Origin of the sequence: Flavobacterium amniphilum, from assembly GCF_023634845.1 — a bacterium.
Classification (GTDB): Bacteria; Bacteroidota; Bacteroidia; order Flavobacteriales; family Flavobacteriaceae; genus Flavobacterium; species Flavobacterium amniphilum.
Map to the genome: position 1 here is coordinate 1 of NZ_JAMLJL010000010.1, position 115,343 is coordinate 115,343.

Below are 115,343 nucleotides of genomic sequence, written 5' to 3' on the forward strand. Positions count from 1 at the left end.
AAGAGGGAGATTTCTCATGCTTGTCATACCCTAAATGAGAATCCAATTCGCCATTAAGAATAGCCTCTAATCCACGCTTTTGTAGTTGGGCAAGAAAACCATTTAGGTCTTCGCCGGTTTTGAACTGCTTCAAAAAATCATCTGATAATAAATCTTCTTTTTTCATAAGACTGTGTAACATTTAAAATTAAACAAAAAAATAATGGGGTTTTAAAACCCCATTATTTTTTATACTTACACAGTTAGTGAGATACTACCAATGGCATGTTAGTTTTAAACAATATAAGATGCAAAATTATAAGTAGGGTTTTCTCTGTGGTTAGCAGACAAACTCCGTTTGTAGATATCTATAAATTTGCATCTTAATTGTTTAATTAAAGTTGTTTTTTATCATAGAATGCGCTATCGGTTTACAGAATTGTGTTATTGATTCTCTTTTAACTTTTCGATCGTATCCAATAACCATTTCTCATTTATGGATTCAGTTATTTTGTTTTGCGCTATTTGTTGTTCTAAAAGGGAGATGAAATCTTTGTCTTCAAAAGCTTCGATTGATTCGAGTAATAAAGAACCTAAATCATCAACTTTTAATAATTCATTTTTTAAAACTTCTTTTATGCCCGGGTCTTTTCGGGTAGCCAATCCAAAAATGGCTTCATATCTTACATCTTGTCCAGGTTCATCAATCCTGGCCCATAATGCCTTTCTTATTTCTTCGTTATCGGTTGAGATTTGTGCTCCAATGCCGAAAGTTGACCAGTTTCTGATATCAGCATCCTTGTCACTGCTGAGTTCAATAAGCGTTTCTATGGCTTTTATGTTTTCTATTGCAAGAAGCGCAAAAACAAGGCTGTATCTGATTTTGGCACTTCTGTGTCTTTTGTAGTTGCAGATAATATCAATCTGTTTGTTGGTCAGGTTATCGTTATTGTGCCCGATTCCGTAAAATATGGAGCTGATAACACTTATATCGGTTTCGGTTTTGAGCAGATTGAAATAAATTTTGAGGGTTTTCTCTTTATGTAATCTCGGATATCCGAATTGGGCCATGACATCGATACCGATGTTTTTTTCTTTAACTATTTTGGATTGCGTTAAAGAAACGCTTTTTGCATAGATGTCCTTTGTTTTGCGCTTTCTCAATTCGGTGATATAAGTCCAATAATTGCTGTCGCTTTTATTGTTCAAAAGCCTTTCAAGTATTTTTTCATTGGAATAAGAAGCAATTTTCATTGGTACAGATTTGCTATGAATTGGCTTGCAAATTTAGTGAAAGCATATAAAAAAATCCCCAACTACAATGTAATTGGGGATTCTTGTTTATAAAGGTTTTATTTTTTATTCATTCACTAAAACCCATTCGCCTGAAGCTAAAAGCGTTTCAGCTTTTTTGTACTTCATGGTTTCGGTTTTACCGCTCAATACGTGTTTGATCGTCACGTTATCGTTACGGTTGATTTTCGGTTGGTCACGCGTGATGGTTTCCGTTACGTGATGGTGTTGCGGTTGTGTTTGTCCCGCTTCACGTGCACGTTCTGCCTGTTCTTCCATATTCAATACTTCGTCTTTGCTTTCGTTGTATTGCTCACGGCGTACTTCTTCGTGTGCCTCCTGGATGTTGCTTTGTTGAGGTAAATCACCTTTGAACAAGAAAGAAATTACTTCTTTGTTGATACCGTCCAACATGCTTTTGAAAAGGTTGAAAGCTTCAAATTTGTAAATCAATAATGGGTCTTTTTGCTCGTGAACTGCTAATTGAACTGATTGTTTCAATTCGTCCATTTTGCGTAAGTGTTTTTTCCATGCATCATCCACAATGGCCAATGTGATGTTTTTCTCAAAATCAGCCACTAACTGTCCGCCTTGTGATTCATATGCTTTCTTCAGGTCGGTTACCACATTCAAGGTTTTAATACCGTCTGAGAAAGGAACGATGATTCTTTCGAATTGGTTGTTCGGGTTTTCATATACGTTTCTGATGATCGGGAAAGCTTCTCTGGCATCTCTTTCGTTTTTAGACTGATAGAATTCCGTCGCAGCTTTGTAGGCTTTACCTGCGATTTCGATTTCCGATAATTTATTAAAATCTGCTTCTGAAACCGGAGAAGTGATTGATAAGTAACGGATTAATTCGAATTCGAAGTTTTTGAAATCCTTGCTTAACTTATTTTTTTCAGCGATGTTTTCACATACGTCGTAAATCATGTTAGCGATATCCAGTTTCAAACGTTCTCCGTTCAAAGCGTGACGGCGACGTTTGTAAACCACTTCACGTTGTGAGTTCATAACGTCATCATATTCCAATAAACGCTTACGGGTACCGAAGTTATTTTCTTCCACTTTTTTCTGTGCTCTTTCGATGGACTTCGTCATCATGGAATGCTGGATCACTTCACCTTCTTTCAATCCCATTCTGTCCATAACTTTAGCCACACGGTCAGAACCGAATAAACGCATTAAGTTATCTTCCAATGAAACGTAAAACTGTGAACTTCCCGGATCTCCCTGACGTCCTGCACGACCACGTAACTGACGGTCAACACGACGTGAATCGTGACGTTCCGTACCGATGATGGCTAAACCACCAGCCGCTTTTACTTCGTCAGTCAATTTGATGTCGGTACCACGACCCGCCATGTTTGTAGCGATGGTTACAACTCCGGGTTTACCTGCTTCGGCAACAATTTGCGCTTCCTGCTTGTGCATTTTAGCATTCAAGACATTGTGTTGGATACCTTTCATCTTAAGCATACGGCTCAAAATTTCAGAAATCTCAACCGATGTTGTACCAATCAATACCGGACGTCCTTCCGCTACTAATTGTTGTACATCTTCTGCCACAGCGTTGAATTTCTCACGTACCGAACGGTAAATTAAATCTTCCTTGTCTTTACGTGCGATTCCTCTGTTTGTAGGGATTTCAACAACATCCAATTTATAGATTTCAAAGAACTCCCCGGCTTCGGTAACTGCCGTACCGGTCATTCCTCCTAATTTGCTGTACATACGGAAATAGTTCTGTAATGTAATGGTTGCATAGGTTTGGGTTGCGTCTTTGATTTTTACATTTTCCTTCGCTTCGATAGCCTGGTGTAAACCGTCTGAGTAACGGCGTCCGTCCATGATACGTCCTGTTTGTTCGTCAACGATCAGTACTTCGTTTTCCATGATCACATACTCCGTATCTTTTTCAAATAGGGTATAGGCTTTCAATAATTGCGTAAGTGTGTGGATACGCTCGCTTTTTACAGAGAAATCAGCAAATAAAATTTCTTTTTGTTCTGCCTCTTCTTCTTTTGATAATCCTGCTTTTTCGATGCGTGCGATTTCAGTTCCGATATCTGGAAGTACGAAGAATTTATCATCTGTAGTTTTGGATAATTCCTGGATACCGGCTTCTGTTAATTCCACCTGATTGTTTTTCTCTTCGATAACAAAGTATAAAGCCTCATCTACTTGTGGCATTTTACGGTTGTTATCCGACATGTATTCATTTTCTGTTTTCTGAAGAATTTGTTTTACACCTTCTTCCGATAAGAATTTAATTAAAGCTTTGTTTTTTGGCAATGCACGGTGTGCTCTCAATAATTGGAAACCTCCGTCTTTAGCATTTCCTTCTTTGATTAATTTTTTAGCTTCGGTTAAGAATCCGTTTGCCAGTTGGCGCTGAATTCCTACCAAAGATTCGATTTTCGGTTTTAATTCATTGAATTCGTGACGGTCACCATCTGTGATCTGGCCTGAAATGATCAACGGAGTACGCGCGTCATCGATTAATACTGAATCGACCTCATCGACGATTGCAAAATTGTGTTTGCGTTGTACTAATTCAGCCGGTGAGTGCGCCATGTTATCACGCAGGTAGTCAAAACCGAATTCGTTATTTGTACCGTAAGTGATATCAGCTTCGTATGCTTTGCGGCGTGAATCAGTATTCGGTTGGTGGTTGTCGATACAGTCAACATTCATACCGTGGAACTCGAATAATGGCGCTTTCCATGTGCTGTCACGTTTGGCAAGGTAGTCATTCACGGTTACTAAGTGAACACCGTTTCCTGTAAGTGCGTTAAGGTATAATGGAAGAGTTGCCACTAATGTTTTACCTTCACCCGTTTGCATCTCTGCAATTTTACCCTGGTGTAAAACCACACCACCGATCATTTGCACATCGTAGTGGATCATGTCCCAAGTAATGGCTTTTCCGGCAGCATCCCAAGAGTTAGCCCAAACTGCCTGATCGCCTTCAAGACTAACGTATGCTTTAGTAGCCGAAAACTCTCTGTCTTTAGCAGTAGCAGTAACTTTTACCTGAGCGTTTTCTTTAAAACGGCGAGCCGTTTCTTTCACTACTGCAAAAGCTTCCGGTAGAATTTCATTTAAAGTTTTTTCAGAGATTTCGTAAGCTTCTTTTTCAAGTTTATCGATTTCGTTGTAAATGTCTTCACGTGCATCAACATCTGAAATGTTTTCCACTTCCAATTTTAAAGAAGCAATTTTAGCATCCTTTTCAGAACGGGCCTGTTTTATTTTTTCTTTAAATTCAGTTGTCTTCAGACGTAAATCATCGTTTGAAAGTGCTTGTAGTGCACCTTCGAATGATTTTATTTTATTGATAATAGGCTGGATCGCTTTAACATCGTTTTGCGATTTATCACCTAAAAAAACTTTTAATATACTGTTTACGAAACTCATAACGGTTTTGTTTAAATGTGTGTAAAAATAACCAAAAAAAAAGTCTCATATGAGACTTTTTCAGTAGGTTTTATGATTAATATTCATCCTCGTTCCAAAGATAATCTTCGTCTGTTGGATAATCTGGCCAAATTTCTTCCATAGACTCATAGATCTCTCCTTCATCTTCGATAGATTGCAGGTTCTCTACTACTTCCAGTGGAGCACCAGTTCTAATGGCATAGTCGATTAATTCGTCTTTTGTAGCAGGCCAAGGAGCATCACTTAAATACGATGCTAATTCTAATGTCCAATACATCTTTGTAAAATTTTTAATTTATGCAAAAATAATTTTTCTACTTAAAAAATCAAGTTTTTTTTGATTTATTTTCAATTGTTTTTAAGAACGTCTTTTTTGGTTTTCCATTGAGGCTTACAGTATTTAGCAAACTTATGGGGTAAACCGGTAAGACCAACGCAAGGTTACTTTCTAGGGATCCATTGCACCTCGTTGGCTTGGACGTCATGTGACAACTTCCGTGCCAAGACAAAAAGATAGTCAGAAAGTCGGTTTAAATACTTCAAAACTAACTCGTCGGTGGGTTCCAATTCATGTAAATGTGTCGCTAAACGTTCGGCACGACGGCAAACACAGCGTGCAATATGACAATATGACACGGTTGTGTGACCTCCGGGCAGTACAAAGTGTGTCATGGGAGGAAGTGCTTCTTCCATAGTATCGATTTCTTTTTCCAGATATTCAATATCCGATTCGATTATCCCAAGATTTTGCAGACGTGGCTGTCCGTTTTTAAGTGTTTCTTTTTCAGGTGGTGTGGCCAAAACGGCTCCAAGAGTAAAAAGACGGTCCTGAACTTCAATCAATACGGTTTTGTAAAGCGGATTTATTTCCTGGTCACGGATGAGTCCGATGTATGAATTCAATTCATCAACTGTTCCGTAGCTTTCAATGCGGATATGGTGTTTTGGAACACGTGTACCTCCAAATAACGCTGTGGTACCTTTGTCTCCTGTTTTGGTATAAACTTTCATTTTAGTTTTTTGAATTAGCCATTAAACATAATTAATGCACACAAATTTAATGTATTAATTCCAATATTGACTGTAGAAATCTTTCGTGGGCACCTTCACTTAAGTTAAAGTATAAGTCGGGTTCGATGCATTCGATTTCCATTAAGTGTAGTTCACCGTCCATGATGATTCCGTCAACTCTGGCGTACAGCAGGTCTGATTGGAATGTTTCTACTACTTTTTGTGCCTTGGCAATTAATTGGTTGTCAGGATTGATCAAAGAATATTTTCCGCCATATTGCACCTGAATCCTGAAATCGCCTTCCAATGGTTTTTTATTGATGCAGTGTGAGAATTTTTTATTGAAGAAAATAAATGAAGTTTCTCCTAAAGAATGTATTTCGGGAATGAATTCCTGCAGCAGAAGTTCCTTTTCTGAAGCAATCGTTTTGTATTCTTGGTTTATGTTTTCAAGATCTTTCTTTTCAAAAACGGCAGTTTGGTAAGCTCCGCCTGAAAAGGCCGGTTTAATTACTGCTTTTTGCCAGTGTGAAGGAATGATGGCAGAAAGATTCAGTTGTTCCGTTTTATCAATGAAAACAGTCGGAATAATTTTAATTCCCTGTTTTTCCAATTCACGTAAGTAGAATTTATGCTTATTCTGTTTGATGACTTCAATGGAATTCAGGCATTTGATATTGAGATTTTCAATGTGCTCCAGCCAGTTGTTGAATGCTGTTTCTTTTTCAAAATAATCCCAGGTATTACGGAAAACCAGATAATCGAATTGTGTCCAGTCGATTGATTTATCATCCCAGACAGCGGGAACCGCTTTTATGTTGTAATTGGCTAATAGAGGAATCAATTGTTGGTCGGCCGGTAATAAATCAGGAAGATTTTTACAGGTAAGTAAAGCAATGTACATTTTTGTTGGAATAAACTATTTATTTTTTGAATCGGTTTCAATTAATCCGTCACGCAAACGAATTACACGATGGGCATGTGAAGCGATATCTTCTTCGTGCGTAACCAGTATAACTGTATTTCCGTTAGCATGGATTTCACCGAAAAGCCTCATGATTTCTTCAGATGTTTTACTGTCCAGGTTACCGGTTGGCTCATCGGCTAAAATAATTGACGGATGATTGACCAATGCTCTTGCAACGGCAACACGTTGGCGCTGTCCTCCTGAAAGCTGGTTTGGTTGGTGATCCATACGGTCGCCTAATCCTACCTGTTCAAGTACTTCGGTTGCTCTTGTTTTCCGGACCGTTTTCGGGTGACCGGCGTAAATCATCGGTAGTGCCACATTGTCAAGTGCTGTCGTTCTAGGTAATAAGTTGAATGTCTGGAATACGAACCCAATTTCTTTATTGCGTATTTCTGCCAGTTCATTATCGACCATTTTACTAACATCTTTTCCATTGAGAATGTATGTTCCGGAAGTAGGAGTGTCCAGACAACCCAAAAGATTCATCAGGGTTGATTTTCCGGAACCTGACGGACCCATAAGTGCAACATATTCCCCTTTGTTGATTTCCAAATCAATTCCTTTCAGAACATTGATGGTTTCACTGCCCAACTGGAAATCACGTTTGATATTGGTTATTTTGATTAACGGACTTGACATTTTTAGCTAATTATAAGATTCTAAAATTAGTATAAAGAAAGCAGATATTGTTACAAATGATCCGACGAATTAAGAATTGTGTAACAATCGTGGATAATTGTATAAGAGGCTGGAGTTATAATTGTAATACTTTTACTTTATAATTTTAAAATGAAACATCATGAAAACCAGGAATTTGTTTTTAGGTTTAGCAATAGTTGTTTTAGGATTTGCATCTTGTAAAGATGAAAAAGAAACAGAAGCTAAAAAAATGGTTGAAGCCTATATCGTATATGTGGATTCACTCGATAATATGACAGTTGAAGATGCCCAGACGAATTGGGCGGCAATCGATGCAGAATATCAAATTAAAGAAGACAACGTGGAAAGTGCTTTGAAAGATTTAAGCGGAAGTAAAGATGCCGAGTTGAAAGTGAGTAAAGGAAAAGAGAAGTATGAAATGTTGAAAACCGAAGTTGAGGCCGTTAAAGCAGCAGCTAATGTTGCGGTTTTGAGTCCGAAACAAAAAATGCGTAATGCATTGTTCGGAGAAGGGAAAATTGGGGACGATATGAATTTCAACTGGGTAAATAAAGATAATATCCATAGTGTCTACCAACAATTCGTTCATACTGTAGAAAATAATAAGGACAGTTATTCGCGTGAAGACTGGGATGAGATCAAAACGATGTATGAAGCGCTTGACAGCAGAAAGAACACGGTCGAAAAAGAAGGTTTGTCCTCTGAAGACAACCGTAAAATTGCCGGTTTGAAATTGAAATTTGCACCGATGTACCGATTAAACAGAATGGGTGCCAAATCTGAGGAAATGAAAGAAGCAAAACAATAGCCCGTTCGTTACTAAATGAAAAAGACAATTAGGAATAATTGTCTTTTTTTATGTCCGGATCACAAAATGTTCCTTTTCCTGTTCGTAGCGGAAGAAAACCAATCCCCATTGAAAAGTATCAATGGTGACCGTAACTTTCGGGTGGTTTTTAATAATTTTCCAGGCTTCTTCCATTGCTGAAGACCAATGAATGTCGTCGAAAATCCAAACGGTTTCGTTTGTAACTGTTGGCAAAAGCCATTCAAAATAATCCAAAGTGGCTTGTTTGGAATGGTTGCCGTCAAAATAAATTAAGTCGAAGGTCGAAGGTCGAAGATCAAAAGTTTTTAAATAACCTGAAAATTCAGTTACTTCAGATTTGATATTGCTTAAGTTATATCTCCGGAATTGTTTTTGTGCAATCCCTGATGTTTCCGGACAGCCTTCAAGGGTTGTGATTGCTGCATTTTGGTTTCCAAGGGATAGGGCAGAAGTGGCTAATCCCAAAGAAGTTCCTATTTCCAAAACTGATTCCGGTTGGAAATAATTGACAATCCTGTATAATAGCTCTGCTCTTTTTTGAGTGATTCCGGCGGTTTGTGCAATTTTGGATATCTGGCGTGTATTCGATTTGAAAACACGGGAACCTGCGCCGAAATCGGTTACTTCAATAGTGTTTGTATTCTCCAGAAGCGATTTCCGGTAATTCTTTAAAATGGAATACGCCGAATAATGCTTTTTATCGTAAAAACATTTGGTAACCAAATCAAATACAAACGGCGAATGCACTCCGTGTTGGTTTTTGGAGTTCCAGAGAAATTTTAGATAGGATTTGATTATTTGAGACATATTTGAATTAATTGGTAATTATTAATTATCATTAAAATGGCTAATTACTAATCACTCTTTACTAATTACTTGTTTACCCTTCCATTTTAGCACTCAATTCAAACCAACGTTCTTCCTTTTCTTCCATTTTTTTGATGAAGTTTTGCAATTCGTTTGCTTTCTTCTCGATATCGGCATCGGCTACTTTTCCTTCTGAAAATAAAGCTTCGATTTCTTTTTTTCTGAATTCCAGGTCTTTGATTTCACGTTCAATTTTCTGGAATTCCTTTTGTTCGTTAAAAGACAAACCTGATGTGGTTGGGTTGTTCTGTTTCCAGTTTACTTTTTCCTTGTTTTCATCTTTTACGGGTTCGATACTGTCTTCATAAGCTCTGAAATCAGAATAGTTGCCCGGGAAATTTTCGATTTCCCCTTCACCTCTGAAGACAAAAAGGTTATCGACGATTTTATCCATGAAATAACGGTCGTGTGAAACAACTAAAAGGCATCCGGGATAATCCAATAAGAAGCTTTCCAGGACATTAAGGGTTACAATATCAAGATCATTAGTGGGCTCATCCAGAATCAGGAAGTTCGGGTTTTGGATTAAAACGGTACATAAATACAAGCGTTTCAATTCGCCACCACTTAATTTTTCAACATAATCGTATTGCTTTTTGGAGTCGAATAAGAATCGTTCCAATAATTGAGAAGCCGAAATAATACGTCCTTTGGCTAACGGAATATATTCACCATATTCTTTAATGATGTCGATAACGCGTTGTCCGGGTTTTGGATTAATACCACTTTGGGTATAATAGCCAATTTTAATGGTGTCACCTTTAATTACTTTTCCGCTGTCTAATGGAATGGTTCCGGTAAGTAAGTTCAGGAAAGTAGATTTACCGGTTCCGTTTTTCCCGATGATACCAATTCGCTCCCCGCGCTGAAAATCGAAGCTGAAATCTTCTAAAATAATTTTGTCGTTGAATTTTTTGGAGATTTTATGAAGCTCGATGATTTTGGTTCCCATGCGCTCCATGTTAATTTCCAGTTCGACAACATTTTCTTTACGACGGCTCTGTGCTTTTTCTTTAATGACATAGAAGTCGTCCTGACGTGACTTTGATTTGGTTGTGCGCGCTTTCGGCTGGCGGCGCATCCATGCCAATTCTTTTACGAATAAGTTTTTGGCTTTATCGATACTGGCATTTTCAGAAGTGATGCGCTCTTCTTTCTTCTCTAAATAATAAGAATAATTTCCTTTGTATTGGTATAATTTCCCGTTGTCCAATTCAATGATTTCGTTACATACACGTTCCAGAAAGAAACGGTCGTGCGTTACCATGAACAATGTGATGTTTTCTTTGGCAAAATAACTTTCCAGCCATTCGATCATTTCAAGGTCCAAATGGTTGGTTGGCTCATCCAGAATCAATAAATCCGGACGGTTAATCAATATAATGGCTAATGAAAGTCGTTTTTTTTGTCCACCCGAAAGATTTTTGACTTTCAGTTTGAAATCTTCCAGTTTCAGTTTGAATAAAATCTGTTTGAACTGTGTTTCAAAATCCCAGGCATTATGGCAGTCCATGTCGTCGAAAGCTTTTTGGTAGGCTTCTTCGTCTTCCGGATTTTCAAGCGCTTTTTCGTATTTTTCAATTACTTTCAGGGTTTCATTATCGGATGCGAAAATACTTTCCTCAATTGTCAGTTCGTCCTGCAGGTTGTGATCCTGGGAAAGAAAAGCCATTTTGATTTCTTTACGGATTACAACCTGACCGGTATCCGGCTCGTCTTCACCGTTAAGGATTTTCATGATACAGGTTTTCCCCGAACCGTTTTTGGCAATGAAAGCGATTTTCTGGTCTTTGTTGATCCCGAATGAAATGTTTTCGAACAAAGTGCGTTCGCCAAAAGACTTTGATATATTTTCTACTGATAAGTAATTCACCGTCGTAATTTTTTTTGCAAAAGTAATCTTTTGGATTGAGTTAGCTAAGCGGAAATAAAAAAGCTGTCTAAAAAGACAGCTTTGAGGTTATTTAATGATGTCAACTTCAATGTGACTGTCATTATGGATTTTGATGAATGCTTTTGTGTAATCTTCTTTTTTGGCCAAATGTGGATTTTCCAAAAACTTCTGTGGATTGACAGCCATTAGCGGATACCATGTACTTTGAACTTGAATCTGGATTTTGTGTCCTTTTTTGAAGGTGTGCAATACATCCTGTAATCTGAATTTAACCTGCGTAGGTTGGTTAGGTGTCAAGGATTCCGGTTTTTCAAAGCTGTTACGGAAGCGTGCCGGCATGATTTCACTGCGTACCATTTGGTGGTAATTTGCATATAAAACATTTGGTTTGTCAGTATTTTGTGGTTCGTCCAACGGATATACATCAATCAGTTTAACCACAAAATCAGCATCAGTTGATGATGATGAAATATTCAAATAGGTCATTATTTCTCCTCCAAGGGTAATGTCGTCCGTTAAATAATCTGTGGTGAAACTTACAACATCCGGACGGTTTTCGGCAAATCGTTGGTCTTCACTCATGTAGTTCTTAGGAGTAAATCCGTTGTATTCGGCATAATTCAAACTACTGGGTACAGGTTTGTTCGGATCGCTGAAATATTCGGAAATTCCATTGTTGTCCGGTTTGGAATTAGATAATTTGCCGTTTTCGGTTAGATAGAAGTTAAGTTTTGTAGTATTTTTAGGTGGCCAGCTTGTGAATTCATTCCATTGTTTTTTACCGGTATCAAACATAAAAGCTTCGGGTAAAGCAACGGCTTCTTTCGAATTGCCTTTTAAGTAATGATTGAAAAATTTTCTTTCGATATTTTTCTGAAAAAAAGTAGATATACTGTCTCCGAAATAAATGTCATTATGATAATGTTTTCCTTTTTCTATAGCCCATGCACCATGTGAAAACGGCCCCATAACAATCGTGTTTTGTGTTTTTGGATTGTTTTTTTCAATGGTTTTGTAAATGTTTAACGGTCCGGTTAAATCTTCCGCGTCAAACCAACCGCCAACCGTCAACACGGCATGTTTAATGTTCTTTAGATGTGGTATAAGGTTTCTTTTTTGCCAGAAAGTGTCATAATTCGGGTGATTGATGATTTCCTGCATGAAAAAATTGTCTTTGTAGTATTTGTCAGAGGCTTCTTTTAAAGTGCCCAGGTTATTGTATAATACAGAGCCGTCCGTTGAAGGAGACTTGATCATTTGGTTTTCAAACCAATGATTTTCTCCAGCTTTGTTTTTTTGAATACCGAAAACAGGAAAGGTTTTAAAGTATCCCATTAAGAATGCACCATTATGGTGGAAGTCATCAAAAAAGAAATCGGAAACCGGTGCTTGCGGAGAAGATGCTACTAAAGCCGGATGATTGGCTAATGTACCAACTGCTGTATAAAAACCAGGATATGAAATCCCATATTGGCCAACCTTTCCGTTATTGTTAGTTATGTTTTTGATTAACCAGTCAACCGTGTCATAAGTATCTGTACTTTCATCCACATCTTTTTTTGATTTGTGTTCAACTTGCGGTGTCATATTAGTGAAAGTGCCTTCGCTCATGTATCTGCCACGTACGTCCTGAAGTACGAAAATGTATTTGTCTTTTTCCAAAAAACTGTTTGGGCCAATATATTTGCCGAATTTGTTTTCACCATATGGGGCAACACTATAACAGGTGCGCTCCATCAGTATAGGGTATTTGTTTGTTTTTGAAATGTCTTTGGGAATGTAGATACTGGTGAAAAGCCTTACGCCGTCACGCATGGTGATGTAGACTTCTTTTTTATTGTATTCGTTTTCAATTTGAGTCTGGGAAAAACCACTTAAGCTAAATAAACAAAGTGAGATTTTGGCAATGAATTTCATGTTTGAATTTTTTTGTCGAAGTTATTAATAAAACCGGACAAAGATTTAATCTTGCGTTAATTTCTGAAATTTCCTATTAATGGTTATTTTCGCACTATGCAATTATCAGTTATTATCCTGAATTATAATGTCAGTTATTTTTTGCGTCAATGCGTTTTAAGTGTATTAAAAGCACTGAAAGGTGTTGATGGTGAGCTGATTGTGGTTGATAACGATTCACAGGACGATAGTTGTGAGATGATGAAACAGGTGTTTCCGGAAGTTCAACTGATTGAAAATAAGGCTAATGTCGGTTTCCCAAAAGGGAATAATATAGGTGTGGCTTTAGCAAAAGGGGAATATCTCTGTATTTTGAATCCTGACACCGTAGTGGCTGAAGATACATTTGCTAAAATACTGGAATTTGCAAAATCAAAGCCGGATTTAGGCATTGCTGGCTGTAAACTTATAGACGGCACAGGTAATTTTCTTCCCGAATGTAAACGAGGAGTGCCGACTCCCTGGGTTGCGTTTACAAAAATCATGGGATTGTATAAGTTTTTTCCGAAATCAGGACTTTTTAATCAATACTATGCACAGCATTTAAATGACAATCAAACCGGAAAAGTTGATATTCTGGTGGGTGCTTTTATGGTGATGAAAAGGGATTTGTATCTGGAAGTTGGCGGATTTGATGAAAATTGTTTCATGTACTCAGATGATATCGATTTGAGTTATTTGGTATTGAAAAGCGGTAAATCCAATTATTATTACCATGATACTTCAGTGATCCATTATAAAGGTGAAAGTACTGTCCGTGACGGAACTTACATGAAGCGTTTCAGGGAAGCCATGCAGTTTTTCTATAAAAAGCATTTTGGCGGCTCGGTCGTGTTTGATGTATTGATGTGGCTCGGATCTTTTGCTTTTGCTCTGATGAAGAAAAATCAGGCAGGGCAAATTTCCTTGGATATTGATGAGTATGTTTTGTTTTCTGCGAATGAGAATTTGAGGAATAAAATAGAAAATCAATTGCAAAAAAAGGTGACCCGTATTGCTGATATTGATGAAAATGCGTTATTTTCGCATCGAAATTCTGCCAAAAAGCATGTGGAAATTCTTTTGGATAACCATAGTTTTTCGTTTAGAAGAATAATTGCTTTTATGGAGCAAAACAAGAACAAGGGCTTTACTTTCAAAATCATTCCCGGAAATGCATCCTATTGTATAGGAAGTAATAGTAGTAATGATAGAGGTGAAATCATTGAAATCAAGTAAAAAATTACATTTTGTAAAATTATAAATCAAAATAATTAGTAATTTTGCAAACCAAATTAGAAAACACAACTTTAGTTTAAGAATATGGCAAAGTTCGAATTGAAACTGCCCAAAATGGGAGAAAGTGTTGCGGAAGCAACGGTAACCAACTGGTTGAAAAAGGTTGGCGATAAAATTGAAATGGATGAAGCGGTGCTTGAAATTGCTACAGATAAGGTAGACAGTGAAGTGCCTTCGGAAGTAGCAGGAACACTGGTAGAAATTCTTTTCAACACCGATGATGTTGTACAGGTAGGTCAAACTATTGCTATTATTGAAACTGAAGGCGGTGCGGTTGTTGAAGCTTCTAAGGCTGAAACAGTAGCTGCTCCAGTGGCTGAGGTTGTAAAAACGGTTGAAGCTGCTCAGGAAACTGTTGCGCCGGCTGATTTTTCAGGTTCTGATAAGTTTTTCTCGCCATTAGTGAAAAACATTGCTAAAGAAGAGGGTGTTTCGGTAGCTGAATTAGAATCAATTCAAGGTTCAGGTAAAGATGGCCGTGTTAATAAAGAGGATTTATTAAACTATATTAAAAATAGAGGCAGCAAACCTGTTGCTTCAGCTGTTGAAGCTCCAAAAGTTGTGGCTGCTCCGGTTCAAACATCTACACAGGCTGTTCCGGTTTCGGTTAATGGTGCTGATGAGGTTGTGGAAATGGACAGAATGCGTAAGTTGATTTCAAAATATATGGTGGAATCAGTGCAAACATCTGCACACGTACAATCGTTTATCGAGGTGGATGTGACGAACATCGTGAAATGGAGAGATAAAGTGAAAAATACTTTCGAAAAGAGAGAAGGTGAGAAGTTGACTTTTACTCCAATCTTCATGGAAGCTGTTGCGAAAGCATTGAGAGATTTCCCTGGAATGAATATTTCGGTAGAAGGTGAATATATCGTTAAAAAGAAAAATATTAATTTAGGTATGGCGGCTGCTTTACCAAACGGAAACTTAATCGTGCCGGTAATTAAAAATGCTGATCAATTGAATTTAGTTGGTATGGCAAAAGCGGTTAATGATTTAGGTAACCGTGCCAAAGCCGGTAAATTGAAACCGGATGATACGCAAGGCGGAACTTATACAGTAACGAATGTAGGTACTTTCGGATCTGTTTTCGGAACGCCAATCATCAACCAGCCGCAAGTTGGAATCCTGGCTTTGGGTGCGATCAGAAAAGTGCCTGCAGTTATTGAAACTCCGGAAGGTGATTTCATCGGAATCCGTCAGAAAATGTTCTTGTCGCATTCTTATGATCACAGAGTTGTTGATGGTGCTTTAGGTGGAAGCTTCGTAAAACGCGTTGCTGATTATTTAGAGGCTTGGGATATTAATAGAGATATTTAATCTAAAATCATAGCATAAAAGAACCACGCGAGTTGCGTGGTTTTTTTATATTTGCATATCATTTAAACAAACATGGAATTAAAATTAAACAGGCCTATTTGCTTTTTCGACTTGGAAACAACGGGTATCGATGTAGCCCGTGACCGGATTGTAGAAATTGCTATCGTTAAAATTTATCCTAACGGAAATAAAGAAAGTAAAACATGGTTGGTGAATCCAACTATTCCAATTCCGCCTCATGCTACTGCTGTTCATGGTATTTCAAATGAAAAAGTGGCAAATGAACCTACTTTTAAGGAATTGGCTTCACAAGTGCATAATATGATTAAGGATTCGGATCTTGCCGGATTTAATTCAGATCGTTTTGATATTCCGTTACTGGCGGAAGAATTATTGCGTGCTGAGGTTGATTTTGATATGAAAAACAGGGTTTCGGTAGATGTTCAGACGATCTTTCATAAAATGGAAGAAAGAACGTTAAGTGCGGCCTATAAGTTTTATTGCGGTGAGATTTTGAATAATGCACATAGCGCTGCTGCAGATACAGAGGCAACATATGAAATATTAAAAGCACAGTTGGAACGTTATCCTGAGCTTGAAAATGATATGAAAGCCTTGTCGGAATTCACAACCCGTAAAAAATTTGTTGATTTTGCCGGTTTTATAGCTTTAAATGCAGAAGGTCAGGAGATTTTTACGTTCGGAAAACATAAAGGTGCTTTGGTAGAAGAAATTCTGGAGAAAGAACCGGGGTATTTCGGATGGATTCAAAATGCTGACTTTCCCTTGTATACCAAAAAAGTCCTGACAGGAATTAAATTGAGAAAATTAAATACAAAACAGTAATTGGTAATGAGTAATTAGTGATTGGCAATGTTTTGCTAAGCTAGTTACTAATCGCTAATTACTAATCACTAAAAAAAATGAAAATAATCTGTATAGGTCGTAATTATGCTGACCATGTATCGGAGCTGAATAATGAAAGGCCAAGCGAACCGGTTGTTTTTATGAAACCGGATACAGCTGTGTTGCCAAAGCAATTTCCTTTTGTGATACCCGAATTCAGTAGTGATGTGCATCATGAAGTAGAAATTTTGGTTAAAATCAACAAGGTAGGGAAGTATATTGATCCTAAATTTGCGCATAAGTATTATGACGAAATTGGTTTGGGAATCGATTTTACAGCGCGTGATCTTCAGACTCAGCTAAAAGAGAAAGGTTTACCTTGGGAAAAAGCAAAAGCATTTGACGGTTCAGCGGTAATTGGTGACTTTTTATCGAAAAAAAGATTTAATTCATTAGAAAATCTTAACTTTGAGTTAAGAAATAACGCACAAGTGGTTCAGAAAGGGAACACGGGTATGATGCTGTGGAAAATAGATGAGTTGGTCGCTTATGTTTCACAGTTTTTTACATTAAAAACGGGTGATGTTATTTTTACGGGAACCCCGGCTGGTGTGGCAAAAGTTAATCCTGACGATGTTTTGGAAGGATATATTGAAAATGAACAAGTATTTAAGATCCAGGTAAAATAATGGCGATACACTATAATTTAGCAAAAGTTTACGCAATTTCAGATGACGATAAAGATTTCGTTTTACAAATCATTAATTTGTTTGTAGATGAAGTGCCAAGTGATATTAAGGAAATGAAAGCCGGTATTAAGGAAAAAGATTACGCCCGTGCCTATAGTTTTGCGCATAAAACAAAACCAACTTTAGATCTGCTTGGAATGGATGCTGCCAAAGAGGAAATACTTCAAATTGAGCAGTGGACTAAAGATAAAGGGAAGAAAAAAGAAATTAAAGAAGTCTATAAAAGCCTTAAAAGCCGGGTTGATCTTGCGCTTGATGAGGTTAAGAAAGATTTTGATCTTTAATTTTACTACATAAATTGTTCGGTTCCTGTCTTTGACCGAAATTATCTTTAAAATTTTACGAAAGATGAAAGCAGCCATTGTAACAATTGGTGACGAAATTTTAATTGGTCAGATTGTTGATACGAATTCAGGTTTTATTGCAAAAGCTTTGGATAAAATCGGAATAGGTGTTCATGAAATGTTGTCGGTATCGGATGATAAACAACATATTTTAAAGACGCTTTCGCAATTGCAGAATAAAGTGGAAGTGGTGATTATGACAGGAGGATTAGGTCCTACGAAAGATGATATCACCAAAAAAACATTAAGCGAATATTTTAATGATGAATTAGTGGTTCATGACGGTGTTTTGGCTCATGTGACCCAAATGATTGAGCAATATTTCAAGAAGCCGATTACGCAGCTGAATAAAGATCAGGCTTTGGTTCCTTCAAAATCTGAAGTGCTGTTTAATCAGGTTGGAACGGCTCCCGGGATGTGGATGGAGAGAGAAGGGACGGTTTTTATTTCGTTGCCCGGTGTTCCGTTTGAGATGAAATATCTGATTGAAAATGAGGTAATCCCAAGGTTGATTGCAAAATACGAAAGACCTTTTATAATTCATAAAACATTATTGACATACGGTGTAGGGGAAAGTCTTCTGGCCGAAAGAATAGAAGCTTGGGAAGATGGTCTGCCTGAATTTATCAAGTTAGCCTATTTGCCAAGTCCGGGAAGGGTTCGTTTGCGTTTATCCGCCCGCGGAACTAATGAAGAAGAGTTGCAGAATGCGCTTGCTGATGAAATCAATAAATTAAAACCACAAATTGCAGATTGTCTTGTTGGTTTTGAAGAAGAAGATACGTTGGAAGTAGTCCTGGGAAGGTTGCTGAAAGATAAAGGTTTTACGATTGCTACGGCAGAAAGTTGTACCGGTGGTAAAATTGCAGCCACTTTCACATCTGTTGCGGGTTCGTCTGTCTATTTCAAAGGAAGTGTGGTGAGTTATGCTACCGAAGTAAAAGAGAATGTTCTGCAGATTCCATCGCGGTTAATCGAAGAAAATGGAGTGGTGAGCACTGCTGTTGCTGAAGAAATGGCAAGAAGTATCCAGAATTTGATGCAGGTTGATTTTGCTATTAGTACAACCGGAAATGCAGGTCCGTCGAAAGGAGACGATGCGGCTGATTTGGGGACTGTTTTTATAGGAATTGCCACACCGAATGGTGTCTTTTCGGAAGAATTTAACTATGGTCAACCCCGTGAAAAAGTGATTGATAGGGCCGTAAATAAAGGTTTGGAGCTGATTTATAAAGAAATTTTAAAAAACTACTAAAAATTATTTGTTACTAACGTTTCTTTTTTGTTACTTTGCACCCTGATTTTGAATAACGATAAAAGATAAGCATAATGTCAAGAGTTTGTGACCTTACAGGAAAAAGAGCGATGGTAGGAAATAACGTTTCTCACGCTATGAACAAGACTAAGAGAAAATTCTCTGTTAACTTGGTTAAAAAACGTTTTTACCTTCCTGAAGAAGACAGATGGATTACTCTAAGAGTAGCTGCTTCTGCAATTAAAACGATTAACAAGAACGGAATTTCTGCAGTTTTGAAAAAAGCACAAGCAGACGGATTTATCAAATAATCTGTTCCTAATAAATATATAGCAAAATGGCAAAGAAAGGTAATAGAATCCAAGTAATTTTAGAATGTACTGAGCACAAAGCTTCTGGTGTTGCCGGAACTTCTCGTTACATCACGACTAAGAACAAAAAGAACACTCCGGATAGATTGGAAATCAAAAAATTCAACCCTATCTTGAAAAGAGTGACTGTACATAAAGAAATTAAATAATTAGAGATTTTGAAATAAATCTCAAAATGATCACATTAGAGATTTATAATTTATAAAAATTTCATAAAACAATATAAGTCATGGCAAAGAAAACCGTTGCAACCTTACAAACAGCTTCAAAAAGATTATCGAAAGCTATTAAAATGGTAAAATCGCCTAAAACCGGTGCTTATACTTTCGTTGAGGCTATCATGTCTCCAGAAGAAGTAGATGAGTTTCTAAAAAAGAAATAATTTTATCCATTCAATATATCAAAGCTACTTTCATTGGGAAGTAGCTTTTTTATTTTATATTTGCCCTGATTTAATACTGAATTTTGGGAAATTTAATTCGATATGATTTTTTGTTTTTGATATACAGAAAATCTTGAATTTAAAGGTTTTGAATCACTAAAAAACTGATAACTGGTTCCGATCCGTTCACTTACGGTCCGGACATAATTTAGAATTTAGAATGAGCTTTTTTAAAAGATTATTTTCTTCAGAAAAAAAAGAAACATTAGACAAGGGTCTTGAGAAATCGAGTACTTCATTTTTATCCAAGTTAACCAAAGCCGTTGCCGGTAAATCAAAAGTTGACGATGAAGTATTGGACAGTCTTGAAGAAGTATTGGTAACTTCTGATGTAGGTGTCAATACAACACTGAAGATCATTGAACGTATCGAAGAACGCGTATCAAGGGATAAATATTTGGGAACTGAAGAATTAAACCAGATTTTACGTGAAGAAATCGCGGGTTTACTTTCAGAGACTAATAGTGGTGAAGAAACTGAATTCACAATTCCGGCAACCAAAAAGCCATATGTAATAATGGTTGTTGGTGTGAACGGTGTTGGAAAAACAACAACAATTGGTAAATTGGCTAATCAGTTTAAAAACGCAGGTTATAAAGTGGTTTTAGGTGCTGCCGATACGTTCCGTGCCGCAGCAATTGACCAATTGCAAATCTGGGCTGACAGAGTGGGAGTGCCAATCGTAAAACAACAAATGGGCAGTGATCCTGCTTCGGTTGCGTTTGATACGTTGCAAAGTGCCGTTTCACAGGATGCAGATGTTGTTATTATTGATACTGCCGGACGTTTACATAATAAAGTAGGTTTAATGAACGAGCTTACAAAAGTAAAACGTGTAATGCAAAAGGTAGTGGGTGATGCACCACATGATGTAATGCTGGTTTTGGACGGTTCTACCGGACAGAATGCTTTTGAACAGGCTAAAGAATTTACGGCGGCTACTGATGTTACTTGTTTAGCCGTTACAAAATTGGACGGAACTGCAAAAGGAGGAGTTGTAATCGGTATTTCAGACCAATTCCAGATTCCGGTTAAATACATTGGAGTAGGTGAAGGGATCAACGATCTTCAAGTGTTCAATAAATATGAATTTGTAGATTCTTTTTTTAAATAATTATGCAGGATTTTAAAGCTTTTCATTTTTTCTTGTTTGCCACATCCTCTTTATTATTGGCACAAACAGTTAAAAATATATATGTGTCTATTGGTTTTTATATTTTGGCCTTAGTATTGTATATTCTCGCTTGGGTAAAGTTTAACAAAGAGAAAAACAATAAATAATAGTATAGAAAAGCCGGCTTAATTGCCGGCTTTTTCTGTATAAATTAACTCCATTAAAATTATACAGCTCCTAACGTATATAATTGTTCCATTGTTGGTGATTTGCTTCCTCCTTTTGGTTCCAAAGTAATACCAAAAGCTTCCGCATCAGAGGTACCGCTCACTTCGAATAACTTAGCACTGTTTTTTGTAAAATCGCTCAATAATCCAATGCTTGTTGGTGTCAGAGATGGCTTAAGTTTTAAAGACCATACCTGATATTCTTTACCTTCCGGAGGTTCAGGTAATCCGGAAGCATCAATATAAACGGTCTGGGTTTGTTTATTCCAGTACACTTTTGCAAACGATGATGGTGAAACTGCCTGCCCGGCAAGTGAGATCACTGTGTTTTTAGCATCCCGTATAACGTTTAAAGCTTCTTTGTTCTGTTTGGCTTCACTTTCAGAATTCACTACAGCTTCATTCAGTTTTTCATTGGCATTTTCCAGTGTCACCACTTCATCTTTGATTGTCAATTGCTGGTTGTATTGATATCCTATAAATAAAAGCAATACGGCAGCAGCTGCCCATCCAATATAATTTGGAATCAATTTTTTCGGTTTCAATTCAACCACTTTACTGTGCTTGATCTCCAGTTTGGCTTTGATTTTTTCAAAATTCTGTACCGAAAGAAAAGGACAGAAGCTGGTTGATAATGCCAAAATTGATTTTTCAATGGCTACGATCTCTTCTTCAATTTCCTGATGCTTTTTGGACATTTCATGCACTTCTTTGTTTTGTTCCTCATCGAGCAAACCATAAACATAAAGTTCCAAAATCCCTGATTCTATGTATTCTTTACTATCCATTATACTTTTAAAAAAGTTCGTAAATCATTTATGCAATTCCTGTTTTGCGTTTTGACCGTACCCAAAGGTATTTCCAGTTCCTCCGAAGCTTCCTGCTGTGTATAACCTTTGAAAAATAGTAAATCAATCAGGGCAATGCATTTGGGTTTTAGCTTTTTGATGAAATCCTGTATACCGATGGCGTCAATCTTGAAAACAGATTTATTGCTCTCGTCCAATAGATGTACGAAATTATCGCTGGAAAGGTTTTTCTTCGAATTGTTAAAATTTTTAGAACGGAGTTTATCAATCGCAGTATTCCGGGTGATATTCAGCATCCAGGTATAAAGTCTTCCTTTGGATCCGTCATAGGAATCCATGTTTTTCCAGATTTTCACAAATGATTCCTGAAGAACATCTTCAGCTTCTTCCCGGTCATTAATTAAATTGATAATGACGGCGAACAGACTTTTAGCATACATGTCATACAAAACACTGTAAGCTTTATCATCTTTTTTTTGTAACAGCAAAATGATTTCTTCCTGACTCATACATAAGATTTGTATTACAAACATAGATATTTCTTTTTATAAACATCATGTAATGAATGTATTAATTTCTGATAAAAAATACTTTTTTAAAACCAAGCCTGAACTTATTCCGTAAGTGTATCTATAAATCATTTAAAAAACTATAAAATGAAAAAGATTAAATTGTACATAGGCCTTACCATATTTACGGTTTCAGGTTTATTATTAATCGCTGCCGACCATGCTGATGCTCCGGCGGTGACAGGTAATGCTTCCGATATTACCGATGTATATGCCTTTCAGGGGCAGGATACAAATAATATGGTATTTGTGGTGAATTCACAGGGATTGCTTAGTCCGGGTGCCACAGCAAGTGCAACATTCAATACAAGTGTATTAATGGAAATCAACATTGACAATAACAATGACAATGTTGAAGATTTAGTAATTCAGGCTATCAGACGGGGAAATAAAATGTATTTCTTCGGACCTACAGCTCCGGGTGCAACCGGAACATCGAGTACAATTAAAAGTAATTATGAGGCAGGCAGTGTGGAAATTTCGCAATATGGCCAGGCTCCCATAATCAAGACTTCAAACGGAATGAAATTTTTCGCCGGACCACGGGATGATCCTTTCTTTTTTGATTTGAACCAGTTTAAAGCCATTCTTGCAGGAACAGCTTCGGCATTCAACAATCCGGGAACCGACACTTTCGCAGGTACCAATGTGCTTTCGACTATTATTGAAGTGCCGAAAACTTCACTGGGTGCTTCTTCTTCCATTAATGTTTGGGTTGAAAGCAAACAAAAGATGTAATTAAATTTTAAAAGAAAGAATTATGAAAACAAGTAAATATATTTTAGGATTTGTAGTCGTTTTGTTCGGTTTATTGGTAAGCTGTGAGTCGGATAATGAAGATAACAGCCAGGATTTTTCAGGAACCTATGTGCAAAAGGATCAAATGGCCAGACCGGCAATTAACACGGTTTTTATTGCTTCGGGAACTCCGAAAGATGACTTTAACTACACTGTTCCTTCCATGATGGGAGCCAGTTATCAGGCTACGTTTCAATCGAGATTGCTGGCTTTGAATGCAGGTTATACCACGAATGCCTTAGGACAAAATGCGGCACAGTTCACCGGACTTTTGGCAACCGATGTTTTAGGGGTAAGTAAAACAGGTACAACCACTTTTTTTGACGGTGTAAATGTATTAACAGGAAGAGCACTTGCCGATGATGTAATCGATGTGGAATTATTGTTGATTTTCGGTGGACCGGCAGGTACATCTAATGCCGGACTGACTTCCGATCATGTGAACGCAAATGACAAAACATTTTCGGCTTCATTCCCATATCTGGCTTCGGCCTGGTAAACAAAAAAAGAGTATGCAATAACGGTATACTCTTTTTTTAATAGTAATGAACAACTACAACTAAGCTATGAAAACATATAATCTTATATTTTTATTTTTTGTCCCATTCTTGTTGACAGGATGCGCAAAAACAACAGGCCGGATTACCAATCGTGAGGATTACAATCATTTCTTGCTGTCGGAAGTCGATAAAGTCAAAGATTTTTCACAAAACGAGATCAATTTCTGGCAGGGAAAGTTCGATGCAGCTCCCAACCAAATCAGTTATCTCAGCAAAATAGCAGCAAACTATGCTGTTCTTTTTGAACAAACAGGTGATATCAATTATCTGTATAAAGCAGAAGATTTATTGTTGGAATCAAATGAAGCGTTGCGGTATACAGAAGTGGGAACAATACGCGCTTTGGCCCGGAATTATATTACCCAGCACCGTTTTAAGGAAGCATTGGAACTTGCACAAAAAGCCTATAAAATTGGCGATGGCCTAAAAGAAACCCAAAAATTACTTTTTGATGTGCACATGGAATTGGGAAATTATGATGAAGCGGAAAAAACATTAAAAAGTTTATGCAACGATAATGATTTTGATTGCTTGATCCGTGTGGCCAAATGGAATGATCATAAAGGAAAACTGGATACCGCCATTTCCCTGATGGAAAAAGCATTGGAAAAAGCAAAAGCCAGTGAAAATACCGGACTGATGTTGTGGACATATTCCAACTTGGGTGATATGTACGGCCATGCCGGTAAAATCCAACAGGCATACGATCATTATCTGATGGCTTTGAAAATAAATCCAAATAATTCCTATGCACTAAAAGGTTTGGCGTGGATTGCTTTTTCACATGAGAAAAACACAAAAGAAGCGTTGCGGATTATTAATCATATTTCCAAAAAACACAATTCGCCCGACTTTTATCTGTTAAAAGCTGAAATCGCCGAGTATGAAATGGATGAACGCGCCAAAGAAGCAAGCATGAAAGACTATTTTAAAATACTGGAACAAAATAATTACGGCGTGATGTACAATAAATACAATTCCCTGATTTATGCCGATGATAAAACTTCAGCCCAAAAAGCACTGGAAATTGCACAAGAAGAAATTAATAACAGGCCTACACCTGATTCGTATGATTTGCTGGCCTGGGCCTATTATAATCTGGGCGACACCAAAAAAGCATATGAAATTGTCCAAAAGTATGTCGCCGATAAATCATTCGAGCCGCAATTGAACTATCATGTGGCTGCTATTTACAAAGCCAATAATCTTAAAAATAAGATAAAACCTATAAAAAAAGAATTGGAATCGAGTATTTTTGAACTAGGTCCCAACATGGCCGATGAAATTGAAAATCTATAATTAATGTTTAAAAAAATTTCCGCCCTTTTGTTTTTGATTTTCAATGGTTTATGCTTTGGTCAAACCCAAACAGGTATTGTGGTCGACTCACTCGATAATCCCATTGAAAATGTTTATTTAGTTAACGAAAATTCCCAAGCCCATGCGCACACCGATGAATTCGGGAAGTTTGTGATTGGCAATACAAAAGAAAATGATGAATTGACCGTCTCGGCATTGGGATTCAAAAAGCAAATGGTAACGGTTATACAGGGTGAATTTAAAATTGTCCTGCAATCGGATGCTTTTAAGTTGGACGAAGTAATTATTTCTTCAAACCTTTCTGCCATGAATATTATTTCCAAAATAGATTTGACTACTGCACCGGTGAAATCATCCCAGGAAATTTTACGGAAAGTTCCCGGGTTGTTTATTGGTCAGCATGCGGGTGGGGGAAAGGCTGAACAGATTTTCCTGCGTGGCTTTGATATCGATCACGGAACAGATATTGCCATTTCGGTTGACGGTATGCCGGTGAACATGGTGTCACATGCGCATGGTCAGGGATATGCCGATTTACATTTTGTAATCCCGGAAACCATTGATAAAATTGATTTCGGAAAAGGAAGTTATTATGCTTCCAAAGGTGATTTCGCAACGGCAGGCTACGTTGGCTTCAGAACAAAGGATTTTGTGGAAAACAGTTCCATCAGTGCCGAACTTGGCCAGTTTAATACGGTAAGAACATTGGGTGTTTTTGACTTGTTGGGCAAACAATCAAAAGAAAGGGCTTATATCGCTACCGAATATTTATTGACTGACGGACCGTTCGATTCACCGCAGAATTTTAAGCGCATCAACCTTTTCGGCAAGTATACAAAGCAATTGGCCGATAACAGCAAGGTTTCAGTTTTGGCGTCAAGATTCAGCAGTAAATGGGATGCTTCGGGACAAATTCCGCAGCGTTTGGTGGATAGTGGCGTGATTGGCCGCTTTGGTTCTGTTGATGATACCGAAGGTGGTGAAACATCGCGAACCAATTTCAATGTGGCCTATGCCAAACCAATTGATGAAAATACTTTTTTCAAAGCCAATACCTTTTATTCGAATTACCAGTTTGAACTGTATTCCAACTTTACATTCTTTCTTGAAGATCCCGTGAACGGTGACCAGATCAGACAAAAAGAAAACCGGGATATCTACGGATTGAATTCGGAGTTGAGCAAAAAGTGGAATAAAAACCTGGTTCAGTTGGGCGTGGGATTCAGAGCCGATGCGACTTCAAATTCGGAACTGTCGCACACGGTTAACCGGAAAACAACTTTGGAACAGAAAAAATTAGGCGATATCGATCAAACGAATCTGTTTGCTTACCTGAATGCCGAATTCGATTTCGGAAAACTGAAAGTAAACCCTGCCTTGCGCATGGATTATTTTAAATTCAATTATTACGATAAACTGGCGCCAACCTATGAAGACCAAACCCAGAATAAAACGAAATTTTCCCCTAAGCTGAATTTGATTTACACCCAGAATGCTAATTTCCAGATGTTTGTTAAATCAGGATTCGGATTCCATTCAAATGATACGCGTGTTGTGGTGGCGCAATCCGGAAAAAAGATTTTGCCCACGTCATTTGGTGCCGATTTCGGGATCATTTATAAACCATTTCCCAAGTTGCTGGTCAATTCGGCTTTATGGATGCTGAACCTTGAACAGGAATTTGTTTACGTGGGTGATGCGGGAATTGTGGAACCAAGCGGAAGAACGAGCCGAAAAGGAATCGACCTTGGCGTGCGTTACCAATTAACAGATCATTTATTTTTTGATGCCGATGCCAATTATACATATGGGAGAAGCATTGACGAACCCAACGGACAGGATTATATACCTTTGGCACCCGATTTTACGACTACAGCCGGAATCAGTCTGAAAAATTATAAAAATTGGTCAGGCGGATTACAATACCGTTATTTAAAATCCCGACCGGCTAACGAAGACAATTCAATCGTTGCCAAAGGTTATATGGTAACCGATGCCAATATCAATTACCAATGGAATGCAATGACTTTCGGTGTTACCGTTGAAAATCTTTTCAATACCGAATGGAATGAAACGCAGTTCGCAACCGAATCACAATTGCAAAACGAAACCGAAAGCGTGGAAGAAATCCATTTTACACCCGGAACGCCATTTTTTATCAAAGGAAAAATTGTATATTGTTTTTAAGAATTAGTTTAGTTTGTTCAAAAAGAAAGCCCGTTACTGCATTTTGTCGGTGCGGGCTTTCGATTTTGAGGAAGGATTACTTCTCTGATCAATATTTAAGAGTGTGTTTAAAAAATATTTTTTCTAAATTAAACACAGTTTTTGTGTTTAATTTATTTTTTTTTGAAAAAAGACACAGGTTTTGTGTTTAATTTATTTTTTTCAAAAAAAGACACAAAGTATAAATAATGCATTTATTTTTTTAATTTTTGATGGTACAGGTAATCGGCAATTCTGAACAGTACATAGTTTTTTTCTTTTAGGGATTGCTCGAAAAATTGACCATTGGTGATTTTATCTATTAATTCTCCCAGTTGAACCGATGTAGATATGAATTTAAGATTGTCATATTCAACAGACCAGGGAGTATACATATAATTTGGTTGATACTCATAATTTTCAATGCTTAATTTTTTTCCATCACTGAAAGTTATATTTAATTTTCTCCAAACTCTTGATGTGCTGATCATATGTGGTCCTTCAAGAAATGAATTTTCAATATCATTATCCGAAATAGAAAATATTGAGTCGGCCACTTTTTTATAAAAACCAAAATCAGGATTTTCAACCCTGAAAAGGTATGGATTGTCAAAATCCAGAATTAATTTAGAGCCTTCTTTGTGTTTGATTTCTACTTCATCTATGAATTTCTTAAATTCATTTATATCGGTCTGCGTTATTTTCAAATCTGAAACCGTTGGTTTTTTAAACCTTGAATCGTCTAAAATGCTGATTAGATTATTGATTTTATTTTCATTAATTTCCTTATCCATTTTTTTAAGGAAGTCATCCGATTCTTTTCTCTTAGTGGTTTTTATAAAACTGTTGCCTTTTCTTTTAAAGAGCAAATTGCTGATTTCACGATGAAAACATCCGCTGCTGCCTAGTTCGATTTCAAATTCGTTTACAGGATTTGTTTTGGTGTCGAACAACTTTTTTGGTAATTCGAATTTTTGGATCGTTTTGAGTTTTTCATCAACGCTGAAATATTCTTTTAAACTTTCATCCGAGATAATCAGGTTTCCGTTGAATTCGGCTCCGTTTGAAATTGGAAAATCAGTGGTCATTAGTCTGAACCATTTTCCGGCACTTTTATCGTATTGTAAAATATCTGCATATTGAAAACCATATTTTTCTCCTTTATGCTTTGCCTTCAGATAAGGTTCTTCAATGGGCACCTGATTTGTGAAGAGTTCTGATGATTCGATGTTTTTATTATTTATAAGTGTAACCCTTTCAGAATCAAGAGAAAAAAGTTTCCCGTTTTTAACAGTTATAGCATCTGGAAAAGTGTTTAGTTTTTTTTCCGATTTCCAAATCAATGAAAGTGAAGAGTCAAAAAGACTTATGGTTAAATCGCTGTTGATTGTATACAATTTGTCAGCCTCGGTAACTTCAAAGTTGATTACATCCGTAAGTTCTTTCCAGTTTATAATAACCGGATCGGAGATGAAAACTTTATTTTCCTGTTTAAGAATATAATAATTCGGGAGTAATCTTACCTTTGAAATAGAACCTTCTTCATTTCTGGATTCATTTTGATATTTACCCTGGGATAATGGAGTTTCCAGTTTTTCCCAGGTTTTGCAATTGTTTTCTGTTCTGTATAAATCATTTTCCATCGAACCAAATAGCCCTGTTGTTTCATTTTTTGCAAAATGGATTGAAGAAAACCGAATATCTTTATTACTGTTGTCAGCTATTGTAAATTTTTTCCATGTTCTTCCATTGTCTTCTGAATGGTATATATCCTTTGAACTGCCACTCATCCATGCTTTTCCGTTTGTGTTAACATAAGTGGCGTCAATCCAACTATTTTTTCCGAATTTGATTTTTTCCCAACTTTTGCCATGGTTACCGGACCAAAATATAAAATCCTCCTCGTCATCTTCGTGGAAGAAACCGGACAGCATGATAATGTCTTCCGAGAAAAAATTTATTCTATCAAATCTGTGACCGGTATCAGGATTTAATGATTTGAATGATTTAAACGGGTCAATGCTCCATAATTGGCCAAATTGTTTAGTACAGAAAGTATTGGTTTCACTCGTTGCTACCCAGATTTCTTCAGAAGGAGTGATGCTGAATTCTTTAACAGAACCGAACATAGTGAGCCTGGCATTATAATCCTTTTGGCCCAATATTATTGATGAAAATAAAAAAAAGAATAGGTTTAACAGATATGTTTTCATAATTATAAAGGGGGTGGATTTTTTCCGGAATTCTTTTTCCTGAACGGTGATTAAAAAGTGTTACAAAAAAATATTTTTTCCAAAAGAATAACGGTTTCTGTTATTCATTTATTTTTTTTTTTCAAAAGAATAACAGTTTCCGTTATTAATTTATTTTTTTTCGAAAAAAATAACGCTTCTTTTATAAGCAACAAAGAATGTTTTGTGTTGATTTACTTGGAAACGTTTTTTAAATACTCGTCAAGTTTATTCTGGTCATAAAATTTTATTACTTTCTCCATTTCTTTGCTTTTAACAATTGAAATTCCTTTTTTGTAAACAGTAATCATCGAAATGATACCGGCTTTTGTTGCAGAAGAAGCCGTTGCGCTGTTTTTGTTTTCAAGAAAATGTCTGCTGTAGCTGCCTAAATAGATGGCTAACAATTGCGTGTTGTCACCATATATTTTTCCCAGATAATCGTTTATTTCAACAGAAACGGTTGGGCTTCCGGTAATCCACTGTAGTAAGAAGGTATTAACATCCTGTCTTTTTTCTGTTTCTTTATCGAGATTGGTCTCTTCCAGCCATTTTGAGGCATTGATAACATCGGCTTCATACTTCGTGAAATCTGCGGGCGTTTCCAATACAACGTTTTGGGGAACTTCGAATGAGGTCTGTGCAGTAGCAGCAATACTGATAAAAAGGCAAAGGGCAGTAGATACTAATAGTTTTTTCATGGTTGATTTTTTTGGGTTAAATTAAATATTATTCTTTAATGAACGACATGAAGGTAGTAATACCTTTGTTCCACTCTTTTTTGTTTTTAATCAGATAGTTTTCGTGGCCGGTATCTTTATAGGTATTCAATATTTTTTTTCCTTTAAGATTCGCATAAATCAAATCAATTTCTTTCCGGCTTACGCTTTTATCTTTTTCACCGTAAAGCAATAAGGTTGGGCAATGTATGTTCTTTGCATATTCAGTAGGGTTATGGCTGAAACCCCAGAATCCGTTTTGTATTCCGCCCCAGAAAAGTAAAATGCCGGCCATCGGGAATGTTGGGGCGTGCATTTTGGTAAACCGGGCACAAATGGTTTCATACATAGAGCCAAACGGACACTCGATTATGATTCCCTTCGGATTGATTGCATGATCATTGATGCATTTCATGATCGAAACCGCACCCATCGAAGTGCCGAACAAATAAATATTCTTTTCGCCTTTCCCTTTTATGTAATCATATGTGGTTTTAACCTGTTCTGCTTCCTGAAAACCAATTGTCGTCTGGTTGCCTTCCGAATTCCCGCTGCCCATGAAATCGACTAACAGTGTATTAAATCCTAATTTTTGGAATTCATCCGATTTGTCAAGCATTGTTGATTTTTCACCGCCGTATCCATGATACAGAATAACGGTTCCTTTCGGGTTTTGGTTTTGGATAAACCAACATTCAATTTCCTTGTTGCTCTTCAGTTTTATGACTTCAAATTGCTGTGCCGGAGTTTTTTTGTTTTTGGGTTTCGGATTGTTAACGCCAAATGCCAAGGCCTGGACTTTTTCTGCAACCGATAATTTTTCAGGGCTTTTCGTTTTCTCCGAATTGTCATCGGAAAAATGCGTGAATTTGTAGGCATGGATAAAGGCCAGAACATTCATCAGCAGGAATCCAATCAAAAAGATACGGACTATTTTTTTCCACTTGGAGTTGGTATTTGATTGATTTTGATTCATCTGTTTAACTTTGATTCATTTTTTTCCAAAGATCTCTCATGTAAGGAGTGATGTCCCAACAATCATTAACGTCGGGATTGTCAAAGCAACACCAATAGAAAATTGAATAGTCATGAACCGCGGAATTTTGTTTCAGGATTGGTTCGATAATAGTCCAATATTTTCCAACTTCAGCAGAAGTATGCTGATCAGTAGCCGCCTGGATGATAATTTCCATTAAGGAGAACTTTTTGTCGTCATTATCAAGTGTTTTGTAATGTGAAATGTAGCGTTCGATTTCTTTTGGATTACCGACTCTATATTCCCAATCCTGAAGATCATCCGGATCGAATATTAGGTGCAATTCTTTGCTTAATTGTTCAATTGATTCTATCGTGCTACAACGGAAATCAAGTTCTTTCATTTTCTAAATTTGGATTGTTACAAAAAAATATTTTTTCCAAAAAAGTAACAGTTTTTGTTACTAATTTATTTTTTTTATAAAAAAGTAACGGTTTCTGTTACTAATTATTTTTTTTTCTAAAAAAGTAACGCTTTTTTGGTTTAGGGCTTCATAAAAAAAATCCTGACGTTGAATCAGGATTTTTGATAATGGTATGTTTTTTTAAATTCCGTTGATGATTCCGATGAAGTCATCGGCTTTTAGTGAAGCACCGCCAATCAATCCGCCGTCAACATCAGCCTGGGAAAAAATTTCTTTGGCATTTTCCGGTTTCACGCTTCCACCATATAAAATCGAAACGTTTTCGGCAATTTCTTTTCCGTAACGCTCCAAAATAGTTTCACGGATGAACTTGTGCATTTCCTGTGCCTGTTCAGGAGAAGCGGTTTCTCCAGTTCCGATGGCCCAAACCGGTTCGTACGCTAAAATGATGTTTGCCCAGGCACTTTCCGGCAAGTGGAACAATCCGTCTTTCAACTGGTATTCCACCACATTGAAATGTTGTTTCTCCTGACGGTCTTTCAATTCTTCACCAAAACAGAAAATAACTTTCATTTCGTGTTTCAATGCAGTATCTACTTTGCTGGCCAATAAGGCGTCAGTTTCATGAAAATAAGCGCGGCGTTCCGAATGGCCTAAAATCACGATGTCCACACCGATACTTTTTAACATGTCAGCCGAAATTTCCCCGGTGAAAGCGCCACCTTCTGCCTGGTGCATGTTTTGGGCTGCCACTTCAATAGCCGTGAATTCAGTATGGTCAACTGCTGAAGCTAAGTTTACAAATGTTGGCGCAATGATAACTTTTGCCGCTGTCTCGGGTAATTTATGGATCAATTCGTTGATTAAATCTTCAGTCTGCTCGGCATTCTTGTTCATTTTCCAATTACCGGCTACAATTTTCTGTCTCATATTATAATTTTTTTAAAAGCATGTCCACTTGTTCGTGGTCAGTTTCAATCGCTCTGTATAAAGCCACTTTTCCTTTTTTGTCAATAATGATGTATCTCGGGATCCAATCTAAATTGATTGATTTTCCAAAGTTTCCTTTCATACCGCCATCCATCAGGTAGTGATCTCCGTTCAGATCGTGTTTTTTAATTCCGTTTAACCAGGCTTCAGAGGTTTTATCGGCAGATAAAAATACGAAGGCAGCATTCGGGTTGCTGATCTGTAATTCTTTCAGTTTTGGCATATTCTTGATACAATCACCACACCATGATGCCCACGCTTCAATTACAATGGTTTTTCCTTTGTGTTTGTTGATGATGTCCTGAAACGAAATTTCTTTTCCGTTCACATCTTTTAATTTGGAAGCTAAAGCTTCTGCAGAGAATTCTTCAACTTTTTCACCACCTTGTGCTTTTGTGTAAGCAAAACTCGCAATTGCGATTACTGCAAGGGACAGTATTACGATTATTTTTTTCATTGTATTATAAGTTTATGTTGTCAATGTCATTGTAATGCGCTTTCTGCATTACGGTTCCTTTGTTTAAAACCACGATGCTCGGGTTTGCCCTTTCGATGGTTTTAATAGTAGTGGGGTCACAGAAATAGAAATCAAATGTGAAACCGTATTGTTTTTTGATTTTCTCAATTGCTGTGCTGTCTGAACCGGTTACCGCTAAAACGTGGTATCCTTTCGCTTTTGCTTTTTGGTTAAAAGCTTCCAATAGCTTTAACCCTTCCGGATTTGATTTGTCGAGATTGTAAACGGTAAACAAAATAACTTTTGCTTCGTTCAGGATGTCGTCTTTATAATCGCTTCCGTCTTTTTCCAAACCGAAATCGTGGATAGGAGGAACGTAACCTTCTTTGATGACTTTGTCGATGCGTTCAATAAATTTGGCATTCGGCGGAATATTCATCAGTTCTTTATCGGAAAACTCTTTTTTGGCACCGTTTACTTCGTAGATGAATTTCATTTCGTATTCCGATTTTGGTGCGCCTTCCGGAATTTCCATTCCTTTCTGGATGTTTTTGGTAACAGCATACGCCCTGAAATCGATGACCGGTAAATGATTTAGTACATGGTAGCCCAAATAACAGCTTAAAATGATACTCAATAGTGAAGCAATGGCTGCGAATTTTGTTCCGAATAACGGCTGGATATGATTTTTTCCGAAGAATAAAACCAGAATGAAAACCAATAAAACAACATCTTTGGTGAACGATTCCCAAGGCGTTAGTTTTAAGGCATCACCGAAACATCCGCAATCTTTTACTACATTGAAATAGGCCGAGTAGAAAGTCAGGAAAGTGAAAAATAAAATTAATCCCAACAGACTCCAAACGGTGAATTTAGGTTTGTAACCCACTAAAAGCATTACGCCCAAAATCACTTCCAGAATAACCACAAACAAAGCAATCGCTAATGTGAAAGGCAAAAGGAAAGGCATGTTGAAAACCGTTTCGCCAAAATATTCATCGAGTTTATAAGAGAAACCAACCGGGTCATTTAATTTGATTAAACCCGAAATGATAAATAAAACGCCCACGAACAGACGTGAAAAGTGTACTAAATATTTCATTCTTTATGGTGTATTAATTCTGGACCAGTCTTCTTTGGTCATTTCAAATTTTATTTCTTTGCTGCCGTTAGTTCCTGCTTCAGTCCATCCTGCCTGGCGGTAAAATTGTTCAGCGCGGGTGTTGAAGGCTGTACCCAACCATACTTTCTCATCGGTCTGGCTGAAGTACCAGTCCATCATGATTTGGTGTAATTTTCGGCCAATTCCTTTTTTCTCGAATGCCGGATCCAGGAATAAAGCCCAGATGTTGTTTTCTTTCAAATCAGCTATTGCAAAACCGACAATCTGATTGTCAATTTCACATACCCAGCCTTTTCCGCGTTCGAACATAAATTCTTCGCAGTCTTTGTTGGTCACTAACCCCGGATCGGAAAGTGTATTTTCTTTTACCGAATTCCGTACAACCTGAATTTGGTCAATATCTTCTAATTTGGCTTCCCTGAAAATCATTTTATTGATGGTCTAATAAGATTAAAGCAAATACGGCATAGTTGATCATGTCCTGGTAATTGGCGTCAATTCCTTCTGAAACCAATGTTTTGCCTTTGTTGTCTTCTATTTGTTTAACGCGTAAAATTTTCTGCAGAATTAAATCAGTAAGGGAACTCACGCGCATATCACGCCAAGCCTCTCCGTAATCATGATTTTTGGCTTCCATCAAATCTTTCGTCAGTTGGATTTTTTCGTTGTAAAGTTTTACGGCTTCATCCACGTTTAAATCCGGTTGGTCAGCCACGCCTTTTTCCAGTTGGATCAATGCCATGATGGAATAATTGATGATACCGATGAATTCTGAAGCTTCGCCTTCGTCTACTTTACGGACTTCATTTTCCTGTAATGAACGGATGCGTTGTGCTTTGATGAATATCTGATCGGTTAGTGAGGGTAATCGTAAAATACGCCATGCACTTCCGTAATCCTGTAATTTTTTTGCGTATAAATCGCGGCAAATGGAAATGATTGCGTCGTATTGTTGTGAGGTGTTACTCATTATTAATTTATATTTGTATCAAATTTGTCCAAAAATAGCCTTTTTTGTTTAGAATTTATTTAAAAAAAATATAAAAATGACCGTCAACTGCAAAGGAAACCTGATCGATTTAACAACACCCAAAGTCATGGGGATTCTGAATGTTACACCCGATTCCTTTTATGACGGGGGCAAGTTTTCTTCCGATGTTGTTGTTTTGAAACAGGTGGAGAAAATGCTGATGGATGGAGCCAATTTTATTGATGTGGGCGGACAAACGACGAAGCCGACAGCTGATATGATTACTGCAGAAGAGGAATTGAAAAGAGTGATTCCGGTAGTAGATTCAATTTTAAAAAACTTCCCTGATGCATTACTTTCAATCGATACTTTTTATGCTAAAGTAGCCGAAGAAACCATTTTGAACGGAGCAGCTCTGATCAATGATGTGTCTGCCGGGAATTTAGATGGAGATATGTTGCCAATGGTTGCTAAACTCCAGGTGCCTTACATCATGATGCACATGCGCGGAACTCCGCAAACCATGCAAAAACTAACGCAGTATGATGATTTGGTGAAAGAGGTCTTGTTTTATTTTTCGGAAAAAATAACCCAGGCACGAAGCCTGGGCATCTATGATATCATTGTCGATCCTGGATTTGGTTTTGCCAAAACACTGGACCAGAATTATGAATTGCTTTCAAGACTGGATTTGTTCCAAATGTTGGAATTACCTGTTTTAGTTGGCGTTTCCCGTAAATCGATGATTTATAAAGTATTGGAAACTGCATCTGAACATGCTTTAAACGGCACAACGGTTTTGAATACACTGGCTTTGACAAAAGGAGCCAATATTTTACGGGTGCATGACGTTAAGGAAGCAGTGGAATGTGTCCGGTTAATTAGTCAATTGGGTTAAACCAAAAATCCTTCAATTTGCGGAATGGTATCCGGAGCAACCGGTCTTCCGTTTTTGATGGCTACTCCCGTAACTTTTGCCGATAAAATTGCTTTGTTATCCGAAAGTCGGATGATATCCTGATGGAAAACTACTTTTAGATTGCCTTCTTTTTCAGCGGAAACTTCAATTTTGAATTTGTCGCGGCTCACCAGTGAATTTTTGAAATTCATTTCGATGCTTTTTACGACTAACATGATATTGTTTTGGGCAAAATCCACAAAATCAATGCCGTGGTGGTGTAAAAATTCATGGCGGGCATGTTCTAAATAATTCTGGTACACCGAATTGTTCACAATTCCCTGTACATCCAGTTCATAGTCTCTTACGTCTAATTCAATTGAATACTTTTCCATTTTTTTGTTTAGTTGATTTCTTCTTCGTGGTTAACAAATTGTGCTTCGTATAGTTTTTTATAGTAGCCTTCTTCTTTTTGTAATAGCTGTTGGTGATTGCCTTCCTCAACAATGATTCCTTTATCCAATACCACAATTTTATCAGCATTGATAACCGTGGCCAAGCGGTGGGCGATAACAATTGAAGTCCTGTTTTGGGTTAAGGTCAGGGTTGCCTTCTGGATCATGGCTTCCAGATATGCATCAATGGATGAAGTTGCCTCATCAAGAATTAAAATACTTGGTTTGCTGACATATGCGCGTAAAAAGGCAATTAGTTGGCGCTGTCCTGACGATAGCATATTCCCTCTTTCCTTGACATCGTAATCGTAATTTCCGGGAAGGCTCATGATAAAATCATGGGCGCCAATTTCCTTGGCGGCAGCAATCACTTCTTCCCTTGAAACAGAAGGATTGTTTAAGGTGATGTTGTTGTGGATAGTGTCTGCAAATAAGAATACATCCTGAAGAACAACAGCGATTTGTTTGCGTAAACTTCCAAGGGTATATTCTTTGATGTTCTGTCCGTCAACGCAGATGGTACCCGATTTGATTTCGTAAAAACGGTTCAATAAGTTAACAATAGTTGACTTTCCTGCTCCGGTGGCACCAACAATGGCTACTGTTTCTCCTTTTTGAATGGACAGGCTGATGTTTTTAAGTACATCTTCATCTTCTTTATACCCGAATACCACATTTTTGAATTCAATTTCCCCTTCAAAATGTGGAGCTTCCAGTGTTCCGGTTTCTTCTGTGGGTTTATTGTCGTCCAAAACTTCAAAAACACGGTTGGCTGCTATCATTCCCATCTGCATCTCATTGAATTTATCGGCAATCTGGCGGAGCGGTGTAAAAAATATCGAAATGTACATCGTGTAAGCAAACAAATCACCAAAACTGGTAATGCCGTCATTGTTTAAAATATTCAATCCACCGTACCAAATGATTAAACTTAGTGTCAGTGCTGAAACAATATCGGCAATAGGAAAGAAGATCGAGTTGTACCAAACGTTTTTAACCCAGGCTTTTTTATGGAGGTAATTTATTTTTTTGAAATTCTGGTATTCAGTTTCTTCCCGTATGAATAATTGTACGATTTTCATTCCTGAAACCCTTTCCTGTACAAATGTATTCATATTGGCAATCTGGGTTCGCACTTCTTCAAAAGCATCTTTCATTTTAATTTGGAAAACACGTGTTGCGTAAATTAAAATCGGCATGGCAGCCACAACGATGAGTGTCAATTTCCAGTTCATGTATAGCATAAAGCCTAATACCACTATCATTTTAAGAAGATCACTTACAATCATGAATAATCCCTGGCTGAAAATACGGGCGATGGCTTCAATATCAGATACGGCCCGGGTTACCAGTTTGCCTACAGGCTCGTGGTCATAATAACTCATTTTAAAACCCGATAAGTGTTTGAATAATTTAATTCGGATGTCTTTAATGATGTCTTGTCCCAGCCAGTTGGCCCAATACACAAAATAAAATTGGGCGAGCACCTCGAGGAATAAAACCAAACCAATTAATACAATAAAAAGTAGTAAGCCTTTTTCATCTTTGTGTTGGATGTAATGATCCACATTATATTTCAGAAGATATGGTCGTAATGCGGCAAAAACTGAAAGTAAAATAGCCCAGACAATTACGCTGTTGTAGCGCCATTTGTAAGGTTTTGTGTATTCTAAAATTCGTTTAAAAAGTTTCGAATCAAATGCTTTCATTCTTTTTATGGATGTACGGATACGCTATATTCGTTAAAAACAATCCTTGTGCAGGTACTGAAAATCCTGCTTTTTTCCGGTCTTTACTTTCGATGATTTTAATGAAATCTTCTTTTGTGATTTTATGAAGACCGATGTTTACCAAGGTGCCAACAATCGCTCTGACCATATTACGCAGGAAGCGGTCGGCAGTTATGGTAAAGATAAGTTTATTATTTTCTTTTCTCCAATAAGCTTCGGTAATTTTACAATTGTAAGTGAAAACATCGGTATTGGATTTTGAAAAGCATTGGAAATCAGTGAAACCCAATAATAATTGTGCTGATTCATTCATCAGTTCCAAATCCAAAGGCAACTGATTGAACCATGAAGTTTCATTTCCGAAAATATCTTTTTTGGTGGAAATAAAATAATGGTAAGTTCTTGAAGTGGCATCAAAACGTGCGTGAGCTTCTTCGTGAACCGGTATGATGTCATAAACAGCAATATCTTTTGGTAAAAATGAATTGGCTTTATAGATCAATTTTTCTTTATCGATAACCTTTTCCGAATCAAAATGCCCGTACATTTGGGATGCATGCACGCCACTGTCAGTTCTTCCTGCACCAACAATATCGATTTCTTCCTGTAATAAAGTTGAAAAAACCTTGTTCAATGTTTCTTGTACAGATATGGCATTGGGTTGGTATTGCCATCCGTGGTAATGGGTTCCGTTGTAAGCGAATTCGATAAAATACTTCAATTTGAAAATCTTTTTGCAAAGATAAAAGAAAACAGCCGGGTATAAAATAATAAAAGAGAGAACCGTGGCTCTCTCTTTACTATATTTGATTCAGTTTGAAGAAAAATTAGTCTCTTCTTCCGTGACCTCTTCCGTGACCTTGGTCATTGCCTCTGTCGTGTTTTTTGTAGTGACCGTGTCCGTGACCTCTTCCGTTATCGTGACGGTAATCTCTGTCGTTATCGTAGTGTCTTGGGTTAACCGCTACATAATTTGTTCTTCTGTTGTGTCTTGGAGCGTAGTACTCTTCACGGTAATTGCGGTAGTTGTCTCTCCAGTAATGTCTGCGGTGGTAGTTAAAATGTGTCCAAGGAGTTCCACCTCTGTAATCGATAACTACTCTATGGCCTCTGTTTATATCGTATCCGTGGCAATATTCAGGCAAGTAGCGTGAGCGGCACCAACCGTTAGAACCGTAGTATACATAAACGGCATCGTAAGTATCATAGTAACATTCGATTTCCGGTAAATATACATATTGAACTCCCTCGTCATAATGGTCGCACCATGTTGGACGTGAACCAATGTTCAGGCTGACTGATACTTGTGCATTTGATTCCAGGGCAAATAAGATTAAAAATGCTCCGAATATAAATTGTAACTTTTTCATAATATTAGTTTTAAGTTATGGATAATAGTTAAACGATGATGTTTGGTAATTAGTGTCCAATTACTGTGCCAAAAATATTTTTGAAAGGGATTTAAATTACAATTTTAACAGATACTGGTATACTTTTTCGGTTGGTAAACCTACCACATTTGTATACGATCCTTCTATTTTAGAAATGCCCACAAGTCCGATCCAGTCTTGTATTCCATAGCTTCCGGCTTTGTCCAGCGGTTTGTAATTTTGGATGTAATATTCAATGGCTTCCAAGCTCAAATCGTTAAAAGTAACCTGTGTGATATCATGAATGATTTCAGCGGAATTTTGTGTTTTAAAACATACGGAAGTTACAACCTGATGTGTTTTTCCGGCCAATTTCTGAAGCATTTTTATGGCATCAGCCTCATCAACCGGTTTGCCCAATGCTTCGTTTTCCAGCCAAACCAAAGTATCGCTGGTAATCAATAATTCATTATCGGCTAAATCAGTAAAAACATCAGCTTTGAGTTTTGCCAGATAATTGGTTATGTAATAGGATTGAAGATGTGGCGGGAATATTTCTTCAATTTCTTTTAAACGGATTTCAAAATCAAGATCCAAGTCTTTGAAAAACTGCTGACGGCGAGGGGATCCTGATGCGAGAATTATTTTTGTGTCTTTGAATTTATTACGAAGCATAGTATTTCATGTTTATTCCGATTACTCCAATGGCAATAATTCCGAAAAGGATTATCAGTTTCAATACCATACTCAAATGGCTGAATTCTTTTTTGTTTCTGGCGGACCAAATTTTAATCATAAGATAAAAAAGCGGACCAATGAGAAAAGCTAATATGTATACGGTAGCGAATTGTAGGTGGAAAAGATTATTATAGGTATAATACAAAATTAACGCTGCCGGTATAATTGCCAGTCCGAATACTACTTTTGCTGTTCTGGAAATTCCCAATAAGATAGGTAAAGTTTGAATTCCGTTGTTGTAATCGCCTTTGACATCTTCCATGTCTTTGATTAATTCACGTATGAAATTGATGATAAAGGCAATGATGGAAAAATCAATCAAAATTGAAAAAACAACTTTCATAACCGATTGGTTTTCGGGAGTCGTTGCCGGGTAAATATCAAATAGTCCAATAATAATCATGCTGAAAGCTAATAAAAAGGAAACCACTAAATTCTTGACCAAAAGAATTTGTTTGAATGAAGTTGCATACATATAAAGTAAGGCAGCACACAAAATGAAAACTGTAACAAACCCCGGTTTTTGTATGGCATTGGATAAATAAAATCCAGTCCCGACTCCTATAAGTGTAAATCCGATGTATAAATTGTAAGCTGTGCCCTCTGAAATTGATTTTCCGACGATATTGCCGTTTGGTTTGTTTTCGGCATCAGGTTTTTGATCGACAATGTCATTGATAATATAGCCTCCGGCAGCAATACTTATCGTGGAAAGTATTAATAAGTAATATTGCCAGTCCTCAAGGAAAAGCCAGATATTCTGTATTTTTAAAAAACCATACAAAACAACTAATTGCATCAAAGCTATTAAAAGTAAGTTCTGGTAGCGGATGAGTTTTAAGTATTTCATTAGTCGAATTTACCGTTAAAATAAGTGTTCCATTTTTCCTGAACTTTCATTACCTGTTCAATAACATCACGAACGGCACCTTTTCCTCCGTTTCTATGTGATATGTAATTTGAAATTTCTTTGATTTCCGGAACGGCATCCTGAGGGCAGGTAGGAAGACCGACTAATTGCATTACATGATAATCGGGAATGTCGTCTCCCATGTAAAGAACATGCTCCGGTTTGATGTTGTAAATATTAATATATTCTTTGAATGTTTCAACCTTGTCAGGTGAACCTAAATGAATATCAGTTATGCCTAAATTGCGTAAACGTATACGGACTCCTTCATTGCTTCCGCCTGAAATTATACAAACATGATAACCGCTTTCGATCGCTGCTTTCATGGCAAATCCGTCGCGGATGTTCATTTCGCGTAGCATTTCCCCGGTTTGTGAAACGTGAACCGTTCCGTCTGTTAAAACTCCGTCGACATCAAAAATAAAAGTAGTGATGCCGTTCATGATTTCTTTATAGCTTTTTGCCATTATCAATTATTGATTTTGTAAGTAATTTATAAATTTCTTTTTGTGTGTTGTCCTGAAGAAAATTCAAATGTGCATTGATCGTTGTGGTGTCATTGCGTTTGGCCGGACCGGTTTGGGCTTCTTCCGGAGAGAGAAACTTTATTTTATCGGCTGTTTCTTCAATTAACGGATATAGTATTTCGAAAGGAATATTGTTTTCGGTGCAAATTTCGGAACCAATCCTGTATAAATGATTTACAAAATTGCAGGAAAATACAGCGGCTACATGTAAAGCTTTACGTTGTTCCGAAGAAATATTAAAAGGCTTGTCTGAAATTGATTTGGCAACCGATTCCAATACTAAGTAATCTTCTTCATTTTGCGCTTCAAGGCAAACCGGAATTTCCTTAAAGTTAACTTTTTTGTCTTTTGAAAAAGTCTGTAGCGGATAAAAAACGCCTTTTCGGTTTCTGGAACTCAGATTGTCAATTGAAACCGTTCCGGATGTGTGGACCACCAATTTGTTTTCAAAAGGGATTTGGGCAGAAACACTTTCTATGGCCTGATCGGTCACCGAAATAATATATAAGTCAGATTCCTGTATTTGGGCGAAATTATTTGTGATTTTTTCAGACGGAATCAAGTGCGACAGTGTTTCGGTCTGGCGGGCAAAAACCTGTTTTATTTCAACAAAACTGCTTTGGCTGAAAGCCGAAATCAAATGCCGGGCTACATTACCCGAGCCAATAATTGTTACCTGAATCATTTGGCTAAAATAAGAATTTTTCAAGTTTTACATCCATTCATATTATATTAACATTATGTTGTTAATAATCAATTGTGGGAAATGATGTTTTTTTAAACAAAAAAATTATATTTGCGAACCAATCCTAAATTGTTTAAACTATGAAAAACGTATTTATGTTAGCTTTACTGTTAATCAGTAGCTTAAGTTTCGCTCAAATTAAAGTATTGCCAACAACACCTTTGGAAAGATTAGGGCGTGTGGGAACTAACGATGTTTATGTTCAGAAAGAAGGTTCTCAATATACATTCTTCTACAAAGACATGGAGAACACAGATGATACTTCAATCAAAAACTTTACATTTAAAAATGTAGACGGTGATTATGATAATCTGTTTAAAATCATCATTGATGGTTTCAATGCATCACCTATGTATGACATCAAATTGGAATTGCCAAATGATTATGTATGGTTACACTATACAAAAGCTACAAACAAAGCGGTTGTTCAGTTTATGACAACAAACAAAGTGACATCTTCTACAGGTATCTCACAAATGATGAGTATGGAAGATATCAAAAAATTATTCGAGAGAAGTTAATTTTCTATATTTGATTCAACCTTAAAGCGAAACATATTGTTTCGCTTTTTTTATTCTTAAAATCTCCTTAAAAAACCATTCCTTTTAAGTTTTAAAAGAAAGTAATTAAGTATTTTTGTTGCACTTAAATCAGCAATCCAAAACAATGGACAAAAAAATATTTTCTTTTTTATTTTCTACACGATTAATGGCTGTCTTATTTATTGTTTTTGCAGCAGCCATGGCAGCCGGAACCTTTATTGAAGACGCATACAACACAGATACAGCAAGGATTATTGTGTATAATTCGTGGTGGTTTGAAGCGATTATGTTTTTCTTTATGTTGAACTTTTTGGGTAACATTAAACGTTACCAGTTATACAAAAAAGAGAAATGGGCGACTTTGGTTTTGCATTTGTCGTTCATTTTGATTTTAGCCGGAGCTTTTATAACCCGTTATATCAGTTATGAAGGAATGATGCCAATCCGTGAAGGAGCAACAGAAAATCAGGTTTATTCAGACAGAACTTTTTTAACCATGTATGTCGACGGTATGCATAATGGGGAAATGAAGCGTAAAACAATTGAAAAGCCTCTATTGCTTTCGGCAGCTGTTGATAATGATTTTGACTATAAAGATAATTTCAGTGATGTTCCATTTGAAGTGGAATTGATTGATTTTGTGATGGGTGCCAAAGAAATAATAAAACCTGATGAGAAAGGGATTTTATTCCTGAAAATGGTTGAAGCCGGAGGTGGGGAGCGCCATGAGCATTATCTGAAAGAAGGAGAAGTACAAAGTATTCACAATATTCTTTTTGCTTTGAATAAGTATACTAAAGGCGCTGTAAACATCACAATTAATGATAAGGAATCTTCCATTGAAACACCATTTGACGGTAACTTTATGCGGATGGCTGATCAGATGAAAGGAAACGTGATGAAAGACACGAAATCTGATTTAATGTACCGTTCGTTGTATAATGTTGGAGGTAGCCAGTTCGTTTTCCCTGAAGCTGCTATTAAAGGAGTGAAAGAATACAAATCAAACGGTAATTATAAAGATAAAGAAACCGATGATGCTTTGGTCTTTAAAGTTTCAAACCAAGGAAAAGAAAAAACAATTACGCTTTTAGGTTCAAAAGGTAAAGTCAGCGAACCTCAGGCTTTTAAATTGGGTGATTTAGAGTATACTGTTATTTTTGGAAGTAAAGTGTATGATTTGCCTTTCAAAGTGAGATTAAATAAATTTATTGCATCAAAATACCCGGGTACGGAAAAAAGCTACTCAGCATTTGAAAGTCAAGTAACTATTTTGGATGAGAAACCTTTTGATGCCCGAATTTTTATGAATAATATTTTGGATCATAAGGGATACCGTTTCTTTCAGGCTGGTTTCGATCCGGATGAAAAAGGAACTAAATTATCGGTAAACTATGATTTCTGGGGAACCTGGATTACCTATATCGGCTATTTCCTATTGTACATTGCTATGTTGGCAATTTTATTTACAAAGCATTCACGTTTTGGTGATTTAAAGGCAAAACTAAAGAAGGTCCGTCTTAAAAAAGAATCTCTTTTGGTTGTTGTTCTTTTCTTATCTTTTGCAGGTTTTGCACAGCATGGTAATCATAAGCATCAAAAAGTTACCGAAAAACAAATTGATGAATTGCTTCATAAGTTTTTGGTTCCAAAAGAACATGCGGAAAAATTTGGACGCTTGGTTATTCAGGATGCAGGAGGGCGTATGAAGCCTATTAATACGTTTTCTTCCGAATTGTTACGTAAAGTAAGTAAGAGTGATACTTATAAAGACATGAACGCTGATCAGGTGTTTTTATCCATTACTCAATTTCCGCAAATATGGTATGAAGTTCCGGTTATTTATCTGAAAAAAGGGAATGATAGTATCCGTAAAATTATCGGTATTGATAAAGAAGCGAAATATGCTAAAATGATCGACTTTTTTGATGCCAAAGGGAATTATAAATTGACTAACCAATTAGATAAAGCGTATAAGGCAGCGGTACCTAATGCTTTTGAGACAGATTTTATTGAAGCCGACAGAAAAGTGAATTTATTGTATTCTGCGTTAAGCGGACAGATTTTGAAAATTTTCCCAAAACCACATGACAGTAACAACAAATGGGTGAGTTATTTGGAATTGAATGAAGAAACCGGGACTGCTTTGGATACTGTTAAAAATGTATTACCTTTTTATTTGAATTCATTGGATAAGGCGGCGACTTCAAAAGATTATAAGTTGGCAAACAGTTTAGTTTTGGGACTTGATAAGTACCAAAAGAAATATGGCTATGAAGTTCGCCCAACTGACAGGCAGATTGACTTAGAAATTTTATACAATAAGTTTGATGTGTTTAAAAAGTTGTACTCCTGGTATATTTATGTAGGATTACTTATGTTCATGTTTGTAATTATAAATATTTTCAATAAGAAGAAATGGGTTAAAATTTCAGTAAATATATTTCATGGAATTGTAGCTTTCTTATTTTTATTACATACCGCCGGATTAATTTCCCGTTGGTATATTTCGGGTCATGCGCCTTGGAGTAATGCGTATGAATCGATGATTTATGTGGGTTGGTCCATTATGTTTTTCGGATTGGTATTCGGAAGGAAATCTGCTTTGACCGTTGCTTCTACTTCATTTGTTGCCGCTATGATTTTAATGGTTGCACACTGGAGTTGGATGGATCCTGAAATTGCAAATTTGCAACCGGTTTTGAATTCGTATTGGCTAATGATTCACGTGGCGGTTATTGTCGGGAGTTACGGGCCTTTTGCCTTAGGAGCGATTCTCGGTTTGGTTGCGCTTGGATTGATGTTGTTTACTAATGAAAAGAATAAGAAAGTGATGGATTTGAGCATCAAGGAAATTACATACATCAACGAAATGTCACTAACAGTCGGTTTAGTTATGTTGACTATCGGAAACTTCCTTGGCGGTCAATGGGCTAACGAAAGTTGGGGACGTTATTGGGGATGGGATCCAAAAGAAACCTGGGCATTAATCAGTATTATGGTGTATGCTTTCGTGATTCATATGCGATTTGTGCCGGCATTAAGAGGGAAATTTATTTATAACTTCATGAGTGTGTTGGCTTTTGCATCAGTACTGATGACTTATTTTGGAGTAAATTTCCACTTGAGCGGATTGCATTCATACGCGTCAGGTGAAAGACAAAATGTGGTCATTTATTTATATGTTTTGATTGGATTTCTCGCTTATTCAGGATTAGTGTATTTTAGATACCGGAAATTTAAAAAATAAAAAAAAATGAAAAATATTGTTGTAATTTTAAGTATGATTTTGGCTATTGGATGTCAAGGTCAGGAAAAGAAGAATAAAAACACAACAGATAAAAAAACAACTAAAAAAGAAATTATGGCTGCAAATACGATTTACCAATTTAAAGTCAAAGATATTTCAGGGAACGATTTTGATCTGGCTTCACTGAAAGGAAAAAAAGTAATGATTGTGAATACGGCTTCTGAATGTGGTTTAACGCCACAGTATGAGCAATTACAAGAGTTGTATACCGAATTTAAGGATGATAATTTTACAATTATCGGTTTTCCGGCTAACAATTTCGGAGCACAGGAACCTGGTAGTAATGAGCAAATTGCTACATTTTGTCAACGAAATTATGGAGTTACTTTCCCGATGATGGAAAAAATATCAGTAAAAGGTGATGATACGCATGCGTTATATCAATTTCTGACCCATAAAGACCAAAACGGATTAGAAGACAATGAGGTGAAATGGAACTTTCAGAAATACCTGATCAATGAAGACGGTACTTTGGCCAAAGTAATCGGGCCGGAAACGCTGCCTATTGATGAAACCGTAATCAAATGGATTAAACCATAAAAAGAAAAATATTCTAAAAATAAATGCGCTACGTAAATAGCGCATTTATTTTTTGCCAAAGTGTTTCATCAAAATCGGAAAGCGCCATGTTGCTTCCGTCTGCCGCATCTCCCATTCGGATAATAACCATTTTTTTACTTGGGACTACGTATATTTTTTGGTCATTTTTCCCTAAAGCCATGAGCATATCACTTGGAGCTGAAGGAATAATGCTGCCGTTGAATTGGAATTGGGAACCCGGCAAATGATAGGAAGCTTTTCCGTTTAACCACCATAAGTAACCATAGGCTAAATTGATGTTTTGGGAAGTTGAGGTAGCTTCATTGAAATAGGTTTCGTTAAGAATTTGGCTGCCGTTCCATTTTCCTTTGTTTAAAGCTAATAACCCGAAACGTGCCATGCTTCTTGTGTTGCTTGAATATATCCGTAATCCGTCAGGATTGTTATACCAAAAACCACTTGTGCTCATTCCGATTTTATCGCGTAACTTACTGTTGAAATAAGCATTCCATGTTTGTCCGCTTGCTTGTGTTACTACATCCTGAAGTTTGACATATACATTGTCATATGCCCAACGGGTTCCTGCATCTGATTTGTAAATTAAATTTGAAGGTTCAACTAAATCTTCATTGAATTCATCATCCAAACCTGAAGTCATTGATAATAAATGCTTGCAGGTAATCAGATTTTCTTTTGCCAAGGTTTCACTTGTCCATCCGGTTCCAATGTAGGTTGATACTTTTTGGTTGATATTTAAAAGGTTTTCCTGTTGGGCAATCCCTGTTAGTGTTGAAGTTAAGGTTTTTCCGGCACTGGCCCAATACCAAACAGTTGAGGAATTGTGTCCGTTGAAGTATTCTTCCATTACGATTCTTCCGTTGACCAGAATCATGAATGATTTAGAATGTTTCTCGTTGAGATAATCTTTCAAAGGCTGTACGGCACTTTGGTTCCAACCTAATGAAGAGATCGATTTTGTCTCCCAGGTTGAGCCGCTTAATGGAGGGAAATACATACTTTCCGGTGCGGCTTCATTTGTAGTTTCATCTGAACTGCATCCTGATAATACTAAAAAGCAAAAGGTTATAGTGTAAAATAGTTTCATTTTGGGTTTTTTAGTTATTTCAAATTTAGACTATAATTTTTCAAAAAGGTTTAACCGAATGTTTTAATTTTACGATATGAAAAGAACTGCAGTTATAATGGTAGCTCTGGTTGTTTTTTCCTGTAAGGAAAAAGTGAAGCTGGGTCAGATTGATAAAATTAAAGGATATTGGCAAATCACTAAGGTTGAAACGGCCAAAGGAGATAAAAAAGAATATCCGGTAAATGAAAACTATGAATATTTTGATATCAAAAATAATTCGGGTTTTCATAAGAAAGTGAGATGGCAACCGATGGGAACATTTTTAGTAGATGACTTGCAGGAGAAAATGACTGCTTCTGAAAAAGATGGACAGGTTGTGTTGGATTTTTCATCCGATTTTGGAAAGCATTCCGAAATTGTTGCCGAATTGTCTGATAGTTTATTGGTTCTGGAATCAGAAGAAGGGGCTAATTTTCATTATAAAAAAGTTAATGTAAATTCATTAGAACAATATGGCAAAAAGGCTGAGTAACGAGAGTTCGATAGGTGATATTCTTAAAGAAATCATCGACGCAAACAAACTGGATAAAGGTTTGAACCAGATTTCCGTGGCCGATGCCTGGAAAAACCTGATGGGTAACGGTGTGAATAATTATACCCGGAATGTATTGCTTAAAGGTTCTGTTTTGTATGTTGAATTGACTTCTGCGGTTTTAAGGGAAGAATTGAGTTACGGGAAGGATAAAATCATTAAGATGATCAACGAAGAACTCGGTAGGGAAGTTGTGAAAGATGTTGTATTAAAATAGGAAATGCCCCATGATTGGGGCATTTTCACTAACCAAAAAAATTAGAATTGCGCTGTTTCGGTTGAATCTTTCATCGCCACTGTTGAAGCTAATCCTGCAGTAACCGCATTCTGTACTTCGTCAAAATAGGTTGTTCCTACAAAATTCTGGTGCTTCACGGCTCTGAATCCTTCAGCCTGTAACGCAAACTCTTTTTGCTGTAATTCCGAATATCCCGCCATTCCTTTTCTTTTATATGCTAATGCCAATTCAAACATTGATGTGTTCAAGGCATGGAATCCGGCCAATGTGATAAATTGGAATTTGTATCCTAAAGCTGCTAAATCTTCACGGAATGTTTCCATTTCAGCTACTGATAATTTGGCTGCCCAGTTGAATGATGGCGAACAGTTGTATGCTAATAGTTTATCTGGATATTGTGCGTGAATGGCTTCGGCAAATTTTCTTGCCTCAGTGATGTCAGGAGTTGAAGTTTCCAGCCATATTAAATCGGCATACGGAGCGTAGGATAAACCACGGCTGATTCCTTGCTCTAATCCTGCATTTACATAGAAGAAACCTTCTGGTGTTCTTTCTCCGGTGATAAACTCTCGGTCTCTGTAGTCAACATCACTTGTCAATAAGTTAGCTGCATCTGCATCGGTACGGGCAACAATTAGTGTTGGTACTCCCATCACATCAGCTGCTAAACGGGCTGCTACTAATTTATTGATGGCTTCCTGCGTAGGAACTAATACTTTTCCTCCCAAGTGTCCGCATTTTTTAGCTGAAGATAATTGGTCTTCAAAGTGAACACCAGCAGCTCCAGCTTCGATCATGCCTTTCATTAATTCAAATGCATTTAAGTTACCGCCGAATCCGGCTTCAGCATCTGCAACAATAGGTACTAAATATTCTTTTTTATTTTCTACTTTATTTACTGATTGAATTTGATCGGCACGCAACAAGGCATTATTGATTCTTTTAACAACCTGCGGAACACTGTTTGCAGGATATAAAGATTGGTCAGGATACATTTCACCTGCTAGATTTGCATCGGCTGCTACCTGCCAGCCGCTTAAATATATGGCTTCCAGTCCTGCTTCGACTTCCTGGATTGCCTGATTTCCTGTCATGGCTCCTAAACCGGCCACCCAGTCCTGAGAATGTAATTTTTTCCATAGTACTTCGGATCCGTGACGCGCGATGGAATGCTCAATTTGATAAGAACCTTGTAATTCTACTACTTTTCCGGCAGTATATGGTCTTTCGATACCTTTCCATCTTGGGTTTGTTGTCCATTCGGTAACTAATTGTTGAATTCTTTCTTCAGTTTTCATAATTTTGTTGTGCTTTAAATAGTTATTATTAATTATTTGGATGTAATTGCCGGATGTTGCCGCATCCGGCAGTTTTTTTAAAGATACTTGTATGCGATTGTTGTTAAGAAATCGTCTAATTCAGGTTTAAGTGACATTTCTGTAAATAAATCAGTTGCTAATTCAAATCGGCCTTTAGCGTATCTTTCTTCGCCTACATCTTCCCTGATTTTTATCAATTCGATTTCAGTTAATTCTTTTAGAAGGTAAGGAGTGAATGTTTTCCCGTTTTCCAAAGTGATATTGTTTTTCAGCCAAAGCCAAACCTGTGCTCTTGAAATTTCTGCAGTTGCAGCATCTTCCATTAAATGGTACAAAGCAGCAGCTCCAGTACCCATCAACCAGGATTCGATGTATAAAATCCCGATATTGATGTTTTTTTGTATGCCTTTCAAAGTGATGCTTCCTTGGGGGATTTCTAGTAATTGGTCTTCTGTAATGCTTAATTCATTCCGTCTGATATGCATCTGGTTTTTCGTTAACATATTGTCATTGAAAACTTTCATGGCCACCGGAACCAATGCGGGATGTGCTACCCAAGTACCGTCGTGCCCGTTTTTAACTTCGCGTTCTTTGTCGGTAATGACTTTATTGAATGCAATCTCATTGGCTTCATCGTTATTTTTGATTGGAATTTGAGCTGCCATTCCTCCAATTGCCAATACGTTGCGTTTGTGACAAATTTGGATGACTCTCAATGAATAAGCGCTCATGAACGGACTTGTCATAGTGATTTGATCTCTGTCCGGAACAATGAAATTTTTATGGTTTTTCAGTTTTTTGATGTAAGAGAATATGTAATCCCAACGACCACAATTCAGACCTGCAATATGTTCTTTCAGTTCGTAAATGATTTCGTCCAACTGGAAACTGGCCGTTATAGTTTCGATTAAAACAGTTGCTTTGATTGTTCCTTGTTTGATGTCTAAATAATCCTGACTGAAGATGAAAACTTCATTCCACCAACGGGCTTCTTCATAATGTTCCAATTTCGGTAAATAGAAGTATGGGCCTAACCCATTTTTGATTTGTGTATTTGCATTGTGAAAGAAAAACAAACCAAAATCAACTAAAGAAGCTGATGCTAATTCACCTTCAAAAGAAATATTTTTTTCTTCTAAATGTAAACCACGCGGACGGACCAACAACACCGAATGTTTTTCGTTTAAAGTGTATTTTTTGCCATTTTGCTCTAAATCAATGCTTTTTTTGACGGCATCTCTTAAATTTTGCTGTCCTTCCATTAGGTTGCTCCAGGTTGGTGAGCAACTGTCTTCAAAATCGGCCATAAATGTTTTTGCGCCGGAATTTAAAGCATTGATGACCATTTTGCGGTCAACCGGACCGGTAATTTCAACCCTTCTGTCTAATAAAGGTTCCGGAATTCGGGCAGCTGTCCAGGCTGTGTTTCGGATGGTTTTGGTTTCCAAAGGAAAAACCGGGTTTTCTCCCGAATCGAAAATCTTTTGTTGGATATCTCTTTTGTCCAAAAGTGAAATGCGGGTTTGGTTGAATTTTTTATGTAAAGCTTCAAGAAAAAGTAAGGCTTCATCCGTCAGGATGTCTTTATAGGTAGCTTGGTTTTTAACCTCATAGGTTTTATTGATTGCTAATTCCATTTTTGTGTTGATTTAGTTTTTATGCGAACAAACTTATAAAATTAAAATTTACAAAACAAGCGAACGTTCGCAAAATATTTTAAAATTGCAAAATTCATTAAAAGTCATATCTTTGTTTTGAAGTAATAAATCCAGTATTTGTAATGATTGAAGAAGAATATATACGTCTGATTTTCGGATTGAAAATGAAACAGATGCGGACAGAAAAGAATCTGTCTTTATTCGGTTTGGCCAAAATAACCGGTTTATCTAAATCGTATCTGAATGAAATTGAGAAAGGGAAGAAGTATCCGAAGCGCGATAAAATATTATTGCTGGCCGAAGCATTGGAATCGAATTACGATCATTTGGTTTCCTTAAAGCTGGATAAAAACCTGGCGCCAATCGGTGAAATCCTGCAATCAAACATATTAAAGGAGATTCCTTTGGAATTATTCGGAATAAAAGAAAGTGACTTAATTGATATCATTGCCGAAGCTCCGGTAAAGGTTAATGCCTTCATCAGCACGCTTTTTGAAATCGCCAAACATTACAATTTAACTCGGGAAAGTTTCTTTTTGGCGGCTTTACGTTCTTATCAGGAAGCAAACAATAATTATTTTGATGAAATAGAAAGCCAGGTAGAGAAGTTTGCTAAAGCATATTCAATTGATTTGAACCAGAAATTATCCATACAGGAATTAGAAGAGATTTTGATCGAAGAGTATGGCTATACGATTAATAACGAGGAATTGTCACAACATAAGGAATTGATTAATCTCCGTTCGGTTTTTGTACCTACTTCCAAAACGCTTCTGGTTTCTTCCGAAACAGATGAATCACAACGGATGTTTATCTATGCCAAAGAAATTGCCTACAACTATCTGAATATTACCGATAGATTATACACGTTTTCATGGATTAAATTCGAACGTTTCGATCAGGTGCTGAATAATTTTCTGGCGTCTTATTTTGCAGGCGCTTTACTGATTCCGAGGAAACCATTGGTTAAAAAACTAAAAACATTTTTTGAAAAGAAAACCTTTGATGCAAATGAATTTCAAAGTTTAATCGCAGAATATACAGATTCACCCGAAACTTTTTACCAGCGCTTAACAAATATCCTTCCGAAGGATTTTAACCTTAAAAACTTATTCTTTTTACGTTTCAGTTATAAACCCGAGCGTAATGATATTAAGCTGACGAAAGAATTGCACATCACTAATTTACTGGAGCCGCATGCTAATGAAAGTTACGAGCATTACTGTAGAAGATGGATTTCGTTAAAAACCATAAAGGAAATCCCGCATATCGATGAAGAACATTTATTTGATACCCAGATTTCTTCGTATACACACAGCGGTGTGGAATATTTTACGATGTCTTCGGCTACAAAAGATCCTTTTAGAAATGGCTATTACAGAAGTATTGGTTTTGGAATCATGATTACACCCAATTCTTCTTCGAAAATAGCTTTTTTAAACGATGAAAATATAAAAAGAAGGGAAGTAGGAGTAACGTGTGAATCATGCAGAATTGCTGATTGTGCCGAAAGAGTGGCACCACCCAAAACAGTTGAGAAAAAAGTCAGATTCTCCCAAACCGATGAAGTGGTTCAGGGAATATTTGAAAAATATAAATAATAAAAAAGCCGCTCAAATGAACGGCTTTTTTTATAATTGTATGTTGGATTAGAACATTTCTCTTCCTGCAAAGTGGAAAGCACCTTCGATAGCTGCATTCTCATCAGAGTCAGAACCGTGAACCGCATTTTCTCCAATTGAAGTAGCGTATTTTTTACGGATTGTACCTTCAGCTGCATCAGCAGGATTAGTAGCACCGATTAAAGTACGGAAATCTTCAACAGCGTTATCTTTTTCCAAGATAGCAGCTACGATTGGACCTCTTGTCATGAATTCTACTAATTCACCGAAGAATGGTCTTTCAGAGTGAACTGCGTAAAATTGCTGAGCATCAGCCACAGTTAATTGCGTTAATTTTAAAGAAACGATTCTGAAACCACCTTCAGTAATCATGTTTAAAATTCCACCGATGTTTCCTTTTTCAACCGCATCCGGTTTGATCATAGTAAAAGTTCTATTACTTGCCATTTTTTCCTTTTTTAATTTGCGTGCAAAAGTATAACTTTTTAATCAATCTGAAAGAAAAGTTTTAATGATATTTTAGTTAATTGTTCTGGCTAATCGAAATCCGTAAAACTCGTTTGTTTTGTTTGGATCGGTACTGATTCTGTTTGCTGTTCTCAGGTAATTTTCCTGACTGTCCCATGAACCGCCACGCACTGCTTTTTTCTCACCACGGATCGGTCCTCTCGGATTATTCCCGTCTTCGGTTTTATAGTAATCTTTATTATACCAGTCCCAGCACCATTCCCATACGTTTCCGCTCATGTCATGAATACCTAATTCATTTGGTAATTTTGTTCCTACTGCATGTGGTTTTTTCTCACTGTTCTTAATCCACCAGGCAATGTCATTTGAATTATTGGAACCGGCAAATACGCTTCCTTTAGATTTATTTCCGCCTTTGGCTGCAAATTCCCATTCTGCTTCCGTCGGTAAACGGTAACCATCAACTGTGAAATCACATTTTACATTTGGACCAACCATAGTATAGGCAGGTTTAAGTCCTTCAATTTTACTTAACCAATTGCAGTATTCAATAGCTTCAAACCAGGTAATGTCTGTAACCGGATTGTTGTCGTTCCATCCCCATGTTGGGGCAACAGGCATTTTTTTCTTATTTTTTTTACAATAATCCTTCCATTCCCAAACGGTAACCTCCAGTTTGTTGATTTCAAAGGCATTTAGTTTAACTTCGTGTTGTTTTTGTTCGTCGTTTTCAGCAATCCGGTTATCATCTTTTGAGCCCATCATAAATGTTCCCCCGCTAACTTTCACCATCTCAAGTACAGGATTCCCCAATCTGTAAAATGAAAGTAGTGTAAATGATACAGCACCGATGATTAGTAGTTTTTTTAACATAAGTTTGTTTGTTTGTTATAAAAATGATGTTTTAAATCGGGCGCAAAAGTATGTTTAAAAATGAGTTATGTTAAATTTTGATAATTAAAATCGATAAAAGGTGAAAAATATCCGTTAATATGATATGATTATTGAAAAATCATCAATTGTAAGTTAAGATTTACAGATTGGAATTCTAAAATCTGTACTTGAATTTGATAAAATCAAAAGTATTGTTTTTTTTCAATCACAAAGTTTTCCAAAACTAAAACATCAAGTGATGTTTCTTCAAAAAGGGCTATTGCATGTTCCGGTGTTTCCACCATTGGCATGCCACGTCTGTTTAAGCTGGTGTTTAGAAGTACTGCTATTCCTGATTCTTTTTCAAAATATCCGAGAAGATTATAGAACCGTTCATTCCATTGTTTGTTAACAGTTTGTACTCTGGCTGAGCCATCCTCATGCGTTGTGTTTTGGAGTATGTCGCTATATTTTTTACGGGTTTTATCTACTAAAATCATATAGGGACTGTTTCTTCCTTTTTCAAAATATTCGGATACTTTTTCTTCTCTTACAGCCGGGGCAAAAGGTCTGAAGTCTTCTCTGAATTTAATGTTACGGTTGATATGCTGTTTCATGCCTTTTATGCCGGGATGTGCTAAAATACTGCGTCTTCCCAATGCTCTTGGGCCAAATTCCGATTCAGCATGAAACCAAGCCATTGTCTTTCCTGAATTAATAGCTGAAGCACAATGTTTTAATAATTCATCTTCCAGTTGAAAATGACTTATTTTGAAATTATCATAATGCGCTGCCTGAATTGCTTTTTCAATGTCTTTTTCAATATATTTTTTTCCAAAACAAGTTGACTCGTTGTGTTGAAATTTAGGCATTTTTAAATGATGGAGCCAGCCATAAAAAGCACATCCCAATGCTAATCCGTTATCAGCGGCTGCAGGTTCCCAATAGATGTTTTGCGCTAATTGGGCATCTTGCAGTTTGGCATTGGCGACTGCGTTTAAAGCCACACCACCCGAATAACAAAGATTCGGATGGGAAAAAAGAGAATAGCGGCTTGTTATGCATTTTAAAATAGCGCTTTCAACTTGTTCCTGAGCCCATTTTGCAACATCTGCATAATAGGAAAAATGTTCCTTGAAATAGTCATATCCTTTTGAAGGATTTTTTAAAAATGCTTTCCAGTCTTGACTAACATATAAATTTTGATTTTCAAAGTAAAAAGCCTCCATGTTAAATACTCCGGTTTTTCCATATGGAGCCAATCCCATGAGCTTACCTACATCGTCCATGTTTCCAAAAACATAATGACTGACAGCAGCATAAAAACCGCCAATCGAATGACAGGTTGTAGGAAGTGATAACATGTCTTTTTGGGATTCGGCCATCGGACTGAAGTCTTTATAAATGGTTTTTAATCCTTGTCCGTCATAATAATAGAAACTGTCTTTCTCACAAAGCATTTCATTAGTAGCCAAAAAATGCTCCGGGATATTGCATTTTTCCTCGGGATTTAATGCTAAATACTGCTCGAGCGGACTTCCGCATCCGTCAATGACCATAACGGCACATTCGTCAAAAGGGGAAGTGCCAATTGCACTGTAAGCATGCGCAAGGTGATGGGAAATAGTAATGATTTCAGGATTAGGCCGTTCTGCAAAAATCCGTTTGCCTTTAAAACGGTCCCGGGAAGGAATAGTGAAGTTTTCACATTGTACCACTAAACTAATATCGTCAATGGTAATATTTTCGGCATCCAGACAATATTGAATGGCTACTGTGTCGTTGCCTCCATCATGTTTTATACGTGTAATGCGTTCTTTTTCAATGGCTACGCAAATTTTTCCGTCTTTTAGTAATACTGCTGAACCGTTGTGGGATAATCCTGTCCCCAGTATGTAAATTGGCTTATTCATTCTTCGATTTTGTTCAATCGAAAGTTATAAATAATCTTTTGATTTGATAATTGAATTATAAAATCAATATGGAAAATTTTTGTTCTAACGGATTTAGTCCAGTCAGTAACTTTGAAATCAGTAATGCTCCACTTTCAATATAAAATTCAGAAAAATTTTGTTTGCGCTCCTGTAATCCCTGATTGGGGAATAATTCGTTTTGAATCAATGAAATACGCTCTAACTGATCGGATAATATTCTTTTTTCAGCCTTAAGTAATCTTTTTTCTAAGTTTTCCAATCCTTTGATTTGTTTGACTTGCTGCGCCTGAACTGCTCCGGTAAAGGAAGGGTCAGTTTTTTTGGCGATATCGTTTAATACTGTAAATTGTTGTCTCAAAAATGCTTTCTGCTCAGAAAAATCAATAGTAAGGTTTGATAATTCTTTTGTTTTGGTATTGATTAAATCCTGCTGTTTCGTGAATAAATCACCCCAGCTTAATTCCAGTTTATCAATTTTCTGTACTTGCTTTTCAGATGCAATCAATACGGAATTCCGTACCAACAAAATAGGGAAGGTGATATTGTTACTTTCAAAATTGGATCTTAATTGTAACCAATACGCAATTTCCCCGCCGCCGCCAATATAACATAAATTGGGAAGGATTACTTCCTGATATAACGGACGTAAAATAACATTCGGACTGAATTTCTCCGGATGATTCTCCAGTTCAGTCAGTATTTCACTCTCGGAAAACTTAATTTGTGTATTGTTAACACTATATTCTCCTTTCTCAAATACAATGCGTTCACGGAGTTTGTCTTCTATGTAAAACAAATTGATTTCTCTCGGATTGACCTGAATGTCATAATTTTTCAGTTTTTCATTAGTTTCGGAAACTTTTTGAAAAGAAAGTTGCTCTGTCAATTCTCTTTTTACAAAAGGAGCAAACAGTTTTTTTAAGTTAACATCATCTCCGTCAATAATAACCAAACCTTCTTCTTTGAATAATTCATTGGCGATAAAACGGGTAGCGTCAGTTAAAGTTTCATGCTCCAAATACGCTTTTCTGAACAATTCTTTCAAATAAGCGGCATTGTCACCAATCCCCAATTCTTTCTCAAACTGGGTATATACTTCATCAAGTCCATCGGTAGTTAATCTTCCAACCGGGCCACTACTGGCTTTGTTCCATTTTATCTTGGTATTCCTGAAAGTGAAATGGTTGATTTCATCAAAATCATGATCTTCAGTTGCCATCCAATAAACCGGGACAAAATTATAATCTGGGTGTTTGGCTTTTAACTGTCTGGACAAATTAATCGTGGAAACAATTTTATAGATAAAATATAACGGACCCGTAAATAAATTCAACTGGTGACCGGTGGTAATCGTGAATGTATTTGTTTCTTTTAAGAGCTCGATATTGTGTAATGAATCTTCAGATAAAACAATTTTTTTGTTCTGTTGCAAAAGGCTTTCAACTAAAACAACTCTGTTTTCAACAGGGAAATTGCTCTTCTTCTCTTCAATTTGTGAAAGAAAATTCCCAATATCGGGGAATCGGTGGTATAACGACTGTAACTCAGGTTTCCGGTCTAAATAATCAACAATAAGTTTTGAGAAATATCCTGAATTCTGGTAGTTAATACAGTCGGTTGGCATGTTTTTTTATTTTTTGTAAAAGTACTAAATTGAGGTATTCAACGATTTTATTTTAACGTCTTATTATCATTTGGGGAAAAATATTTTGTAAGAAATTTGGAAATTTAAAAAAGTTTTCTAAAAATTTGTGCCGTAATAATTAACTCTTAAAAACGAAGAAAAAATGTTTGTATTCAACTTAACATCTCAAAGCAATTCATCAGTACCTGGTGTCGCTTTTCTTCGTGGCTTATTTCAACCGTAGCGATTTAAATCAAAATATATGAAAAAGCCCGAAGACAATTAGTTTCGGGCTTTTTTGTATATTCTAGATACTTCACAATTACTTCCCGGAAAACCGACTGTTATTTATCCAAACGGATAAAATGATATGCCTGTTGCATTTGTCATCAGGCACGTATTGAAATTTTTAGCAACAAAATCATGGGAAATAAATTATCAGGGAGAGACCTAATTCAATTGGGCTTCCCTAAAAATAACGCAATAAACATAGCCTTAGGGCAAATTAACAGATACAGAAAAAAAGAGAAGAAAGCGAGTATTCTAACCGAAGCCAAAGAAGTACTCTTAACACCTGAAAAGTTTAAAGGGCACGGAACCTGGGGAAAAGTAGCCGAAGGTTTAATCAATCCGGTGCAGGTAAGAATGCATCAATTGAACACAACCCGGGCACCGTTTTCCATTTTCGGGGAAAATGAAATCGACGAACAGGCTAAATTCCAATTGTACGATGCATTGAAATTGCCCATCTCGGTTTCAGGCGCACTAATGCCTGACGCACATTCGGGTTACGGATTGCCAATCGGTGGTGTGTTAGCCACAGATAACGCAGTGATTCCGTATGGTGTTGGGGTCGATATCGGATGCCGTATGAGTTTGTCGGTATTTGATTTACCAGCTTCTTTTCTGAAAGGGAAAGACGATCAGTTAAAAGCAATCCTCAGCGAGCATACAAAATTCGGAATGACCGAAACACACAAAATCAAAGCAGATCACGAGGTGTTCGGCAGAAGTGAATTTCAGGATATTCCGCTTTTGAAAAGCTTGTTGGGAAAGGCTTACAAGCAACTGGGAACTTCAGGAGGCGGTAATCATTTCGTCGAATTCGGTGTCGTAAAGCTGGATACAGTTTTACCGGAATGGAAATTGGTTCCTGGTGAATACCTGGCGGTTTTGTCACACAGTGGTTCCCGCGGATTGGGCGCTAACATTGCCAAGCATTATACTTACCTGGCAACAAAACAATGTCCGTTACCGAAGCAGGTACAGCATCTGGCCTGGCTTGACCTCAATACGCACGACGGTCAGGAATATTGGCTGGCTATGAACTTAGCCGGGGAATATGCAAAGGCATGTCACGATGATATTCACAGGCGTATCGCTAAAGCATTGAATAAACGCATCGTGATGACGATCGAAAACCACCACAATTTTGCGTGGAAGGAAATGGTTAACGGTAAAGAATGTATCGTGCACCGCAAAGGAGCAACTCCGGCAAGTGAGGGCCAACTCGGAATCATTCCGGGTTCCATGACCGCACCGGGTTTTATCGTTCGCGGTAAAGGAAACGCTGAAAGTCTGAATTCTGCCTCACATGGCGCCGGCCGTTTGTTCTCAAGGGCAAAGTGCAAAGCAACATTCACACAAAGTGAGATTAAGAAGGAACTTCAAAAGCATGAAGTTCAGTTAATCGGCGGTAATATTGACGAAGCACCAATGGCGTATAAGAACATCAACACGGTGATGGAATTGCAAAAAGAATTAGTTGAAGTAATGGGAACTTTCACACCCAAAATTGTGAGAATGGATAAATAAAAATGGACACTATCATACAAATAACAGCAGGGCGCGGACCTGCAGAATGCACTTGGGTTGTCGCCCAAGTGCTTAAAAAAGTGTTGGAAGAAGCACAGGATAACGGTTTGAACACATCGGTACTGTGCCGCGAAGCGGGATCTGAAAACGGTACGGTCGAATCGGCACTGGTTGCCATCGAAGGAAAGGAAGCAGCTGCTTTTGTTGTATCATGGAAAGGAACCATCCAATGGATCGGTCAAAGCCAGTTCCGCAAAATGCACAAACGCAAAAACTGGTTCATCGGAATTTTTGAAGTCAATAAACCGGATCAGTCGGTTATTCACGAAAAGGATATTCAATACCAAGCGATGCGCAGTAGTGGGGCAGGAGGCCAACATGTGAACAAAGTGAGTTCGGCCATCAGGGCTACGCACATGCCAACCGGAACTTCGGCGGTTGCCATGGATTCGCGTTCTCAACACCAGAATAAAAAACTGGCAAAAGAACGCTTGCTCGAAAAACTGGAAGTGGTCAATTTGGAACAAATCAAAAATGAGTTTCAAAAGCAATGGATGAACCAGATGCAAATCGAACGGGGAAATCCGGTGCGGACGTTCAAAGGAACCGACTTCAAAAAACAAAAGGAAGAAAAGAAAACCAAAACCGACCGACAGCGGTTTAAAAAAGAATTAAGAGATGAAATCTATAGATAAATACTTGTTTCAGGCATTGGATAATTATCCGTATTCGTTGGAGGAAACCATCGAATCCTTGGATTATGCCTTGTCTTATGATGATAAAAATACCATGGCGTTGTGTCTGTACGGACGCGTGTATGCCGAACAGTTATTGCAATATGATATGGCCAAGGAATATTTTCAAAAGGCACTTTCCATTAATGTGAATGCCTTGGAAGTCCATACTTATTATATTGATACCTTACTTTTAAATGAGGATTTTGAGGAAGCCGATAAGTTAATCGATTTCGCCCTGAAAGTAAAAGGAAGCAATAAAGCGGAAATCTGGTTCAAAAAAGTGCAATTGCTGGAACGTAAAAACGAATTGAAGCAAGCCAAAAAAGCATTGAAAGAAGTCAAAAAGACAATCATGGGCACCGAATTCAATTATGCCATCAATGAAACCGAAAAACGGTTAAAGGAAAAGTTGAAATTGGTTTCTCCAAAAAAGAAAAAGAAGAAGAAAAAGGAATCCAAAAAGAAAAAGAGCAGTAAATAACTGCTCTTTTTTTTAGGTTCTAAGTAGTCTGATAAACTAAAAGAATCTTACGGGTTTTTTGATTGAAGCCTAATAAAATTAATTCAATTGAGGATTTTGATACCCATTTCTCAATTTAATTTTGAAAGAATGAATCTAAATTAAAATGTAAGAAGTTGAATCTTAATAGTTTATTTTTTGACTATAGTTTGTAGGAAAAAAACATTAAATAATAATTGGGTGAATTGCAATAAAAATATACTTTTAGGTCTTTATTTGTGAAATCCCACCTCTTTTTGTGTTAAAATTAAAGAAGTATAACAATTTGAAGTTATAATTTTTAAAAAACTAAATATATACAAATCAATAATGAATAAGAATAATTTTATTGCAATAATATTCATATTACTGCTTCCAATGAGTTTGTTTTCCCAAATGAAAATTAGTGGTCAAATCGAAAACCAAAACGGAAAATTAATTGAATTTTTGGAAGTTCAATTAAAGGATAAAGATTCACTAGCCATAAAAAGTGAATTGACTAATTCAGAGGGGAAATTTACAATCATAACCGGTAAAGGAGAATATTTATTATTGGTCAAACAATTAGGTACAGTTATTCACGAACAGAAAATAGATGTAAACCAAGACTATAATTTAGGAGTAATTAAAATTATTCAGACTCAGCAACTAAATGAGGTTGTGGTAGCTTCAAACAAGAAACTTTTGGAGAGAAAAGTTGACCGACTGGTTTTTAATGTTGAAAACAGTATTTCTGCAACAGGAGGTGATGCTATTGATGCTCTTACTATTACACCGGGTGTGAAAGTACAAGGAGATAACATAGGAATTGTTGGTAAGGCAGGTGTAGATGTAATGATAAACAATAAAAAAACGCAATTATCAGGCAATGACTTAATAACCTATCTTAAAACAATACGAGGTGAAAATATTTCTAAAATTGAAGTAATCACAAATCCATCTGTTAAATATGATTCTGAAGGTAATAGCGGATTAATTAATATTGTTCTGAAAAAAAATACAAGTATGGGAGTTAATGGTTCATTGCAATCTTCCATAAACAAAGGATATTACTACAACTTCAATAATGGTCTTAATATTAATTATCAGGACGATAAGTTTAAAATTTCATGGAAAGGTAATCTGGCAAACATTAAGAGCAAGTCTTTAGAATACAATAAAGTTGAAAGTCAGTCACAGAGTATTGAAAACAATACTAATCGGAATTTTTATGGTAATACTATGAGTTCTTATATGAGTATTGATTATACACTTAACCCAAAATCAAACTTCGGTTTAGTTTATAATATCAGTAGAAGAGCGATTGATGGTCGTGGTAAAACAAATACATTAATTCAAAATGGTACATCTCAAAATATAAATTCAAGAACAAGTAGTGATGCAGCAGGATTAGTAAATTCTTTAAACGGCTACTACAATTATAATATAAATAAAGAGGGAAAAAAGTTTAGCATTGAAGGAAATTATATTACAAATGAGGTCGACAATTCCATAAATAATTATAGTAATTCAGCTTCTTATTCTGATTTACAGAATACTAAAAACAATTCTTTTAAAATTGGAACGGCTCAAATTGACTTTGAATTGCCTAACCAATGGTGCAAACTGGAAACCGGAGCAAAAATTACAAGTACTGATTCCCGTATTTACACTAACAGTTTAGAAGATAACAGTATAACTGTTAATAATTTATTTTCACTGAATGAAAAAATAAGCGCACTATATGTAACTGCCAATAAGGAAATTAATAAAAAATGGACTGTTGATTTGGGACTGCGGTATGAGCATACCCAATTGAATATTCATCCCGAGTCGAGTGATAAGATAGTTTCAAAATACGATAATGTTTTCCCAACGGTAAGTGTCTTATTTAATCAAAGTGAAGAAACAAGCTGGTCAATGAATTACAATGCAAGGATAAGCCGCCCGAAATTCGAAGACCTTAATCCATATCAATTTTATAACAACTCGTATTCATATACTACAGGAAATCCATATTTAAAACCATCGATTTCACATAACGTGGAGTTAAATTTCACGCATAAGAATGTGAATATATCTTTGTATGGGAGCAGATTGTTAAATGGAAGCGGTGGAATAACATCAATTGAAAATGATTTCCAAGTGTATAAAATGGAAAATTATTATGATGAAAACAGTCTTGGATTTAATGTTAATTATTCACGCAAATTCTTCAAAATTTGGGAGTCTACTATTTATGGGGATGGACATTTCGAACATGCAACATCAAATGTTCTTCAAAACTCAACTTTTAGTGGATGGAACGGACTTTTTTCTACAAACAACAGCGTAATTTTAAATAAAAGTAAATCTTTAATCTTTTTTGCAAACTACTGGCAAACTACAAAAAATAAGACTGATTTCAGGACTATTCAACCTAACTCTAATTTAAGTTTAGGTTTCAGATATTCATTATTGGATAAAAAACTCCAATTGTCTTTTACCGTAAGAGATGCTTTCAGACAAGAATACAAAAAAGGGGTTTCTATTGTAGAAAACGGAACAAATACTTATCATAATTATTATGACGCCAGAAAATTTATCTTTTCAATGAACTACAAATTTGGTAGTAGTAAGGTAAAAGGGAATCAAAAAAATATTAATAATGATGAGCAAAACAGAACGATTAAAGAATAGATCTGGTTTAAACTCCAGTTCTTGTTTAAATTAATTAATAACTTAAAATTTTAAATTATGCTAAAAAAGCGTTTAAAAGACCTTAACTCAAAAAGAGTGGAGGGAGATTCAATTGAAATCATTAACCAAAATGATTTATCAAAAATTAAAGGAGGAGTTCTGGCTGAGTGTCCTAAATTAAAAATTTGTTCTAATAATTGTCAGGATTGTCCAAACTTAGAACACTGTGGAGTAAATCAACAAGGATAATTGTTCTTAGTAATGATTTTTTCAACATGGAAATTATTGTCTAATTAATTAAAAGAAAAGTATGTTAAAAAACAAATTGAAGGACCTTAAAAAAGGTTTTAATAACGATGGTAAATCAATCGAAGTTATTAATGAAAAAGATTTACAAAACATCAAAGGAGGAAAACTTGTTGACTGTCCTAAATTGAAAACATGTGATAATAATTCTGATCCTTGTCCGGTATTGGAGTCTTGCGGAACAAATTGTACACCTGATTAATCTTTAAATTATGCTAAAAAATAAATTAAGAGACCTTAATAAAGGCGGGAAATCTGAAAGTAAATCAATCGAGATAATCAATGATAAAGATTTGCAAAATATCAAAGGAGGTAAACTTGGAGTTTGTCCTAAATTGACAAAATGTGAGACTAATTATGATGATTGTCCAATATTAGAGACTTGTGGCTCTAACCATACTACTGGTTAATCTTTTTTAATAAAGTAAATTGACTGCCATACTAAAACCTGGCAGTCAATTTTAAAAATACCATTATTATTAACTAACAACATAGAAGATTGAATGTAACTATTCCAATTTCTATAATTAATACCTTTTATGAAACTATCAAAATACCATTTAACTACTGATGTACTCGACGACGTCGATATGCCTAACAAAAGAATTATTTTTTCAACTAGAAGTGGTATTTCATTTTTATTGGACGAACCAATTTATCAAAATTTATTGATAAATGAATTTAGTAACATTGAAGAAGAAACAATCGAATCTTTCAAAAGTTGTGAATTGTTAGTTGATGCTGATGAAGATGAGTACCTTAAAATTTTAACTGAGAACAGAGAAACTACTGAAGATGTAAATGTATTATCGATGACAATTCAACCATCTGCAAATTGTCAGTTAGGATGTCATTACTGTGGTCAAAAGCATACAAAAGATTATGCTAAAGATGACATAATCGAATTGTATTTAAAAAGAATAATTCACTTTTTGGATAATGACACAAAATATACCGGATTAAATATTATTTGGTATGGAGGTGAACCTTTAACAGGCTTGAGCAGTATTAGAAGTGCATCTTCAAAATTTACCGAATTATGTGAAAGCCGTGGTTTGAATTATTCTGCAACAATGGTAACTAACGGATTGAGTTTAAAACCTAAGTTGTTTGAGGAATTGGTTTCTAAACATAATGTAAAACATTTTCAGATTACTTTAGATGCCACTGCCGAATCTCATGATACAAGAAGGGTTACAAAAGATGGCAGAAAGCCAACTTTTGATCTGATTGTTAAAAATATCAAAGACATTACCGCTACAGACTTCTACAATTCTAATGATGCACACATATCTATCAGGATTAATATAGATAAAACAAATCACCATCTGGTTGACGACTTTATAGATTTTATTAAAGATCAAGGACTTGGACAAAAGGTATCATTGACTTTTGCACCTATCGTAGACTGGGGAGGAAATGATGCGGGTAAAGACGGTTTAAGTAATCAAATGTTCGCAGATAAAGAAATTGAATGGATGTTAAGATGCTTTGAAAACAATATCAAAATTAATAAATTGCTGCCCAAAAGGACATTTTACGCCTGTATGGTTGAAAGAAAGGATTCAGAAGTTTATGATGCCTTTGGAAATATATATACCTGTTGGGAATTTCCTTATACCGATACATATGCTGAAGGAAATAGCTTAATTGGAAATTTAAAAGATGATTATTCAACTTTTAACCCTAATCCTACATTAAGAGATTGGACAAATGTTCTGGATTCAGGAACTACTTGGTGTAAAACGTGTTTGCATCTCCCTGTTTGTGGAGGGGCTTGTCCTAAATCTTGGCATGAAGGGACTCCTGCATGTCCTTCTTTTAAATACAACTTTAAAGATAAATTACTTTTAGATTACTATATTAGACAGAAGAACCTTGAAAAAGTATAAAATAAATTTTATACCACAACATGATAATATGGATTGTGGACCTGCTTGTCTGTCAATGGTAGCAAGTGCATATAATAAAAAATACCCATTACAATACTTAAGAGAAAACTCCTTTATCACACGTGAAGGAGTTTCTTTATTGGGCCTCACTGAAGCTTCAAAAAATATAGGATTCGAGGCTTTAACAGCAAAACTTGTAACCGATAAGTTGGACGAAATGCCTTTGCCGTGTATTTTGCATTGGAATCAAAACCATTTTGTGGTCTTGTATAAAATTTCAAGAACCCCCTTTTCAAAGAAACAATATTTTCATATCGCTGACCCGGCACACGGTTTTATTAAATTAAATATTGAAAATTTTCAAAAATCATGGATTGTAAATGACAATAAAGGTGTGGCTTTGTTTTTAGAACCAACTGAGTTCTTTTATTCCATTATGCCACCACAACAAGATGCCCTCGATCTAAAGTACATACTGAAATATTTAAACCCTCATAAAAAGCAAATCTTTTATATGTTTATATTACTTCTGGCAGGTAGTATTTTAACATTGATTTTTCCATTCCTGACTCAAAATCTAATTGATAACGGAGTAAATAAAAAAGATTTAAGCTTTATTACTATAATGCTTTTAGCTCAATTGGCCGTTTTTTTTGGATCAATAGTAATTGAGATTGTACGAAATTGGTTAATGCTATTCGTTGGAACTAAAATAAGTATTACGATTATTTCTGATTTTCTGAAAAAAATGCTTCAACTCCCCATTAAGTTCTTTGATACAAAATTGACCGGGGATTTTAATCAGCGTATTCAGGATAATGAAAGAATTGAGCAGTTTCTGACATCACAAAGTCTTATAACTCTATTTTCCGTTATTACTTTTTCAGTTTTTTTCGGAGTGCTCTGCTATTATAACCTTTCAATTTTAGCAGTTTATTTTCTCTTAACCTCCATATCTGTTTCATGGTCATTTTATTGGCTTAAAAAACGAGAATTTTTAGACTATTTAAGATTTCAGCAAAAAAGTGAAAATCAAGAATCAATCTATGAAATAATCAATGGGGTTACAGAAATGAAACTCAATCAATTTGAAGATTTTAAACGGACTGAATGGGAGAATATTCAAAAGAAATTATTCAAAATTAATATTAAAATTCTAAGACTGGATCAAATTCAAATTTCAGGCTTTAATTTTTTAAATCAAATCAAAAATATAATTGTTACATTCTTGGCAGCGACACTTGTTGTGAAAGGTAAAATGACATTGGGAGAGTTATTGAGTGTTTCTTATATTGTCGGACAGATGAATTCACCGGTTAGCCAATTGGTAAGTTTTTTTCGCTCACTGCAAGACGCAAAATTAAGTTTAGAACGCTTAAATGAAGTTCAAAATCATGAGACTGAAGAAAATGAAGAACAAAAAAAATTAGTTATTGAAAAAGATAAAAATGGAGGTGTATTTTTAAATAATGTTTCATTTCAATATGAAGGCCCAAGATCGGCATACATATTAAAAGATATAAATTTTGCAATACCGGAAGGAAAAATAACAGCTATAGTTGGAGCAAGCGGAAGTGGGAAAACTACACTTATGAAACTGTTATTAAAATTTTATGAGCCAACTGAAGGTTCATTGTTTTTTAATTCCGAAAACTTACAAAATATTTCTCCTCAAAGTCTGCGTGAAAACTGTGGAGTTGTAATGCAGGATGGCTTTATATTTTCTGACACTATTCAAAGAAACATCGCGACAGGTGATGAAACTATAGATAAGGAAAAATTACTTAATGCCGTGAAAATAGCAAATATTGAAGAATTTATAAATAATCTGCCATTGGGTTATAATACTAAAATCGGTGCATCAGGTAACGGAATATCAGGCGGACAAAAACAAAGGATCCTTATAGCCAGAGCAGTTTATAAAAATCCGCATTATATATTTTTTGATGAAGCAACATCAGCACTTGATGCTGAAAATGAAAAAATTATTCATGATAACTTATCACAGTTTTTTAAAGGTAAAACTGTCGTGGTTATCGCCCATAGATTAAGTACTGTTAAAAATGCCGACAACATAATTGTCCTTAAAAATGGTGAAATCCAGGAAACAGGTACACATCATGAACTGGTGCAAAACAAAGGAGGTTATTTTAATCTGGTTAAAAATCAGCTGGAACTCGGTAATTGATCTATTTCCAGCATTAAAAAAACGTCTATATACTATCAAGTATTCTTTCAATCGGAGCTGAGGTTCTCGAAGCCACAATCCAAGAATCTGATAATCTGACACTCCAACAATCTAATCCTCCAACCCCAAATAATTCCCCTCAAAACTGATAATCACTTTCGTATACTGACCCAAAACATCCTGACCGATATTGCCATGATTCACCCTGCCGTACACACCATAATTCTCAGGATCTACCTGTAGTGTGTCTAGCTTGATAACCTTTCCACCCAGTTGGATACTCTGGTTTTTAAGTTCCAAAACCGTGGCCGCCACTTCCTGACCACCGGCTCCCGATGTTTTTATGATGGCTTTCGTACTGTTGGCCTCTATAAAAGGTTGGAACTTCTCATAAAAAGATTTGGTAAACGAACTTTCCTTCGCACCACTGTCTAAGTTGTAAGGCAATGTCCTGCCGCTGTATTTCAACATCAACACGGGACGCAACTGGTCTATAAACAAGTTCTTCTCTTTGTTTTCAGCAATTGCACCTTTCGAGAAAGAGAGACTTCCGGGCGCTATCGTAACGGTTCCCAATTCTTTAATAATCGGAAAACCAATAATCCCGTTAATCACATACGCACCGTTGGCAAAAGTAAAGGCATCATCAGGATAAACTAAAAAGATAGCATTGTGAACGATCAGTGAACCCATGGCCAAAACCGGCGCAACACCCATCAGGACTTTGTTTTCAACCCCGGTAAAACTCATCACCTTGATGTTGTTATCCGGTAAAATAACAAGTCCCATTTTCTTAGCCATACTCTCGGTAATACAGCTGATACCGGCACCGGTGTCAAAAACAAAAGAACTGGTTGTTCCGTTGGCTTTTACTTCGGTAGTAATCAAACCGGCTAAATCTTTTTTGGAGTCCACGCTAATTGTAGTAAAAGAGTCAATCGCCTGTGGTTTTTGTTTTTGTAATACCTCCCAAATCCGCTGGGTGTTAATCTCGTCATTCAATTCTTCAGCCGTGAATTTGGTTGCAAATTTACTGGTCAGGATCTCTGAGGTCTCATAGGCATTTTTATATTCAAAGAGCTTAATGTAATTGTCATTCTTCAATTTATAATACCGGAAGCTTTTAGTAATGTCACTCTTTTTTAACTTATCCAAATACTCATTCGATAAACCGGGCCGGTTGCACACATTGGCATAAACAGCTTTGTAAAAGAAATAATCCCTGGTTTTTTCAATATTGTTCACACTGTCCATCTTAACAAACTGGTGCTGCACACTGAATACTCTCAGTTGTTGTTCTGTCTCACCTTGTGAAAAAGCAATGGTACTAATGAATAATAAAATAGAAAGGAGGTGTCTTTTCATGGTCTGTTTATTTTGATGCCAGTTTTGAGATTCTTTTAAATATGGACTTATAGCGGGTGGAGTCTTCAGGGCAAATTCTCATAGCCACATGGTAATTCCTGCCTGTACATTCGTTTTTTTCAGAAGTATAGCCTTCAATAAAATAAATGACACCGTCTAAATAGTAATGCTTGCCTTTGTCCTTAACAGGTAAACTCCAAAAATTCATGTCATCTAATGATTTTTTAATTGCTGTCCAGCTTTGCGCACTTACTACCGTCTTTCGTTCTTTACTTAGACTGTCTATTCTGATTTCCCTGTGCTTCAATGTATCTTCTTTATATCTAAAAAAGCTTTTGGATGTAATAACATAACGGTCTCCACTTTTATTTACGCGGTAGCTGTGATAATCCCCAAAAGAACTTAATACCAAAAACCTATACGTTTCTTTTTCTTCTTTGAAAGAGTCTAATTCAGGTTCTTTTAGCTTGCTTAAATAAAAATTAAGCGACTTCTCCGATTTAAGTACTGTTATAAGACTGTCATTTTTTCTCAAAACTTCAGTATCCAAATTGCAATCCTGCTTGTTGTTGCATCCCATACAGGCAATAAGTAATGATAAAGAAATTAAAAAAATAAGGAAGAGACGCTTTTTCATAAAAAGAGATTAATAGTTTTCCATTCTCCATTTATGGTCAATCGAATCAAAGTCATGGTCAGTATAATTGTATTTACTTTTCAGTTCATCCATTTCAATGTCACGTTGGGCAGGATCCAAAATCAACCAGAGGGTTTCATCAATCTCATCGAGATTGTCTGTTATAATTGCTTTTAATTTATTCTGAAGATAAAAACTATATTCCAAACCGGCCACAAAACCTTCTAACATCCCTCCGACAGGATACGTCACTTTATAAACATCCCGTCTGAAATGGAGTAAATTATTAAAGAGCCAGTGTATATGTAATCTTCTTTCTGTAATGTACTCTTCCATTCCGGGATGTAATGCCGTAACGGTTTCAATGATTTTTTGGGATAGCTCCGCATTACAATGTTCTTCTCGGTCTTTAAGGAATTCACCACCCGTCAGGTACTCAAGATTGTTCATTTCGTTTAAGTATCTTGCCCTGCTCAGTTCTTCCTTTCTTCCTCCAATGAAGTATTGCACCTGAACTTGCAGATTGATATATTTCTTGGAAAGCCCGAATGCATCCAGTAATGACTCAATCTGTTCCAGACGAAGCCTCGCCGGTTTGCTGTCTTTAACGTGGGGGTCTTCCCATGAATGCTGATATTCTAATATTTTATGCAATAGGTCTTTTGCGGTCATGGTTTATTATATAAATATTGTGATGGTTTGGATTTTTAGTACAAGTTGATAAAATGAAATAGGGAGTGTGTATTATTATATGCTGTTTAATTTTCTTTCCTTAACTCATAATATCTTTCAAAACCGATTTCTTCTAAATATTCAGGTAAAGATGTTTTTGTTTTTTCGAATGAAATAATCTCTAATGTCTCATCAGCCAGCCTCCCAATTGTTGTTCTGTATACTGTTTCTTTTTTGGGTTCTTCGACAAATTCAATAGTTACAATATTTGGGATTTCACGTTCTTTTTTATTTACTATTCTGTTCTCCGTAATATATGTATTTCTTTTTTCGCTTGCACTCAATTGATAATCTATACGTATTGAGGCTAGTTTATCATGGTTCGGAATTTCTTTAAATGGAATCTCAATATTATCATACTGATTAAATTCCATGGTGGTTTCCATGTTTTTTAAATTGGAGTCAAAATCATAAATATAACCAACTTTTATAGTTCTGTTTTTAAGTTCAGATTTCTTATCAGTGCTAAATTTAAGTTGGTATTTTTCTGAAGAATCTTTTCTGAAAATTTTACGGGTATCATTTTCAAATACATCATATTGACTCGAAAAAGTATATATATTATCTTTTTTCTTCCATTTTCCTTTAACTTCTTTCCAAGTAAAGCAACTTATATGGGGACGGTGGTAAAAACTGAAAGTTGAATCAGGGGAAAGGGTTAAATCACAAAATGTGGTTTCATATGAAAGTTTATTTCTATCTTTATTGTAATATGCATTTGAATCATTTTCATAAACAACCGGCTTATTCTGGGCGATAAGAAATTGTGTGAATAGGATTGAAAGCAATATTTTAAAATTCATTTTTAGGACTTAAATGGGTTTTGAAACTACCCCACGAATATAAACAATAAACCTCAAACCTTCAATAATCCAATAACTCATAACTCATAACTCATAACTCATAACTCATAACTCATAACTTCTTCTTCCTTTCGCACGACTTTTTCTTCCTTTCGCACGATTTATTCTTATTCTTACATGACTTCTTTCTTTTCTCGCACGATTTATTCTTACTCTGACACGACTTATTTCTTTTCTCACACGACTTTTTCTTCCTTTCGCACGATTTATTCTTCCTCTGACACGACTTCTTTCTTTTCTCGCACGACTTTTTCTTCCTTTTGCACGATTTATTCTTCCTCTGACACGACTTCTTTCTTTTCTCGCACGTATTTTTTCTTACCAGACACGTTTTTTTTAATGAATCTCAAAAAGTAAGGCATACATTTTGTAAGTACATTCTTAAAATTTATGATATGTTATACTTCAATTTTAACCGCATCTTTAAAATGAAAGGAATTCATCGTCCTTTTACACATATGACTTCACTTGGTTATTCCGGCAGTTTTGCCACAAAGATGACACACAACGATGTTCGTCAAATGAACCTGGATATACTGGAGAAAATCTGCCGGGATTTCAATTGTACACCCAATGATCTCATTGATTTTAAACCATCCGCAAATAGTGCGCTTCCAAAAGACCACGCTCTCCATTCATTAACGAAAACCGAAGTTGATAACGGGCTTCAGGAGAAAATTAACACGCTCACGGCCGATAAAATTCAGCAAATACACGATATCATTAAAAATATGGAGTAATTTTGCCGCATAATCGTTTGCAATGTACAGTACCCTGCTTATCACACCGCCTTTTACACAGCTCAATACGCCGTATCCGGCAACGGCTTACCTGAAAGGTTTTCTCAATACTAAGTCCATTTCGTCTTTTCAGATGGATTTGGGTATCGAAGTGATTCTGGAATTGTTTTCCAAAGCGGGTCTGACGAATGTTTTTGATTTTGTTGCCGGTGATGTGACCGAAATGTCGCAAAACTCTGAGCGTATCTTCGCATTAAAAACCGAATACCTGAAAACAATTGATGCGGTAATCGAATTCCTGCAAGGGAAGAATCCTACCTTGGCACGCCAAATGTGTTCCGGGAATTTCCTCCCCGAAGCTTCACGCTTCAGCCAGCTGGATGACATGGACTGGGCTTTCGGTTCCATGGGGATGCAGGATAAAGCAAAGCACCTGGCGACGTTATACCTGGAGGATCTTTCTGATTTTATCGTCGAATGCATCGATGAGAACTTTGGTTTTAGCCGCTACGCAGAACGTCTCGGTAGAAGTGCCAACTCGTTCGATGAATTATATGATTACCTGCAGACTGAGCCCACATACATTGATCATATAACCCTGCGTCTTCTGGATTTGCAGTTGCAGAAGGAGGATAAACCTCAATTGGTTTGTTTCTCGGTCCCGTTTCCGGGAAATCTGTACAGTGCGTTCCGTTGTGCGCAGTTCATAAAAGAAAATTACCCTGAGATTAAGGTATCTATGGGAGGTGGTTTCCCTAATACCGAATTAAGGGACCTGAAGGATGCCCGCGTTTTCGAATTCTTTGACTTCATCACTCTCGATGACGGGGAGTTACCAATAGAACTTTTATTAAATGCAATAGAGGTGGCTGAGCCTGTCGAAGTCAGAAGAACATTCCTCCTTGAAAATGGGGAAGTGGTCTATAAAAACACGACGACCCGCCACGATTATAAACAGAGTGAAGTGGGTACGCCTGATTACACCGGTTTGTTACTGGATAAGTACATTTCGGTAATCGAGATTGCTAATCCCATGCACAGTCTCTGGAGTGACGGCCGCTGGAATAAACTGACCATGGCGCACGGTTGCTACTGGGGGAAGTGTACCTTCTGTGATATTTCCCTGGATTATATTAAGGTCTATGAACCCATTCATGCTAAAACGCTGGTGGATAGGATGGAGGAACTTATCGAACAAACCGGGGAGAATGGTTTCCATTTTGTCGACGAAGCAGCTCCGCCTGCATTGATGCGCGAAGTGGCACTGGAAATCCTGAGGCGTAATTTAACGGTGACGTGGTGGACAAACATTCGCTTCGAAAAGAGTTTTACCGCCGATTTGTGTGTTTTATTGAAAGCCTCAGGTTGTATCGCCGTGTCGGGCGGACTCGAAGTGGCTTCCGACCGTCTTTTGGAATTAATCAAGAAGGGGGTAACCGTTGAACAGGTAGCAAAGGTAACACGCAACTTCACTGAATCGGGGATTATGGTGCATGCGTACCTGATGTACGGGTATCCCACGCAAACCATTCAGGAAACTATCGACAGCCTCGAAATGGTACGCCAAATGTTCGAACTGGGAATCCTGCAATCGGGTTTCTGGCACCAGTTTGCCATGACAGCACACAGCCCCGTAGGGATGAACCCGGAGGAATTCGGGGTAACACCGCAGCTTAACGAAATCTCTTTCGCAAATAACGATATTCAGTTCAAGGATAAAACAGGAATCAACCACGATAAGTTTAGCTTCGGCCTGAAAAAGTCATTGTTCAATTACATGCACGGTATCTGTTTTGATTATCCGTTACAGGATTGGTTCGACTTTAAAATCCCCAACACTAAAATCAATCCTGATTTTATCTACGATTGTTTACAGGAGGAAAATCATCTGCAAATCAAACCAAACGCTAAAATTGTCTGGATTGGCGGTAATCCTTCTGCCGAATTGTTTACAAAATCCAAAAAAGGGAACTCCTGGGAAATGATGAAACTTACTTTCCACGATAAGCGCGAATCGTTCGACATCACCGTGGAAAAGGATAAAGGGGAATGGCTGAAAGGTATCCTGGACAAAATCGCCGTGACAAAAGAGAAACGGAATAACTTCCAGGAAATCAAAACCGATTTTGAAAATAACGGCCTGGATGACTTTGAATTGTTCTGGTTTTCAAAGCCAATGCAAACCCTTAAAGAAAGCAATCTGCTGGTTTTATAACCCGTCGGATTGTTTTTGAAATGTTGTTTTTATCATTATTCTTGTATTTTTTGTTAAATAATTATAATTTCACTAAGTTTATATTGAATATAAGCGGATCACATGAAAAAAATCGACAAACTTTCAATCTACTCGAAGTTACTCTTGTTGATTTTTGTTTCCAGCGTCGCATTTATACTACTTTTTCTATACCTTTTTTATTATACACTCAAGCAGGAGGATGAAGTATATGCCATGTCGCAAAAGCAGCTCAATGATGAGGTGAAATCCCTCATGGAGCTCAACTCTGAATCGCATATTTCTACCATTATCGATATTACATATTGGGACGAACTGGTGAAGTATATTAAAACCAAAGACCAGAAATGGTTTGATGATACCATCGCCAGTGCCATCGATATGTATTTTGTCGAATACCTCGGGGTATATGAGCTGAACGGAAATAAATTAGGGGAGAAATACACGCATGAAATCAAACAGCCGGTTTCATTTATTACCAAACAGCTGCTGAATGAGGTGTATAAAAAGAAACTCATTACGTTTTATGCAAAAGTACCGGAAGGATACGCCGAAGTTTTTATGGCAACCATCCATCCTTCAAATGATCCCAATAAGGTGAAAACAAAACCGGAAGGCTACTTTGTTATGGTGCGGCTTCTGGATGCCGGATACATTAAAAGACTGGAACAAATCAGTACGGCAAAAGTTTTTTTCTCTGACTCCGAAAATGAAAAGTTATTCTTCGATGATTACATTCAGGGATTCCATACTTTAAAATCCTGGAACGGGGATAAAGTGACAGACATCGTTTTTAAAAGGAAGTTCTATGTGAATTTCAACGATACCGAGAAGATTCTGTTGATTATCATGTTTGCCTTTATCTTGTTTTTAGTGATATATACACTGTTCTTACGGCGCTGGGTTTCAAAACCACTGTCATTAACCACAGAAATCCTTGAGAAGGGTAACAAAAAGGCAATCAAAAAATTAAAATCATCCCCGGGGGAATTCAGAAGAATAGGAATCTTGTTTGATGAGGCTTTTTCACAACGGAAACAACTGGAAAAAGCTAAGGCAAAGGCTGAAGAAAGTGACCAACTTAAAACGGCTTTCCTGACGAATCTGTCGCACGAAATCAGAACTCCTATGAATGCTATCATTGGTTTCTCGGAACTACTGAAGGAAAAGGATATCGACGAAGAGGAGAAATTAAATTACATCAAGATCATTAATAAGAGTGGTACAAATCTGGTTTCCATTATTGATGATCTGATCGAAATGTCTAAAATTGACTCGAATCAGGTGAAACCGAAAATCTCAAGCGTAAACCTGGAATCTTGTATGAATGAATTGTATAAATCAATTGCGATTACCATTTCAAAGGACAAAAACATAGAATTCCGCTTGGTGGAAGCTAATTATCCGCTAACAACCAGAATCCTTATTGATGAAATCAAACTGAAACAGGTACTGATTAATCTAATTACAAATGCTGTGAAGTTTACCAACTCAGGGTTTGTAGAATTTGGATACAATAAAAGCACTGACGGAACCGAAATTCATTTCTTTGTAAGGGATTCCGGCCTTGGAATCGATAAGGAAGACCAGCCTTTTATCTTCGACCGGTTCAGAAGGGTTGATAGTGATTATTCCATTAAAGTGGGCGGACTCGGATTAGGATTGGCTATCTCGAAGGCTTACGTACACTTAATGGGCGGTACGATTCATCTGGATTCTAAAATGGGAGTGGGGTCAACTTTTAATTTTACCATTCCGTTGGTTGTCGATACAGATACGTCCAGAAAATTCAGAACCAAGGAAGAAGCAAAAGAAGATGTGTATGATAAAGAAATCACAATTTTAGTTGCCGAAGACGATAATATCAATTACTTGCTGATCGAAAAACTCCTGAAAATGAAGCATTATAATGTGATCAGGGCAAAAGACGGTATCGAAGCAATTGATATCTGTGAAGGGGATGAAGAAATTAATTTAATCCTGATGGATATCAAAATGCCGGGAATGAGTGGTTATGATGCTTTTGCTAAAGTGAAAGATGCAAGGCCAAAGGTGCCGGTCATAGCACAAACTGCTTTCTCCTCAACGGATGAAATTGAGCGCATCCAAAAGTTTGGTTTCGACAGCTATATTACCAAGCCGCTGGACAAAGCCAAATTATATGAAATGATTGATACCTTCTTAAAATAAAAATAGTTTCCATGGTGTGGAAACTATTTTAAACCCTAGAAATTGTATATAGATACAAATATTACACTGCTAATTGAAATGGAATTTTATTACTAGGATTGGCGACAACGTTAATCATCTGTTCTATATCTTTTTTACTGAATTCATATTTATCATTATCAAGCAGATAAATCTGATATTCTAACATACGCTTGTATTTGGGTAATTGGAATTCATCTGCTGATACCGAATAAACAGCCAGGTGTTCCTGCCATAAATCCATTTTTTCAATCATGAATTCCAAATAATGGTAATGTTGGTCTTTGCGGGCATTAAAACCTTCAAATTTGATTTTATCAAGGTCAAGTCCTTTTTTATCTTCCAATGACATTTTTTTCAAAGCATCATTGATCCTTTTATACATGAATAAAATCTGGGTGGTTTCTTCACATACTTCCAAAGAAATTTCTTCAGGTGCTACATCAAACACTTCATAGTATCTTTCTGTAAAACCGTTTTCAAGGATTTCAATTTTTAATTCGTAATCTTCTGGAGTGTCTTCAATTTTGGAAAGAATTCGGTACTGATTGGCAAGAATTTGTCTTTCAACGATGGATAGTGTTTCTGGAATCATAGTTGTAAATTTTCTTATTACAAACATAAGCGGTTATCCCCAGTATTTACTATGGTTTTACCGTACGAAATGTTAAACTTAAGGTTAAGAAACGGGTTGTTTTCCCTTTTCCCGACTAATGATTTCAGGGGTAATATTGAGGTAATTATTTATTTAAATTAAATTTACCCGGTTGTTGAAAACCGGAAACCGATTCCATGAAGATTTTCAATCGAAATGCCTTCTTCATTTGCAATTATTTTCCGTAATCTGGAAATAAACACATCAAGACTTCTACCCATAAAATAATCATCATCTCCCCAAAGCGATTTCAGGATTTCTTCGCGTTTTAAAACCACATTCTTGTTATCGAGGAACAGTTTTAACAGTTCAGCTTCCCTTTGGGTCAAGGTTGTTTTTTCTTCCCCGGAAACAACAAAGTAGTTTTTACTGTCAAACTGGTATTTGCCAAGCTTGTAAATGCTCTTATCGACAGGTTCGCTTTTTGCAGATCGCTTGATGAAGACTTCAATTTTTAAAAGTAATTCCTCAATACTGAAAGGTTTGACCAGATAATCATCGGCTCCAAGACGTAATCCTTTTATACGGTCTTCTTTTAAGGTTTTCGCCGAAAGAAAAATGATGGGAATCTGGGTATTGGTTTTCCGGATCATTTCGGCTAGTTCAAATCCATCCATTTTAGGCATCATGATATCCAGTATGCAAATATCAAATTCATTGTTTTTAAAAGCTTCATAAGTCATTTCGCCATCTTGACAATGGGTAACGTCATAATTGTTCTGTTCCAGATTGTCTTTGGTCAGGAAAGCTAATGTTTCGTCATCTTCGGCGTATAAAATTTTAATCTTGGCCATATTTAGGTTAACGGAGTTAAGATGGTTATTGTTATTCCTTGTTTATTATTGTTCTGCATCAGGATTTTCCAGTTGTGTTGGGTGCATATTTTTTTGACATAGTACAGTCCCAATCCAAACCCGCTGACTTCATTGCTTTTCTTGGTTGGAATGCGGTAAAATTTGTCAAAAACGAATGATATGTTTTTGTTGGAAATACCGATACCATTATCAATGAACTCTATTTTCAGTTGTTTAGTATCATCAGATAACTTAATCGTTATTTCGGGATAGCAATCGCAATATTTCACCGAATTATCAATGAGGTTATAAATCAGATTAGTGAAATGAAATTGATCGGCGTTGATTTTATAATCGTCTTTTTTTGAATCGATTGTGATTTTTGTATCGGGATATTTCAATTGAATACTTTCAATCACCGAAGCAATCACCGGAATGATTGTAAATTCACTTTTCTCCAAAACAAGTGGTGCATTGTCTGATTTGGCTATATTCAGGATTTTCTCGATGTGATGATTTAGTTTATGGGTCTGATCAATGATGATTTTAGTGTATTTTTCGAGTTTTTGATCCTTTTTGATGTCTTCCTGTTGGTTTAAATAATTGGACGCAATTAAAATGGATGACAAAGGTGTTTTGAATTCGTGGGTCATATTATTAATGAAGTCACGCTGTAATTCCGAATATTTTTTCTGTTGGATAATCGTGTAAATAGAATAAACATATACTAATAAGATAATAATTAATGCAAAGGAAAGTATGAACCAGAACCTTAAGGAACTAAACAGGTAAGAGGTTTCATTCGGGAAACGGATGGCAAAATAGTAAATTAAATTTTTATGCTTCGGGAAAGAAATAGAAGTCTTTTTAGGTGTTTTATTGCTGAATGAGATGTAATTCCCGTAAACCATTTCATCACTGTGGCAATTGTACATGGCATATTCGAAATCGGTTGTGATGCCAATTTTTTCAAATTCGACTTTCAGATAATGTTCCAGGATTTCCGGATCAAAATCATTATCTACATTAATGATGTAATAATCATTGGATACCTTTTTTACGGGATTGTTGGCCGGTACTTCATGATTTGTTCCTTCATAAAGATGTTTTACAACATTTATTAATGCAATATGGGCTTTCTGGGAAAACTTCTGTTCTTCTATAGAGAAAGCTTCTTTCGTCCACAGCAATTGCGCAATAAGGATTCCTATCGTAGCGACTAATCCTAAAACAATGATACTATTAAGTTTTTTTATTTTCAAAGCGATGAATTCTTACTGTAATATTACTGAAAAAAAACCTTTGTTTATATCGTTAACAAGTTGTTAACAAACATTTAAAAACGGTTAACAGCTGTGTGAAAATTAATGAAATACATTTGGGTTATACAAAAACAACAAATCAATTCTAACTAAAATGAAAATTATGAAAGCAATTAAGATTTCTCTTTTGGCACTGACTTTAGGTTTAATGTCTTTTTCGGTTGTAACACCAGTTAAAGATATGATTGTAAAAGTTGCTGAAGGTTCATCAATCAAATGGAAAAGTGAACAAATCGATTTAGGACAAATTCCTCAGGGAAAACCGGTAACTATCGAATTTGAATTTGAAAATACTGGTAAAACAGCTGTTATTATCACAAATGTAAAAGCTTCTTGTGGTTGTACGGCAACAGATTATACAAAAGAACCAATTGCGCCGGGTAAAAAGGCTCAGGTTAAAGCAACATACAATGCAGCGGCTAAAGGTGCATTCACAAAAACAGTTACCGTGACAACCAATGCGGAAGAGGCACCAAAAGTGTTGTCTTTTAAAGGGACTGTGATATAATAGATTTTTAAGGTTAATTAAGCGAAAACTCCAAAGCATTACTGTTTTGGAGTTTTTTTATGGACTAAATTCTTTTGTTTTTTAGTTTTTTATGGTAACGCTTTTAAGGACAAGGCCTTCATAACCAAATAACTTATGAAAATCAAAGCTGACTCTTTCGTAACCATTCCATCTCCAGTTGGTTCCCCATGAATTTTTGATAATAAAACCCTGGTCATCATAGCCAATTATGGTTACCACATGATATCCATATTGGTTAGCGTCTGAATCAGTTTGGACATACTTTAACTCTCCGCTTAATATTCTTTCGGTTAGATTGTCTGAATAAAGATTTTTGGCATCTGTAAAGGTCATTGGTTTTCCTGTTACTCCAAAAAGTGTGTAGCCAAGATCAGGAGTAATGGTGTTGAATGTTGATGATCTATAATTTTTCCATGCCGGTAAGTATAATTTATAACTGACAGGTATAGCTTTTATGCCGTTTTTAAGCAGTGATTTGATGTAGTCAACGTTTTTAGATGTAATTCCGTCGAGATATTCATATTCTTTAAGGAAAATCCGGGCTTTAGTTTTGTATTTTGTACCTAAAGTTATGGCGCCAATGTCACTTTCTATGATGTATTTTACCATTTCTGAGTCATCTTTAAGCCATCTTCTGGTTGCTTGCGGATTATAAGGTAATTCAGATTCGGTAATTACTCCGTCTTTTATTAATGCGTTGGGATAATAGTAAAGTAATTGCCCTGTAGATGTTTCTTTTTGATTGGCATAATCATTTGTTTTTTGAACAGCATAAAGGTACTTTTCACTTAGATCTTTTGGAACGCCTTCTAAAGTTTCAAGAGCGGCAGCAACTCCAAAAGCACTGCAGGTGTTCCTGTTTCCCTGATTTTTTACAGGAGATTGTGAAGTCCAGTGAATTGTTTCCGGAAATAATTTTTCAGGAGGCGTAAGGGTTCCTTGTTGGCAAATGCCTATAAAAGGAAAAAGTAGTAAAAAATGTAATGTTTTCATTTGTAGTTATTTAGTGTTCGTTCTAAATAAAGTTAATGAAAAAATACAGTTTTTTACTACAATTTATTCTTTTTTATAGCGATGGAAACTTTTTAATTAGTTGCCGGTTCTCCGTATAAATCGAATTCAGTGGCATTAAAGATTTTGATGGTTGCGAATTCTCCTGTTTTTAGGTAATGTTTAGAAGCGTCGATTAATACTTCGTTGTCAACATCCGGGCTGTCAAATTCTGTTCTTCCTACAAAATACTGACCTTCTTTTCTGTCGATAATACAACGGAAAGTCTGTCCGATTTTTTCCTGGTTCAAATCCCATGAAATTTGAGCCTGGATTTCCATTATTTCGGTAGCTCTTGCTTGTTTTACGTCGTCCGGCACATCGTCTTCCAATGAAAAAGCATGTGTGTTTTCTTCATGTGAATAAGCAAAACAGCCTAAACGCTCAAAACGCATTTCTTCAACCCAGTTTTTAAGGATTTGGAAATCTTCTTCCGTTTCACCCGGATAACCAACGATTAAAGTTGTACGGATAGCCATTCCCGGAACGGCAGCACGGAAGTCTTTTAACAGTTGGGTAGTTTTTGCATAAGTGGTTCCACGACGCATTGATTTCAGGATGTTATCTGAAATATGCTGCAATGGAATATCAATATAATTACAGATTTTTGGCTCGTTTTTCATTAGTTCCAAAACGTCCATCGGGAATCCGGTTGGGAAGGCATAGTGCAATCTAATCCACTCAATTCCTTCAACTTTTATCAGATTTTCAAGTAATTCGGCCAAATTACGTTTTTTATATAAATCCAAACCGTAATAGGTCAAATCCTGTGCAATAAGAATTAATTCTTTTACGCCGTCAGCAGCTAAACCTTCTGCTTCTTTGACTAATTTTTCAATTGGCTGGGAAACGTGTTTTCCGCGCATGATAGGAATGGCACAGAAACTGCATGGACGGTCACAACCTTCGGCAATTTTTAAGTAAGCATAGTTTTTAGGTGTTGTAGTTAAACGTTCACCCAAAAGCTCATGTTTGTAATCGGCACCTAAAGCTTTTAAAAGTAAAGGTAAATCGGTTGTTCCGAAATATTGGTCCACATTAGGGATTTCTGCTTCTAAATCAGGACGGTATCTTTCAGATAAACATCCGGTAACGAAAACTTTATCGACAATACCCTGTTCTTTTTTGTCAACATATTCTAAAATCGTGTTAACCGATTCTTCTTTGGCATTATTAATAAAACCACAAGTGTTAATTACTACGATGTTACCTTCCTGTTCGTGAGCTACATCTTTACCGCTGGCTTTTAATTGCCCCATTAAGACTTCACTGTCGTAAACATTTTTTGAACAACCCAGTGTAATTACATTAATCTTGTTTTTCTTTAACGATTTGGTTCTCATTGCTTTAATTTAGGAGCGCAAAATTACAACATTTATTTCAGGTAGCGAAACATTTAAAGGCTGAAGGCTTAATTTAGACTGATTTTGTACTAAAAAAGCCCACAAATCTGTGGGCTTTTATTTTTTAAATCCATATCTGTTTGGAAATGGATATTATCAAAGTTAAAATATCTTGAAGATTACTCTTTAATTATTTTTTTTAAAAAACTGTTATTTCTTTCACTCTTTAAGAAATAGATACCATTTGGAAGGTCATCTATTTTGAACTCAACTTCTTCATCTTTTGTTGTAAACGAGAAATTTTTAATCCTTCTACTGTAAGTATCAACTAAATAAAATGAAGTTCCTAGGTTTAAGTCGTTTTTTAAATAAAAAGTCCCATTGTTTGGGTTAGGATAAGGAGATGTTATTTCAAAATCATTTTGATTCATTTTGATTGAATCAGAATCTTCATTTTCATCTTGCATTGTTCTGGCTGACGATACTCTCCTTATTACCGCAATTGGGTTACTTATGCTTTTAACGATACCATTTTCAGTAATTAATCTTCTAAATCCAAGGTATTGATAAGGTCGTAAATTTGAAGTATATATATATTGAAAATCCTTGCCGGTGGCATTAGGTATATCTGTCCAAACATAGTCGTTATTAAAGTTTATATTTTCACCGGTTTTGGCCATTTGCCATTTGTATTTTAAATTACTGTTTGTTACGGCATTTCCAGTAAAAATTGATGGATTAACAAGTGAAGTTAAAGTCTGATCACAACAAATTGTATTGACTATGATTGAATTGTTGATAGAAATAGAAATTGTGTTGCTTATGTTGTAAAACCCATTGTCAGTGTCAATCGCTATTCTGCGGATTAATGTATCTTCGTTGATTGGTCCGATATTGATTAAATCATTACTATTTTGATTTACAAAATCATGCCATGTATTCTCATTTGTTGTTTTGTATTGCCATTTGAAATAATTGATGTATTTAATTTCTCGTTCACAATCAGTTCTATAAGGGCATACTTTTGTACTGATAATGCTTGGAAGATAGTTATTTGTTAAGGATACAATTGAGCCCGGTGCAACTATTTTGTTTTCATGGATTAAGTTGTTTGAAATTAAATCTGATTTAATAACGGATTCTGCTAAAATAAAAGGAAAATTTGTTCCTTGAAACTGGAAGGTAACTATTATTTTTGCTCCATTTATTAATTTGGACGAAGGTATTTGAATATTTTGATATGTTTCACTACCAATATAATTTGTAAAAATTTTTGGTGTTACCAAAAGGGTAGTGTAAAGCGTTGATCCCTCAGGGTTATGTATTGCAATATTCATGGATCCATAATATCCTGACACAAGATTACTGCCATGTATAAGACTGTAATTTATTTTAAAATCTATACTTGAGTAGCCTTCTGCAGTGTTAGGGACAACAATTTTGTTGTTTAAGATTGGAAGATTGTCTGAATATTTTAAATCGGTTATTTGAGCTTCTACTCTATCCGGTATGTTGTTGGGGTAGCTTTCACTTGTGCCTCCTGCTAATTTATACAAATCGGTCCTTTTTAGGTTTTTATGAAGACCTATGGAGAACATGTTTGTTTGAAAAGTATAGCCAGTATTGCTTATGGTGTATTTGCGTAAAGTAATTTTTTGATGTACTGTTTTTGTGTAATAATTGTTTACTTTCTCTAAATTAACTATTTCAGAAACTAAATAATAACTTCTTACTCCATTATCATAATCTTCAGCTGTTTGATTGTTATGATTGTTTGGATTGAACATCCAAGTTCCAATTCTTAAATTGTTTATAAAACCGGTATTGTAGGTACCATAATAACTCGCTTTTACATCAAATTCAATTACTAAGTCATCTTTTCCATTGAAATTAATAGTGTTGTTGGGTTGAATTAGACCGTTTGTTGTTAGATTCAAAATTTCAATTGAAAATAAACTTTCATCAATAGGAGTATCAGGAGAAAGATCTTCAAGAGGATCTAATGGGGTGTCATCACCGATGCGTGTAATGCTATTGTGTTGTGTGTTGACTTTGCTGGGTAAATGTTGTTGTGATAAAAGAATTGAGGAGTTTAGAATTAGTGTTAAAATAAAATGTTTCAATCTCATTAGTATTTTCTTATTTAAATTAATTTGAGTAAAGGTAGAGTCAATTAATTTAAATAAGAAAAATTAGATGTTTTTATTTTAAAAAATTATTGTTTATACTTTGTTTTGATTATAACTCAAATGAAAGTGTCACCGTAACATTATTATTTTTTATAGTGCTTTTTGCTCTGTCAGTTAATCCGGTGCTGAACATCTGGTAACCATAATCTCTTTCGGATGTAGAATAAGCCAGATCAAGCTTGGTTCCTCCGAAATTATATCCGATACCGCCTGAATATCCGGTTAGATCGCCCATCATATCTTCGTCTTTGTATGGACTTGTTTCTGAACGGAAACCGGCACGAAGACTCCATTGGTTGACTTTGTATTCACCACCAATTCTTAGTTCGTTGGATGTTGTGAATAAATTTTCAATTCTGTTGTTGTCAGAAGCATAATCATTTTCTGGTTTTAAACGCATCGAGCTGTAATCTTTAGCGCTGTAGTCAACGCTGATGAATCCCTGTTTTCCAAAAATAATGGCGGCACTTCCGGTAATTTTACCCGGTGTTTGAATGGTATACGGAGCAAAAACCATGGTTAAGTTAGGGTCAACTATATCGGCAGGTAACTCGCTTGTATTGTCACCGCTAACGGCTGCAACACTTTGCATTAGTTCGTCGGTTAAACGATGCCATGTTGGAGATTCGTAAGTGGCGCCAACTCTGAATTGGTTGCTTAATTTTAAAATAGCACCCAGTTGGAATGAAAATCCGTTGCCATAAGTATGCAGGCTATTGTCGAAATAAACCCTCTTCACATAAGTGTCAGTTGATGTGTTGTTATCGTTGCTTTCAAAAAAACTCGAATTTCTCACATAATCTGAAAAGTGAGAATTTAAGTTAATACCAATCATTAGTTTGTCCTGATAATTTGCCGATGCATTGAAAGCTAATTTTCCATTGTAACCGGTGGTTTCCACTGAATTTTCATGGTAAAAATCCCCGGGAACAATTGCGGAGCTGTATTGGGTGATGTTTGGATTGTCATAATTGGTTGGGTCACTTGCCAATGGAATTGGATCAATAATAAAGGCCCAATATGCTAGATAAGCCTGTTGCTCGCGGAATGATAATTCCTCAAAATTAAAATTTTTAAGTGTTCTGAGTTCTATTCCGTTTGCATAATTCAAAAAGTAATCATCTATCGAATTAGTCGGGTTGGTTCCGGAAATAAATAATGAATTGTCAAAGTTATTCTGATTTTCATAGTTTAAGGCTAAAGCAAATTTCTTCCAGTCGCTTTCATGATGGTTTTCAAAAACGAAAACACCACCGGCCTGGCCTAAATCAAGCGAATTGTTGCTGTCGCTGGTTCTGGTTCCAAAATAATCTGAATTATTTTTGGTATTGTAATTGCTTAAAGTGAAAGCTACCTGATTGTTGTTGAAGATAACCGAGCTGGCAGGATTCAGGTTTATGGCTGATAAATCACCGCCAACAGCTCCAAAAGCACCGCTTAATGCTCTGAAACGTGCTGTTCCTAAAGGTTCTGTCTGGGAATATCGGAGTGCGTCGTTGATTTCCTGGGCTTGCATGGCTGTACTTGCCAGAATCAATCCTAAAATTGAGATATAGTTTTTCATGATTGTATTTCGTTAAAAAACCTATACAAATACGTAATTAATGTGTATGAGTATAGGTTTTGTTATTTAATTATTATCTTCTTCCGCCGCTTCTTCCGCCTCCGCCATAATTGCCGCCTCCTGATGAACGTGGAGATTCATAGCTTCTTGGGGAATCATAAGTTCTTGGAGATGAACTCCTGGGAGAGTCATAAGTTCTTGGTGAAGAGCTTCTTGGTGAATCTGAATTTTTAGGTGGATTTACCTCAGATCTCGGAACACCTGTATAAGTGCTTTGTGATCTTGGACTTCTTGGTGAATCTGAGTTTTTAGGAGGGTTTACGGTTGTTCTCGGAACGCCTGTATATGTGCTGTTGGATTCATTGTTGAAATTTCTTCTTCTCGGTGTGCTTGTGTAAGTTCTTGGATTAGAAGAGTTTCCAAAATCATTGTTGTAAGTGGAAGATCTTCTTCTTGAGTCGTAACTTCTTGTTCCGTAGTGTCTGTCACTTGAGCGGTCTGAATAAGCTACACTTCTTCTTCCTCCGTTATATCCATAATATCTGTCGTAGTAACCGTGTCCGTACCAGCCACCATAATATCCTCCGTAGTAGCCTCCGCCATAGTAGTAAGGGCTATACCAGCCTCCCCAGTACGATGGTCCGTAATAAGCATATCCGCCCCAGTAAGGGTCGCACCAGTATGAATTCCATCCCCAGTGGCTTCTCCAGGGTCTGTATCCCCAATAGTTGTTCCATCCCCAGTAGCCTCCCCAGCCCCAGTTGCTTTCGTATACATTGATGGTGACATTTTCAGTGTTGTCGCCCCATCCTGCATAACTTTTCTGGTTTTTAACTTCTGTAGTGTCGTTACTGGTTGAATAATTTTCTACATCGGTAAATGTATCCGAATCGTTAGTGCTGTAATTGTCGGCATTTGCGGCAAAATACTCTTTGTATTTTTTATTCGAATCATCAGATTGGGTATTGCTTGTGGTTTGGGTAACAGGTTCTCTTTGGTCGCTGCCATAGATGCCGTCGTTTTCGTAGTATGATACATTTTTGTATGAACCACAGGAAATCGCGGTTAAACCCAATAATCCAACAAAGGATTTAACAATCGCGCCTTTTGTAGAAAAGAATTTTGTTTTCATATCTTATAAAATTTATTGTTGGACAACTCAAAAATAGTTAGTTTTGTCGAATTATAATAATATTTAACATTTCACAATTTTTGTGCCAAACTATTCAATATGAGCAAGAACTTAACGAAGCGTGCAGAAGATTACTCAAAATGGTATAACGAACTGGTTGTCAAGGCTGATTTAGCCGAGAATTCCGGTGTAAGAGGATGTATGGTTATCAAGCCCTACGGGTATGCTATCTGGGAAAAAATGCAGGCCGAATTGGATAGAATGTTTAAAGAAACGGGACACAGTAATGCGTATTTTCCATTATTTGTGCCAAAAAGCATGTTTGAAGCGGAAGAGAAAAATGCTGAGGGATTTGCAAAAGAATGTGCCATTGTGACACACTACCGTTTGAAAAACGATGAATCAAAACCTGGAAAACTGATGGTGGATCCGAATGCGAAGCTGGAAGAGGAGTTGATTGTTCGTCCAACCAGTGAAGCTATTATTTGGAGTACTTACAAGAACTGGGTGCAGTCGTATAGAGATTTACCATTGTTAATTAATCAATGGGCGAATGTGGTGCGTTGGGAAATGCGTACACGTTTGTTTTTACGTACTGCCGAGTTTTTATGGCAGGAAGGCCACACGGCGCACGCAACCAGACAGGAGGCGCTGGATGAAACAGTGCAAATGATGAATGTGTATGCTGATTTTGTTGAAAACTTCATGGCGATTCCGGTGGTGAAAGGAGTGAAAACGGAAACTGAGCGTTTTGCCGGAGCAGATGAAACGTATTGTATTGAAGCATTGATGCAGGACGGAAAAGCGTTGCAGGCGGGAACGTCACATTTCTTAGGGCAGAACTTTGCAAAAGCTTTTGATGTTAAGTTTGCGAATCAGGAAGGTAAGCAAGAGCATGTTTGGGGAACTTCGTGGGGAGTTTCAACCCGTTTGATGGGAGCATTGGTAATGACGCATTCTGATGATAACGGTTTGGTATTGCCGCCAAATTTAGCGCCTATCCAAGTGGTAATTGTGCCTATTTTTAAATCGGATGAAGAATTGGATAAGATTTCTGAAGTTGCAAAAGATTTACAGGCTAAATTCAGGAAGCTGGGTATTTCGGTCAAGTTTGATAACAGAACGACCCAAAAACCAGGTTTTAAATTTGCTGAATGGGAGTTAAAAGGAGTGCCGGTGCGCATTGCAATTGGTCCGAAAGATTTGGAAAACGGAACATTTGAAGTGGCCCGTCGTGATACTTTGTCTAAAGAAGTGATTTCAGCAGCTGATGTTGCTGCTTATATAAATGATTTATTGGAAGAGATTCAGAAGAGTTTATATACAAAAGCATTTGATTACAGAAATTCCCATATTACTGAAGTAAATTCATTTGATGAGTTTAAAGAAGTGTTAGAAGGTAAGGGTGGATTTGTGTCTGCGCATTGGGACGGAACGGCTGAAACCGAGGAAAAGATTAAAGATTTGACTAAAGCAACGATTCGTTGTGTGCCTTTGGACAGAAAAGAGGAGTCAGGTGTTTGTATTTTGACCGGAAAACCTTCAAACGGAAGAGTCTTATTTGCAAAGGCTTACTAAAAAATAAGAAAAAAATTTCAAAAAAAGTTGCGGGAGCTATTGCAGAAATAAAAAATGTGTATATCTTTGCACTCGCATTACAGAAATGAGCGCTCTTAATGAGAATCAGAGTAAGTAAATGGCCCGTTCGTCTATCGGTTAGGACGCCAGGTTTTCATCCTGGTAAGAAGGGTTCGATTCCCTTACGGGCTACAATTTTGAAATATTGAAATTAATAATGTGATGGCCCGTTCGTCTATCGGTTAGGACGCCAGGTTTTCATCCTGGTAAGAAGGGTTCGATTCCCTTACGGGCTACAAAATTAGTTGTAAATTAGTTTTATAAAATAAAGGCTTGTGTCTCGAGTCTTTGTTTTATTAGTTAAAACCAAAGTGATTGTATATGCAGTTGTGGGAGGTTTTTCTTTTTTAACTAGTAGTTTATAATAATTATTACAATTAAAATTAAAGAAAATGGCAAATCATAAGTCAGCTCTAAAAAGAATCAGAAGTAACGAAAAGAAAAGAGTGTTAAACAGATATCAGCACAAAACTACGCGTAACGCTATCAAAGCAATCCGTGTAGCTACTGACAAAGCTGAAGCTGCTGCAAAATTATCAAGCGTTATCTCAATGATTGACAAATTAGCAAAGAAAAATATTATACACGATAATAAAGCTTCTAACTTGAAGTCTAAATTAACTAGACACGTAGCTGCTTTATAATTCAATTAGTGTTCAAAATTTACTCAAAAGCCTTGCATTTGCAGGGCTTTTTTGTTTTATACCCACGCTGGTTCTGTTTGTAGTTTACCTTCAAGGGTTTCAATCTTGTCTTTTACGGAGCCACCTTCAAAGAATAATATCATATTAAGTACCCATTGGAGAGTACGTACGGGATTTAGAAGTTTAAAGCCAAGCGTTTCTATTTTTGCATCCCTTTCCTTTATTAATATTTCCCTTTTATCCGGATTTGAATTTAAATCATTGGCAAATAACCATGCGCCGTCACGGGCTGTCTGAATGCTGAATTCGATTAGTTTATCATCCCATTGCTTAGCTAAAGGCATCAGTAGTTTGAATATTGGGGAAACACTGCCCATGTTTTGTTTGACATCATCAGTGAGTTCAGAAAGGAGGCTGTTGATGTGGTTAAAGTCGGATTTAATGGTATCGAGCGGATTGTTTTCGACTGTGTCGACTGTAGCGATGCTTAAATCCAGATTGATATGTGCGTTGATTCCGGTTAATAAGTGCTGTAATACCAGGTGTTTTTTGGTAATGGCTTTGAATGATATCTTCCAGCTTTTTGAGATAGGTGTGTTGTTTTTATCGTCAAAATAGGCTTTAAAGTACCGGTTAGCAAAACGTACATCAAGTTTTTCCATGCGGGCATTGTCTTCAAAACGGTTGTTGAGTATGCCTTCCTTTACGCGGATGGTTACCTTTCGGTATAAAACTGCAAAATAACCTAACGGATTGTTATTGGCTTTGCATTCTTCCACAATGGTGTTTAAGATTTCTATGACTTCGTCTATGTTAGTTGCTTGCATGTCAGTTAATTCTTCTAAATTTTTATAAATGTAAAAAAATATATTTAAGAAGCGGCGGGTTTTTTATCGGAAAGGACAGCAGATACTGTTTATTTATTATGTCTTAATTGTTAAGTATTTAGCCTTGAAATTAAAATTGTTTTTTATGTAAAAAATAATCGTACTTTTGCACCACAAAAAAAATCACATGGAATCAATTAGAAATATTGCGATTATTGCGCACGTTGACCACGGTAAGACTACGTTGGTTGATAAAATCATGTATCACTGTCAGTTGTTCCGTGAGAACGAGAACACAGGTGATTTAATTTTGGATAACAATGACCTTGAACGCGAGCGCGGAATTACAATTACTTCTAAGAACGTTTCGGTTACGTATAAAGGAACAAAAATCAACATTATCGATACTCCGGGCCACGCCGATTTCGGTGGGGAAGTAGAGCGTGTATTGAACATGGCTGACGGTGTTTGTTTGTTAGTGGATGCTTTTGAAGGACCAATGCCACAAACGCGTTTCGTATTACAGAAAGCGATTGACTTAGGTTTGAAACCATGTGTGGTAATCAACAAAGTTGATAAAGAAAACTGTACACCGGAAGAAGTGCATGAAAAAGTATTCGATTTGATGTTTGAATTAGGCGCTACTGAGGAGCAGTTGGATTTCCCTACTGTTTACGGTTCGGCTAAGAACAACTGGATGAGTGATGATTGGAAAAACCAAACTGAAAACATCGAGCCTTTATTGGATATGGTATTGAACAATGTGCCGGCTCCTAAAGTATCGGAAGGTACACCACAAATGCTGATCACTTCATTAGACTTCTCTTCGTTTACAGGACGTATTGCTATCGGTCGTTTGCAAAGAGGTGTTTTGAAAGAAGGGATGAATGTTTCTTTGGTAAAACGTGACGGTGCGGTTGTAAAATCTAAAATTAAGGAACTACATACTTTTGAAGGTTTAGGCCGTAAGAAAGTTGATGAAGTAGTTGCAGGAGATATTTGTGCTATTGTAGGATTGGAAGGATTTGAAATTGGTGATACTGTTGCTGATTTCGAAAACCCGGAAGCATTGGCAACCATTGCCATCGATGAGCCTACAATGAGTATGTTGTTCACGATTAACGATTCACCATTCTTTGGTAAAGAAGGTAAATTTGTTACTTCAAGACACGTAAAAGACAGATTGACTAAAGAATTAGAGAAAAACTTAGCGTTACGCGTTAATGAAACTGATTCTGCAGATAAATTCATGGTATTCGGACGTGGTGTATTACACTTGTCGGTATTGATTGAAACAATGCGCCGTGAAGGATATGAGTTACAAATCGGGCAGCCACAGGTAATCATCAAAGAAATTGACGGTGCTAAATGTGAGCCAATCGAAGAATTGACTATCGACTTACCGGAGAATGTTTCAGGTAAAGCGGTTGAATTCGTAACGATGCGTAAAGGTGAAATGTTAAGCATGGAGCCAAGAGGAGAGCGTATGATCATTAAGTTCATCATCCCTTCACGCGGTATCATCGGTTTACGTAACCAATTATTAACTGCTACTGCAGGTGAGGCTATCATGGCACACCGTTTCCTTGAGTACCAACCGTACAAAGGAGAAATCGCAGGACGTATCAACGGATCATTGATTTCAATGGAGAACGGTAAAGCAATTCCTTACTCTATTAACAAATTACAGGATCGTGGTAAGTTCTTCGTTGATCCGAATGAGGATGTGTATGAAGGTCAGGTAATCGGGGAGAACTCAAGAGGAGACGATATGGTGGTGAACATCACTAAAACGAAACAGTTAACCAACTTCCGTTCTGCGGGTGCTGATGATAAGACAAGAATTGTTCCTGCTATCAAATTTACTTTAGAGGAAGCATTAGAGTACATCCAGAAAGATGAGTACGTTGAAGTAACGCCTAAGTCACTTCGTTTACGTAAAATCTATTTGAACGAAAATGACAGAAAGCGTAATAAAATTGCGTAAGTAAGACATACATACAGATGAATCCGGCTTATGCCGGATTTTTTTATGGGTTATTGTTGCTGAGTTATTGTTTACATTGTATTGGAACAGCAACCATACTGTAGTTATATACTACTTATATAGCACTTTGATACGGGTCAAGTACGGGTCAAGTACGGGTCAACCATTACTTTGATACTACTTTGATATGGCTTTAGTATGAGTCAAGTATGGGTCAAGTATGGGTCAACCATTACTTTGATACTACTTTGGTGTGGCTTTGGTATGGCTTTGGTATGGCTTTGGTATGGCTTTGGTATGGCTTTGGTATGGCTTTGGTATGGCTTTGGTATGGCTTTGGCGAAAGTTTTATCTGGCTAATCTTCAGAAAAGCGGTTGAGTACTGTCATTGCTTTTTCTGCATCTTTTTTATCGACAAAAATATGGTCGTGGTAATAAGCAGCCACTACGTTGCAGCTGATGTTTTCTTTTCCGAGTGCGGTAGAGAAGGCAGCAGTTAATCCTACGGCTTCTAAGGAAGAATGAACCGTCAGGGTAATCCATGAAGCCACATAAGAATAATCAAGCCTTAATTCGTCAGCTATTTGCTTTTTTAATACCAGTGTTATGCCTTCTTCTTCCCTGAAATGGAAGAGTATGTCTTTAAAACTTACTGAAGCATCATTTGGGACACTGCAAAATACATATTCCCCTTCATTAAGATGCGGTTTCATGGTTTTAAGTAAAATAGCTAAGTTTTTTTCGCCGGACATTTTTTTGGGATTAAAAGATTGAAGGATTGAAAGATTGGGCTTCGAGAGCACTTCGACAGGCTCAGTGTATCAACTCATCCACCAATTGCAACATTAGGGGATTATTGTTGTTTTTTGAGCGACAATAAGATTAATTCTTCGAATTGTTTGTCATTAAAAGTTTTCAGTGTGACGTAGTACCATTTATTTTCCGGTATGTCTATGGTGAAAATGTCGTTCAGTTTATGCTTTTTTACAGCTTTTTCAAATTCAGGTACCATCATTCCGTCTGTGAACCAGTTTAAATCGCCGGTTTGGTTACTGTCCATTGTGTATTCTTTGGCCAAATCAGAAAAAGGAGTTCCTGATTTGTATTTTTCCAATATGGTTTTTCTGGATTTGTTTATGGCTTCCATTGACAGTTTGTTTCCGTCAAGGTAAATATAGCTTACCCGGTGTGCGGTAATTTTTTTAGAACTGATTACTTTATACACCAGTGTTCCGTCATTGAAAACATCCCCGGTTTTCTTTCCGTTGAAAAATCCGGATTCGTTTGACGGGTCAATTTCCGGTATGATTGACCAGACCAATGCTTCTAATTCAGGGTTTTCGGTAGCAAAATCATTAGCCTGTTCAAAGGTATTGATGTTTTTGATTAGTGCTTCCTGTCCGAAACAACCGAATGATAAAAGTATGGCAGTCAGTATTGGTATGAATTTCATTGTTCTTTATTTAAAAATCCGAAGATATCAATTTCTGTGACTAACGGGTGCCGTTTTGTGTTTTAATTTCTCCAATCTCCAGACAATATTTCCCGGTTCGGTTTTGGTGATTTTGAAGTTGTTTTTTTTCAGTGTGCGTTGGGAGGCGATGTTATCATCATCAGTTTCGGCGATAATTGCTTTTACGGTTTGATTTGTGAAGCACCATTTGGCCAATTCACCAACCGCTTCCGGCATGATGCCTTTTCCCCTGAAATCTTCAAAGGTTTCATAGCCTATTTCCACTTCGCCTTTCTCATTGGGTGTTCCTTTGAGGCAGATTTCGGCTGCGATGGCATTTTCCGCTTTTAAAATGATGACCCAAAAAGTATAGAAGAGGTTAGTGGTACTTTCGGTTTTGATATTGGGTAATACGTTGTTGATGATTTTGGTTTTGATCCGTTCGGTCATAACACGATTGTTCTGCAATAGTCCCATTTCTTTTTCCAAGGCATCGGGAATAATGTATTTTTCCATTTGGTCATGGCTAAGCGGAATGATTTGCAGTCGGAGAGAGTCGATCATCATGATTTTTGGGATTGATGGAATTTTATTTTAATTATTTCAGTTTTACTATTTTCTTTCTTTCATCGGCTTCTTCCGTTCTGTAAGTGATTTCAATCCGTTTCTTTTTGACTTTACGGACTAATCCTTTGAATTCCTTTAATTGCTTTTCAAGTGCCTGATTGAGCGAATCATTTTCAGTCACAATAATTTTGTCTTCGGTTCCGAAAAGGCCGTATTGGTTGCAGGCTTCAGGTAAGTCGGGCAGTTGCCAGTCCCATATGTCGAAACTGTAGATTTCGGTCCATTGATTGTTTTTGTACGTTGCGATATGCCAGCTGTTCAAGTTGGAGTAGTCGGCATAATTGATTACATAGGATATTTCGTCGGTACCGTCGCCATTGAGATCCCCTTCGTTTTTTAAGTAGGAGAGACCGATTTGCTGTCCGTGGCCTGATACCATCATGGTGTCAATTTTGGTGTTGTTGGAAATTAAAAAAGACATAGGGTCTTTATTGATGGTAAGTGCTATTAATTGGCCCATATCACCCAGATTGTCATAAAATTTATTGGTTTCTTTTTTCTCTTTGAGACTGTAAAAATGCTCGATCAGCTTTTCCTTTTTTCCGTCGCCGTTAAAGTCACCGTCTATGACAAAGCGATAACCGAAAATTGGTTTGATATTCTTGGGTATTTTTTTCAGTTCTTCAGCTATCCAATCCATTGTTTCTTCCTCTTCTTTGGATTTCTTTTCAGCGGCTGTATCGGTTTTTTGTTTTAGGGCTGTTTTGTTTTCTTTTGACTTTATAGTATTATCGGCAGGGATTTCTTTCTTGCAGCTGATGAATAACAGGGTTGAAATCAGGAAAAGAAATGCGGTTGTGGGTTTCATGGAAAGAACAGTTACTTTATTGTTATTTAAAGATCTTGAGATTATGTTTTTATTTAAGACTTAACGAAATAGGTGCAACGAGTGATGTATAATCTTCGTTGATTTTATCAATGTTCAAATTTAATTCATCGGTATTGTTTTCAGAATTGTTCCAGTAAATGCCATTTGTTTTTTTAATAAATTAAACCCTCAGTGCACCTCGGAATCCCCTTACGGCATAATAAGACTGGGCTCCGTTGTGGTAGAGGAAAATTGTTCCGTAGCGGAATTCGGAGTACAGGGCGCCGCCTAATTTTCTGATCCCTTCAGGTGTTTTGATCCAGCTGGAGCTTTTGGTGTCAAATTTTCCAAGTGACTGCAATTCCCGGTATTGTTCTTCGGTTAAGATGTCGATACCCATTTCAGTTGCCATATCGAGAGCGTTGTTTGACGGTTTGAATTCTTTTCTGGCGTCGAGTGCTTCCCGGTCATAACAGATGCTTCTGCGTCCTTTTGGCGTTTCGGGTGAACAATCGAAAAAGAGGTATTCGTCTGATTTAGTATCGTGACCAATGACATCCGGTTCCCCTCCGGTTTTTTCCATTTCGTTGAGCGACCATAGCTTATTTGGGTTGGCTTCCAATTTTGTTTGGATTGCTTCCCATTGCATTCCTTTGTGGCGGTTCATGTTGTTTTCGAAGCGTGTTTTCAGTAGGCTGTAGCATTCTTCACGCGCTTCAGGAGATAATTCTTTTGAATAGGATTTAGCCATGACAAGATTGTTTTATATTTTGTGATGCAGTCTTTTTTATTGCTGCTTGATCGTTACCGGAACCGGACCGCCGTGTGATAGAAATCCACCTCCGATTTCGTCTATGTTAACATCCAGTTCATCAGTGGTTGAGATGCGGGTTATGGTAACATCTATAGAGCCGTCTTCGTTAACCGGAACCAGTCCGTAATTTTTGGGAGCAGTTGTAATTGCTGTTTTTTCATTGCCTGATGCGTATGATTTCGGGACGATGTCAATGCTTTGTAGTGTTAGTACAGTTAAACATACGGCAATAATAGTCAGGACGGTTTTTGTGTACAGATCAGTTTTCATAATTGGTTTTATTGAGTTAATGAAACAGTATGACTTTTCGGTCTAACCAAATATAAGAAAAAACATAAAAAAACTCCCTGATAGCAGGGAGTTTGTGATTATCGTTTTAAAGTGAAGTGGCCTCTTACTTCGCGGCCGTCTTCCAGTGTTGATTTGTACCAGTAATCGTCGGCCGGTAGCGGATTTCCTAAATAGGTACCGTCCCAACCCGGTGATAAAGCCGTAAATTCTTTTAAGAGTTTACCGTAGCGGTTGAAAATCTGGATACGGGCATTTGGATTGAATCTGCTGTTTGCTCCGATGATGTTCCAGTATTCGTGGTATCCGTCACCGTTAGGCGTGAAGAATTGCGGGAAACCTGTTACCGAAACCTGTACTTCCAATACCGGACATCCATTCAGGTCGATTACATAAACCGTGTGTAGTCCCGGGCGTACGTTTTCGAAGAATCCGGTCGTTTGTCTTTCGGCAAACAGATCATCCAATGCGAATACATAATTACCCAATCCAGTTACTGTTACCGTAATGGTATTGTTTTCGGTTAAATCTTTAACAACAGGATCACCTGCCAAAGTAGCCGAATTAGATTGTCTGACCGTTATTGTTCTTTCCTTGAAACATCCCGTTGCGTTATATACTTCCACTTTGTATACCCCACTTTGGTTTGTTGTCAGGGTAGAAGCGGTTTCACCTGGCAATAAGATTGTGTCCCTGTACCATTTATAGGTGTAATTTGCAGGATTAGCGCTACTTGCTAAACCGGAAGTTAGTGTTTGGTAAATGTTTGGTTCATTTGTACAAATGTGTACGTCATCAGCTCCGTCAGCATTCGTATCGATTGTCGGTTTCGGATCAACTACCAACTGGAAGTTAGTACTTCCCACACAGTCATTTGTGCTGGCATCTTCAAGTCGCACCCAAATGGTTTGGGTGTTAGGATAGCCGATGTTACGGTAATTTGTGATGTTTGTAATAGCCAGTGAATTGCCCGCTGCATCTACTTCCTGAAGGAAATCAGTATAGTTTTTATAGAACTTGTAAGTATAGCCAGTTGCCGAAATCAATCCGTCAATGTAAGTCTGTACACTTGTTAAGTCGAAAGTAGCAATACCATCGTAATCGTCGTTCGCGGCATCGATATAATCGTCACATACGTGTAACGGAGCGATAGTTGCGGCACTCAGGATAGCATTTGTAGTTGAAGAGACCAACTGCATGCTAACTATTTCAAAACAATTATTGGCATTTGTTGCCCTAGCCCAGATTATTTGAGAATACGGAGTAGTATTGGCAAAAGCCAATGGGTTTGTGATTTGTACCGAAGCATCGTTAGTTTGTGCTCCCGTTTGCGTGGTGAAATACGTGAAAGTTTCGGTAGCTGCGTTAGCCGAAAGATCATTCTCTTTCTGGCGCAGGTTGAAAGTTGTGATACCATCAGTGTTGTCATCACACTGAACGATTCTCACGCCTGAGTTTAAAACCGGTTTCGGGTATACGGTCAATTGTGCACTGTTAGAGAAGAAGTCACATCTGTTTCCGGTTCTGTTTAATTGAGAGCGGTACATATAACCGTTCATACTGTTTTGAATGTTAGTAACCGTTAACTGGTTGGTTGTTACATTCGAATAAGTTGCATCATTAGCAAGATTAGTCCAGTTGATACCACCATCGACAGAAACCTGCCATTGGAAGAAGTCGGCATTTGAAGTCACCTCAAAAGTGGTACTTTCGAATAAACACTGCGCTTTGTTTACCGGATGCGTAGTAACCGTAACAGGAGCCGATGTAATGTAATCAGGATGAGGAGTTGTGTATCCAACAGCGCTTGTTACCAGTCCGTTTGTGTTTGTAACAGCAGGAGAAGTTCCGAGGATACCATCGTTATCAGGATCAGCGAATCCCGCTTCTTTAGCATCAAAACACTGGTCGTTGTCACTGTCAAGATCCCTGTAGTTGCTAATGTTGTCTGTGTCAGTATCAATTGCACCTTCAACAGAATCCAGAATACCGTCATTATCGGCATCAAGATCAATATAATCAGGAATGAGGTCAGCATCAGTGTCAGTAGGAACAAGTCCCGGTTCGTATGCATTATCAAGACCGTCAAGATCCGTGTCGGTATTTGTTGCTGTTGCAGGTGTATTTCCTTGTGCTTCAATATTATCTGAAATGATGTCATTGTCACTGTCGGTATCTAACTGATCCGGAATTCCGTCTGCATCAGAATCCTTGTAAACACAAGTAGCCACCAATTTAAAAGTTGATTTATTAGGAGCTGTGTCCAATAAGTTTTTGTGGGTAATTTTGAAAGAAGTCGTCTGGAACGATTTAAATCTGAAAGTAGCAGTTCCTGCAGCCATTGGTGTATTACCGTTCAGGCGGAATCGGATTTCAAAAGATGAAAACTGTGTTACCCCGCTTTCATAAATACCATCATAGTTCGTGTCGATTAATAATTGGTTGTCCGGGTTTAAAACCGTAACCGTTTTATCGATGTCCGAGTTTACCACATATTCCGCATTAGCGTTGATTAAATCGGTTGCAGCGGCAGTTTGCGGATAATCCAGGGCCACATTAAGCGGTTGGCTGAAAGTTACTTTGTAATCTACGTAGTATCCTTTTCCGGCCGGAATATCAGTGATGAAGCTTCCATCAGCATTTCCGGTAAACGGAATTGCTGCGGCAGGTAATGAGTTAGTTGAAACAGCGGTATAGGTAACAGGAGAATTCGTTATTGTTCCGGCGGCTACCGTTGTATTGATTGGCTGGTCTCCGAAAGATTCGGTACAGTTATCGATACCGTCGTTATCAAAATCAGCGTCTACGTTATCATTTGCCAAATCACCTTCCTGATTGGTAGGGCATGAGCTTACCGGGATACGGTCAGATTCCAGATTGGTGTTACACGCAGAGATGGTAGCCTTCACGTGGTAAAAACCAGGTTGTGTCGGAACATATGAATTAGTAGTAGCACCCGGAATTACCGTTTCGTTGAAATACCATTGGAAAACGTCGAACGATGTAGCATCGTTTACGGATAAGTTTACGTTAGGCAAGCAATTATCGCTGGTAACCGAAATTTTATTGAATGCAATTTCCGGTTCAAAAGTAAAGCCTGAGTAATAACCACCGTAAGTTGCAGCGCCTGATGAACCATAATAGGAAAGGTATACCGATTCACTTGAGAAAACCGAAATATTTCCGGTTAATCCTGAGAAGATATACGTTACATAATCAGTATTTCCGATTACGTTAGAAGGTCCGGTATAAGTTACACCGATTGAAGCTAAGCTGGTTAAGGTATGGTTTGTTCCGTTAATGATGAAGTCAAGGGTAGCTCCGGTTTTGGTAACGATACAAACCGTTCCTCCGAAATTATTGTCACTTCCCACTTCGTTAATCCTTGGTATATTGTTGATTACTTTTGGTGTTTCACAGCTCAAAGGCGGAACAAAGTGCATGTTCTGATTAGCCAGGTTAGGGTTTCCGTCAGTACCTATTCCACCTATGGCCTGATAGGCGAATACTTTTTTTGAAGTTCGTATATATAAGTTCCTGTCCGGTGAAAAACTATTACCGTCGAGAGCAAAATATTCCCCTTCGTTGATTGTGGCGCTTGGAGTTGCGCTTCCGTTGACGTAGATTTCGGTATTGTCTTCATTTGCGATTATAAGCGGTCTTTCAACTTCATTAAAACCGTCACCTTTGACAAAAATATATTCGGTACCTGTTCTTTCGGCAGAAACGATTTGGTCAAAGCCCAAGTCCAGATTAGTTGTATTACTGTTACTTCCTGCGAAAGTACCGCAGTTTACGGCAATAGGTTTGTTCGAAGAGATGGAAGCACCGATCAGACCGTCGCGGTTGGCGTCATTGAATCCACCCTGAGTGGCGATGATATAACTTTCGCCACTGTTTAAAGTAACGCTGAAAGCCGTATTTCCGGTAAAGCTGTTGACTAAAGTTACCCCCGGTTTGATATCATCAAAAGTGATTACCGTATTGTTTTCGGTCGCCAGTACAGATGCAAATGTGTAATAATTTTCGGTGAAGGCAGGTGTTCCCAGATTCAGGAATCCTCCAATTCTGAATTGGGTTCCCAGAGCTGCTAAACCTTTAGATACGAGTCCGCCGGCGTGGAATCTACCCGGTGTTGCTACCGTTCTTACGGTAACGTATACTAAATCTTCAGCTTCGACGATATATCCTTTGTCGTTTAAAACCGAATTGGCACTACCTTCATCAACAATGAGTTGTGTATTTGAACCAGAGGTTGCAATGGAAAGTATGTATGGGTTGTCCCTTGAAACCGTCCCATTGATGGTTGTTCCTCCTAATTGGATGATTCTGAAATTGATAGGTGTAACACTCGGACAGGAAATGTATAAACTCTGATCCTGTGGAACGATATTGGCTGCATTTGATATTGGCGGAATGTAATGCGTTTTACTGAATTGTGCCAAGCACGAAACGCTAAACAAAACGCTTAGTAAGAGTAATTTTATTTTCATGGGTTTTTTAATTGCAGCCCAAAGGTATTAATTATCTTTTAAGCGTGAAGTGACTTTTTACTGTTTTTCCGTTTGAAAATGTTAAAATGAACCAATAATCGTCAGCCGGAAGGCTTTTTCCGTTGTAAGTACCGTTCCATCCTGATGTATTTGATGTGAACTGTTTAATGAGTTTTCCGTAACGGTCAAAAATACTGATTGTGGAAACCGGTAACAATTGCAGGTTTTCAATTTTCCATGTATCGTTATAACCATCCCCGTTTGGCGTGAAAAATTTTGGAAAATCCAATACATAAACTACCGCTGAAGGAGTAGGAGTACAGCCGTTTTTATCCCTTACATAAACTGTATATTCGCCAGCTTCAAGGTGATTAAAAACAGGACTGTCCTGATAAGTAACCCCGTCAATAGAGAACTCATAATCACCGCCATTATCGGTGTATGTTATGGTAATCGAATTGTTTTCAGAAAAGTCGTTGACAATTGCGTCTATGTTAGTTGCCGGTGCAGAAGGAAGCACATTGAATGTTTTGGTTGCTTTGCATCCGTTGTTGTCTGTCACTTCAACGGTATAATTCCCTGCAGCCGATACCTGTGTTTCAAAATCGGTATCACCATTTGACCAGTTGTATGCATTAAATGTATTTACGACACTTAGTGTTATGGTTTGTCCAGGACATAAATACACTGATTGGTTTTCGAAATTTGCCGGACTGTTGAAATTGATATGTAAGACCACATCTACAATATCGTAGCAATCAGGGCCATTTACAATTCTGGCGAAGATTGTTTGCGAGTTTGGAGTTGTGTTCGAGTAATTATTTGCCAGTGGATTGGATTGATTTTCGGCGTTAGTGGCCGTTGCATAATATTCAACCACCATTCCGGAAGGAAGACTTGCGGTTATCAGTGGTGTGATTTCGGTGTTGAGGTCAAAAGAAGTGATTCCGTTTTTGGTTCCGTCTTCATCACATTTCTGATAGGTTACAGGTGAATTTGCATTGTTATTTGAAATGCTTAATGTTACCTGTGCATAGTTTGAACAGTTATTGGTACCGGCTACTCTGGCATAGATTGTTTTAGGGATGCTGTTGTAAGCTGTTGGGATTGTGATTTGGTTTCCGCCAATACTTTCGTAATAGGTAACTGCGCCTAAATTAGGATCATTGTTGCGGATCAGGTTGTCCAGTTTAGTCAGGTTGAAAGTAGCTGAGCCGTCATTATTGCTGTCGCATTGTACCAATGTCTGGTTAGATAAAACGGCTAAAGGAGCAAACTGTATTTTTACGGTTCCGGTTGACAGGCAGGTTCCGTTGATCATTACCTCGGCTTTATATTCGACGATATTCTGATTGGTATTGTCACTTATCGTGAATGTTGGTGTTATGATGCCTGTAAAGACATTGTCTTTGTACCATCTGTAAGTGTTTCCGGTTCCAAATTGCGATGCATTAAGAGTCACGGTGTCTCCCGCACAATATGCATTGTTTGATGCCATTAAGTGATCGGGTCCTAAATCTGTTTCGCTTTGAAAAGTACCACCGCCTAAGAATATGGCAGAATCATACAATCCATTTCCCTGATCTGCGATTACTAATTTTATATGATATGCATTACCGGCTATAACATCAGCCTGTGCTTTTAAAATTTTAGTCTGGCCATTGAAGGTTGTGGGATGGTTAAATCCGTTGAATGCGTCAAAATAAGCTTCGTTGCTTGCAGGGCATACTGTGCCTGATCCTCTGATGGTATTGACTGATACAGGAATGTTAGTACCCGGTACCAATGCTATATTCTGATAATTCCCGTTGGTGGGTTTGATTAAAAAGGCAAAACCATCTGTAAATCCGCACTGATTGGGAGAAGGATTACTCAAATATTGTTCAGAAGAAAAGATATAGTCAAAACTGATTTTGTTTGTATAGGGAGTGAAATCAAATTCCAGAATAGTGGCATTTAAGGTGTTTCCTAAACCAAGAGCTTGTTCTAAGTCCTGATCTCCAGCCCAACTACCTATTGTTTCGCTGCTGTTTCCGGTATTAGGACCGATGGCAGAAACGGCACGTCCGGTACTTAAAACGATGCCGTTATTGAAAGGAAAAGTGCTTGTTCCCTGATTGAAACTTCCAAAACTTTGGGCTCCGGTAAAAGAGCCGCCGCTTACGGATACATTTGTTGCCTGTCCGCAACTGTTTCCGGCGAAGAAATTGTTTACGAGTTGTTGTGCGGTGAATGTATCGTCGACCTGTATGTATTGTGAATATGAGGTACTTGAAAAAGTAAATAGAAGAATTAGGACAAATTTTTTCATTCTGAATTAAATAGCCTGCAAATATACTACAAATACTTTTTTTTCAGCATATTTAACAAAATCATAGCAATTTTCAATTCAAAAAAGAAACCCCAGACTAATATCCGGGGTTTGTATTTTATACTTTTTTCAAATCAAAAATTACTTCTTTTTATTTTTTCCGTTGTTGAATTTTACTTTTTCCACTACAGAAATTTTAGGTTCTCCTTTTTTAGGTGCTGTTTTGGGTTTGAATGCCGGTTTCTTTTTGAAATCAGTTTTAGGTTTATCACTTGGACTGTTTTCGTTTTTGGTTTTTCCTGCAGCAGAAACAGCTTTCGCGTTAGCATTGATCACATCCATTGCATTTTTAGGGTTTTCTTTGGTTCCCCTTAAATGAATCACTAATCCGTTAAGGAAATTACGCAACACCTGATCACCGCATTCCATGAATTTAGGGTGGTCTTCCTGGCGGAAAAAATTACCTATTTCCCCTTTGGAAATCCTGAAGTCGACTAATTCCAGAATTTCTACGATCTGGTCATCACGCAGCTGCAAAGCAACCCTTAGTTTTTTAAATATTTCGTTGTTATTCATCTGTCCTGATTAAAGAGCCAAAGATACGCTTTTGCGAAAGCATCACGCCATAATTTTTCATTATGTTGTCCATCTTTTACTATTTCTGACGTAACAGTAACTGTTTTGGGTAAGACGGCGATCATTTTCTGCATATCAGACACCATGTCTTCGCTTTCTTTATCTCCGCACAGAAAATACATTTTGGCTTTTAACCCGGATTTTTCGATGAGCGGATACATCTCGGGATTAATCCAGAAAGCCGGGGAAAAAACAAATCCTTTCTGAAACTTGTCAGGGTATTTCTGTAAGGCATATAAGGTAAATAATCCGCCTAATGAGCTTCCGCCGATGGCTGTATACTTTGGAGATGTTTTGATCCTGTAATTTTTTTCGGCATATGGTTTTACTGTATTTACGATAAAATCCAGATAATCATCGGCTTTACCGCCACCATATTTTTCATTAGGATAGGGTGTGAGTTCATCTATTCTTTTGTCGTTTCCGTGTTCAATTCCTACCACTATGACTTCTGCATTGAGACTGTCGAGTGTTTCGTCAACATTCCATTCACCTGAAAATGATGTTTTGGAATCGAATAAATTTTGTGCATCCTGTAAATAGATTACCGGATATTTTTTTGAAGTTGTACGGTAATTCTTAGGAAGACAGATCCATATTTTGCGGTCTGTTTTTAATTGGGGAGAATGCAGAGTTATGGTGCTGACCTCTATTAAATCAAGGCTTTTCTGGCCAATTGCCAAAGTTGGGAATGTTAAAAAGAAAAGTAGTTTTATCAGTCTGGCAGGCATTATCCTTTTGGAATTTTGATTAAAAAGTATAGTTTTGTTAAAAATAATCAATTTATGAATTCCTACGAAGACAAAATCAGTTTACTTTCAGAAATGATCGGCTTTGCCGTAATCGACGGCGTGTTGCATGACCGTGAGTATGATTTTTTGCTGATGGTTTCGCAGGAATTACAGATTGATAAGGAAACTTTTCTGGAGTTGTTCAAAAAGCGTGATGAGGTCAAAGTCATTAAAGATGAATTTCACCGTATCCTGCATTTTTACCGTTTGGCTTTATTGATGCATTGTGACGGGGTTTTGCATGCCCATGAGCGTGTTGCCATCAATGAGATAGGGATTAACATGGGACTGAATCCGAATGCCATGAAAAGAGTCTTGGGATTGATGGAACAATCGCCGGATCAGATGGTTGATGCCGAAGTATTGCTGGGCGCTTTCCAGGAACAGTTAAACTAGTTTACCGGTATTTTCAGGGTTACTTTTGTGCCTGTTACCTCGTTTCCGGTATTTCGTATATCTTCATAAACAATCAGATTTTTGATTTTTTTGGTTTTATCCAATAGTGTCAATCGTTGCGCAATGGAATCTGTTGAAAATGATTGATGATTGTTTTCATTCCGGGTTTTGATGGCAGCCGATTTTTCCCTTCCGATTCCGTTATCTTCAATAGTGCAGATAATGAGTTCTTCCGACTCGTTATAATCAAAAATAATCGTTATTTTTTTAAGTCCTTCTTTGTGGAGCAGGCCGTGTTTGATGCTGTTTTCGGCAAAAGGCTGTATTAGCATGGGCGGAATTTGTAAATAATCTTCATCTACGTTGTCAGAGCAATTTATTGTGTACTCAAAATTGCTTTGGAACCGCATTTTTTCCAGTTCAAGGTATTTGGTCAGGATTTCTATTTCTGATGCAACCGTTATCAGCTTCTTACCCGAAACATTTAAAATCTGTCTGGTCAGATAGGTGAAATTACTCATTTGCTCATTAGCCTTGATTTTATCACCGTACATGAATTGTTCCTGAATGCTGTTGAGTGCATTAAAAATAAAATGTGGGTTCATTTGGCTTCTTAAGGCTTTGATTTCACTTTCAGAGGCTTTCTTTTCAGCTTCAATTGTTTTTTCGGCTTCCTGTAACTGTATCTTTAGTAATTCATTTTGTTTTTTGGTTTTAAAACGGTTGAAGAAAAAGTAGGATAATAATGCAAGGCCAATAATTGAGCCGATGAAAGTATAAATCAAAATCGATTTCCGTTGTGATTGCAGTTCACTGATTTGCTTTTGTTGTTTTAATTGGTTGATTTCCGATTCTTTTTTACCGGTTTCGTATTTGTATGTTGCTTTTAGTGCTATTTCTTTGCTTTCGTCGTAGTAAATTTTCTCTGCAATTTCTGATGCAATGGCCTTATAATCATACGCTTTTCTATAATCATTACTTTTGAAATATACCTGACTCAGGATTTCAGCAGCATTCTTCTTATCAGAAGGGAATTTAGTGTTTTCCGTCAGTTTATACGCTTTTAAAGCATAATCCTGTGCTTTTGATAATTCATTTTGCTGATTTAGAATAGTAGCGATTTTGATGTATGTTTTACACAGATGTAAGTTGGCATTTATTTTTTGAAAAATGTCAGCCGCTTTGATGTAATGGGATTTGGCTTTGGTGAATTCTTTTTTGTTGAAGTAAATATCCCCGAATGTTTTCAGGGAGTATGCAATGAAATCATTGTTATTGGTTTTTTTTGCCAGACTGAACGAATTGGTATTATGCTTTATGGCCAAATCCAGTTGATTACTGTTAGTGTAGGCATTGGCTAAACTATTGGAAGCGATGGTAATCCGCTCTGTATTGTTAGTTTCTTCATTGATTTGTAAGCATTTTTTATAATAGTTTATACTGCTTTTAAAATCATTCTGATTGTCAAAAATCCGCCCTAAAGCAAAATAGGTTCTCTCTAAGCCTTCCTTATCGTTTAAAGTTTCAAATAATTTTAAAGCCTGTAAGTTGTATTTTATGGATAACTGATTATTTCCTAGATTGTTATAAATGTATCCGAGATCGGTTACTATGTAGGCAAGTCCGGATTTGTCACCGGACAAAACAGAATACTTATAGGCTTTTTTCATGTAGGCCAGGGTGCTGTCTATTTTTCCTGAATAATCGTATGCTGTGCCTATGTTTTGAAGTGCAAGGGCTGTTCCGTAATGGTATTGGATTCCATTTGCAGTTGCAGATGATTTTTTATACCAGTTAATGGCTTTGGTATAGTTTTCTTTATACAGTTCATATGCGCCATTGTTGTTGTAAGCAATGGAGAGGTATTTTATATAGGTTTTCCGGATTGTTTTGTTTTTCTCCGATTTTCCTTTCTTCAAAGTGATTTGTTGAAGTTCCAAATTATAGTTTACCCATATGTTTTCATCGTTTTCGCTTTCAATCAGTTTGTTTAGGTAATAGCAACGGGTCGTGTCTTTTTTGGGATGCTTGTTTAATAAAGCCATGATTTCTTTCGGATTATCCTGTGCCAATATAAAATTAACAGTAAAAAGAAACAGTATCAGGTATTTATTCATTTTAAATTATAAATTTGGAATACTAACATTAAAAGAATTCATTATGTTTTATCTAGTTGATGTAATGCTTTTCGTTGCTGAGAACATTAACATTTCATGGCCTTTGGCTAAGTAAAGTAAAAACTCCTTGTAGTGGGGAGTTTTTAAACACTTATACGACTGATAAATTCATCAAACTCCGATTTTTTTTCCCTTGCCACGGGAATTACTTTTCCGTTTTCGAACAGAAGAGTTGAGCCTTCTTTTTTATTGTATTTTAAAATCATCTGTATATTGACAAGGTAGGAACGGTGTACCCTGAAAAATCGGGAATCGCCCTGAAGCAATTCGTCAAATTCCTTAATTTTTTTACTGATCAGGTATTTTTCGGTGTTGGTAATCACATGCGTGTAAGAGCCATCGGCTTCAAAATACAAGATGTCTTCTATTTTTAAAAATGTCAGTCCGTCAGCTTGCGGAAGTGCAATTTTCTGGAGTTGGTTAACGGTAATATTTTCTTTTAGAAGGTTTATTTTCTGTAAAATCTGATTTTGTCCCTGTTGTTTGATTGCTTTTTCAACGGCTAACTGCAGTTTGCTGATGCTGATGGGTTTCAATAAATAATCGGCTGCGGAAACTTCAAATGCTTTGATGGCATATTCCGAATAAGCCGTACAAAAAATCGTTTCAAAAGTTGGGTTTTCGAAATAATCAAACAAGGCAAAGCCATTCTCGTTGGGCATTTCAATGTCTAAAAATACAATATCTATTGCATGTTTATTCAATAGTTTTACTGCAGTTTTAACATCAGGCGCTTCTTCTATAATTTCAATCCCTTTGCAGTGATCGTTAATTAAATTCCGCAATAATGACCGGGCATTTGGTTCGTCATCAACAAGGATTGCTTTCATTGTTCAGTTTGTTATTGAATTGCTAAAATACAAGATAAATTGATTAAAAGCAGTTTTCTGTTTTGTAAAATACTACCATTTATGAAGTCAAACCGACTGTTTATGAATTGATTGCTTATTTAAGATGATTTAGGCAGTAATCTTGTCCTGAGAAACACGAAAAACTAAATTATCATGAAAAAACTTTACGTATTAGTAGTTGCTGTATTTTCGGTTGTTGTTGCCGAAGCACAGAATTTTGAATGGGTTAAGACTTTTGGATCTACAGGAGTAGACGGAGGGAATGCATCGGTAGTTGATGCTGCAGGAAATGTATATACAACGGGAACATTCCGTGGGACTTTTGATGCTGATCCCGGGCCCGGAACCACAACGCTGACCAGTGCAGCCGGTGGAGGAGTTGATTTTTACATCACTAAATTCGATGCATCCGGAAATTTCGTCTGGGCAAAAAAAATTGGAGGCTCCGATTTTGACCAAGCTTATTCGATGGCGGTTGACAATACCGGGAATATATATCTGGCGGGTTATTTTGCTTATGTAGTGGATTTTAACCCTGATGCAGGAGTGAATAATATGGGTGCGGGAGGTGTTTTTACGCCGCAGGGATTTCTTTTGAAACTGGATACTAACGGAACTTATGTCTGGGCGAAGCAATTCACGACTAATGCTGTTTCAGGTAATGCAGTCGTTGTTACAACCGTATCTGTTGATGCAAACAATAATGTTATGCTGGGCGGCTATTTCAAAGGACCGATGGCAGTAGATTCGGAACCGGTTGTTTTTACGTCAACTGGTGGTACTAATGATTTTTTTATAATTAAGTACAATACATCGGGAGTCTACCAATGGGCAAAGCAGGTTGGTTCTTTGGGTAGTGAATCGGTAAACGGTATAGCTACAGATGCAGCGGGGAATGTTTATGCAACGGGTAATTTTGGTGCTGTGACCGATTTTGATCCGAGTCCGGTAGTGCAAAACTACGGGCCGGTTGGAGGAGCATCTGATTGTTTTTTGCTGAAATTGGATACTTCAGGCAATTACCAATGGGTAAAAAGTATTGGGGGAGGAAATGAAGAGTACGGAAGAAGTGTTGTGGTTAATACTGCCGGAGATATTTATGTGGCGGCTAATTTTACCGGAACGATAATGGTGCCTTTAAGTCCGGCTACGGTTAATTTTCCTTCGAACGGTAGTACTGATAATGTGATTGTTAAATTTGACAGTGCCGGATCGGCTTTATGGGCCAAAACATTTGGTGGCACCGGTGCTGAATTCATTAGTTCTATTACGTGTGACAGTTCCGGAAATGTATTTTCCACCGGTTATTTCAACGGTACTGTTGATTTCGATCCGGGAGTAGCGACAACCAGTTTGACTACAAACGGAGGGAATGATGTTTTTGTGCAAAAGTTAACTGATTCGGGTAGTTTTGTGAGTGCCGGACGTTTTGGAAGTACAGGTAATGATGTAGGGAATTTTATCAGAATTGATGCGAATAATAAAATTATAACCACCGGTACTTTTAACGGAACCTGTTATTTCAATCCGAATTCATCTTCTGTTGATTCTGTTGTGAGTGCCGGAGCTGAAGATGGATTTGTCCAAAAAATGTCAGATCCGTCATTAGGAAATGATGCATTTGATACGGAGACATTTCGTTTGTATCCAAATCCCGGGAATGGAATTTATACTGTAGATTCGCCTGCTGACCATCTTTATTCTGTTGTAAATGTATTAGGGCAAACTATCCAGAAAGGGAGTTTGGTTTTTGGAGCAAACCGAATAGACATCCAAAACCAGCCGGTTGGATTGTATTTTCTCCAATTTGAGAAAGGAAATTCCTTGAAGTTGATCAAGCAGTAAATAAAAAATCCCTTGAGTGATCAAGGGATTTTTGTTTCTTTTATCTGTGTGTAATGTTGAAACTTCCGTTTGTGATTGTAACGGTTTGTGAACCGTTATTCACAGTAAAGTTAAAGGTTCCTACTATATTGTTTCCGTTGTGTGAACTGATGGTTAAACTACCGGAAGTCAGGTTGAATTCAGCCTGTCCGTCAGAATTTCCTATTCCCGCTCCGAAACCACTTGCAGTAGCCAGATTATACGTTCCCGGTGTAACGGTTTTTGGGAAAGATACATTGTAAATCCCAAAGTCTGAAGAAATATTTGCATTGTTTCCGAATAAATTAACTGCATCAGAAACAGAAGTTTGTGAAATCATTAAAAATTTACCATCACTATTGTCAGTATCCATGGTAAATGCAGTTCCACCGTTTCGGGTCAATGTCATTGTACCGTTTGAGTAATAATCATTGTTAATCAACATGACATTGTTTATTTCCCCATTTGTGATGGAAAGGCCACTGCCTTCCAAGTCTTTCAGGTTTGCAGTAAAAGTAGCAGACAGCCTTCCGGTGTTGCTATTGATTTCAGTGATATTTAAAGTAAATGAACATCCTGTTTCAGTGCTGAAATAAATTTCTTCATTTGCTGATACATAGGTCATCATTGCTTCGCTTTCATCGTTATAGCTGTGGGTGCCCACTGTTAAATCTGTAATTGGGATCTGGAAGGTCATGGATGAACCATTAGTCTTTACTCCGGCAATTTCCAGAATATGTACATTTTCGTCGTCAGTTGAGTAATCTTCAATGCTTGCGATTGCACCGGAAGATGACCAACTTTGTCCATCGATTGTACCTGAAATGGATGAGTTGCCTGTAGCGTCATCTGAACCGCTACATGAAAATAATAATAGTCCAGTCAAAACAAGACTTAGTGTTTTTAGGAAATTTTTCATAAATTTTTAGATTGGGATATGTTGACTTAACAAAAATATTAAAATAAATATAACGCGTAAGTAATTTCCTGTTTTTTTTATTTGTGTGTGATGTCGAAACTTCCGTTTGTAATTGTAATCGTTTCTGAACCGTTATTCACTGTGAAGTTGAAGGTTCCCACAATATTGTTTCCGTTATGTGAGGTGATCGTTAAGCTACCGGAAGTCAAATCGAATTCTGCATGGTTATCAGCATTTGGAATACCGGCTCCGAAATCACTATTGGCGGTAAGATCATAAGTACCCGGCGTTACGTTTTTTGGAAAAGATATTTTGTAAATTCCGAAATCTGAAGAAACATTTAAATTGTTTCCCAATAAATTAATTCCGTTTGAATCTGAATTCTGTCTTTTCAACAAATAATTAAATTTTTTCCTGAAGTAATTTGATTTCGTCCCTTAATTTGGCCGCCTGCATGAAGTCCAGTTCTTTTGCGGCTTTCTCCATGGCTTTGCGTTTGTCACGGATTTTCTTTTCAATTTCAGGTTTTGATAAATATTCACTTTCCGGTTCAGCAGCTTTCAGTACTTTTTCCTCATAGTATTTTGTAGAAACTGAATTATTGCTCAGTGCATTACCAAGGCTTTTATTGAGTGCTTTTGGAACCAGATTATTTGCTGTATTGAAATTCATCTGTTTTTCCCTGCGGTAATTGGTTTCGTCAATTGTTTTTTGCATCGAAGCCGTGATTTTGTCTGCGTACATAATGGCTTTACCGTTAACATTACGGGCGGCACGTCCTACGGTTTGTGTCAGCGAGCGATGGCTTCGGAGAAAACCTTCCTTGTCAGCATCTAAGATGGCCACCAGGGAAACTTCCGGTAAATCAAGTCCTTCACGAAGTAAGTTAACACCAATCAGTACATCAAAAACCCCTTTGCGTAAATCCTGCATGATTTCCACACGTTCCAGAGTGTCCACATCCGAATGGATATAACGGCAACGTATTGATACCTTTGTCAAGTATTTGGCCAACTCTTCCGCCATTCTTTTCGTCAGGGTTGTGACTAATGTACGCTCATCAACTTCGCACCGTTGCTGGATTTCTTCAATCAAATCATCAATCTGGTTTAGACTGGGGCGTATTTCAATGATGGGATCCAATAAGCCGGTTGGACGGATAACCTGTTCGACATAAATACCTTCCGATTTTTGTAATTCGTAATCGGCCGGTGTTGCCGAAACATATAAAACCTGATTTTGCAATGCTTCAAATTCTTCAAACTTCAACGGACGGTTGTCCATGGCAGCGGGAAGACGGAAGCCATATTCCACGAGATTTTCTTTACGGCTGCGATCGCCTCCGTACATGGCGTGTACCTGTGAAATGGTCACGTGACTTTCATCGACCACCATTAAATAGTCATCAGGAAAATAATCTAATAAGCAGAACGGTCTTGTTCCGGCTTCACGTCCGTCGAGATACCTTGAATAATTCTCAATTCCGGAGCAATAGCCTAATTCCCGGATCATTTCCAGATCGAAATTGGTTCGTTCTTCCAGTCTTTTGGCTTCCAGATGTTTTCCTATTTCCTTGAAATAATCAACCTGTTTGACTAAATCCTGCTGAATTTCCCAGATGGCATTCTGTAATACGTCGGGAGAGGTAACAAACATGTTGGCGGGATAAATATTCAGTTTTTCGTACCGTTCTATTACTTTGGAAGTTTTGGTATCAAAAGCTTCAATTTCTTCAATGTCATCACCAAAAAAATGGATCCGGAAAGGTTCATCGGCATAACTTGGGTACACTTCAACCGTATCGCCTTTGATGCGGAATGTTCCGGGAGTGAAATCTCCTTCGGTTCTCGAATACAAACTCTGAACCAAGCGGTGCAAAAATTTGGTACGTGAAATGGTTTGGTCCCGTTCAATTGAAATTACGTTTTTTTGAAACTCCACCGGGTTTCCGATACCGTACAAACACGAAACCGATGCAACTACCAATACGTCCCGTCGTCCTGAAAGCAATGCAGAAGTCGTGCTTAAACGCAGTTTTTCCAATTCATCATTGATGGATAAATCTTTTTCGATATACGTTCCGGTTACGGGAATAAAAGCCTCCGGCTGATAGTAGTCATAGTACGATACGAAATATTGTACCGAATTATTCGGGAAAAACTGTTTGAATTCCGAGTATAATTGGGCGGCAAGCGTTTTGTTATGGGCCAGGACCAATGTTGGGCGCTGTACTTCCTGAATGACATTTGCAACCGTGAATGTTTTTCCTGAACCTGTTACACCCAAAAGCGTTTGGTATTGTTCATTATCAATAATCCCTTTGGCTAATTTTTTGATAGCCTGGGGTTGGTCTCCCATCGGTTTGTAATCGGATATGACTTGGAATTTCATTTGTTTTAAGTTGCAAAGTTGACAGTCGCTAAGTTACAAAGTAAAAAGCTAAAGTTTTATTTGGCGGACTATAAAAAAACTTAAAATTTCCAGTTTTTACGTTGGGCTTCCGACTGAAAAGTCCATGCCACCATACGGCTCGTTTTCTGACCTTGTGCCATGTCGATGGTTTTAACGTCAATGGCTCCGACTTTCTTTAGCAGTTTGTAAATCTTGTTGAGGTTTTCTTTTTTAGAAATCAATGTGGTAAACCATAGTACCTGTTGAGGGTATTTTACACTTTCATAAATCATTTGGGTCAGAAAACCTATTTCGCCGCCGTTGCACCATAATTCTGTGTGTTGTCCTCCGAAATTCAATACCGGTTTTGATGCCTGTTTGTATTGCAGATTTTTAGCTTTTCTGGATGTGGCTTTTACGGCTTCTGCCGCAGAAGCATGAAAAGGAGGATTGCAAATGGTGAATGCAAAACGATCTTCAGGTTCGATGATGTTTTTGAAAATAAACCGGGATTCTGTTTGTTTTTGTAAACTGACGGAGTCAATCAGCTTTGGGTTTTTCTGAATGGTTTTTTTACAGCTTTGAAGCGATTCTTCGTTGGTGTCGGTTCCGATAAAACTCCAGTTGTATACAGCGTTGCCGATTATCGGATAAATGCAGTTAGCTCCGATACCGATATCCAAGCCTTGTACGCTTAAACCTTCGGGGATGATTTTGTTATTGGTTTCAGCCAATAAATCAGCAATATAATGAATGTAATCGGCCCTTCCCGGAATTGGAGGGCAAAGGTAATTTTCCGGTATATCCCAGTCGGCGATATTATAATGACTGATCAGAAGTGCTTTGTTGAGTGCTTTTACGGCTTTCGGATTGCTGAAATCGATTGTTTTTTCGTCAGAATCAGGATTGAATTTGTTTGTTGTCAGAAACTCTTTTAATTCCTTGTTGGCTAAAACCAATTGCTCAAAATCATACCCAAAACGGTGTGGGTTTCTTGGGTGTAAATTCTTTTTTTCTGGAGTTATATTTGGTTTCATTTATTCGGGAGCAAAAAATCTGAGGTACAAAGGTAAGAAGAATTTTGGCTACGTTTTTAATCGAAACATTCCATCATCAGTAAATCTCCTCCGGTATATTCAATTGTTACTAACCCGTCCTTGATTACATGATTGCTGCTGCCGGTTCTGTAGCCTATGGTAAGTGTTTCGTTTTTTAACGGATAGAATAAATTTTGTGTGGTAATACCAGATACATGTCCAATTGGAATTAATGAAATGGGAGTATTGGCTGTATGCCATTTTTCAAATTTCCTCGGTAATAAAAAAATCTTTGAATGATCGTCGAGGATGACAATTTTCAATTGGTTACGGTAATGTACAATGTTTGTAATGTTTGTAATGGTATGGTCGGCTCTTTTTCCCGTTGCCCAGATTACATTGGCGGCTTTATGACCTCTTTCAATCAGGAAGTCAAAAGCTTTTTCAAGATCTGTTTTGTCCTGGTCCGGCGTGTGGATGACTTCTAGCGGATATTGCTTTTCTTTGTAGTAATCGGCATCAAAACCACGGTCGAAATCGCCGAGTAAGACATCGATTTTAATACCCAATTCCAATACCCGTTCTATTGCCGAATCCAATACAATTACAAGCGGTGACCACTCCAGTAATTGATCCATTAATTCACGGGAACATTCGGCTCCATTGGCAATAATTAAAGCAGGTTCCTGGTCATCCCGTACGATATGGTGTGAAGACATTTGATTTCAGATTTCGGATTCGGCTCAAAAATGAGCCTTCAA

General features: G+C 37.1%; 106 protein-coding genes, 2 tRNA genes and 1 pseudogene. 43 read left to right on the forward strand and 66 right to left on the reverse strand.

Annotation, left to right across the window (positions count from 1 at the left end):
- The 7 genes and pseudogenes from NAT51_RS19850 to NAT51_RS12160 all read right to left on the reverse strand — a co-directional run.
- A pseudogene (locus NAT51_RS19850) lies at positions 1–166 on the reverse strand (IS256 family transposase); the annotation flags it as partial.
- Positions 167–423: 257 nt separating this feature from the next.
- Positions 424–1,233: a hypothetical protein gene (locus NAT51_RS12135; RefSeq protein WP_250599199.1), complete on the reverse strand. Its 810-nt coding sequence runs from the start codon at positions 1,231–1,233 to the stop codon at positions 424–426.
- 105 nt (positions 1,234–1,338) lie between these two features.
- Entirely contained in the window at positions 1,339–4,692 is a 3,354-nt protein-coding gene (secA, locus tag NAT51_RS12140) for a preprotein translocase subunit SecA (RefSeq protein WP_250599200.1), read from the reverse strand.
- Between the two features lie 76 nt (positions 4,693–4,768).
- Positions 4,769–4,990 carry a DUF2795 domain-containing protein gene (locus NAT51_RS12145; protein WP_002986941.1) on the reverse strand — a complete coding sequence of 74 codons (222 nt, stop codon included), beginning with the start codon at positions 4,988–4,990 and terminating at the stop codon, positions 4,769–4,771.
- Between the two features lie 164 nt (positions 4,991–5,154).
- Positions 5,155–5,724, reverse strand: coding sequence for a cob(I)yrinic acid a,c-diamide adenosyltransferase (locus NAT51_RS12150; RefSeq protein ID WP_250599201.1), 570 nt, complete (start codon positions 5,722–5,724; stop codon positions 5,155–5,157).
- Positions 5,725–5,770: 46 nt separating this feature from the next.
- The gene (locus NAT51_RS12155) at positions 5,771–6,628 is read right to left on the reverse strand and encodes an ATP-grasp domain-containing protein (RefSeq protein WP_250599202.1); all 858 of its coding nucleotides are present in this window, start codon (positions 6,626–6,628) and stop codon (positions 5,771–5,773) included.
- A 15-nt stretch (positions 6,629–6,643) separates the two neighbouring features.
- Entirely contained in the window at positions 6,644–7,333 is a 690-nt protein-coding gene (locus NAT51_RS12160) for an ABC transporter ATP-binding protein (RefSeq protein WP_250599203.1), read from the reverse strand.
- 160 nt (positions 7,334–7,493) lie between these two features.
- On the opposite strand from NAT51_RS12160, the gene NAT51_RS12165 reads away from it, so the two are divergent.
- Complete coding sequence (locus NAT51_RS12165) at positions 7,494–8,162, forward strand: DUF6565 domain-containing protein (RefSeq protein ID WP_250599204.1); 669 nt, start codon at positions 7,494–7,496, stop codon at positions 8,160–8,162.
- Between the two features lie 48 nt (positions 8,163–8,210).
- On the opposite strand, the gene NAT51_RS12170 is transcribed toward NAT51_RS12165, so the two are convergent.
- From NAT51_RS12170 to NAT51_RS12180, 3 genes are all read right to left on the reverse strand, one after another.
- Positions 8,211–8,990 (reverse strand): O-methyltransferase, encoded by a 780-nt coding sequence (locus tag NAT51_RS12170; RefSeq protein WP_250599205.1) that lies wholly within the window; start codon positions 8,988–8,990, stop codon positions 8,211–8,213.
- Positions 8,991–9,063: 73 nt separating this feature from the next.
- Positions 9,064–10,923 carry an ABC-F family ATP-binding cassette domain-containing protein gene (locus tag NAT51_RS12175; RefSeq protein WP_250599206.1) on the reverse strand — a complete coding sequence of 620 codons (1,860 nt, stop codon included), beginning with the start codon at positions 10,921–10,923 and terminating at the stop codon, positions 9,064–9,066.
- A gap of 87 nt (positions 10,924–11,010) precedes the next feature.
- Positions 11,011–12,861 (reverse strand): CocE/NonD family hydrolase, encoded by a 1,851-nt coding sequence (locus NAT51_RS12180; protein WP_250599207.1) that lies wholly within the window; start codon positions 12,859–12,861, stop codon positions 11,011–11,013.
- Positions 12,862–12,957: 96 nt separating this feature from the next.
- On the opposite strand from NAT51_RS12180, the gene NAT51_RS12185 reads away from it, so the two are divergent.
- The 10 genes from NAT51_RS12185 (at position 12,958) to ftsY (ending at position 20,622) form a co-directional block, all read left to right on the forward strand.
- Positions 12,958–14,118: a glycosyltransferase family 2 protein gene (locus tag NAT51_RS12185; RefSeq protein ID WP_250599208.1), complete on the forward strand. Its 1,161-nt coding sequence runs from the start codon at positions 12,958–12,960 to the stop codon at positions 14,116–14,118.
- A gap of 84 nt (positions 14,119–14,202) precedes the next feature.
- Complete coding sequence (locus NAT51_RS12190) at positions 14,203–15,501, forward strand: dihydrolipoamide acetyltransferase family protein (RefSeq protein WP_250599209.1); 1,299 nt, start codon at positions 14,203–14,205, stop codon at positions 15,499–15,501.
- Positions 15,502–15,573: 72 nt separating this feature from the next.
- A complete protein-coding gene (locus NAT51_RS12195) occupies positions 15,574–16,347 on the forward strand; it encodes a 3'-5' exonuclease (RefSeq protein WP_250599210.1) in 774 nt (257 codons plus the stop codon).
- Positions 16,348–16,424: 77 nt separating this feature from the next.
- Positions 16,425–17,036: a fumarylacetoacetate hydrolase family protein gene (locus tag NAT51_RS12200; RefSeq protein ID WP_250599211.1), complete on the forward strand. Its 612-nt coding sequence runs from the start codon at positions 16,425–16,427 to the stop codon at positions 17,034–17,036.
- The gene (locus NAT51_RS12205) at positions 17,036–17,380 is read left to right on the forward strand and encodes a histidine kinase (protein ID WP_250599212.1); all 345 of its coding nucleotides are present in this window, start codon (positions 17,036–17,038) and stop codon (positions 17,378–17,380) included. Before NAT51_RS12200 ends, NAT51_RS12205 begins: the two co-directional genes overlap by 1 nt.
- A gap of 64 nt (positions 17,381–17,444) precedes the next feature.
- Positions 17,445–18,695, forward strand: a complete 1,251-nt coding sequence (locus NAT51_RS12210) for a competence/damage-inducible protein A (RefSeq protein ID WP_250599213.1) — start codon at positions 17,445–17,447, stop codon at positions 18,693–18,695.
- A gap of 74 nt (positions 18,696–18,769) precedes the next feature.
- Positions 18,770–19,006 carry a 50S ribosomal protein L28 gene (gene rpmB / locus NAT51_RS12215; protein WP_250599214.1) on the forward strand — a complete coding sequence of 79 codons (237 nt, stop codon included), beginning with the start codon at positions 18,770–18,772 and terminating at the stop codon, positions 19,004–19,006.
- Between the two features lie 26 nt (positions 19,007–19,032).
- Positions 19,033–19,215 (forward strand): 50S ribosomal protein L33, encoded by a 183-nt coding sequence (rpmG, locus tag NAT51_RS12220; RefSeq protein WP_035640032.1) that lies wholly within the window; start codon positions 19,033–19,035, stop codon positions 19,213–19,215.
- Between the two features lie 80 nt (positions 19,216–19,295).
- The gene (locus NAT51_RS12225; protein WP_014166478.1) at positions 19,296–19,448 is read left to right on the forward strand and encodes a DUF4295 domain-containing protein; all 153 of its coding nucleotides are present in this window, start codon (positions 19,296–19,298) and stop codon (positions 19,446–19,448) included.
- Positions 19,449–19,668: 220 nt separating this feature from the next.
- On the forward strand, positions 19,669–20,622 hold the full coding sequence (gene ftsY, locus NAT51_RS12230; RefSeq protein WP_250599216.1) for a signal recognition particle-docking protein FtsY: 954 nt from the start codon (positions 19,669–19,671) through the stop codon (positions 20,620–20,622).
- Positions 20,623–20,848: 226 nt separating this feature from the next.
- On the opposite strand, the gene NAT51_RS12235 is transcribed toward ftsY, so the two are convergent.
- Together NAT51_RS12235 and NAT51_RS12240 are read right to left on the reverse strand one after the other, a co-directional pair.
- The gene (locus tag NAT51_RS12235) at positions 20,849–21,637 is read right to left on the reverse strand and encodes an anti-sigma factor (RefSeq protein WP_250599218.1); all 789 of its coding nucleotides are present in this window, start codon (positions 21,635–21,637) and stop codon (positions 20,849–20,851) included.
- Positions 21,637–22,167: an RNA polymerase sigma factor gene (locus NAT51_RS12240; RefSeq protein WP_250599247.1), complete on the reverse strand. Its 531-nt coding sequence runs from the start codon at positions 22,165–22,167 to the stop codon at positions 21,637–21,639. Before NAT51_RS12240 ends, NAT51_RS12235 begins: the two co-directional genes overlap by 1 nt.
- A gap of 147 nt (positions 22,168–22,314) precedes the next feature.
- On the opposite strand from NAT51_RS12240, the gene NAT51_RS12245 reads away from it, so the two are divergent.
- The 4 genes from NAT51_RS12245 to NAT51_RS12260 all read left to right on the forward strand — a co-directional run bounded on the left by NAT51_RS12245 (position 22,315) and on the right by NAT51_RS12260 (position 27,092).
- The gene (locus NAT51_RS12245) at positions 22,315–22,965 is read left to right on the forward strand and encodes a DUF4331 family protein (protein ID WP_250599220.1); all 651 of its coding nucleotides are present in this window, start codon (positions 22,315–22,317) and stop codon (positions 22,963–22,965) included.
- A 22-nt stretch (positions 22,966–22,987) separates the two neighbouring features.
- Entirely contained in the window at positions 22,988–23,524 is a 537-nt protein-coding gene (locus NAT51_RS12250; protein ID WP_250599222.1) for a DUF4331 family protein, read from the forward strand.
- Positions 23,525–23,591: 67 nt separating this feature from the next.
- A complete protein-coding gene (locus NAT51_RS12255; RefSeq protein WP_250599224.1) occupies positions 23,592–24,884 on the forward strand; it encodes a tetratricopeptide repeat protein in 1,293 nt (430 codons plus the stop codon).
- A gap of 3 nt (positions 24,885–24,887) precedes the next feature.
- The gene (locus NAT51_RS12260) at positions 24,888–27,092 is read left to right on the forward strand and encodes a TonB-dependent receptor (protein ID WP_250599226.1); all 2,205 of its coding nucleotides are present in this window, start codon (positions 24,888–24,890) and stop codon (positions 27,090–27,092) included.
- Positions 27,093–27,325: 233 nt separating this feature from the next.
- On the opposite strand, the gene NAT51_RS12265 is transcribed toward NAT51_RS12260, so the two are convergent.
- From NAT51_RS12265 to NAT51_RS12305, 9 genes are all read right to left on the reverse strand, one after another.
- Positions 27,326–29,323: a VPS10 domain-containing protein gene (locus tag NAT51_RS12265; RefSeq protein WP_250599228.1), complete on the reverse strand. Its 1,998-nt coding sequence runs from the start codon at positions 29,321–29,323 to the stop codon at positions 27,326–27,328.
- A 212-nt stretch (positions 29,324–29,535) separates the two neighbouring features.
- The gene (locus tag NAT51_RS12270) at positions 29,536–30,042 is read right to left on the reverse strand and encodes a hypothetical protein (protein ID WP_250599230.1); all 507 of its coding nucleotides are present in this window, start codon (positions 30,040–30,042) and stop codon (positions 29,536–29,538) included.
- A gap of 28 nt (positions 30,043–30,070) precedes the next feature.
- Positions 30,071–31,036 (reverse strand): alpha/beta hydrolase, encoded by a 966-nt coding sequence (locus tag NAT51_RS12275; RefSeq protein ID WP_250599232.1) that lies wholly within the window; start codon positions 31,034–31,036, stop codon positions 30,071–30,073.
- A gap of 4 nt (positions 31,037–31,040) precedes the next feature.
- Positions 31,041–31,439 carry a hypothetical protein gene (locus tag NAT51_RS12280; protein ID WP_250599234.1) on the reverse strand — a complete coding sequence of 133 codons (399 nt, stop codon included), beginning with the start codon at positions 31,437–31,439 and terminating at the stop codon, positions 31,041–31,043.
- A 201-nt stretch (positions 31,440–31,640) separates the two neighbouring features.
- Positions 31,641–32,390 carry a triose-phosphate isomerase gene (gene tpiA / locus NAT51_RS12285; RefSeq protein ID WP_250599236.1) on the reverse strand — a complete coding sequence of 250 codons (750 nt, stop codon included), beginning with the start codon at positions 32,388–32,390 and terminating at the stop codon, positions 31,641–31,643.
- Position 32,391: 1 nt separating this feature from the next.
- Complete coding sequence (locus tag NAT51_RS12290) at positions 32,392–32,907, reverse strand: TlpA family protein disulfide reductase (protein ID WP_250599238.1); 516 nt, start codon at positions 32,905–32,907, stop codon at positions 32,392–32,394.
- A 4-nt stretch (positions 32,908–32,911) separates the two neighbouring features.
- Positions 32,912–34,009: a BT_3928 family protein gene (locus NAT51_RS12295; RefSeq protein WP_250599240.1), complete on the reverse strand. Its 1,098-nt coding sequence runs from the start codon at positions 34,007–34,009 to the stop codon at positions 32,912–32,914.
- 3 nt (positions 34,010–34,012) lie between these two features.
- Entirely contained in the window at positions 34,013–34,459 is a 447-nt protein-coding gene (locus NAT51_RS12300; RefSeq protein ID WP_250599242.1) for a GNAT family N-acetyltransferase, read from the reverse strand.
- 1 nt (position 34,460) lies between these two features.
- Complete coding sequence (locus tag NAT51_RS12305; protein WP_250598302.1) at positions 34,461–35,000, reverse strand: DUF1599 domain-containing protein; 540 nt, start codon at positions 34,998–35,000, stop codon at positions 34,461–34,463.
- Positions 35,001–35,076: 76 nt separating this feature from the next.
- On the opposite strand from NAT51_RS12305, the gene folP reads away from it, so the two are divergent.
- The gene (gene folP / locus NAT51_RS12310; protein ID WP_250598304.1) at positions 35,077–35,898 is read left to right on the forward strand and encodes a dihydropteroate synthase; all 822 of its coding nucleotides are present in this window, start codon (positions 35,077–35,079) and stop codon (positions 35,896–35,898) included.
- Here folP and NAT51_RS12315 read toward each other — a convergent pair.
- The 8 genes from NAT51_RS12315 to NAT51_RS12350 all read right to left on the reverse strand — a co-directional run bounded on the left by NAT51_RS12315 (position 35,895) and on the right by NAT51_RS12350 (position 42,313).
- Complete coding sequence (locus NAT51_RS12315; RefSeq protein WP_250598311.1) at positions 35,895–36,293, reverse strand: acyl-CoA thioesterase; 399 nt, start codon at positions 36,291–36,293, stop codon at positions 35,895–35,897. The genes folP and NAT51_RS12315 overlap by 4 nt on opposite strands.
- A gap of 8 nt (positions 36,294–36,301) precedes the next feature.
- Positions 36,302–38,062, reverse strand: coding sequence for an ABC transporter ATP-binding protein (locus NAT51_RS12320; protein WP_250598313.1), 1,761 nt, complete (start codon positions 38,060–38,062; stop codon positions 36,302–36,304).
- Positions 38,049–38,804 carry a tRNA pseudouridine(38-40) synthase TruA gene (gene truA / locus NAT51_RS12325; protein ID WP_250598320.1) on the reverse strand — a complete coding sequence of 252 codons (756 nt, stop codon included), beginning with the start codon at positions 38,802–38,804 and terminating at the stop codon, positions 38,049–38,051. The genes NAT51_RS12320 and truA overlap by 14 nt, the downstream gene beginning before the upstream one ends.
- A gap of 106 nt (positions 38,805–38,910) precedes the next feature.
- A complete protein-coding gene (locus tag NAT51_RS12330; protein WP_250598322.1) occupies positions 38,911–39,453 on the reverse strand; it encodes a hypothetical protein in 543 nt (180 codons plus the stop codon).
- 96 nt (positions 39,454–39,549) lie between these two features.
- Complete coding sequence (locus NAT51_RS12335; RefSeq protein WP_250598324.1) at positions 39,550–40,128, reverse strand: Maf-like protein; 579 nt, start codon at positions 40,126–40,128, stop codon at positions 39,550–39,552.
- Positions 40,118–41,041, reverse strand: coding sequence for a geranylgeranylglycerol-phosphate geranylgeranyltransferase (locus tag NAT51_RS12340; RefSeq protein ID WP_250598326.1), 924 nt, complete (start codon positions 41,039–41,041; stop codon positions 40,118–40,120). Before NAT51_RS12340 ends, NAT51_RS12335 begins: the two co-directional genes overlap by 11 nt.
- Positions 41,041–41,568: a KdsC family phosphatase gene (locus NAT51_RS12345; protein ID WP_250598328.1), complete on the reverse strand. Its 528-nt coding sequence runs from the start codon at positions 41,566–41,568 to the stop codon at positions 41,041–41,043. Before NAT51_RS12345 ends, NAT51_RS12340 begins: the two co-directional genes overlap by 1 nt.
- Positions 41,552–42,313 (reverse strand): Rossmann-like and DUF2520 domain-containing protein, encoded by a 762-nt coding sequence (locus tag NAT51_RS12350; RefSeq protein WP_250598329.1) that lies wholly within the window; start codon positions 42,311–42,313, stop codon positions 41,552–41,554. Before NAT51_RS12350 ends, NAT51_RS12345 begins: the two co-directional genes overlap by 17 nt.
- Before the next feature lie 140 nt (positions 42,314–42,453).
- Between NAT51_RS12350 and NAT51_RS12355 the strand changes: the two genes are divergently transcribed.
- From NAT51_RS12355 to NAT51_RS12365, 3 genes are all read left to right on the forward strand, one after another.
- The gene (locus NAT51_RS12355; protein WP_250598330.1) at positions 42,454–42,894 is read left to right on the forward strand and encodes a hypothetical protein; all 441 of its coding nucleotides are present in this window, start codon (positions 42,454–42,456) and stop codon (positions 42,892–42,894) included.
- Between the two features lie 145 nt (positions 42,895–43,039).
- Positions 43,040–46,165: a cytochrome c biogenesis protein CcsA gene (ccsA, locus tag NAT51_RS12360; RefSeq protein ID WP_250598337.1), complete on the forward strand. Its 3,126-nt coding sequence runs from the start codon at positions 43,040–43,042 to the stop codon at positions 46,163–46,165.
- Between the two features lie 6 nt (positions 46,166–46,171).
- Positions 46,172–46,765 carry a glutathione peroxidase gene (locus NAT51_RS12365; protein ID WP_250598339.1) on the forward strand — a complete coding sequence of 198 codons (594 nt, stop codon included), beginning with the start codon at positions 46,172–46,174 and terminating at the stop codon, positions 46,763–46,765.
- Positions 46,766–46,793: 28 nt separating this feature from the next.
- Here NAT51_RS12365 and NAT51_RS12370 read toward each other — a convergent pair whose 3' ends face one another.
- Positions 46,794–47,870, reverse strand: a complete 1,077-nt coding sequence (locus tag NAT51_RS12370) for a serine hydrolase domain-containing protein (RefSeq protein WP_250598341.1) — start codon at positions 47,868–47,870, stop codon at positions 46,794–46,796.
- Positions 47,871–47,946: 76 nt separating this feature from the next.
- Between NAT51_RS12370 and NAT51_RS12375 the strand changes: the two genes are divergently transcribed.
- Both NAT51_RS12375 and NAT51_RS12380 read left to right on the forward strand, forming a co-directional pair.
- Positions 47,947–48,384: a lipocalin-like domain-containing protein gene (locus tag NAT51_RS12375; RefSeq protein ID WP_250598343.1), complete on the forward strand. Its 438-nt coding sequence runs from the start codon at positions 47,947–47,949 to the stop codon at positions 48,382–48,384.
- Positions 48,365–48,661, forward strand: a complete 297-nt coding sequence (locus tag NAT51_RS12380) for a DUF721 domain-containing protein (RefSeq protein ID WP_250598345.1) — start codon at positions 48,365–48,367, stop codon at positions 48,659–48,661. Before NAT51_RS12375 ends, NAT51_RS12380 begins: the two co-directional genes overlap by 20 nt.
- A gap of 41 nt (positions 48,662–48,702) precedes the next feature.
- On the opposite strand, the gene aceA is transcribed toward NAT51_RS12380, so the two are convergent.
- Together aceA and aceB are read right to left on the reverse strand one after the other, a co-directional pair.
- Complete coding sequence (gene aceA, locus NAT51_RS12385; RefSeq protein WP_250598347.1) at positions 48,703–49,980, reverse strand: isocitrate lyase; 1,278 nt, start codon at positions 49,978–49,980, stop codon at positions 48,703–48,705.
- A gap of 77 nt (positions 49,981–50,057) precedes the next feature.
- Entirely contained in the window at positions 50,058–51,638 is a 1,581-nt protein-coding gene (aceB, locus tag NAT51_RS12390; protein ID WP_250598349.1) for a malate synthase A, read from the reverse strand.
- 143 nt (positions 51,639–51,781) lie between these two features.
- Between aceB and NAT51_RS12395 the strand changes: the two genes are divergently transcribed.
- Entirely contained in the window at positions 51,782–53,260 is a 1,479-nt protein-coding gene (locus tag NAT51_RS12395) for a helix-turn-helix domain-containing protein (RefSeq protein WP_250598351.1), read from the forward strand.
- Between the two features lie 48 nt (positions 53,261–53,308).
- Here the strand turns inward: NAT51_RS12395 and NAT51_RS12400 are convergent, their stop codons facing one another.
- From NAT51_RS12400 to bshC, 4 genes are all read right to left on the reverse strand, one after another.
- Positions 53,309–53,728: a nucleoside-diphosphate kinase gene (locus NAT51_RS12400; protein WP_250598353.1), complete on the reverse strand. Its 420-nt coding sequence runs from the start codon at positions 53,726–53,728 to the stop codon at positions 53,309–53,311.
- Positions 53,729–53,800: 72 nt separating this feature from the next.
- Entirely contained in the window at positions 53,801–54,622 is an 822-nt protein-coding gene (locus tag NAT51_RS12405; protein ID WP_250598355.1) for a formylglycine-generating enzyme family protein, read from the reverse strand.
- A 203-nt stretch (positions 54,623–54,825) separates the two neighbouring features.
- Positions 54,826–56,535: a carbamoyltransferase family protein gene (locus tag NAT51_RS12410; RefSeq protein ID WP_250598361.1), complete on the reverse strand. Its 1,710-nt coding sequence runs from the start codon at positions 56,533–56,535 to the stop codon at positions 54,826–54,828.
- Positions 56,536–56,590: 55 nt separating this feature from the next.
- The gene (gene bshC / locus NAT51_RS12415) at positions 56,591–58,180 is read right to left on the reverse strand and encodes a bacillithiol biosynthesis cysteine-adding enzyme BshC (RefSeq protein WP_250598363.1); all 1,590 of its coding nucleotides are present in this window, start codon (positions 58,178–58,180) and stop codon (positions 56,591–56,593) included.
- 423 nt (positions 58,181–58,603) lie between these two features.
- Here bshC and NAT51_RS12420 point away from each other — a divergent pair, with 423 nt between their 5' ends.
- The 9 genes from NAT51_RS12420 to NAT51_RS12460 all read left to right on the forward strand — a co-directional run bounded on the left by NAT51_RS12420 (position 58,604) and on the right by NAT51_RS12460 (position 68,275).
- The gene (locus tag NAT51_RS12420) at positions 58,604–59,995 is read left to right on the forward strand and encodes an RtcB family protein (RefSeq protein ID WP_250598364.1); all 1,392 of its coding nucleotides are present in this window, start codon (positions 58,604–58,606) and stop codon (positions 59,993–59,995) included.
- 2 nt (positions 59,996–59,997) lie between these two features.
- On the forward strand, positions 59,998–60,690 hold the full coding sequence (prfH, locus tag NAT51_RS12425; protein WP_250598366.1) for a peptide chain release factor H: 693 nt from the start codon (positions 59,998–60,000) through the stop codon (positions 60,688–60,690).
- A complete protein-coding gene (locus NAT51_RS12430; protein WP_250598372.1) occupies positions 60,674–61,213 on the forward strand; it encodes a tetratricopeptide repeat protein in 540 nt (179 codons plus the stop codon). Before prfH ends, NAT51_RS12430 begins: the two co-directional genes overlap by 17 nt.
- 348 nt (positions 61,214–61,561) lie before the next feature.
- Positions 61,562–63,889, forward strand: coding sequence for a TonB-dependent receptor domain-containing protein (locus tag NAT51_RS12435; protein ID WP_250598374.1), 2,328 nt, complete (start codon positions 61,562–61,564; stop codon positions 63,887–63,889).
- A 57-nt stretch (positions 63,890–63,946) separates the two neighbouring features.
- Positions 63,947–64,138, forward strand: a complete 192-nt coding sequence (locus NAT51_RS12440) for a hypothetical protein (protein WP_250598376.1) — start codon at positions 63,947–63,949, stop codon at positions 64,136–64,138.
- A 61-nt stretch (positions 64,139–64,199) separates the two neighbouring features.
- Positions 64,200–64,397, forward strand: a complete 198-nt coding sequence (locus NAT51_RS12445) for a bacteriocin (protein WP_250598378.1) — start codon at positions 64,200–64,202, stop codon at positions 64,395–64,397.
- Positions 64,398–64,407: 10 nt separating this feature from the next.
- Positions 64,408–64,605 carry a bacteriocin gene (locus NAT51_RS12450; protein WP_250598386.1) on the forward strand — a complete coding sequence of 66 codons (198 nt, stop codon included), beginning with the start codon at positions 64,408–64,410 and terminating at the stop codon, positions 64,603–64,605.
- Positions 64,606–64,734: 129 nt separating this feature from the next.
- Complete coding sequence (locus NAT51_RS12455) at positions 64,735–66,087, forward strand: radical SAM/SPASM domain-containing protein (protein ID WP_250598387.1); 1,353 nt, start codon at positions 64,735–64,737, stop codon at positions 66,085–66,087.
- Positions 66,074–68,275, forward strand: a complete 2,202-nt coding sequence (locus tag NAT51_RS12460; protein WP_262921802.1) for a peptidase domain-containing ABC transporter — start codon at positions 66,074–66,076, stop codon at positions 68,273–68,275. The genes NAT51_RS12455 and NAT51_RS12460 overlap by 14 nt, the downstream gene beginning before the upstream one ends.
- Before the next feature lie 111 nt (positions 68,276–68,386).
- Here the strand turns inward: NAT51_RS12460 and NAT51_RS12465 are convergent, their stop codons facing one another.
- The 4 genes from NAT51_RS12465 to NAT51_RS12480 all read right to left on the reverse strand — a co-directional run bounded on the left by NAT51_RS12465 (position 68,387) and on the right by NAT51_RS12480 (position 71,812).
- The gene (locus tag NAT51_RS12465) at positions 68,387–69,640 is read right to left on the reverse strand and encodes a retropepsin-like aspartic protease (RefSeq protein ID WP_250598389.1); all 1,254 of its coding nucleotides are present in this window, start codon (positions 69,638–69,640) and stop codon (positions 68,387–68,389) included.
- A 7-nt stretch (positions 69,641–69,647) separates the two neighbouring features.
- Positions 69,648–70,277, reverse strand: coding sequence for a hypothetical protein (locus NAT51_RS12470; protein WP_250598391.1), 630 nt, complete (start codon positions 70,275–70,277; stop codon positions 69,648–69,650).
- 9 nt (positions 70,278–70,286) lie between these two features.
- Positions 70,287–70,949: a hypothetical protein gene (locus NAT51_RS12475; protein WP_250598393.1), complete on the reverse strand. Its 663-nt coding sequence runs from the start codon at positions 70,947–70,949 to the stop codon at positions 70,287–70,289.
- Between the two features lie 86 nt (positions 70,950–71,035).
- Positions 71,036–71,812, reverse strand: coding sequence for a hypothetical protein (locus tag NAT51_RS12480; protein WP_250598395.1), 777 nt, complete (start codon positions 71,810–71,812; stop codon positions 71,036–71,038).
- Between the two features lie 488 nt (positions 71,813–72,300).
- On the opposite strand from NAT51_RS12480, the gene NAT51_RS12485 reads away from it, so the two are divergent.
- The 3 genes from NAT51_RS12485 to NAT51_RS12495 all read left to right on the forward strand — a co-directional run bounded on the left by NAT51_RS12485 (position 72,301) and on the right by NAT51_RS12495 (position 77,035).
- A complete protein-coding gene (locus NAT51_RS12485) occupies positions 72,301–72,612 on the forward strand; it encodes a helix-turn-helix domain-containing protein (protein WP_250598398.1) in 312 nt (103 codons plus the stop codon).
- 22 nt (positions 72,613–72,634) lie between these two features.
- A complete protein-coding gene (locus NAT51_RS12490; protein ID WP_250598400.1) occupies positions 72,635–74,827 on the forward strand; it encodes a B12-binding domain-containing radical SAM protein in 2,193 nt (730 codons plus the stop codon).
- 102 nt (positions 74,828–74,929) lie between these two features.
- The gene (locus tag NAT51_RS12495; protein ID WP_250598402.1) at positions 74,930–77,035 is read left to right on the forward strand and encodes an ATP-binding protein; all 2,106 of its coding nucleotides are present in this window, start codon (positions 74,930–74,932) and stop codon (positions 77,033–77,035) included.
- A 61-nt stretch (positions 77,036–77,096) separates the two neighbouring features.
- Here the strand turns inward: NAT51_RS12495 and NAT51_RS12500 are convergent, their stop codons facing one another.
- The 3 genes from NAT51_RS12500 to NAT51_RS12510 form a co-directional block, all read right to left on the reverse strand.
- Positions 77,097–77,648 (reverse strand): YfbU family protein, encoded by a 552-nt coding sequence (locus NAT51_RS12500; RefSeq protein ID WP_250598404.1) that lies wholly within the window; start codon positions 77,646–77,648, stop codon positions 77,097–77,099.
- Between the two features lie 164 nt (positions 77,649–77,812).
- Positions 77,813–78,502: a response regulator transcription factor gene (locus NAT51_RS12505; protein ID WP_250598406.1), complete on the reverse strand. Its 690-nt coding sequence runs from the start codon at positions 78,500–78,502 to the stop codon at positions 77,813–77,815.
- 2 nt (positions 78,503–78,504) lie between these two features.
- Positions 78,505–79,764: a sensor histidine kinase gene (locus NAT51_RS12510; protein WP_250598408.1), complete on the reverse strand. Its 1,260-nt coding sequence runs from the start codon at positions 79,762–79,764 to the stop codon at positions 78,505–78,507.
- Positions 79,765–79,927: 163 nt separating this feature from the next.
- Here NAT51_RS12510 and NAT51_RS12515 point away from each other — a divergent pair, with 163 nt between their 5' ends.
- The gene (locus NAT51_RS12515) at positions 79,928–80,332 is read left to right on the forward strand and encodes a DUF1573 domain-containing protein (protein ID WP_250598410.1); all 405 of its coding nucleotides are present in this window, start codon (positions 79,928–79,930) and stop codon (positions 80,330–80,332) included.
- 81 nt (positions 80,333–80,413) lie between these two features.
- On the opposite strand, the gene NAT51_RS12520 is transcribed toward NAT51_RS12515, so the two are convergent.
- The 5 genes from NAT51_RS12520 to NAT51_RS12540 all read right to left on the reverse strand — a co-directional run bounded on the left by NAT51_RS12520 (position 80,414) and on the right by NAT51_RS12540 (position 87,631).
- On the reverse strand, positions 80,414–81,346 hold the full coding sequence (locus NAT51_RS12520) for a C1 family peptidase (RefSeq protein ID WP_250598417.1): 933 nt from the start codon (positions 81,344–81,346) through the stop codon (positions 80,414–80,416).
- Positions 81,347–81,438: 92 nt separating this feature from the next.
- Complete coding sequence (gene rimO, locus NAT51_RS12525) at positions 81,439–82,746, reverse strand: 30S ribosomal protein S12 methylthiotransferase RimO (protein WP_250598419.1); 1,308 nt, start codon at positions 82,744–82,746, stop codon at positions 81,439–81,441.
- 179 nt (positions 82,747–82,925) lie between these two features.
- Complete coding sequence (locus tag NAT51_RS12530; RefSeq protein WP_250598421.1) at positions 82,926–84,875, reverse strand: T9SS type A sorting domain-containing protein; 1,950 nt, start codon at positions 84,873–84,875, stop codon at positions 82,926–82,928.
- Positions 84,876–84,984: 109 nt separating this feature from the next.
- The gene (locus NAT51_RS12535; RefSeq protein ID WP_250598423.1) at positions 84,985–86,499 is read right to left on the reverse strand and encodes an OmpP1/FadL family transporter; all 1,515 of its coding nucleotides are present in this window, start codon (positions 86,497–86,499) and stop codon (positions 84,985–84,987) included.
- A 73-nt stretch (positions 86,500–86,572) separates the two neighbouring features.
- Positions 86,573–87,631: a hypothetical protein gene (locus NAT51_RS12540; protein WP_250598425.1), complete on the reverse strand. Its 1,059-nt coding sequence runs from the start codon at positions 87,629–87,631 to the stop codon at positions 86,573–86,575.
- Positions 87,632–87,730: 99 nt separating this feature from the next.
- Between NAT51_RS12540 and proS the strand changes: the two genes are divergently transcribed.
- The 4 genes from proS to rpsT all read left to right on the forward strand — a co-directional run bounded on the left by proS (position 87,731) and on the right by rpsT (position 89,913).
- Positions 87,731–89,209, forward strand: a complete 1,479-nt coding sequence (proS, locus tag NAT51_RS12545; RefSeq protein WP_250598427.1) for a proline--tRNA ligase — start codon at positions 87,731–87,733, stop codon at positions 89,207–89,209.
- A gap of 120 nt (positions 89,210–89,329) precedes the next feature.
- Positions 89,330–89,401: transfer RNA gene (locus NAT51_RS12550), tRNA-Glu, on the forward strand.
- Positions 89,402–89,433: 32 nt separating this feature from the next.
- Positions 89,434–89,505, forward strand: a tRNA-Glu gene (locus NAT51_RS12555).
- A gap of 156 nt (positions 89,506–89,661) precedes the next feature.
- A complete protein-coding gene (rpsT, locus tag NAT51_RS12560; RefSeq protein ID WP_250598429.1) occupies positions 89,662–89,913 on the forward strand; it encodes a 30S ribosomal protein S20 in 252 nt (83 codons plus the stop codon).
- 56 nt (positions 89,914–89,969) lie between these two features.
- Here the strand turns inward: rpsT and NAT51_RS12565 are convergent, their stop codons facing one another.
- Positions 89,970–90,740 (reverse strand): DUF5995 family protein, encoded by a 771-nt coding sequence (locus tag NAT51_RS12565; RefSeq protein WP_250598431.1) that lies wholly within the window; start codon positions 90,738–90,740, stop codon positions 89,970–89,972.
- 187 nt (positions 90,741–90,927) lie between these two features.
- On the opposite strand from NAT51_RS12565, the gene typA reads away from it, so the two are divergent.
- Both typA and NAT51_RS12575 read left to right on the forward strand, forming a co-directional pair.
- Positions 90,928–92,727: a translational GTPase TypA gene (typA, locus tag NAT51_RS12570; protein WP_250598433.1), complete on the forward strand. Its 1,800-nt coding sequence runs from the start codon at positions 90,928–90,930 to the stop codon at positions 92,725–92,727.
- A gap of 198 nt (positions 92,728–92,925) precedes the next feature.
- Complete coding sequence (locus NAT51_RS12575; protein ID WP_250599245.1) at positions 92,926–93,087, forward strand: hypothetical protein; 162 nt, start codon at positions 92,926–92,928, stop codon at positions 93,085–93,087.
- Here NAT51_RS12575 and NAT51_RS12580 read toward each other — a convergent pair.
- The 10 genes from NAT51_RS12580 to NAT51_RS12625 form a co-directional block, all read right to left on the reverse strand.
- Entirely contained in the window at positions 93,084–93,479 is a 396-nt protein-coding gene (locus NAT51_RS12580; RefSeq protein WP_250598437.1) for an ACT domain-containing protein, read from the reverse strand. The two genes, NAT51_RS12575 and NAT51_RS12580, sit on opposite strands and share 4 nt — an antisense overlap.
- Before the next feature lie 101 nt (positions 93,480–93,580).
- Entirely contained in the window at positions 93,581–94,180 is a 600-nt protein-coding gene (locus NAT51_RS12585; protein WP_250598439.1) for a peptidylprolyl isomerase, read from the reverse strand.
- A gap of 27 nt (positions 94,181–94,207) precedes the next feature.
- Entirely contained in the window at positions 94,208–94,747 is a 540-nt protein-coding gene (locus NAT51_RS12590; RefSeq protein ID WP_250598441.1) for a GNAT family N-acetyltransferase, read from the reverse strand.
- Positions 94,748–94,778: 31 nt separating this feature from the next.
- Positions 94,779–95,615, reverse strand: coding sequence for a hypothetical protein (locus NAT51_RS12595; RefSeq protein WP_250598443.1), 837 nt, complete (start codon positions 95,613–95,615; stop codon positions 94,779–94,781).
- Between the two features lie 181 nt (positions 95,616–95,796).
- On the reverse strand, positions 95,797–96,366 hold the full coding sequence (locus tag NAT51_RS12600; protein WP_250598445.1) for a DUF4256 domain-containing protein: 570 nt from the start codon (positions 96,364–96,366) through the stop codon (positions 95,797–95,799).
- A gap of 36 nt (positions 96,367–96,402) precedes the next feature.
- Positions 96,403–96,699: a hypothetical protein gene (locus NAT51_RS12605; RefSeq protein WP_250598448.1), complete on the reverse strand. Its 297-nt coding sequence runs from the start codon at positions 96,697–96,699 to the stop codon at positions 96,403–96,405.
- Between the two features lie 98 nt (positions 96,700–96,797).
- Positions 96,798–101,210 (reverse strand): T9SS type B sorting domain-containing protein, encoded by a 4,413-nt coding sequence (locus tag NAT51_RS12610; protein ID WP_250598450.1) that lies wholly within the window; start codon positions 101,208–101,210, stop codon positions 96,798–96,800.
- A gap of 31 nt (positions 101,211–101,241) precedes the next feature.
- Positions 101,242–103,521, reverse strand: a complete 2,280-nt coding sequence (locus NAT51_RS12615; protein ID WP_250598452.1) for a choice-of-anchor L domain-containing protein — start codon at positions 103,519–103,521, stop codon at positions 101,242–101,244.
- 141 nt (positions 103,522–103,662) lie between these two features.
- Positions 103,663–104,097 carry a DUF1456 family protein gene (locus NAT51_RS12620; protein ID WP_250598454.1) on the reverse strand — a complete coding sequence of 145 codons (435 nt, stop codon included), beginning with the start codon at positions 104,095–104,097 and terminating at the stop codon, positions 103,663–103,665.
- Positions 104,094–104,888, reverse strand: a complete 795-nt coding sequence (locus NAT51_RS12625) for an alpha/beta hydrolase (protein WP_250598456.1) — start codon at positions 104,886–104,888, stop codon at positions 104,094–104,096. Before NAT51_RS12625 ends, NAT51_RS12620 begins: the two co-directional genes overlap by 4 nt.
- A 54-nt stretch (positions 104,889–104,942) precedes the next feature.
- On the opposite strand from NAT51_RS12625, the gene NAT51_RS12630 reads away from it, so the two are divergent.
- Positions 104,943–105,344: an excinuclease ABC subunit B gene (locus NAT51_RS12630; protein ID WP_250598458.1), complete on the forward strand. Its 402-nt coding sequence runs from the start codon at positions 104,943–104,945 to the stop codon at positions 105,342–105,344.
- On the opposite strand, the gene NAT51_RS12635 is transcribed toward NAT51_RS12630, so the two are convergent.
- Both NAT51_RS12635 and NAT51_RS12640 read right to left on the reverse strand, forming a co-directional pair.
- Positions 105,341–107,461: a tetratricopeptide repeat protein gene (locus NAT51_RS12635; RefSeq protein WP_250598472.1), complete on the reverse strand. Its 2,121-nt coding sequence runs from the start codon at positions 107,459–107,461 to the stop codon at positions 105,341–105,343. The two genes, NAT51_RS12630 and NAT51_RS12635, sit on opposite strands and share 4 nt — an antisense overlap.
- A gap of 143 nt (positions 107,462–107,604) precedes the next feature.
- Positions 107,605–108,351: a LytR/AlgR family response regulator transcription factor gene (locus NAT51_RS12640; RefSeq protein ID WP_250598473.1), complete on the reverse strand. Its 747-nt coding sequence runs from the start codon at positions 108,349–108,351 to the stop codon at positions 107,605–107,607.
- 174 nt (positions 108,352–108,525) lie between these two features.
- Here NAT51_RS12640 and NAT51_RS12645 point away from each other — a divergent pair, with 174 nt between their 5' ends.
- Positions 108,526–110,217, forward strand: a complete 1,692-nt coding sequence (locus NAT51_RS12645; protein WP_250598475.1) for an SBBP repeat-containing protein — start codon at positions 108,526–108,528, stop codon at positions 110,215–110,217.
- 40 nt (positions 110,218–110,257) lie between these two features.
- Here the strand turns inward: NAT51_RS12645 and NAT51_RS12650 are convergent, their stop codons facing one another.
- The 5 genes from NAT51_RS12650 to NAT51_RS12670 all read right to left on the reverse strand — a co-directional run bounded on the left by NAT51_RS12650 (position 110,258) and on the right by NAT51_RS12670 (position 115,301).
- On the reverse strand, positions 110,258–111,154 hold the full coding sequence (locus NAT51_RS12650) for a DUF6252 family protein (RefSeq protein ID WP_250598477.1): 897 nt from the start codon (positions 111,152–111,154) through the stop codon (positions 110,258–110,260).
- Between the two features lie 77 nt (positions 111,155–111,231).
- Positions 111,232–111,549, reverse strand: a complete 318-nt coding sequence (locus NAT51_RS12655) for a DUF6252 family protein (protein ID WP_250598479.1) — start codon at positions 111,547–111,549, stop codon at positions 111,232–111,234.
- 7 nt (positions 111,550–111,556) lie between these two features.
- Positions 111,557–113,545, reverse strand: coding sequence for an excinuclease ABC subunit UvrB (uvrB, locus tag NAT51_RS12660; protein ID WP_250598481.1), 1,989 nt, complete (start codon positions 113,543–113,545; stop codon positions 111,557–111,559).
- An 80-nt stretch (positions 113,546–113,625) separates the two neighbouring features.
- The gene (rlmF, locus tag NAT51_RS12665) at positions 113,626–114,582 is read right to left on the reverse strand and encodes a 23S rRNA (adenine(1618)-N(6))-methyltransferase RlmF (RefSeq protein ID WP_250598483.1); all 957 of its coding nucleotides are present in this window, start codon (positions 114,580–114,582) and stop codon (positions 113,626–113,628) included.
- Positions 114,583–114,638: 56 nt separating this feature from the next.
- Positions 114,639–115,301 (reverse strand): thiamine diphosphokinase, encoded by a 663-nt coding sequence (locus NAT51_RS12670; protein ID WP_250598492.1) that lies wholly within the window; start codon positions 115,299–115,301, stop codon positions 114,639–114,641.
- Positions 115,302–115,343 lie beyond the last annotated feature (42 nt).

Bases quoted from the DNA above. Each gene is read 5' to 3' on its own strand.
- NAT51_RS12645 (WP_250598475.1), top strand. From the start codon at position 108,526: ATGAAAAAACTTTACGTATTAGTAGTTGCTGTATTTTCGGTTGTTGTT.
- NAT51_RS12180 (WP_250599207.1), bottom strand. From the start codon at position 12,861: ATGAAATTCATTGCCAAAATCTCACTTTGTTTATTTAGCTTAAGTGGT.
- NAT51_RS12470 (WP_250598391.1), bottom strand. From the start codon at position 70,277: ATGAAAAAGCGTCTCTTCCTTATTTTTTTAATTTCTTTATCATTACTT.
- ftsY (WP_250599216.1), top strand. From the start codon at position 19,669: ATGAGCTTTTTTAAAAGATTATTTTCTTCAGAAAAAAAAGAAACATTA.
- NAT51_RS12260 (WP_250599226.1), top strand. From the start codon at position 24,888: ATGTTTAAAAAAATTTCCGCCCTTTTGTTTTTGATTTTCAATGGTTTA.
- NAT51_RS12355 (WP_250598330.1), top strand. From the start codon at position 42,454: ATGAAAAACGTATTTATGTTAGCTTTACTGTTAATCAGTAGCTTAAGT.
- NAT51_RS12320 (WP_250598313.1), bottom strand. From the start codon at position 38,062: ATGAAAGCATTTGATTCGAAACTTTTTAAACGAATTTTAGAATACACA.
- NAT51_RS12265 (WP_250599228.1), bottom strand. From the start codon at position 29,323: ATGAAAACATATCTGTTAAACCTATTCTTTTTTTTATTTTCATCAATA.
- aceA (WP_250598347.1), bottom strand. From the start codon at position 49,980: ATGAAAACTGAAGAAAGAATTCAACAATTAGTTACCGAATGGACAACA.
- NAT51_RS12565 (WP_250598431.1), bottom strand. From the start codon at position 90,740: ATGCAAGCAACTAACATAGACGAAGTCATAGAAATCTTAAACACCATT.
- NAT51_RS12190 (WP_250599209.1), top strand. From the start codon at position 14,203: ATGGCAAAGTTCGAATTGAAACTGCCCAAAATGGGAGAAAGTGTTGCG.
- NAT51_RS12535 (WP_250598423.1), bottom strand. From the start codon at position 86,499: ATGAAAAACTATATCTCAATTTTAGGATTGATTCTGGCAAGTACAGCC.
- NAT51_RS12620 (WP_250598454.1), bottom strand. From the start codon at position 104,097: ATGAATAACAACGAAATATTTAAAAAACTAAGGGTTGCTTTGCAGCTG.
- rlmF (WP_250598483.1), bottom strand. From the start codon at position 114,582: ATGAAACCAAATATAACTCCAGAAAAAAAGAATTTACACCCAAGAAAC.
- NAT51_RS12315 (WP_250598311.1), bottom strand. From the start codon at position 36,293: ATGGAAAAGTATTCAATTGAATTAGACGTAAGAGACTATGAACTGGAT.
- NAT51_RS12475 (WP_250598393.1), bottom strand. From the start codon at position 70,949: ATGACCGCAAAAGACCTATTGCATAAAATATTAGAATATCAGCATTCA.
- NAT51_RS12375 (WP_250598343.1), top strand. From the start codon at position 47,947: ATGAAAAGAACTGCAGTTATAATGGTAGCTCTGGTTGTTTTTTCCTGT.
- NAT51_RS12330 (WP_250598322.1), bottom strand. From the start codon at position 39,453: ATGAAAAAGTTACAATTTATATTCGGAGCATTTTTAATCTTATTTGCC.
- NAT51_RS12430 (WP_250598372.1), top strand. From the start codon at position 60,674: ATGAAATCTATAGATAAATACTTGTTTCAGGCATTGGATAATTATCCG.
- NAT51_RS12505 (WP_250598406.1), bottom strand. From the start codon at position 78,502: ATGGCCAAGATTAAAATTTTATACGCCGAAGATGACGAAACATTAGCT.
- NAT51_RS12520 (WP_250598417.1), bottom strand. From the start codon at position 81,346: ATGAAAACATTACATTTTTTACTACTTTTTCCTTTTATAGGCATTTGC.
- NAT51_RS12290 (WP_250599238.1), bottom strand. From the start codon at position 32,907: ATGAAAAAAATAATCGTAATACTGTCCCTTGCAGTAATCGCAATTGCG.
- NAT51_RS12420 (WP_250598364.1), top strand. From the start codon at position 58,604: ATGGGAAATAAATTATCAGGGAGAGACCTAATTCAATTGGGCTTCCCT.
- NAT51_RS12605 (WP_250598448.1), bottom strand. From the start codon at position 96,699: ATGAAAACTGATCTGTACACAAAAACCGTCCTGACTATTATTGCCGTA.
- prfH (WP_250598366.1), top strand. From the start codon at position 59,998: ATGGACACTATCATACAAATAACAGCAGGGCGCGGACCTGCAGAATGC.
- NAT51_RS12170 (WP_250599205.1), bottom strand. From the start codon at position 8,990: ATGTCTCAAATAATCAAATCCTATCTAAAATTTCTCTGGAACTCCAAA.
- NAT51_RS12210 (WP_250599213.1), top strand. From the start codon at position 17,445: ATGAAAGCAGCCATTGTAACAATTGGTGACGAAATTTTAATTGGTCAG.
- uvrB (WP_250598481.1), bottom strand. From the start codon at position 113,545: ATGAAATTCCAAGTCATATCCGATTACAAACCGATGGGAGACCAACCC.
- NAT51_RS12395 (WP_250598351.1), top strand. From the start codon at position 51,782: ATGATTGAAGAAGAATATATACGTCTGATTTTCGGATTGAAAATGAAA.
- aceB (WP_250598349.1), bottom strand. From the start codon at position 51,638: ATGGAATTAGCAATCAATAAAACCTATGAGGTTAAAAACCAAGCTACC.
- NAT51_RS12600 (WP_250598445.1), bottom strand. From the start codon at position 96,366: ATGGCTAAATCCTATTCAAAAGAATTATCTCCTGAAGCGCGTGAAGAA.
- rpmG (WP_035640032.1), top strand. From the start codon at position 19,033: ATGGCAAAGAAAGGTAATAGAATCCAAGTAATTTTAGAATGTACTGAG.
- NAT51_RS12205 (WP_250599212.1), top strand. From the start codon at position 17,036: ATGGCGATACACTATAATTTAGCAAAAGTTTACGCAATTTCAGATGAC.
- NAT51_RS12340 (WP_250598326.1), bottom strand. From the start codon at position 41,041: ATGAAATACTTAAAACTCATCCGCTACCAGAACTTACTTTTAATAGCT.
- NAT51_RS12580 (WP_250598437.1), bottom strand. From the start codon at position 93,479: ATGTCCGGCGAAAAAAACTTAGCTATTTTACTTAAAACCATGAAACCG.
- NAT51_RS12195 (WP_250599210.1), top strand. From the start codon at position 15,574: ATGGAATTAAAATTAAACAGGCCTATTTGCTTTTTCGACTTGGAAACA.
- NAT51_RS12500 (WP_250598404.1), bottom strand. From the start codon at position 77,648: ATGATTCCAGAAACACTATCCATCGTTGAAAGACAAATTCTTGCCAAT.
- NAT51_RS12335 (WP_250598324.1), bottom strand. From the start codon at position 40,128: ATGCTTCGTAATAAATTCAAAGACACAAAAATAATTCTCGCATCAGGA.
- NAT51_RS12150 (WP_250599201.1), bottom strand. From the start codon at position 5,724: ATGAAAGTTTATACCAAAACAGGAGACAAAGGTACCACAGCGTTATTT.
- NAT51_RS12640 (WP_250598473.1), bottom strand. From the start codon at position 108,351: ATGAAAGCAATCCTTGTTGATGACGAACCAAATGCCCGGTCATTATTG.
- NAT51_RS12380 (WP_250598345.1), top strand. From the start codon at position 48,365: ATGGCAAAAAGGCTGAGTAACGAGAGTTCGATAGGTGATATTCTTAAA.
- NAT51_RS12590 (WP_250598441.1), bottom strand. From the start codon at position 94,747: ATGATGATCGACTCTCTCCGACTGCAAATCATTCCGCTTAGCCATGAC.
- NAT51_RS12275 (WP_250599232.1), bottom strand. From the start codon at position 31,036: ATGAATCAAAATCAATCAAATACCAACTCCAAGTGGAAAAAAATAGTC.
- NAT51_RS12625 (WP_250598456.1), bottom strand. From the start codon at position 104,888: ATGCCTGCCAGACTGATAAAACTACTTTTCTTTTTAACATTCCCAACT.
- NAT51_RS12235 (WP_250599218.1), bottom strand. From the start codon at position 21,637: ATGGATAGTAAAGAATACATAGAATCAGGGATTTTGGAACTTTATGTT.
- NAT51_RS12305 (WP_250598302.1), bottom strand. From the start codon at position 35,000: ATGAGTAACACCTCACAACAATACGACGCAATCATTTCCATTTGCCGC.
- rpsT (WP_250598429.1), top strand. From the start codon at position 89,662: ATGGCAAATCATAAGTCAGCTCTAAAAAGAATCAGAAGTAACGAAAAG.
- NAT51_RS12610 (WP_250598450.1), bottom strand. From the start codon at position 101,210: ATGAAAATAAAATTACTCTTACTAAGCGTTTTGTTTAGCGTTTCGTGC.
- ccsA (WP_250598337.1), top strand. From the start codon at position 43,040: ATGGACAAAAAAATATTTTCTTTTTTATTTTCTACACGATTAATGGCT.
- NAT51_RS12585 (WP_250598439.1), bottom strand. From the start codon at position 94,180: ATGAAATTCATACCAATACTGACTGCCATACTTTTATCATTCGGTTGT.
- NAT51_RS12345 (WP_250598328.1), bottom strand. From the start codon at position 41,568: ATGGCAAAAAGCTATAAAGAAATCATGAACGGCATCACTACTTTTATT.
- rimO (WP_250598419.1), bottom strand. From the start codon at position 82,746: ATGAGAACCAAATCGTTAAAGAAAAACAAGATTAATGTAATTACACTG.
- NAT51_RS12300 (WP_250599242.1), bottom strand. From the start codon at position 34,459: ATGATTTTCAGGGAAGCCAAATTAGAAGATATTGACCAAATTCAGGTT.
- NAT51_RS12135 (WP_250599199.1), bottom strand. From the start codon at position 1,233: ATGAAAATTGCTTCTTATTCCAATGAAAAAATACTTGAAAGGCTTTTG.
- NAT51_RS12400 (WP_250598353.1), bottom strand. From the start codon at position 53,728: ATGGCAAGTAATAGAACTTTTACTATGATCAAACCGGATGCGGTTGAA.
- NAT51_RS12155 (WP_250599202.1), bottom strand. From the start codon at position 6,628: ATGTACATTGCTTTACTTACCTGTAAAAATCTTCCTGATTTATTACCG.
- NAT51_RS12370 (WP_250598341.1), bottom strand. From the start codon at position 47,870: ATGAAACTATTTTACACTATAACCTTTTGCTTTTTAGTATTATCAGGA.
- NAT51_RS12280 (WP_250599234.1), bottom strand. From the start codon at position 31,439: ATGAAAGAACTTGATTTCCGTTGTAGCACGATAGAATCAATTGAACAA.
- NAT51_RS12575 (WP_250599245.1), top strand. From the start codon at position 92,926: ATGAGTCAAGTATGGGTCAAGTATGGGTCAACCATTACTTTGATACTA.
- typA (WP_250598433.1), top strand. From the start codon at position 90,928: ATGGAATCAATTAGAAATATTGCGATTATTGCGCACGTTGACCACGGT.
- NAT51_RS12245 (WP_250599220.1), top strand. From the start codon at position 22,315: ATGAAAAAGATTAAATTGTACATAGGCCTTACCATATTTACGGTTTCA.
- NAT51_RS12185 (WP_250599208.1), top strand. From the start codon at position 12,958: ATGCAATTATCAGTTATTATCCTGAATTATAATGTCAGTTATTTTTTG.
- NAT51_RS12630 (WP_250598458.1), top strand. From the start codon at position 104,943: ATGAATTCCTACGAAGACAAAATCAGTTTACTTTCAGAAATGATCGGC.
- NAT51_RS12490 (WP_250598400.1), top strand. From the start codon at position 72,635: ATGTACAGTACCCTGCTTATCACACCGCCTTTTACACAGCTCAATACG.
- rpmB (WP_250599214.1), top strand. From the start codon at position 18,770: ATGTCAAGAGTTTGTGACCTTACAGGAAAAAGAGCGATGGTAGGAAAT.
- NAT51_RS12495 (WP_250598402.1), top strand. From the start codon at position 74,930: ATGAAAAAAATCGACAAACTTTCAATCTACTCGAAGTTACTCTTGTTG.
- tpiA (WP_250599236.1), bottom strand. From the start codon at position 32,390: ATGAGACAGAAAATTGTAGCCGGTAATTGGAAAATGAACAAGAATGCC.
- folP (WP_250598304.1), top strand. From the start codon at position 35,077: ATGACCGTCAACTGCAAAGGAAACCTGATCGATTTAACAACACCCAAA.
- NAT51_RS12165 (WP_250599204.1), top strand. From the start codon at position 7,494: ATGAAAACCAGGAATTTGTTTTTAGGTTTAGCAATAGTTGTTTTAGGA.
- NAT51_RS12225 (WP_014166478.1), top strand. From the start codon at position 19,296: ATGGCAAAGAAAACCGTTGCAACCTTACAAACAGCTTCAAAAAGATTA.
- NAT51_RS12450 (WP_250598386.1), top strand. From the start codon at position 64,408: ATGCTAAAAAATAAATTAAGAGACCTTAATAAAGGCGGGAAATCTGAA.
- NAT51_RS12250 (WP_250599222.1), top strand. From the start codon at position 22,988: ATGAAAACAAGTAAATATATTTTAGGATTTGTAGTCGTTTTGTTCGGT.
- bshC (WP_250598363.1), bottom strand. From the start codon at position 58,180: ATGCCAACCGACTGTATTAACTACCAGAATTCAGGATATTTCTCAAAA.
- NAT51_RS12145 (WP_002986941.1), bottom strand. From the start codon at position 4,990: ATGTATTGGACATTAGAATTAGCATCGTATTTAAGTGATGCTCCTTGG.
- NAT51_RS12255 (WP_250599224.1), top strand. From the start codon at position 23,592: ATGAAAACATATAATCTTATATTTTTATTTTTTGTCCCATTCTTGTTG.
- NAT51_RS12485 (WP_250598398.1), top strand. From the start codon at position 72,301: ATGAAAGGAATTCATCGTCCTTTTACACATATGACTTCACTTGGTTAT.
- NAT51_RS12365 (WP_250598339.1), top strand. From the start codon at position 46,172: ATGAAAAATATTGTTGTAATTTTAAGTATGATTTTGGCTATTGGATGT.
- NAT51_RS12440 (WP_250598376.1), top strand. From the start codon at position 63,947: ATGCTAAAAAAGCGTTTAAAAGACCTTAACTCAAAAAGAGTGGAGGGA.
- proS (WP_250598427.1), top strand. From the start codon at position 87,731: ATGAGCAAGAACTTAACGAAGCGTGCAGAAGATTACTCAAAATGGTAT.
- NAT51_RS12200 (WP_250599211.1), top strand. From the start codon at position 16,425: ATGAAAATAATCTGTATAGGTCGTAATTATGCTGACCATGTATCGGAG.
- NAT51_RS12350 (WP_250598329.1), bottom strand. From the start codon at position 42,313: ATGATTCAGGTAACAATTATTGGCTCGGGTAATGTAGCCCGGCATTTG.
- NAT51_RS12410 (WP_250598361.1), bottom strand. From the start codon at position 56,535: ATGAATAAGCCAATTTACATACTGGGGACAGGATTATCCCACAACGGT.
- NAT51_RS12455 (WP_250598387.1), top strand. From the start codon at position 64,735: ATGAAACTATCAAAATACCATTTAACTACTGATGTACTCGACGACGTC.
- NAT51_RS12650 (WP_250598477.1), bottom strand. From the start codon at position 111,154: ATGAAAAATTTCCTAAAAACACTAAGTCTTGTTTTGACTGGACTATTA.
- NAT51_RS12295 (WP_250599240.1), bottom strand. From the start codon at position 34,009: ATGAAATATTTAGTACACTTTTCACGTCTGTTCGTGGGCGTTTTATTT.
- NAT51_RS12615 (WP_250598452.1), bottom strand. From the start codon at position 103,521: ATGAAAAAATTTGTCCTAATTCTTCTATTTACTTTTTCAAGTACCTCA.
- NAT51_RS12405 (WP_250598355.1), bottom strand. From the start codon at position 54,622: ATGTTAAAAAAACTACTAATCATCGGTGCTGTATCATTTACACTACTT.
- NAT51_RS12635 (WP_250598472.1), bottom strand. From the start codon at position 107,461: ATGAATAAATACCTGATACTGTTTCTTTTTACTGTTAATTTTATATTG.
- NAT51_RS12540 (WP_250598425.1), bottom strand. From the start codon at position 87,631: ATGAAAACAAAATTCTTTTCTACAAAAGGCGCGATTGTTAAATCCTTT.
- NAT51_RS12445 (WP_250598378.1), top strand. From the start codon at position 64,200: ATGTTAAAAAACAAATTGAAGGACCTTAAAAAAGGTTTTAATAACGAT.
- NAT51_RS12670 (WP_250598492.1), bottom strand. From the start codon at position 115,301: ATGTCTTCACACCATATCGTACGGGATGACCAGGAACCTGCTTTAATT.
- NAT51_RS12435 (WP_250598374.1), top strand. From the start codon at position 61,562: ATGAATAAGAATAATTTTATTGCAATAATATTCATATTACTGCTTCCA.
- NAT51_RS12515 (WP_250598410.1), top strand. From the start codon at position 79,928: ATGAAAGCAATTAAGATTTCTCTTTTGGCACTGACTTTAGGTTTAATG.
- NAT51_RS12240 (WP_250599247.1), bottom strand. From the start codon at position 22,167: ATGAGTCAGGAAGAAATCATTTTGCTGTTACAAAAAAAAGATGATAAA.
- NAT51_RS12595 (WP_250598443.1), bottom strand. From the start codon at position 95,615: ATGAAACCCACAACCGCATTTCTTTTCCTGATTTCAACCCTGTTATTC.
- NAT51_RS12270 (WP_250599230.1), bottom strand. From the start codon at position 30,042: ATGAAAAAACTATTAGTATCTACTGCCCTTTGCCTTTTTATCAGTATT.
- NAT51_RS12465 (WP_250598389.1), bottom strand. From the start codon at position 69,640: ATGAAAAGACACCTCCTTTCTATTTTATTATTCATTAGTACCATTGCT.
- NAT51_RS12530 (WP_250598421.1), bottom strand. From the start codon at position 84,875: ATGAGATTGAAACATTTTATTTTAACACTAATTCTAAACTCCTCAATT.
- NAT51_RS12480 (WP_250598395.1), bottom strand. From the start codon at position 71,812: ATGAATTTTAAAATATTGCTTTCAATCCTATTCACACAATTTCTTATC.
- NAT51_RS12160 (WP_250599203.1), bottom strand. From the start codon at position 7,333: ATGTCAAGTCCGTTAATCAAAATAACCAATATCAAACGTGATTTCCAG.
- secA (WP_250599200.1), bottom strand. From the start codon at position 4,692: ATGAGTTTCGTAAACAGTATATTAAAAGTTTTTTTAGGTGATAAATCG.